66 protein-coding genes, 12 pseudogenes and 1 riboswitch are annotated in these 86,208 nt (G+C 61.0%); of the genes and pseudogenes, 32 read left to right on the top strand and 46 right to left on the bottom strand.

Features of this window, described 5'->3' with window-relative positions; translation table 11 throughout:
• Positions 1-29: 29 nt before the first annotated feature.
• Positions 30-983 (top strand): annotated as a pseudogene (locus DSHI_RS22120) (IS481 family transposase); the annotation flags it as partial.
• A gap of 127 nt (positions 984-1,110) precedes the next feature.
• A complete protein-coding gene (locus DSHI_RS22115; RefSeq protein ID WP_012187430.1) occupies positions 1,111-1,746 on the top strand; it encodes an acyl-homoserine-lactone synthase in 636 nt (211 codons plus the stop codon).
• Between the two features lie 139 nt (positions 1,747-1,885).
• Here the strand turns inward: DSHI_RS22115 and DSHI_RS22475 are convergent, their stop codons facing one another.
• From DSHI_RS22475 to DSHI_RS20825, 3 genes are all read right to left on the bottom strand, one after another.
• Positions 1,886-2,131, bottom strand: a complete 246-nt coding sequence (locus DSHI_RS22475; protein WP_157865461.1) for a hypothetical protein — start codon at positions 2,129-2,131, stop codon at positions 1,886-1,888.
• 620 nt (positions 2,132-2,751) lie between these two features.
• The gene (locus DSHI_RS20830; RefSeq protein WP_012187429.1) at positions 2,752-3,555 is read right to left on the bottom strand and encodes a sulfotransferase family 2 domain-containing protein; all 804 of its coding nucleotides are present in this window, start codon (positions 3,553-3,555) and stop codon (positions 2,752-2,754) included.
• Positions 3,552-4,283 (bottom strand): CatB-related O-acetyltransferase, encoded by a 732-nt coding sequence (locus tag DSHI_RS20825; RefSeq protein WP_012187428.1) that lies wholly within the window; start codon positions 4,281-4,283, stop codon positions 3,552-3,554. The genes DSHI_RS20830 and DSHI_RS20825 overlap by 4 nt, the downstream gene beginning before the upstream one ends.
• Before the next feature lie 337 nt (positions 4,284-4,620).
• On the opposite strand from DSHI_RS20825, the gene DSHI_RS20820 reads away from it, so the two are divergent.
• From DSHI_RS20820 to DSHI_RS20800, 5 genes are all read left to right on the top strand, one after another.
• Positions 4,621-5,394 carry an ABC transporter permease gene (locus DSHI_RS20820; RefSeq protein WP_249994561.1) on the top strand — a complete coding sequence of 258 codons (774 nt, stop codon included), beginning with the start codon at positions 4,621-4,623 and terminating at the stop codon, positions 5,392-5,394.
• Positions 5,387-6,379, top strand: coding sequence for a glycosyltransferase (locus DSHI_RS20815; protein ID WP_012187426.1), 993 nt, complete (start codon positions 5,387-5,389; stop codon positions 6,377-6,379). The genes DSHI_RS20820 and DSHI_RS20815 overlap by 8 nt, the downstream gene beginning before the upstream one ends.
• 188 nt (positions 6,380-6,567) lie before the next feature.
• Positions 6,568-7,992, top strand: a complete 1,425-nt coding sequence (locus tag DSHI_RS20810; RefSeq protein ID WP_012187425.1) for a mannose-1-phosphate guanylyltransferase/mannose-6-phosphate isomerase — start codon at positions 6,568-6,570, stop codon at positions 7,990-7,992.
• 21 nt (positions 7,993-8,013) lie between these two features.
• A complete protein-coding gene (locus DSHI_RS20805; protein WP_012187424.1) occupies positions 8,014-9,018 on the top strand; it encodes a glycosyltransferase family 2 protein in 1,005 nt (334 codons plus the stop codon).
• Between the two features lie 6 nt (positions 9,019-9,024).
• Positions 9,025-9,597: an acyltransferase gene (locus tag DSHI_RS20800; protein WP_012187423.1), complete on the top strand. Its 573-nt coding sequence runs from the start codon at positions 9,025-9,027 to the stop codon at positions 9,595-9,597.
• A gap of 117 nt (positions 9,598-9,714) precedes the next feature.
• On the opposite strand, the gene DSHI_RS20795 is transcribed toward DSHI_RS20800, so the two are convergent.
• Both DSHI_RS20795 and DSHI_RS20790 read right to left on the bottom strand, forming a co-directional pair.
• Entirely contained in the window at positions 9,715-10,590 is an 876-nt protein-coding gene (locus DSHI_RS20795) for a glycosyltransferase family 2 protein (RefSeq protein WP_012187422.1), read from the bottom strand.
• Positions 10,591-10,599: 9 nt separating this feature from the next.
• Positions 10,600-11,541: a GDP-L-fucose synthase family protein gene (locus DSHI_RS20790; protein ID WP_012187421.1), complete on the bottom strand. Its 942-nt coding sequence runs from the start codon at positions 11,539-11,541 to the stop codon at positions 10,600-10,602.
• Positions 11,542-11,749: 208 nt separating this feature from the next.
• Here DSHI_RS20790 and DSHI_RS20785 point away from each other — a divergent pair, with 208 nt between their 5' ends.
• The 5 genes from DSHI_RS20785 (at position 11,750) to DSHI_RS20765 (ending at position 17,083) form a co-directional block, all read left to right on the top strand.
• On the top strand, positions 11,750-12,454 hold the full coding sequence (locus tag DSHI_RS20785) for an FkbM family methyltransferase (RefSeq protein WP_012187420.1): 705 nt from the start codon (positions 11,750-11,752) through the stop codon (positions 12,452-12,454).
• A 125-nt stretch (positions 12,455-12,579) separates the two neighbouring features.
• A complete protein-coding gene (locus DSHI_RS20780) occupies positions 12,580-13,398 on the top strand; it encodes a sulfotransferase domain-containing protein (RefSeq protein ID WP_157865460.1) in 819 nt (272 codons plus the stop codon).
• A 43-nt stretch (positions 13,399-13,441) separates the two neighbouring features.
• Positions 13,442-14,509 (top strand): GDP-mannose 4,6-dehydratase, encoded by a 1,068-nt coding sequence (gene gmd / locus DSHI_RS20775; RefSeq protein ID WP_044029572.1) that lies wholly within the window; start codon positions 13,442-13,444, stop codon positions 14,507-14,509.
• Positions 14,502-15,494 carry a NodZ family protein gene (locus DSHI_RS20770; protein WP_012187417.1) on the top strand — a complete coding sequence of 331 codons (993 nt, stop codon included), beginning with the start codon at positions 14,502-14,504 and terminating at the stop codon, positions 15,492-15,494. The genes gmd and DSHI_RS20770 overlap by 8 nt, the downstream gene beginning before the upstream one ends.
• A 110-nt stretch (positions 15,495-15,604) precedes the next feature.
• Complete coding sequence (locus DSHI_RS20765; protein WP_012187416.1) at positions 15,605-17,083, top strand: O-antigen ligase family protein; 1,479 nt, start codon at positions 15,605-15,607, stop codon at positions 17,081-17,083.
• Here the strand turns inward: DSHI_RS20765 and DSHI_RS20760 are convergent.
• The 4 genes from DSHI_RS20760 to DSHI_RS20745 are packed head-to-tail and all read right to left on the bottom strand — an operon-like array spanning position 16,992 to position 20,400.
• On the bottom strand, positions 16,992-18,176 hold the full coding sequence (locus DSHI_RS20760; RefSeq protein ID WP_012187415.1) for a polysaccharide pyruvyl transferase family protein: 1,185 nt from the start codon (positions 18,174-18,176) through the stop codon (positions 16,992-16,994). The genes DSHI_RS20765 and DSHI_RS20760 overlap by 92 nt on opposite strands.
• The gene (locus tag DSHI_RS20755; RefSeq protein ID WP_157865459.1) at positions 18,169-19,470 is read right to left on the bottom strand and encodes a Coenzyme F420 hydrogenase/dehydrogenase, beta subunit C-terminal domain; all 1,302 of its coding nucleotides are present in this window, start codon (positions 19,468-19,470) and stop codon (positions 18,169-18,171) included. Before DSHI_RS20755 ends, DSHI_RS20760 begins: the two co-directional genes overlap by 8 nt.
• A 10-nt stretch (positions 19,471-19,480) precedes the next feature.
• Complete coding sequence (locus DSHI_RS20750) at positions 19,481-19,957, bottom strand: glycosyltransferase (RefSeq protein ID WP_012187413.1); 477 nt, start codon at positions 19,955-19,957, stop codon at positions 19,481-19,483.
• Positions 19,954-20,400 (bottom strand): glycosyltransferase family protein, encoded by a 447-nt coding sequence (locus DSHI_RS20745; RefSeq protein WP_012187412.1) that lies wholly within the window; start codon positions 20,398-20,400, stop codon positions 19,954-19,956. The genes DSHI_RS20750 and DSHI_RS20745 overlap by 4 nt, the downstream gene beginning before the upstream one ends.
• A gap of 220 nt (positions 20,401-20,620) precedes the next feature.
• On the opposite strand from DSHI_RS20745, the pseudogene DSHI_RS22105 reads away from it, so the two are divergent.
• Positions 20,621-21,460, top strand: a pseudogene (locus DSHI_RS22105) (IS5 family transposase).
• Positions 21,461-21,469: 9 nt separating this feature from the next.
• On the opposite strand, the gene DSHI_RS20730 reads toward DSHI_RS22105, so the two are convergent.
• Entirely contained in the window at positions 21,470-23,866 is a 2,397-nt protein-coding gene (locus tag DSHI_RS20730) for a right-handed parallel beta-helix repeat-containing protein (RefSeq protein ID WP_012187411.1), read from the bottom strand.
• Between the two features lie 395 nt (positions 23,867-24,261).
• Between DSHI_RS20730 and DSHI_RS20725 the strand changes: the two genes are divergently transcribed.
• On the top strand, positions 24,262-25,695 hold the full coding sequence (locus DSHI_RS20725) for an oligosaccharide flippase family protein (RefSeq protein ID WP_012187410.1): 1,434 nt from the start codon (positions 24,262-24,264) through the stop codon (positions 25,693-25,695).
• Between the two features lie 202 nt (positions 25,696-25,897).
• Here DSHI_RS20725 and DSHI_RS22100 read toward each other — a convergent pair.
• From DSHI_RS22100 to DSHI_RS20715, 3 genes and pseudogenes are all read right to left on the bottom strand, one after another.
• Positions 25,898-26,026, bottom strand: a pseudogene (locus DSHI_RS22100) (ATP-binding protein); the annotation flags it as partial.
• 162 nt (positions 26,027-26,188) lie between these two features.
• A pseudogene (gene tnpC, locus DSHI_RS22930) lies at positions 26,189-27,019 on the bottom strand (IS66 family transposase); the annotation flags it as partial.
• 138 nt (positions 27,020-27,157) lie between these two features.
• The gene (locus DSHI_RS20715) at positions 27,158-29,194 is read right to left on the bottom strand and encodes a hypothetical protein (protein ID WP_012187408.1); all 2,037 of its coding nucleotides are present in this window, start codon (positions 29,192-29,194) and stop codon (positions 27,158-27,160) included.
• Between the two features lie 320 nt (positions 29,195-29,514).
• Here DSHI_RS20715 and DSHI_RS22095 point away from each other — a divergent pair.
• Positions 29,515-30,354, top strand: a pseudogene (locus tag DSHI_RS22095) (IS5 family transposase).
• A gap of 147 nt (positions 30,355-30,501) precedes the next feature.
• Here DSHI_RS22095 and DSHI_RS20700 read toward each other — a convergent pair.
• From DSHI_RS20700 to DSHI_RS20630, 15 genes are all read right to left on the bottom strand, one after another.
• Positions 30,502-31,278 (bottom strand): sulfotransferase family 2 domain-containing protein, encoded by a 777-nt coding sequence (locus tag DSHI_RS20700; RefSeq protein ID WP_012187407.1) that lies wholly within the window; start codon positions 31,276-31,278, stop codon positions 30,502-30,504.
• Positions 31,275-33,830, bottom strand: a complete 2,556-nt coding sequence (locus DSHI_RS20695) for a glycosyltransferase (protein WP_050757932.1) — start codon at positions 33,828-33,830, stop codon at positions 31,275-31,277. Before DSHI_RS20695 ends, DSHI_RS20700 begins: the two co-directional genes overlap by 4 nt.
• Positions 33,831-33,974: 144 nt before the next feature.
• Entirely contained in the window at positions 33,975-34,583 is a 609-nt protein-coding gene (locus tag DSHI_RS20690) for a sugar transferase (protein ID WP_012187405.1), read from the bottom strand.
• On the bottom strand, positions 34,580-35,461 hold the full coding sequence (locus DSHI_RS20685) for an NAD-dependent epimerase/dehydratase family protein (protein ID WP_012187404.1): 882 nt from the start codon (positions 35,459-35,461) through the stop codon (positions 34,580-34,582). Before DSHI_RS20685 ends, DSHI_RS20690 begins: the two co-directional genes overlap by 4 nt.
• 131 nt (positions 35,462-35,592) lie before the next feature.
• Positions 35,593-36,465 (bottom strand): glucose-1-phosphate thymidylyltransferase RfbA, encoded by an 873-nt coding sequence (gene rfbA / locus DSHI_RS20680; RefSeq protein ID WP_012187403.1) that lies wholly within the window; start codon positions 36,463-36,465, stop codon positions 35,593-35,595.
• Between the two features lie 34 nt (positions 36,466-36,499).
• Positions 36,500-37,357, bottom strand: coding sequence for a dTDP-4-dehydrorhamnose reductase (rfbD, locus tag DSHI_RS20675; protein ID WP_012187402.1), 858 nt, complete (start codon positions 37,355-37,357; stop codon positions 36,500-36,502).
• Positions 37,354-38,187, bottom strand: a complete 834-nt coding sequence (locus tag DSHI_RS21565) for a sulfotransferase family 2 domain-containing protein (RefSeq protein ID WP_012187401.1) — start codon at positions 38,185-38,187, stop codon at positions 37,354-37,356. Before DSHI_RS21565 ends, rfbD begins: the two co-directional genes overlap by 4 nt.
• Positions 38,188-38,190: 3 nt before the next feature.
• Positions 38,191-39,231: a dTDP-glucose 4,6-dehydratase gene (gene rfbB / locus DSHI_RS20665; RefSeq protein WP_012187400.1), complete on the bottom strand. Its 1,041-nt coding sequence runs from the start codon at positions 39,229-39,231 to the stop codon at positions 38,191-38,193.
• 4 nt (positions 39,232-39,235) lie between these two features.
• The gene (rfbC, locus tag DSHI_RS20660; protein WP_012187399.1) at positions 39,236-39,790 is read right to left on the bottom strand and encodes a dTDP-4-dehydrorhamnose 3,5-epimerase; all 555 of its coding nucleotides are present in this window, start codon (positions 39,788-39,790) and stop codon (positions 39,236-39,238) included.
• Positions 39,791-39,976: 186 nt separating this feature from the next.
• A complete protein-coding gene (locus DSHI_RS20655) occupies positions 39,977-40,369 on the bottom strand; it encodes a type II toxin-antitoxin system death-on-curing family toxin (RefSeq protein ID WP_012187398.1) in 393 nt (130 codons plus the stop codon).
• On the bottom strand, positions 40,366-40,593 hold the full coding sequence (locus DSHI_RS20650) for a type II toxin-antitoxin system Phd/YefM family antitoxin (protein WP_012187397.1): 228 nt from the start codon (positions 40,591-40,593) through the stop codon (positions 40,366-40,368). The genes DSHI_RS20655 and DSHI_RS20650 overlap by 4 nt, the downstream gene beginning before the upstream one ends.
• Positions 40,594-41,229: 636 nt before the next feature.
• Positions 41,230-44,190, bottom strand: coding sequence for a site-specific integrase (locus DSHI_RS20645; protein WP_157865458.1), 2,961 nt, complete (start codon positions 44,188-44,190; stop codon positions 41,230-41,232).
• A gap of 26 nt (positions 44,191-44,216) precedes the next feature.
• Positions 44,217-46,394 carry a hypothetical protein gene (locus tag DSHI_RS20640; RefSeq protein WP_012187395.1) on the bottom strand — a complete coding sequence of 726 codons (2,178 nt, stop codon included), beginning with the start codon at positions 46,392-46,394 and terminating at the stop codon, positions 44,217-44,219.
• Entirely contained in the window at positions 46,391-46,891 is a 501-nt protein-coding gene (locus DSHI_RS22090) for a hypothetical protein (protein ID WP_012187394.1), read from the bottom strand. Before DSHI_RS22090 ends, DSHI_RS20640 begins: the two co-directional genes overlap by 4 nt.
• Before the next feature lie 1,357 nt (positions 46,892-48,248).
• Positions 48,249-48,509: a hypothetical protein gene (locus tag DSHI_RS20630; protein WP_012187393.1), complete on the bottom strand. Its 261-nt coding sequence runs from the start codon at positions 48,507-48,509 to the stop codon at positions 48,249-48,251.
• Positions 48,510-49,183: 674 nt separating this feature from the next.
• On the opposite strand from DSHI_RS20630, the pseudogene DSHI_RS23170 reads away from it, so the two are divergent.
• Positions 49,184-49,345 (top strand): annotated as a pseudogene (locus DSHI_RS23170) (hypothetical protein); the annotation flags it as partial.
• Between the two features lie 533 nt (positions 49,346-49,878).
• Here DSHI_RS23170 and DSHI_RS20625 read toward each other — a convergent pair.
• Positions 49,879-50,946: a hypothetical protein gene (locus tag DSHI_RS20625; protein ID WP_012187391.1), complete on the bottom strand. Its 1,068-nt coding sequence runs from the start codon at positions 50,944-50,946 to the stop codon at positions 49,879-49,881.
• A gap of 226 nt (positions 50,947-51,172) precedes the next feature.
• Between DSHI_RS20625 and DSHI_RS20620 the strand changes: the two genes are divergently transcribed.
• From DSHI_RS20620 to DSHI_RS20600, 5 genes and pseudogenes are all read left to right on the top strand, one after another.
• On the top strand, positions 51,173-52,054 hold the full coding sequence (locus DSHI_RS20620) for a recombinase family protein (RefSeq protein WP_012187390.1): 882 nt from the start codon (positions 51,173-51,175) through the stop codon (positions 52,052-52,054).
• Between the two features lie 134 nt (positions 52,055-52,188).
• Positions 52,189-53,382: a plasmid partitioning protein RepA gene (gene repA, locus DSHI_RS20615; RefSeq protein WP_012187389.1), complete on the top strand. Its 1,194-nt coding sequence runs from the start codon at positions 52,189-52,191 to the stop codon at positions 53,380-53,382.
• Entirely contained in the window at positions 53,366-54,295 is a 930-nt protein-coding gene (repB, locus tag DSHI_RS22075) for a plasmid partitioning protein RepB (protein ID WP_083768441.1), read from the top strand. Before repA ends, repB begins: the two co-directional genes overlap by 17 nt.
• A 214-nt stretch (positions 54,296-54,509) precedes the next feature.
• Positions 54,510-55,721 carry a plasmid replication protein RepC gene (repC, locus tag DSHI_RS20605; RefSeq protein WP_012187387.1) on the top strand — a complete coding sequence of 404 codons (1,212 nt, stop codon included), beginning with the start codon at positions 54,510-54,512 and terminating at the stop codon, positions 55,719-55,721.
• A gap of 180 nt (positions 55,722-55,901) precedes the next feature.
• Positions 55,902-58,069: pseudogene (locus DSHI_RS20600) on the top strand (ParB/RepB/Spo0J family partition protein).
• A gap of 603 nt (positions 58,070-58,672) precedes the next feature.
• Here DSHI_RS20600 and DSHI_RS22070 read toward each other — a convergent pair.
• Positions 58,673-59,433: pseudogene (locus DSHI_RS22070) on the bottom strand (IS5 family transposase).
• Positions 59,434-60,124: 691 nt separating this feature from the next.
• Between DSHI_RS22070 and DSHI_RS22065 the strand changes: the two are divergent.
• Positions 60,125-60,882 (top strand): IS5 family transposase gene (locus tag DSHI_RS22065; RefSeq protein WP_085930431.1). Its coding sequence is split into 2 segments (ribosomal slippage): positions 60,125-60,446 and positions 60,446-60,882, totalling 759 coding nucleotides; the frame shifts between segments, so codons are not numbered across the junction.
• Positions 60,883-60,989: 107 nt separating this feature from the next.
• A complete protein-coding gene (locus DSHI_RS20580) occupies positions 60,990-62,021 on the top strand; it encodes an IS110 family RNA-guided transposase (protein WP_012187383.1) in 1,032 nt (343 codons plus the stop codon).
• Positions 62,022-62,417: 396 nt separating this feature from the next.
• Here DSHI_RS20580 and DSHI_RS22060 read toward each other — a convergent pair.
• Together DSHI_RS22060 and DSHI_RS20575 are read right to left on the bottom strand one after the other, a co-directional pair.
• Positions 62,418-62,615, bottom strand: a pseudogene (locus tag DSHI_RS22060) (IS5/IS1182 family transposase); the annotation flags it as partial.
• A gap of 64 nt (positions 62,616-62,679) precedes the next feature.
• Entirely contained in the window at positions 62,680-62,871 is a 192-nt protein-coding gene (locus DSHI_RS20575) for a hypothetical protein (RefSeq protein WP_044029529.1), read from the bottom strand.
• A 335-nt stretch (positions 62,872-63,206) separates the two neighbouring features.
• Here DSHI_RS20575 and DSHI_RS22055 point away from each other — a divergent pair, with 335 nt between their 5' ends.
• Positions 63,207-63,638: a hypothetical protein gene (locus tag DSHI_RS22055; RefSeq protein WP_157865457.1), complete on the top strand. Its 432-nt coding sequence runs from the start codon at positions 63,207-63,209 to the stop codon at positions 63,636-63,638.
• A 59-nt stretch (positions 63,639-63,697) separates the two neighbouring features.
• A protein-coding gene (locus DSHI_RS20565) for an IS3 family transposase (RefSeq protein WP_245533035.1) occupies positions 63,698-64,797 on the top strand; the annotation gives its coding sequence in 2 pieces (ribosomal slippage) (positions 63,698-63,956 and positions 63,956-64,797; 1,101 coding nt in all).
• Between the two features lie 161 nt (positions 64,798-64,958).
• Here DSHI_RS20565 and DSHI_RS20560 read toward each other — a convergent pair.
• The 7 genes from DSHI_RS20560 to DSHI_RS20530 all read right to left on the bottom strand — a co-directional run bounded on the left by DSHI_RS20560 (position 64,959) and on the right by DSHI_RS20530 (position 69,189).
• Positions 64,959-65,351: a hypothetical protein gene (locus tag DSHI_RS20560; RefSeq protein WP_012187381.1), complete on the bottom strand. Its 393-nt coding sequence runs from the start codon at positions 65,349-65,351 to the stop codon at positions 64,959-64,961.
• Between the two features lie 5 nt (positions 65,352-65,356).
• The gene (locus DSHI_RS20555; RefSeq protein ID WP_012187380.1) at positions 65,357-65,650 is read right to left on the bottom strand and encodes a type II toxin-antitoxin system RelE/ParE family toxin; all 294 of its coding nucleotides are present in this window, start codon (positions 65,648-65,650) and stop codon (positions 65,357-65,359) included.
• Positions 65,637-65,888 carry a ribbon-helix-helix domain-containing protein gene (locus DSHI_RS20550; RefSeq protein WP_044029527.1) on the bottom strand — a complete coding sequence of 84 codons (252 nt, stop codon included), beginning with the start codon at positions 65,886-65,888 and terminating at the stop codon, positions 65,637-65,639. The genes DSHI_RS20555 and DSHI_RS20550 overlap by 14 nt, the downstream gene beginning before the upstream one ends.
• Before the next feature lie 98 nt (positions 65,889-65,986).
• A complete protein-coding gene (locus DSHI_RS20545) occupies positions 65,987-66,241 on the bottom strand; it encodes a WGR domain-containing protein (RefSeq protein ID WP_012187378.1) in 255 nt (84 codons plus the stop codon).
• A complete protein-coding gene (locus DSHI_RS20540) occupies positions 66,228-66,794 on the bottom strand; it encodes a recombinase family protein (protein WP_012187377.1) in 567 nt (188 codons plus the stop codon). Before DSHI_RS20540 ends, DSHI_RS20545 begins: the two co-directional genes overlap by 14 nt.
• A 122-nt stretch (positions 66,795-66,916) precedes the next feature.
• Positions 66,917-67,741: an AAA family ATPase gene (locus tag DSHI_RS20535; protein ID WP_012187125.1), complete on the bottom strand. Its 825-nt coding sequence runs from the start codon at positions 67,739-67,741 to the stop codon at positions 66,917-66,919.
• A complete protein-coding gene (locus tag DSHI_RS20530) occupies positions 67,738-69,189 on the bottom strand; it encodes a Mu transposase C-terminal domain-containing protein (RefSeq protein WP_229941942.1) in 1,452 nt (483 codons plus the stop codon). The genes DSHI_RS20535 and DSHI_RS20530 overlap by 4 nt, the downstream gene beginning before the upstream one ends.
• 180 nt (positions 69,190-69,369) lie before the next feature.
• On the opposite strand from DSHI_RS20530, the gene DSHI_RS20525 reads away from it, so the two are divergent.
• The 3 genes from DSHI_RS20525 to DSHI_RS22470 all read left to right on the top strand — a co-directional run bounded on the left by DSHI_RS20525 (position 69,370) and on the right by DSHI_RS22470 (position 72,570).
• Complete coding sequence (locus DSHI_RS20525) at positions 69,370-69,969, top strand: recombinase family protein (RefSeq protein ID WP_012187123.1); 600 nt, start codon at positions 69,370-69,372, stop codon at positions 69,967-69,969.
• Positions 69,970-70,265: 296 nt separating this feature from the next.
• Positions 70,266-70,388: riboswitch (TPP riboswitch) on the top strand.
• A 101-nt stretch (positions 70,389-70,489) separates the two neighbouring features.
• Positions 70,490-72,298 carry a phosphomethylpyrimidine synthase ThiC gene (gene thiC / locus DSHI_RS20520; RefSeq protein ID WP_012187122.1) on the top strand — a complete coding sequence of 603 codons (1,809 nt, stop codon included), beginning with the start codon at positions 70,490-70,492 and terminating at the stop codon, positions 72,296-72,298.
• 50 nt (positions 72,299-72,348) lie between these two features.
• Complete coding sequence (locus tag DSHI_RS22470) at positions 72,349-72,570, top strand: hypothetical protein (RefSeq protein ID WP_157865441.1); 222 nt, start codon at positions 72,349-72,351, stop codon at positions 72,568-72,570.
• 131 nt (positions 72,571-72,701) lie between these two features.
• On the opposite strand, the gene DSHI_RS20515 is transcribed toward DSHI_RS22470, so the two are convergent.
• From DSHI_RS20515 to DSHI_RS20495, 5 genes are all read right to left on the bottom strand, one after another.
• On the bottom strand, positions 72,702-74,084 hold the full coding sequence (locus DSHI_RS20515) for an IS1182 family transposase (RefSeq protein ID WP_012187121.1): 1,383 nt from the start codon (positions 74,082-74,084) through the stop codon (positions 72,702-72,704).
• Between the two features lie 193 nt (positions 74,085-74,277).
• The gene (locus tag DSHI_RS20510) at positions 74,278-74,652 is read right to left on the bottom strand and encodes a hypothetical protein (protein ID WP_012187376.1); all 375 of its coding nucleotides are present in this window, start codon (positions 74,650-74,652) and stop codon (positions 74,278-74,280) included.
• Positions 74,653-74,687: 35 nt separating this feature from the next.
• Positions 74,688-75,347, bottom strand: coding sequence for an ABC transporter ATP-binding protein (locus DSHI_RS20505; RefSeq protein ID WP_012187375.1), 660 nt, complete (start codon positions 75,345-75,347; stop codon positions 74,688-74,690).
• Between the two features lie 16 nt (positions 75,348-75,363).
• Positions 75,364-76,839 (bottom strand): capsule polysaccharide export protein, encoded by a 1,476-nt coding sequence (locus tag DSHI_RS20500; protein ID WP_012187374.1) that lies wholly within the window; start codon positions 76,837-76,839, stop codon positions 75,364-75,366.
• Between the two features lie 124 nt (positions 76,840-76,963).
• Positions 76,964-77,329: a hypothetical protein gene (locus DSHI_RS20495; RefSeq protein WP_012187373.1), complete on the bottom strand. Its 366-nt coding sequence runs from the start codon at positions 77,327-77,329 to the stop codon at positions 76,964-76,966.
• A 632-nt stretch (positions 77,330-77,961) separates the two neighbouring features.
• Here DSHI_RS20495 and DSHI_RS22465 point away from each other — a divergent pair.
• Together DSHI_RS22465 and DSHI_RS20485 are read left to right on the top strand one after the other, a co-directional pair.
• Positions 77,962-78,249: a hypothetical protein gene (locus DSHI_RS22465; protein WP_157865456.1), complete on the top strand. Its 288-nt coding sequence runs from the start codon at positions 77,962-77,964 to the stop codon at positions 78,247-78,249.
• 195 nt (positions 78,250-78,444) lie between these two features.
• Positions 78,445-79,592 (top strand): annotated as a pseudogene (locus tag DSHI_RS20485) (IS3 family transposase).
• 119 nt (positions 79,593-79,711) lie between these two features.
• On the opposite strand, the gene DSHI_RS20480 reads toward DSHI_RS20485, so the two are convergent.
• A complete protein-coding gene (locus DSHI_RS20480; RefSeq protein ID WP_012187371.1) occupies positions 79,712-83,041 on the bottom strand; it encodes an Ig-like domain-containing protein in 3,330 nt (1,109 codons plus the stop codon).
• A 254-nt stretch (positions 83,042-83,295) separates the two neighbouring features.
• Here DSHI_RS20480 and DSHI_RS22050 point away from each other — a divergent pair.
• Positions 83,296-84,135, top strand: a pseudogene (locus DSHI_RS22050) (IS5 family transposase).
• Positions 84,136-84,144: 9 nt separating this feature from the next.
• On the opposite strand, the pseudogene DSHI_RS20455 reads toward DSHI_RS22050, so the two are convergent.
• A pseudogene (locus DSHI_RS20455) lies at positions 84,145-85,105 on the bottom strand (IS481 family transposase).
• 135 nt (positions 85,106-85,240) lie between these two features.
• Here DSHI_RS20455 and DSHI_RS22045 point away from each other — a divergent pair.
• Positions 85,241-86,167: an autoinducer binding domain-containing protein gene (locus DSHI_RS22045; protein ID WP_157865455.1), complete on the top strand. Its 927-nt coding sequence runs from the start codon at positions 85,241-85,243 to the stop codon at positions 86,165-86,167.
• The last annotated feature ends 41 nt before the right edge of the window (positions 86,168-86,208 follow it).

Here is an 86,208-nt window from a genome sequence, read left to right as displayed (position 1 = left end):
ATCCTTTCGTTGGAATGGAAGGAAGCATTATGGGACAAGTTCGTCATGGCAGCGCCACGACCACGCACGCCGTCAGAGTAGCAATACGGAGATCGCAAGCTTCGATCGCGGAGTTGAGCAGGGAACCGGGGATCAACCCCGAGACTGTCGCGAAATGGCGCAAGCGACAGACCGTCGAGGACCAGAAGACCGGCCCGAAAGAGCCGCACTCAACCGTTCTCAGCGAAGAAGAGGAGGTGATGGTTGTAGCATTCCGGTGGCACACCCTGCTGCCACTGGACGATTGCCTCTATGCTTTGCGGCCCTCAATCCCACATCTGACGCGTTCTTCACTGCATCGCTGCCTTCAGCGACATGGGATATCCCGTTTGCCAGACGTCGAAGGCGACAAACCCAAGCGACAGAAGTTCAAGCGATACCCTATCGGTTACTTCCATATCGACATTGCCGAAGTCAGGACTGAGGAAGGTAAGCTCTATCTGTTTGTTGCCATTGACAGAACCAGTAAGTTTGCGGTCGCGCAGCTGGTCGAGAAAGCCAATCGCAAGACGGCCTAGCAGTTCCTGGAGCACCTACTGGAGGAGGTGCCCTACAAGATTCACACGATCCTGACAGACAACGGCATCCAGTTCGCCGAGCAGCCACGCAATCGGAACAGCGTGACACTCCGCAAGATTCGATTTGATCTGATCTGCAAGACCAATGACATCGAGCATCGGCTGACCAAGCCAAATCATCCCTAGACCAGCGGCCAAGTTGAAAGGATGAAACGTACGATCAAGGACGCGACGGTCAAGCGATACCACTACGCAAGCCATGATCAGCTTCGAAGAAGCCTCGCAGACTTCCTCGATGCCTACAACTTCGCACTCCGGCTCAAGACGGTGATCGGTCTCACCCCCTACGAATACATCTGCAGAATCTGGACACCAGAGCCAGATCGATTCCTCCTAAATCCGATCCACCACACGCCGAGACTGAACACCCAGAGCCGGGATCTTCATCAAGCCTGCGTGTTGCGTGTCGGCTCGATCACCGAACGCTGCACCGACGAGTTATTAAACTTTTTCGCGAATCCTTTTTCTTAGAAATGCGAAGAAGGACTGCAGCATGATTACAATAGCACGTGGCCACGACCTCTGGAGGTTTCCAAGTAGCGCGGACAAAATGTTTGAAGATAGGCGAATACAGTTTAAAGAAAGAAATAAGTGGAATGTTCATATCGACTCTGATGGATATGAAGTAGATCAGTACGACCGACTTAACCCAGTCTATATCATCATACATTCCTCGGAGAACCCACATTGTGGATCAATGCGGATACTTCCGCTTGGGAAGGGAACAATGTTGATGGATTACTTTTCTGAAACAGTAAAAGGGTACAGCTTTAAAGATAAAAAAATATGGGAGTGCACACGCTTCTGTGTTTCTAAGGGGCAAGGGAGATCAGTAGCTTTAAAGCTCTTTGCATCTGGATCTGCCTTTCTTTCCTATACTGGGTTCTCAAACTTCATTGCAATTTTTGATAAAAAAATGCTTAGATTCTATAGGGCTATTGGTATATCACCAAAAATTATCGGTGTATATAGTTACCTTGGAGAAGAAGTCTACTCTGGCCTGTTCAACTGTAACCAAGAAAGATATAAAAAGTTTCTCATTTCTGGAAATATTGAGTCTAGTACAATCACGGGTGCAATTTCTCGCTTCCATGAAAGGGAAACGTATATCTATCCAAAGGCAGCCTAGGTGTTCAGTTCCGGCGTGTGGTGGATCGGATTTAAGATGGATCATGTCGGCACCATTGCCAGAAGCGCTTCGGACGCGGTTTTAGCGATTGATTGAAGAAGGGTTAAGTGGGCGTGCGGCGGCGTTGCGCTTGAAGCTCTCACCGGCTACAGGTGCGCGGTGGAAAGTTCCGGTCCGCCGGACCGGAACTGCTCGCGCCGCACCGCAGGGCCGCCCCAAGGGCAAAGGAAAACTCGATCCACACCGGATGTTCCTTGCGGAAGTCATTGTGCAGGATGGTGACATCACGATGCCGGAACTGGCATCTGCCCTGCATGACGCGACCGGCCTGCGCGCGCACCCGAATGCGATCGGCAAGTTCCTTCGCAAGCTCGGCTATACGCATAAAAAAGTCGCTGGTGGCCGCCGAGCGCCGCCAAACCAAGGTAAGGCGGCAACGGGAAGACTGGTTCAGGCACCGTGTGCCGGCGGTGTCAGGGCAGCCCGAGCGCGTTGTCTTTATACACGCTCGTGACATTGCATTCGCAATGCACTGCCGGCAGTGCATGAAACGTCCGTAAAGACAAACCTGACCGGGTTCAGAGGATGGGCACCGCGCGGAGATCGTCTGGTCATGGATGCGCCGTTCGGGTCGGTGCGCGTACCTTCAACCGCATGTTCGAGGCCATCGCACAAGTTTGCGACCTCTACTCGCCACAAGAATGCTGGAACTACTTCAGAACTGCTGGATATGTCTCAGGTTAAAGGCGGGAAGCTTTAGAGTCGGCGTGTGACTGCACTGTTTCCCAAACTTGGACCGCCGGGAGTTAGGTTTTTCCGACTGCCTCATGATGACGGGCTGGTGCCGCCATCGGGATAAGGCATGTCGATCGGGACGTTATATCCGATCGTGATGCGGTGCGATTGTCCTTGACGGGGAAAATCTGCAGTTCAAAATTATGTACTTACCTTGGTTGCCTCCGTGCTGAGTAGGAAGTGGCCATCCAAGACCCGGTCCCGTCTTGTTCAGGCACCCAGCCCGAGCCGAGCCAGCAGCGCCTCGTCGGTCTGCACGAAGGCCGTCAGTTTCGCCCGGGCGGCGTCGGTGTCCAGCAGGGCCATGAGCCGTGGCCAGCGGGCTTCGCCGCGGGGCTGGTCGCCGGTATTGACGAAGCGGTCGGTCACCGAGATCGCCAGGCCGTAGCGCGCGGCGATGTCCTGCTCCAGCGCGCCGAGGTCCTCGGTGCTGTAGACCCGGTCGAGATCGGCGGCGATATGCGTCCTGGCGGTCTCCAGCAGGGCCTGCGGCGCGGTCTCGCGGGTCCGGGCCCAGGCCCGCATCCGGCGCGCGGCGAAATAGCGAGCGTAGAAATTGTCGTAATGGTCGTGCACGAAGACCTGCCAGGGCCGATCGCCGCCGCAGAAATACTCTTCCGCCGAAACCGTGGAGATCCGCTTCATCCCGGCCCTGTGGGGTTTTTCCAGCTCCTCGGGGGTTTGCGCGCGCGCCTCTTTCAGCAGGTAGAAATAGAACGACGCGATGCGCTCGCGGGGGCTGCGCAGCACCGAGAAGGTGAAGCGGTGCGCCGGCAAGCTGTCGAGGGCCGTCCAGTCCAGATGCCCGGAATAGACACTGTATCCGGGGGGCAGCTGTGCAGCCTCGGTCTCGACCTGGGTATGGACGCGGACGGGCGAGACCGCCTCCGCCCCCGCAATCCGGGTCAGTTCGGCATGGATGGTCTGTCCGGCGGTCTTGGGAATGTGCAGGAACACGATGGGCGCGTCTGGGCCCAGGGTCCGCGCGCCGGAGGGACGCAAGGCCGTGGTCACGGCGTGGTTTCCTTGAGGTCGACCACCGTGGGTTCGAAAACTGGCGCGTCCTTCATGCCGAAGACGCCACTGACGAAGGCCTGCGCGTTGGACGGGTCGAGATGGTCGAGCTGCCAGGGCGCATAGCGCCACCATTTGCAGCGCAGCATCGGGGTGATGAGTTCGGCCGGAAGGCGCATGCGCTTGATCACCGCCGGGTTGCCGGCCACCACCGCATAGGGAGGCACGTCCTTGGCCACCACCGCATGGGCGGCCACGATGGCGCCGTCGCCGATGGTCACGCCGGCGGCGATATAGGCCCCGTGACCGATCCAGACATCGTTGCCGATCCTGGTGATCTGCGCCCGGGTGGGCGGGCCGTCGAAGTCGAACTTGTAGCCGTGATAGCCCTGTGCCCCTTCGAACCCGTCTTCGAGAGCGAACAGACGGTCCCCGAGATAGAAGGCCGGGCTGGTGGAGGCCCAGGTCAGCGGGTGGTTCTGGCGCCCGATCTGCACCTCTTCCCCGAAGGAGCAATAGCGCCCGATCCGGGCGGCGAAGCAATAGCCCGACACCTGGTAGGAAAACGCGCCCAGGTGGAGGGAATGCTCGTACTGGGTCCATTTCAGGCTGGCCGGGGCTTCGATCCGTGTGTTGAGGGGCAGCGTGATGGTCTGTGCGTTCCCCCGGGGCAGCACCTCCACGCCGGAGTTCTTCAATTGCCTGGTCCCAACTGTAACCGTACTCATGCGTGACCTTGTCTGCGCGCCTGTCGGGGTCTGGGCGCGGCGCTCGGGATGGGGCCGGGTCCGCAGGACGCCGGGACGAAACGGGATTCAACAGAAGCCCGAGACTGCTATAGCCCTGCGTTCGACGACTTGCCAGTCTCCGGGTCGGCCTCTGCGGGGCTTTGCCGGGGAGCTGCGGACCTGCAGCATCCGGGCGCGGGTGCCAAATTGTGTTTCCCGGGGGGCTGGGCCATAACGGGCACGATCCCGTCCGCGAGTGTCGTGCATGTCCGCCCCCCCTCCGCCCTCTCCGCCGCTTGCCCCGTCCGGCCCATCCGGGGAGGGGACGTTGCGGCCCGTGACCCGGCGCTCCTTTGCCACCTTCCGTACGATCGGGGCGCTGGTGCTGCGCGAGATGTCCACGACCTATGGCCGCTCGGCGGGCGGGTATCTCTGGGCCATCCTGGAACCAGCGGCCGGTATCGCCCTTATGACCCTGATCTTCTCGCTCGGCTTCCGGTCGCCGCCCCTGGGAACGAACTTCCCCATCTTCTATGCCACGGGACTCGTGCCGTTCCTGATGTACCTGGATGTCAGCGGGAAGGTGTCTGTTTCGGTACTGTTCTCCAAGCAACTGCTGGCCTATCCGGCCGTGACATACGTGGATGCGATCCTGGCGCGGTTCATCCTGAACACCCTGACCCAGCTGATGGTGGGCTACGTGATCTTCACCGGGATCCTGCTGGCCTTCGACACGCGCACCACCCTGGAGCTGGACAAGATCGCCCTGGGCTTCGCCATGACCGCGGCGCTGGCGCTGGGGGTTGGGACGCTGAACTGCTTCTTGACGTCCATGTTCCCGATCTGGCAGCGGATCTGGTCGATCGCGAACCGGCCGCTCTTCATCCTGTCGTGCATCTTCTTCACATTCGAAAGCGTGCCCCAGCCGTTCCGGGATTACCTGTGGTATGTCCCAACCGTGCATCTGACCGGCACGTTCCGCGCGGCCTTCTACCCGGGATACGAAGCGGCCTATGTGTCTGCGATCTATGTCTTCGGGCTGAGCGGGGTGATGATGGCCGTGGGGCTGGTGTTCCTGCGGCGCTATCACCGGGACATTCTCGATGCGTGACGCGCGCGCCTCGGCCCCGGGGGCGGTCCCTGTCCTGCCCCTTTCCACCGGCGCTGCACTGCCCCATGTGCGCATCCTCATGGGCACCTGGGAGGGGGGCGCCCATCTGCGCGCGCAGCTCGACAGTTTCGCGGATCAGACCCATGGCGATTGGTCTCTCTGGGTCTCCGATGACGGCTCGCGCGATGACACCCGCGCGGTGCTCGCGGGTTTCGCAGCGGACCATTCGACCCGCGAGATCCGGCTCTTCGACGGGCCCCGGGCGGGGGCGGCGGCGAATTACCTGAGCCTGTTGTCGCGGCCCGAGCTGCCCCGGGACGGGGCGGTGATCGCGCTGTCGGACCAGGACGATGTGTGGATGCCCGACCGGCTGGCCCAGGCGCTGGCCCACCTGGCGCGCCATCCGGACGACCGGCCCGTGCTCTATGCCGCCAACACGGTGCTGACCGACCGGGCCCTGCGCCCGATCCGGCAGATCGCGCCGCGCGGGGAGGCGCCGGGCTTCGAGAATGCGCTGGTCCAGAACATCGTGGCGGGCAATACCGTGGCGCTGAACCCGGCGGCCGCGGCCGTGGCGCGGGGGGCGATCCCACCCGGGCCGGTGCCCTATCACGACTGGTGGCTTTACCTGCTGATCACCGGGGCGGGCGGGATCGTAGCCTATGACCGGGGCCAGCGGCTCTGGTACCGCCAGCACGAGGGCAATGTGCTGGGTGCCCATCGCGGGGCGCGGGCGGGGCTGCGCCGGGTCCGGCTGATGCTGGACGGCACCTATGGCGGTTGGCTGCGCGACAACCTGGCCGCCCTGGAGGCGGTGGCGGCCCACCTGACCCCGGAGCATGCCGCCCAGGTCGCCCGGCTGCGGGCTGATGCGGGGCGCGGCGGCTGGACGCGCTGGCGCAGCCTCAAGGCCGCGGGCATCCATCGCAAGAGCTGGTTGGGCACCCTGGCCCTGGCTGGCCTCGCCATCGCGGGACGGATTTGACGGGCCGGGGCCGAAATGGACCGGGCCTGTCCCCTCTCGGCCCCAATCTGCCTGAAAAACGCCCTGCTTGGGTGATAAACGCTGGCGGAATTTGAGGGAACCGGGGCAAAAGTTCCGGATAACGGATCCCCTGGTCGCCGCCGGAGCAGGTCGGTGCTACGACATGGACAGACAGGATTGAAGGCAACATGATTACCCCGGTTATACTTTGTGGCGGGTCGGGCACCCGGCTCTGGCCGCTCTCGCGCAAGAGCTATCCCAAGCAGTTCGTCCCCCTTGCAGGCGTCCAGGAGACCCTGTTCCAGGCCTCGGCCACCCGGCTCAAGGGGCCGGGCATCGGGTTGCCGCTGGTGGTCACGGGCCCCGACTTCCGCTTCATCGCCACCGACCAGCTCGCGGAGATGGGGGTCGAGCAGGCGACGGTTCTGATCGAGCCGGCCGCGCGTAACACCGCGCCTGCGATTCTTGCCGCGGCCCTCTGGGTTGAGGCGCGGGATCCCGACGCGCTGATGCTGGTAATGCCGTCCGACCATGTGATCCCGGATGCCGCGGCCTTCGCCGCCACCGTCGCCCGGGCCGAGCCCGAGGCCCGGGCGGGCCGCCTAGTCACCTTCGGGATCGTGCCGGAACGGGCCGAGACCGGCTATGGCTGGCTGGAGCTTTCCGAGACACCGACCGAGGCGCCGCAACCGCTCAAGCGGTTCGTGGAAAAGCCCGACGCGGCCACCGCCGAGGCGATGCTGGAAGCGGGCACCTACCTGTGGAACGCGGGGATCTTCCTGTTTTCCGTGGCCGCCCTGCGCGCGGCGTTCGAGGCCCATCAACCGGACATGCTGGCGGCGGTCAGCGCCTCGGTCGCCGGGGCGCGTCAGGATCTGAGCTTCCATCGCCTGGACCCGGCCCCCTGGGCCGAGGCGGCGGATATCTCGATCGACTACGCGATCATGGAGCGGGCCGACAACCTGTCTGTGGTGCCCTATCACGGCCATTGGTCGGACCTTGGCGGCTGGGACGCGGTCTGGCGCGAAGCGGGCCCCGATGAGGACGGGGTGGTGACCACCGGACCGGCCTCGGCGCTTGATTGCGAGAACACGCTGCTCCATGCCACCGCCGAGGGCCAGGAGGTGGTCGGGCTGGGGCTCAGGGATACGCTGGTCGTGGCCATGCCCGACGCGGTGCTGGTGGCCGATGCGTCCCGGGCGCAGGAAGTGCGGGCCGCGGTCGAGACCCTGAAGATCAAGGGCGCCGCCCAGGCCGAGACCTTCCCCCGCGATCACCGGCCCTGGGGCTGGTTCGAAACCCTGGCCCTGGGCGACCGGTTCCAGGTCAAGCGGATCGTGGTCAAACCGGGCGCGGCGCTCAGCCTGCAATCCCATGTCCACCGCTCCGAACACTGGATCGTGGTGGCCGGGACGGCGAAAGTGACCGTGGACGACACGACCCGGCTGATCAGCGAGAACCAGTCCGTCTACATCCCCCTAGGCGCGGTGCACCGGATGGATAACCCGGGCAAGGTGCCCATGGTTCTGATCGAGGTGCAGACCGGGGCCTATCTGGGCGAGGACGACATCATCCGCTACGAGGATGTCTATGCCCGCGACAGTGATGATTAGGTCCCGACCAAGGCACAGCCCATGACCCTGCCACCCTCCGAGGTCGTCCCCAAGGCGTCCCATGCCCCGGACAGAGCCCCGAAAACGGACGGCTCCGACGGCCCGGAACTGACCGTGATCGTGGTCAGTTACAACACCCGGGATCTGACGCTGGCGGCGCTGCGCACGCTCTACGCAGAAACTTGCCAGACCGCGTTCCGCACGGTGGTGTTCGACAATGCCTCCGAGGACGGCTCGGTTGCGGCGATCGCCGCGGAATTTCCCCAAGTGGAGCTGATCGCCTCGCAGGACAATGTGGGCTTTGCCAAGGCCAACAACCTGGTCGCGGCTGAGGCCCGCACCGAGTGGATCCTGCTGCTCAATCCCGACACCGAGGTCCAGAACGGCGCCGTGGACAGGCTCATGGCCTTCGCCAAGGCGCATCCGGAAAACGGCATCTATGGCGGGCGCACGGTGTTTCCCGACGGATCACTCAACATCGCTTCCTGCTGGCAGCGGATCACACCCTGGAGCCTGGTCTGTTCCACCTTCGGGCTGACGGCCCTGTTCCCGAAGACCGAACTCTTCCACCCCGAGGCCATGGGCGGCTGGCAACGCGACAGCGTGCGAGAGGTCGATATCGTGGTGGGCTGCTTCATGCTGATGAAACGGTCCCTGTGGGAAGATCTCGGCGGGTTCGACCTGCGGTATTTCATGTATGGCGAAGAGGCCGACCTGTGCCTGCGTGCCGCTGCTAAAGGCTGGCAGCCCATCGTTACGCCCGACGCGCAGATCATGCATATCGTTGGTGCGGCCTCGAAAAGCCAAGGGGGCAAGAAGGTGCTTCTGGCCCGGGCACGCGCGACGTTGATCCGCGACCACTGGCCCGCGGCGCTGGTACCCTTGGGGCTCGGGCTGATGTGGCTCTGGGCGGGACTGCGTGCCGGAGTGCTGTCGGTGCTGGGCCCGCTCACCGGCAGGCGCGTCGCACAAGAGGCTTGGCAAATGGTCTGGCGGGCGCGCAAAATCTGGATGAAGGGATACTGATTGCCGATGTCCGAGACTGATCCGCACCCCCGCAAGAAGAGCCTCTCCTACCCCGCCCGCGTACTGCGCGGGATCGGTGCGATGCTGGACCCCCGGGCCTGGGCCCATGCGGTGCGGCTGGTGAATTATTATAACTACAGTCACGTTATCCCCCGCCGGTCCCTGCGGCTCGGCCGCGATGTCCGGCTCAGCCCGAACGCGGCCTTCTCCAACCCCGAGCGGATCGAGATCGGCGACCGGGTGTCGATCGGGGCCCATTGCACGCTCTGGGCGGGCCCCGGCACGGGGCGAATCGAGATCGGAGCGGACGCGCTCTTTGGTCCGGAGGTCTTCGTGACGGCGGCGGGCTACAGGTTCAACGAGGGGAGCCCGGTCACCGCGCAGGCGATGGACGAGGCGGATGTGGTGATCGGGCGCGATGTCTGGCTCGGTGCGCGCGCCATGGTGATGCCCGGCGCCCGGATTGGCGACGGCGCGATCATCGGCGCTGGCGCCCTGGTGCGTGGCGAAATCCCCGCAGGCGCTATCGCCGTAGGCGTGCCCGCTAGGGTAGTGGGCCAGCGCGCGGCGGACCCCTGAAATCATGGCGCAATTCCGCAGTTTTTTGAGGATCGGTTGCGATTTTAGAAACGATTTACGGTGTTCTCTACGCGAAATGGCACTTTGCCCCATGCAAAAGCGACCGTCATGGCAATGTCACATCTTACTGGCCCCGCGCAACGCTTGGCGCAGCATCCATACCGCCCGGCTGCCGCGGAGCCGTAGAAGCGTGACCGCACCGCGGCGTTTTTCCACCGCACTTAGTGCATCATGGTGCAGAACCTTCGGCAGATGCGCCGGCCCCGAGACCAATACCGCACCAGCACGCAGCGCCCAGCTAGCGCGCGCGGGCAAATTGGTGCCGTGGGTCGCAAAGCCTTCTTCGGTCAGGCGCAGCCATTTCTTGCGCAGAGCCGGCCAGTCCTGCCGGGTCGGATGGGCCACCGCCAGCGCATCCTCGTAGACCAGCGGCGCGCCCGTGGCCACGGCCCGGCGACACCAGTCGAGGTCTTCAGACAGGGCGTTGATGAAGGGTCCCGTGCGGTCGAACACCGTGCGGCTCGTGAGCAGGTTGGCGGTAACCGAGAAGCCTTTTCCCTCGACGTAGGTCTTCTGGTGGAAGGCAAAGACCGTCTCGAAGGCCTCAGGGCCCGAGCGCGGGGGCGGGGTTTCGTCGAACACATCGACCCGGCCGCCGACCACCCGGTCCCGCCCGGCCAGACTCAGAGCGGTGGTGAGCCAGTCCGGCCCTGGCACACAATCGGCATCTAGAAACAGCAGATCCGGCGCCGTGGTCTCGGCCACGCCCCTATTGCGCGCGAAGGCCGCGCCCTTCCCCGGCTCATGGATCAGCCGCGCCCCGGGAAAGCGGCCCTGCAACAGGGCCTCGATCGGGCCCAGATCTTCGGTCGAGCCGTTATCGACCACTATTAACTCCACCGCCTCGGTCATCTGTGGCGCAAGCGCGCCGAGACATGTCGCCAGCCGAGCTGTGTCGTTGTAATGGGGGATGATGAGCGCGATTCGCGCCATGATCCGCTCTCAGGCCCGTTCCGTCGCATGGGTGTCGACGAACCAGCGGTACATCTCCGTCAACCCGTCGCGCAGCTCGATCTTCGGCTTCCAGCCCAAGGCCGCGAGCCGGGAATTGTCCATCAGCTTGCGCGGGGTGCCGTCGGGCTTGGTTTCATCCCATACCAGCGCCCCTTCAAATCCGACCACGTCGCGGATGGTTTCGGCCAGCGCCCGGATCGTGACCTCCTGGCCGGAGCCGGCATTGATCATGCCGCCCTCGGTATAGGTGTTCATCAAGAAGACGCAGGCATCGCCCAGATCGTCGGCATAGATGAACTCGCGCAGCGGGCTGCCCGTGCCCCAACAGGTCACCTCCGAGGCGCCGACCGTCTTCGCCTCGTGAAAGCGCCGCATCAGGCCCGCGGCCACATGGCTGCCCAGGGGGTCGAAATTGTCCCCCACCCCGTAGACATTGCAGGGCATGATCGTGAAAGCATCGAAGCCGAACTGCCGGCGATAGGCGTCGCACATCTCCTTTCCGGCGATCTTGGCCACCGCATAGGCGGAGTTGGTCGGCTCCAGCGCCCCGGTCAGCAGGCTGTCCTCGGAGATAGGTTGGGGTGCGAATTTCGGATAGATGCAACTGGATCCGAGGAAGGCGAATTTCTGCACCCCCGCCCGGTAGGCGGCGTCGATCACATGGGTCTGGATCAGCAGGTTCTCGCGGATGAAATCCCCGCCTTCGGTGTCATTGGCCAGGATCCCGCCCACCTTGGCGGCGGCCAGGAACACATGATCGGGGCGCTCGGCTTCGAAGAAGGCCCGCACCGTGGCCCCGTCCAGCAGGTCGAGCTCGGCCCGGGTACGGGTGAGCTGGTTGGTGTAGCCCTGCGCGGTGAGCGCTCGGCAGATGGCACTGCCCACCATGCCGCGATGGCCAGCCACGTAGATCCGATCTGAAATATCCATGATGAAAGGCCTTCTGCTGCACTGCGGGGTCCGGTATCTGTGTACTCTGTGCCCGACACGCCGCAACCCCTCCAGTGCGCGGTCGTCCGAGGCCCATAGCCGTTGCCCTGTGTTGGAGATTTCTTCATCTTTTCAGGCAATCTGTTTCTTTGTTGCGATCGGCGAAACACTGTGCCGAGCCGTGATTGTATTTTGGAGAGTGTTTTCCATGACCGAGCTTGCCAGCGGACCTGGCCTTTTCCTGCGCCGCGCCTGGCGCAACCTGAACCGCCGTGTCAGCCGTGTCTGGCTGGACATGCGCGGTCCCCGTATCGAACATGACATGATCCGCCTGGGCTCGGAGGGGAACGGCTGGTATGCGCCGTCGGATCTGCCCGAGGGGGCGCTGTGCTACTGCATCGGGGTGGGACTGGATGCCAGTTTCGATTTCGAACTGGCCGCCCGCGGGGCGGAGGTCCATGCCTTCGATCCGACACCGCTGGCCATCGACTACATGGCCCGGAAAAACGAGGATCGGGTGACCTTCCACCCCTGGGGAGTGCTGGACAGCGATTCCAGCATGCGGCTCTATTTTCCCATGAACACGGCCCACGGCTCCCATTTCGCCGAGGATCTGCATGGCACGGGGCAGTATCACGAGGTGCCATGCTACCGGATGTCCACGATCCTGGATCGGCTCGGCCACCGGGATCGCCAGATCCACCTGGTGAAGATGGATATCGAGGGCAGCTGGTTTGCCGCCCTGCAGGACATGATGGCCTCGGGGATCTACCCGACCTTCCTGGAAGTGGAGTATGACAGCCCCGCGCCGGTATGGCGGGTTTCGAAGGTCGCCCGCCTGCTGGAGTCCCACGGCTATGCCCTGATCCTGCGGGACGCGGACAATGCTATCTACAAGCGAGTCCCGAGCTAAGAAATATCCCTAGTTTCGCCCCTTAATTACTGCAAGCCGGATGTAAGCGAAACCTGAGGACCCTTGCGACAGAAATTTGGAGACCCGCAAGTGAGACAGCCAGTTGCTTTTGTATGGACACCGACATGAAACTCGGAAGGCATCATCTCAATCAGCGGACCTTGCGCAAGATGCGCCGGGATCTGAGACACCGGATAGTGGGTCTCCCATGGATGAACGTCTCGAAGGAGCACTGCATTTTGGCATCATGGCCAAGATCCGGCAACACATGGCTGCGGCACATCCTGTTCTTCTATTTTTACCAGAGCGATCAGGTCGATATGACCAAGCTCGATCAGTATATGCCTCTTATAGACAGTGTTGATCTCAAAACACATTTGGCGGCTCCGAACCCGGCCCCCTACCGCTTCATCAAGTCTCACGAACTTGGTGTGCCCTATTTTCTGAACGGTCGGATCATTCTGATTGTCCGGGATGGGCGAGACGCCACGTACTCATGGCACCACTACATGCAGTCGGTGCACGGGTTGAAGTCGGATTTTCCAACTTTTCTCGGGGCATGTCTGCGCGACCGCTACCGATACAAGTCCTGGCATACCAACCTGGCAAGCTGGCTGGATCTGGAGGCCGGGGATGCAATGCTGATCTTGCGTTACGAGGATACGCTTACCGAGCCCGACAAGGCTTTGCGCCGTATTCTCGCCTTTCTGAAGCTTCCCGTGGACGAAGAGCGTTTGCAATATGCCTTGGAGAAAAGCTCTCGCGATGCGGTGTCCAAGAGCTTTCAGACCATGAAAAATACCAATAACGTAGTTGGCTTCTCAGGCACAGCGGGAGGCCCTACGAAGGAACGCTGGCGCAGCACGTTCACCAAGGCACAGAATGATACTTTCGTGGCTCAAGCGGGTGCGCTTCTGAGTCAGTTTGGCTATCCGCTGGAATGAGGACAGATCCGCGCAAGGATGTGGTGGTTGCATAGAGGAGACGATTTTGAAACGGGCATTGATCACAGGCGTGACCGGGCAGGACGGGGCCTATCTGTCAGAACTTCTTCTGGCCAAGGGCTATGACGTGCACGGGATCAAGCGACGCTCGTCGTCGTTCAATTCCGCGCGGATCGACCATCTTTATCAGGATCCCCACGAGGCGGACCGCCGCTTCACCATGCATTACGGCGACATGACTGACAGCACGAACCTGATCAGGGTCGTGCAGGAGGTGCAACCGGACGAGATCTACAACCTCGCGGCCCAGTCCCATGTGCAGGTCAGCTTCGACACCCCCGAATACACCGCCAACGCGGACGCGGTGGGCACTCTGCGCCTGCTGGAAGCCCTCCGCATCCTGGGGATGGAGAAGACCACCCGGTTCTACCAAGCCTCCACCTCGGAATTGTACGGCCTGGTCCAGGAAGTCCCCCAGAGCGAAACCACCCCCTTCTATCCGCGATCTCCCTATGCGGCGGCCAAGCTCTATGCCTACTGGATCACGGTGAACTACCGCGAAGCCTACGGCATCCACGCCTCCAACGGGATCCTGTTCAACCATGAAAGCCCCCTGCGCGGGGAGACCTTCGTGACCCGCAAGATCACCCGGGCGGTGGCGGCGATCCACCTGGGTCGGCAGGATCGGTTCTATCTGGGCAATCTCGACGCCAAGCGCGACTGGGGCCATGCCCGTGACTACGTGGAAGGAATGTGGCGCATCGTGCAGCAGGACAAGGCGGAGGATTACGTGCTGGCCACGGGCGAGACCCATACGGTGCGCTCCTTCGTGGACGCCGCTTTCGCAGAGATCGGCGTGACCCTGGAGTGGCGCGGCGCGGGCGTGGACGAGAAAGGCTACGACACCGCCGACGGCACCCTGCGGGTCGAGGTCGATCCGCGCTATTTCCGCCCCACAGAGGTGGATCTGCTGATCGGGGATCCCTCCAAGGCCCATCGGGAACTGGGCTGGCGGCATACGACCACCCTGGCGGAGATGGTCTCGGAAATGGTGGCCAGCGACATCAAGGTGATCGCCGAGGAAGGTGAGCGCCGTGAGCGCCATGACTAACCCCGACGCACCCACCGCCGGGGCGGACAGCTCCGGCAAGGTGCTGCTGATCAAGGCCAAAGGCGGCCTGGGCAACCGGATGCTCTCGGCAGTCACCGGGCTGATCTATGCGGATCTCGCCGGGCGGCGCCCGGTGATCGACTGGCGCGACGGGGTCTATGCGCCCCGGGGGGAGAATGCTTATCCACTGCTGTTCCAGAGCCCGGACATGCCCGACCCGGCGCTTTTCGACGACCGCACGGATGGAGTGACACCGGCGATCTGGGCGGGGCGGCTTGACGAGTTTCCCGTCACCATGGTGGATGGGGACCATAGCGGCCCCCTGGTTTACCGAAAATCCTGCGTGGACCTGTCGCGGCTCGACCACGATGCGGCGCTCGCGGTGTTCTGGTCCTACGTGTCCAAGCTGCCCCGCCTGAGAGGTCACATGGCGCGCGACCCGCGGTTCCGCGGGCGCAGCGCCCGGGACATCATGGCCGACTACCTGACCCGCTATTTCAGCCCAAACCCCCGGGTCGAAGCGGCCGTGGCCGCCGCTCTCGGCCCCCTGGCCCGCCCGGTGATCGGCGCGCATCTGCGCTACACCGACATGGCCGGGCCCCTGGAGGCCGTGAAGCAGAGCCTCGCGGCCCTGCGCACTCAGATGCCGGAGGCCCCGATCTTCCTGGCCACCGACAGCGCCCGGGCCCAGGATGATATCCGCGCAACCTTCGGGGATGTGCATATCACCGAGAAGTACCTGCCCAAGGACGGCCGACACCTGCACGGCGCGCAGGCAGACGGCATCGACCCGGTCCTGGAAGCGGAGAACGCGATGATCGACATGTGGGCGCTGGCCCGCTGCGATCACCTTGTCTATTCAAAGAACTCGACCTTTTCCGGGACCTCCGCGATCATCGGTGGGCTGTCCGGGGACCGTCTGGTCAATGTAGATCGTTTCAACCCCAAGATCGTGATAAAACGATTCCTGCAGGATTATCTCTGAACCGCGCCAAATGGATGCCGATCCGACGGGGTGCGCGGACCCCACCCCATGGGACAGGATCACCATCGCGGACCGATCCGCAACAACCGTCAGAACGGGGAGCGTGATGTATGAGTACGGTTGAGCTGCCCTCCAGACCCACTGCCTTCCAGGCGGCCCGGGATGCCCGTGCGCCCGTGCTCGTCACGCTGGCCCTGGTCGCGATCTGCATTCCGGTCCAGTTCGCGGCAGGGCCTTTGGTGCTCAGTCCGATACGGTTTTTACTGCTGATCTGTACCGTACCACTCTTCATCCGTCTGGTGACGGGCAGTTATGGCAGGATCTTGTTTGTGGATGTCTTGATAGTGGCCCATGTGGTCTGGCAGCTAGTCGCAATGCTACACAATAACCCGGAGAGCGCTGTGCAGTTCGTCGGCTCAAACGGGTTGGAGTTTTTGGGAGCCTACCTGGTGGCACGCTGTGGCATCAGGAATCGGGATGACTTCGTCGCTTTTATCAAGTTGTTCATGTTACTGATCCTGTTGCTGATGCCGTTTGCAATGATCGAAACCCAGACCGCGCGCCCTGTAATCCCGGACTTATTCAGAAGCCTTGGATTGCAAGGGCTCACAGATGTTCGGGCGGACAAGCGCCTGGGACTCGAACGCGCACAGGTGGTGTTCCCTCACCCGATTCATTACGGCCTGTTCTGCTCCACAGCTCTCGCGCTAGTCTATCTGGGGCTTCAGGATCGCATGCCACGACCCAAAAGAATTATGCTGGCATTCGCGATCATAATCAGCACCGTCATGTCGGTCTCGAGCGGCGCACTTCTTCCGCTCATGATCCAGATCAGCCTGATCGCCTGGGCTGGGATCACCCACAGAACCAAGTATCGCTGGTGGCTCTTGATCGCGATTTTGGCGCCCTGCTACCTTTTGTTGGAAATAATTTCTGACCGGCCCGCACATATCGCCCTTCTCTCACATCTCACCTTCAATGCGCATAATGTCTACTGGCGTACGATCATCTTCGATTATGGCATGCTGAATGTCTGGGCTAACCCGATCTTCGGGCTGGGCCTGAAGGACTGGGTGCGCCCGTCCTTCATGCATTCGGGCTCAATGGACAATTTCTGGCTCCTGAACGCGGTCCGCTTCGGGGTTCCAGGCTTTCTGACGGTCGCGGGTGCGTTCGCCATTGCTCTTTTCCGTATCATGCACCTTCGCTTTCCGACGGACCACCCTTTGCGGCAGATACGCCTGGCTTACGTAGTCGGCATGATCAGCCTGCTTCTAACCCTATGCACGGTGCATGTCTGGGGACCAGTCTATTCACTGGTTATGCTATTCATGGGTAGCGGGATCTGGCTGATTACTGCCGACACGGCGGCCGAAACCTTCGATGAGACATCTGCAACCGAACCTGCCCGGCCCCAAAGCCGTTATACTCGCTTCGCAACACAAACGGTTCCGAAAACCTCAAGGGCAAACGCCGGAACTCGTAAGGCGGCGGCTGTCAGGTCGCGCCACGGCACTGGCGCATCAGGTCCGCCAGAGCGTTCTCATAGACAGTCAATTTCTGCCGGCCGCGGACCAGGGCGGCGCTGACCTCGGTTTTTAGCTCCACGCGCGCGGCAAACCCCTCGAGGATTCGCCCCGCCAGGCTGGCCTCGTCCAGAACCGTGCAATCCACCGTGCGCATATAGCCGAGACTGCCGAACAGCCCCTCGAACTTGCGGCTGTAGGCCATAGGCACCACCGGTACGCCCGCGGAAAAGGCCGCAATGCAGGCATGCATACGCGCCCCGACGAAAAAATCCATCCCGGCTATATAACTCTTGGCCTCCGAGGGCGTGGTAAAGCGCGGGGCCACCTGCACCCCGTCGAACGCGGCCGCGAGGTCGAGGCTGACTTGGTAGTCGTCCTCCACCGCGCCCTGTTCATGAGTGATCACATGGGGCACTAGGTGCAGCTCGCAGCCCTCGGCCTGGAAGGCCGCGATCAGGCCCTTCATCAGCGCCGGGTAATCGAGCGAGAGCCCGAACATGTTCTTGCCCGTGTATCCCCCGTTCATCAGCAGGCCCGAAACGTTGAGCCCGACGCGCACCGGACCGCCGGGCACTCGGGGAACGGGCGGGGTATAGGGCAGGCGCAGTGCCACGTCCGAAACCTCAAGGATGTCACGGGTCACGCCGAGCGCGCGCGCGGCCTGAGTTGACATCCCGTCCCGGGTGGCCACGATCGCGCTGCGCGCCAGCGTGTCCCGGGCCAGGACCTGCGAGCGCTTGCGGGTGAAGGGGCCGAGCGTTTGCGGCGCCACCACCAGCGGGGTCCGAGCCAGGTGGGTGAGATATTTCCAGACGAAGAGCCGGGTCAGACGACCGCTGCCATAGATATCGGCGAAACTGTCCCCAGCCCCGATATCCACCACCATGTCCATCTTCCTCAGCAGGGCGAAAACCCTGCGCGGATCGGCGATCTCCCGACTCCGGACCTGGCGAATTGTGACATCCGGGCCGTCCACATAGGGCGGGCGCGGATCCTTCCAGTCGATGATAGTGATGGCGATCCGGCAGTCGGCCTGTTCGGCAGCGGCGCGCAGGATCGCGATCTCGGCCACGGTGAGCGCGCCGACCCCGAGATTGTCCGACACGGCGGAATGGAACAGTAGGGCAATCTGGACGGGGCGGTCGTCAGTCATGGGAAGATCCGGAAGGCAATGTAAAGAGGCGCGGGCGCCCGGGCTTACGGCGCAGGCTGCGCCTTATCATTCCGAAAAAGTTACGCAGGTTGCGGCCCAAGGGGTTCTGGGCGGCCGCCGCCTTCAAGGTGAGGCCGCGATAGTCGGGAACCGGGCGCCCGCAAACCCGCAGGCCCGCTAGTCGCGCCAAGAGCGCCCGTCGACGTTCCCGCTGACCCGGCTGAATGGCGGCGAGGATCGTGGGATCAAACGGTGCAGTCTCAAGACGTCCAGCAGCTTGGGCCGCAGCCAGGATCTGCTGCCCCTTCACCGTACGGGCCACAATCAAGCTGACGCCCTCCTGTTCATCGAATAGAGGATAACCTTTCTCGTCTGCTTCCCATGCATCGGCACAGACAAGGTCTGCCGCGGTACCTGTGCCGTCGGCACAGATCTTGCATCGGTGCTGGACATGACGGGACAGGATCCTGCCCCAACTGTCATGGTAACTCATCTGCCGGGTGGTGCCATCCGCGAGGGTCGCAGTGGCATATCCCGGCCAGCCATTGCCGCGATAGCGGAACGCAACCGTATCTTGGTAGGGCGCTTCAAGGGCCGCAAGCACCTCCAGGCCCCCCCGCAGGGATGGAACCCCGGCACAGAAAAACGACAACAGAACCGGCACCCGCGCTGCTAGACCCGGGTCTTGCTCCTGGAGGGCCCGCAGGGCAGCGACATCGCAGGGCTTGCCAACGAAGGCGAAACGCTGAGCTGGACTGGCGGTCAGGCGCGCATGCAGCCCCTCCAGGGGCGCCGACGGGGCATAGCGGGACCCGGCTGCTGCCAGAACGCCTTCGGACCGGGTGGAGAGCACCGTGCCGTTGCCAATGCTGAGTTGCGGAGCCGCTGCGGTCTGGATCACCCCATCCACCGCTCCTGTCTCCAGAAGATGACACAGCAGCATCGACAGCGCCCCCCCCGAAGAGCCTGCGAAACGCAAGTCCGGATCCGTGGCCCAGCCCGTCTGCATCTCCAGATAAGGGCCCCAGAGCACCGAGGGTGTCCGCCCTGCATCCTCGACCCTTTGGCCGAGACCCGGGCAGATCGCGGCGATCGTGTCCTCTTCGACCGGGCTCAGCGGGGCCGATTGAACCGGGCGCAGGAAGCCAGGCTCCACCAAGGCCATGCGCAGCTTGTCGGGAGCGATGCTGGCGCAGCCCCCGCAGCCGGCACAGAGATCGCCGGCCTGGACCCGACGCAAGGCAGGGCTGTCAGGGGGCACGCGCGAGGCGGGGCCGAGTGTGTCGGCGGGCATGGGACCGGGCTCAGCAGGCATCGATGAAACCCGACAGGCGAACGATCAGGGCCCGGTGGGCGGCGCTTTCGGCCTCATGCATGGGCGCCAGGCTGGCCCGCCGCTCGAGCAGCGGGCCGAGATCCGAGGTCTCCCAGGCCACGTGCAGGCCCGGCAGGTCAGTGACCTGCTGCGCGGTGGCGTGCTGGTGGTTGTTGCGATGCTCCCCGCGGGCTGCGTCGCGCGGGCAGATGATCAGGGGCTTGCCCATGCGCCGCGCCGACAGGATGGTGCCGATCCCCGCATGGGCGACCACAACCTCCGCCGCCGCGAAAAGCGCCTCGAACCGCGGCGGCGGCAGGTGCGCATGGACCGTCAGGCCGGGCCAGGTCCCGGGATCGGGTCCCACTTGGGCCGTGACCTCGAGCTGCAGCCGCGCCGCCTCTTCTGCCATGGCCGCAATCAGCCGGGGAAAGGGCAGTTGGGTGCCCACCGTCACGAAGATCACAGGACGGACCCCGCGAACTCGGCCCCGCTGTCCCGGGCGATATGATCCCACTGGGTCAGCCAGAGATCGGCGACCCGACGTGCGTATCGTCCGGACATGGACATCTCGTCCGCATTGGCCACCGAATCCACCCAGATCGTCCGCGCCCCCAGAACCCGGCCAAGGGCCAGGGCGATGACACCGGGCAGGGCCCCGGTCGAGATCACGACATCCGGGCGTTCCCGTCGCAGCAGTCGCAGAACCTGCCAGGCACAGACCAGGACCGCGCGCTTCTCGTGCCGGTTGCAATCGGAGATGATCGTGGCGGGCGCTGCACCGAACTGCTCGGGCAGGGTCTCCAGGGTCGTGGCAAAGACCACGTCATGTGCCGAGAAGGCAGGCCGCATCAGCATCAGCTGCTGCCAGTGCCCCCCCGCGGAGGCGAGCGCGAGAATCTTCTTCATGGAACCCGTGATGAGACCGGCAGATGAATATTCGTCTTATCTCTATGCCATCTCCGGAAAGGTGTCTCTCGAAAAGCCCCCCAACCGCCTCCGAAAGTGATGGTCAGGCGGTTCGTGACCGTTTTCACACGGTCAGCACGGCCGACGGAACGCCTAGGGTCAGGACGCATTGAATTTCGCTGCGCTGCGTGATTCACGGCTCGGAAAACGGAGCGGTGACATGAGTGACCTTTACTGGCTGACCGACGAGCAGATGGCCAAGCTTTCCCCTTTCTTCCCGAAATCGCACGGCAAGCCTCGCGTTCACTGCCCGGCAGGGTATTGCGCAGCAATGTCCCGAGAGGGGATGATCGGCGTGTGTTGAGCGGGATTATCTTGATCAATGGCAATGGCTTGCGTTGGCGCGACGCTCCTGCCGCCTATGGTCCACACAAGACGCTTTACAGCCGCTGGAAGCGTTGGAGCGAGAAAGGCATCTTTGCGCGGATGATGACCGATCTCGCTGCGGCGCACGGCGAACAGAAGACTGTGATGATCGACGCGACATACCTCAAGGCACATCGAACTGCGACCAGCATGGCCGCTAAAAAAGGGGGCGTGGTCGCCTGATCCACTGCCCGTCAGGCGATTGCGAGGCAATCTGCCGAGAGGGGGTCGCACCAAGGGCGGCATGAACACCAAGCTGCACGCAATCTGTGAAAGCCAGGGAAGACCAATCGATCTGTTTGTCACCGCCGGACAGGTCAGCGATTATATCGGCGCACGGGCACTGCTCAGCGGCCTGCCAAACGTCAAATGACTGCTCGGAGATCGTGGTTATGACACTGACTGGTTCCGAGAAGCGTTGAAAGACAAAGGGATACGCGCCTGTATCCCGGGTCGAAAGCAGCGAAAGACGACGGTCAAATACGACAAGCGCCGATACAAACGGCGCAACCGAATCGAGATTATGTTTGGCAGGCTCAAGGATTGGAGACGCGTCGCGACACACTATGACCGCTGTCCCGGGGTCTTCCTCTCAGCCATCGCACTCGCTGCTGTCGTGATCTACTGGTTATGAAGCCTGACCCTAGGCCGCGAGAAAGTCATTCTCGTCCTCGGCGGGATCTTCTTCGTCCGGTGGGATCCGCTGTTCGGCGAGATCCTCCCGGAAGAAGGTGGAGACATTCTCCAAGGTGATCGTGCCGGTGTCGTCTTGAAGGGCCGGCGCTGGGTCTTCGGTGGCCTGGCGTCCGCCGAAGAAAGCAAAGAAGCTTTCGAGAAAGCGCTGAATGAGCACACCCTCAGGCTCCTCTTCCTCAGCCACCGACGGGGCTACCGGCTCCTCCGGCTCTTCCTCGCTCACTGGCGGCTCGAGCTCTTCGGGCTCTTCTGGTTCCTCCGGAAACCGGTCTCCGATCTCAAGCACCGATCCTGCAGGCGGGGTGGTCATCGAGAAGTAATCGATCTCCCCTTCGGCGCTGCGCCCCCGGCCCTCTCCCAAGGTGAGGTCGTATTGCGACCCCGAGATGGTGCCTTCGACGTCGGTCCGGCCGAGTTCCTCGCCGTCCAGAGACAAGCGCATCTGCCCCGCATGGCTGTCGAAATCGACCGCGATGTCAGCCCATTCGCCCTTCTCAAGAAGGTTACCCTCGGTGCGGATCTCGTAAACGTCGGCATCGGTCTCGATTTTGAGCCATAGCCCCTTCTCGTCTGTCACCCGCAGATCGACCGCCTTGAGCCATTTCACCAGCCAGCCGTTTTTTTCGAACGCGTCCGGTTTGAATGAGACGTCCATGGACAGGGTATGAAGCGTCTCGAACTCTGGGTTTCCGCGGGTCACCTCGAAAACACTGTCGCCATCCAGAGTGAACACGCCCTTCTTGGAGAACGCTTCGCCATTGGGATCGACAATCTCGACACCGTCGCCAAAGGTTTCGGAACGGGCGAAATCCGCCTCGAACAGGCCGTTTCCGCGGATGTCGACGGATCTCGTGGCGCTGTCGGAACTGCCATCAGGCGCAAGGACATCGAGCGTGACCTCGTGCAGCCCCGGCGTGTCGAAAGTTACCGTGACCTCCAGGCCCTCCAGGACGGTGCCATCGGCCAAGGTCCAGAAGACTTGTGCAGTCTCGGGATCAACCAGTTGTCCATCCACAGTCGAATAGCGGGCCGACAACTCCACCGCTGCGCGGTCCTCGAGACTGGGCTGCTGGGAGATCACGGCGTTCACCGGGGCCTCGCTGGGCGTCCAAGTGCTGGCCTCAGCGCCAGAGACCCCGTTGAGTGGGCTATCGGGCCGGAATTGCAAGTCGTAGACGTCCGTCTGGCCATCGGCGGCAAGGCCGATCACATGGGCATAGGCATAATTCGGCGCACTCGGATTATCGTAGTCCAGAAAGTAATTGGTCTCGGCCTGGTCCTCGGTTTCGATCCGGACCAAGTGAGCGACATTGCCAGCGGTCTCGACTTCCAAGCTGTTGCGTACCAAGATCCAGGGAGGGTTGGAGGCCGGTACGGCATCAGCCGTCTGGGACAGCACGGCGCCCTCGTTCCAAAGCACCGAATTGTTGGCAACCTCGACCCCTTGGTATCCGATGATCCCGATGCCATTAGACATGCCCGAATGGATGACATTGTCCGTGATCGTCAGGTTTTGACCATAAACTCCCTCCAAAGGGTCTCCCGCGTCATCGAAGGCCTCGTTCTGTACGAGAATGCCCTGAGCAGCGGAGCCTTCGCCCGCATTGAGCAGGTTACCGGTAATCGTCAGGTCGGTGTTGGTCATCCCCTCTGGGAACCCGGTCCAGAACTGGATCATGTCTGGGTGGTTGTACTCGTTGGTCGCACCCAAGAAATCATGGATGTGATTGTCCGAGACCAGAACATTGTTCACGCCGCCGCCGCGAATACCGTCCCCCTGCAAGGCGGAGATGTCGTTGCCGGTTACGATCGTATCGCGTACCCCTGCCAAACTGATACCGTGGTAGTAATTCGAGATCGTGCTGTCGGCGAATAGAACGTCCGAGGCATTGCGCAGATAGACGGCATCCTCGGCCTTCACGGTGTCGTCATCGAAGCCGAGGGGGGCTTCGGCAGTGCTGGTCATGGTCAGATCGACGAATTGCAGATGCGCTCCGGACTTTACATAGATGTCATGGAGATGGCCTGACCGCTCGAATCCGTAATCCCCGCTATCGATCGTCACATCGGTCAGGCTGAGATAGACACTGTTGTCGATATAGACCTGCTTTAATTGCGCGGGGTTGTTCGAGTCTTGGGAGGTGATCAGAACCGCGCTCTCGGCACTATCGCCGAGGTTGCGCGCATCCAATCGGTAGGGACCAGCCTCACCCGAGAGCAGAACCGTACCCCCGGTCGTGCCAGCAAGCTCCGCCACAGCGGCATTGAGTTCTTCTGTGCTGGAAACAAGGATGGTGGCGTTTTGATGGGCAGTGTAATCCTTGAAGTAGGAGGAACCTGACATGGAGCGGTGAGACCTTTTCGGTACGTGGTAGTGCCTGATTTTGAGCGTATGCTTAAGAAGCCACTGGCTAACGCGTCTGACTTGGGCGTTCTAGAATAGTGCAATCGGGGACACTAGGGTCAGTGTGAACCTGTCGCGGAATTATGCCGCTCCTTTGAACACGTATCGTGTCGCAAAGGAGAATGGACATGGCATCACAACCGAGCCCGAAGACCGCTGCGCGCCTCTTTCGGCTTTGTTTCTAAAAACAAGCCTCTAAGCGGGGCAGCCAGCACCGGACTGCCAGAAAAGTTGCAAAACGCTAACGGTTGCGCCTTCCTGACACCTTTATTTCCGGACCATATCTGCGATGCCGACAGGGTCGCCGCGTGGCAAGATTCGAAAGGAAGTCCAACATGTTGAAGGCTGCGGGGGTGGTGTTTGCAAGCCAGGGGCTGGTCACGGTGATCCTGTTTGCTCGCAATATACTTATCGCACGGCTTATTTCGGTGGAGGACTTCGGTATCGCGAGCAGTTTCGCGATCGCCTTTGCCTTCATCGAAAGCGCTACGAATGTGGGGCTCAACCGGCTGGTCGTCCAGGATCGGGATGGGGATGATCAGCTTTTCGTCGATGTGCTTCACCTGTTTCAGGTGGTCCGAGGTCTGCTAGGCGCCGGGGTCACGCTGATCCTAGCCGCACCCTACGCTGGGCTGCTGAACATCCCCGAGGTGACCTGGGCCTTCATGGCGCTGGCGTGGGTACCTTTCATACGCGGGTTTCTCAATCTCGATATGTTCCGCATTCAGCGCAGGATGGATTTCCAAGCCTTCGCGCGAGCGAGCGTCCTGTCGGCTCTGTCGTCGATCCCGGTGGTGGTGCTGATCTACCTAATCATCGGGGATTATCAGACCATGCTTTGGGCGATCATCGGGCATCAGACAGTGTTGGTGGTCTTATCGCATCTGATGGCCAAAAGGCCCTTCGGCCTCGCTTTCGAGCCCACGATCCTGCGCCGGGCCTTGGGGTTCGGCACGCCGCTTCTGCTGAACGGACTGGTGATGTTCACAGTGATCAATGGCGACCGGCTGATCGTCGGGAACCAACTAGGTGTCGAGACGCTTGCCTGGTTCTCTGCGGTGTTCATGATCACCTACACACCTACAACCGTCATGGCGAACACGATGCAATCAGTCTTACTGCCGCGCCTATCGGGGCTTCAGAATACACGGGAGGAGTTTCTTGTCGCCGCCGAAGATGCAATGGCCTTGGGATTTCTGATCGGGATCGTGGTGGCGGTCGGGATCGCTCTCTTCGGACCGATCCTGCTTCTGTTGGCGTTCGGGAACAAGTTCGCACCCGGCCTAGAGATCCTCCTGCTGATGGGTGTCGTGCAGGCCGTGCGCATCAGCAAGCTAGGTCTATCGATGATTGCCTTGGCCCGCGGAACCACCACCAATATGCTCTATGCCAATCTGGCGCGCCTTCTCGTGCTTCCCGCAGGCTTGGGCGCGCTGATGCTCGGACATGGGATCGAAGGCTTGCTGCTCGCCTCCCTGGGTGGAGAACTGCTGGGTCTGCTGGTCTCCAAAGTCCTGTTGCACCGCCAAATCGAGCCTTCCCTGAAAGTGCCCTGGATACTCGTGGGGCTGTCGGGACTGACCTTCGGCTTGATCCTGGTGCTAGACGCGTTGCATCCGCCAACGGTTGAGATCTTGGGCAATGTTTATCCCGCACAACTCGCCCTACTAATCCTTGTCGGATTAGCCGCCTTGAGCACACGCCCTGTACGCAACCTAGTGCGGGGTAAGAAACATCCTGCTCAGGCACAAAAACCGGAAAAACCTTGAACTACTTGTCGGTCTGTATGGAAGTTGGAGTTCCCCCGGTTTGATGGACGGTTAAGTGCAATTCTTGCAGATTTGCCCCAGGAAGACCGCCAGGTGCTGTGCGACGCCTTATCAGGCGACATTCCTATCCCAGCTGTGGCTAAGCAATGAGAGGACGTTGGTTGTGACCTGGATCGGATCGGCGAACTAAAACGGGCACTTCAGTGGTCATCTTGGCGTCGCCAAGGACGGTCGGCCATTCGCCGAAGGCGAGATTGGTCGTGACGACAATCGAAGAGCGCTCGTAGAGCTTTCTGATGAAGTGGAACAGAAGCTGTCCGCTGGTCTGCGCAGCTCCTCTTAAATCCGGGCGAGCGTCAGGCGTTCTCGCTTCGACCGCCGCGTATTCTCGGCCAGCAACTCGTCCAACTCCGACCGCCAAGGGTCGATCTTCGGATGGGGTGATGTGCTACCCAACGCGCCCTCGGCCGTTATCAGAGTTTCCGCCCTTTGTTCAGCTTGGCTGCCAGTTCCACGGTGCCAATTCGTTGATGCGGTTGACCTTATGATCGGCGATGTGGCTCAGCACCCAGGTCAGCCAGGCTTCCGGATCGACGCGGTTCATGCGGGCGGTCTCGATGAGGGTGTAGGCGACCGCTGCGGCCTTGCCGCCGCCTTCCGAGCCCATGAAGCGATAGTTCTTCCGCCCAAGTGTCAGCGGTCTGATTGATCGCTCACAGATGTTGTTGTCCAGATCGAGCTGGCCGTCTTCGAGATAGGCCCGCGCCTTGGGCATGCAGCCGAGGGCGTATCGAATGGCCTCGGCCAGACTGGTTTTTCCCAAGATTTTCGGCAGCTGCTGCTTCAGCTAGGTCTCCAGATCGTCGAAGATCGGCTTGGCCCTGGTCTGTCGCAGGGCGACCCGTTCGTCGGGCGGCTTGTAGCGCGCCTCCTTTTCGCTGGCATAGAGCCTGGCGATGCGTTCGATGGTTTCCTGCGCAATTGTGGATCCGTTGCGCTCGAAGACATCCACGAACTTGCGGCGGACATGCACCATGCAGGCCTGTTCCGTGGCCAGCCCCGCGCCGAACAGCCCGTTGTAGCCAGTGAACCCATCGGCATGCACGATGCCCGTATAGCCCTTGAGGTAGGCGGCGGGATATTCACCCTTGCGATCCACGCTGAACTGATACCAGGCGCAGGGCGACGCCTGGCCGCACCATGGTCGTTCATCGCGGACATAGCTCCACATCCGCGCGGTCTGGGTCCTGCCGGTCTAGCCTCCGACCTGCATCTTGACCGGGGTGTCGTCGGCAAAGAGCGTGGCACCGGCGCGGGCCAGCTTTGCTCCCTGAATTCCGTCGGGTATGGGTTTCTCGTTCTCGGCATGAAAAACACTCTCCTTCATCAGTGAAAAAGTGACCATCAAACCGGGGGAACTCCAACTCCAGTTCTCGGAAGTACTACAGGCTGATATCGGCTCCTAGCGGTCGGGCACCCAACTCCAGTCGTACCAGTCCCGCTCCGCCGCTCCCGCCACCGCACCTATCCGGCGGTTGTCCAAGAACTCCCCCGGCAAAGGCCGTGCCATCTCGATGGCCTCGCGCGGAGTTGTCGGCAGGTAGACCCCCGGCTGCGGCCCATCGGAGGTCTGGATCAGCCCGGGCCCGCCAAAGCGGATCCGCATAGACCGGCCCAGATCTGTCGAGCGCAAGCCGTCGTCATTGTCATTCCAGCCCGGTTGGTTGCGCTGACGGCCAAGAGTCGCAGAGATGTTGTGATGCACACGAACGTCGGCGCCAGTAAGGAGAAGCCGTGCCCCCTGCCAGTCCGGATTGAACCCATCGGCGCTCGTATGGGGGCGGCCATCGCCGTTGGCATCACCAGGAAACGGCTGAAGCAGGCTATTGTGGTGCACATACAGGCCGCGATTATCCGGATCCGAGAACCGGATCCCGTTTGGCGAGGTGATCCAGAGCACATTGTGCCGGATCTTGAGGTTGCTGTAGCCCTCGGGGCCAACCACGTTATTGGAGAAGAACCCTTGAGGTCCTGGCTTGGCGCCGCGCAGGTCCCACTGGTCCACCCCTTTGCCGTTGCACGCGATGCGCAGCACTTCCCAGGGTCCGGTGATCTCCACCACTTCGGCAGGCCGACCATAGGCGGTCATGACCTGCCCCTCGGGGGGCAGCACACGCAGCACGCCCTCGGAGGGGAGCTTCTGGATTCCCAACTGCACCCGGCGCTCGGGGCAGCGCGCTGCCGGCAGACGGGTCGTGCCAGGGGCTTCGAAGCGGTGCAACAGGCTTGGCTCGAAGGGTAGATCATCGGGGACAGGCATAGGATCAGTCGCCCGGAACCCGGTGATAAAGCCGGGCTGCCGCGTGCCTTCGGCTCCCATATAAACGATATTGCCCTCGATCGTTACATCCGAGACGCCACAGGCAATCTTCGCGACCGGAAACATGTGGATCGCGTCGGGGTGATACTGATTGTTGGACCAGATATTCTCCATGATGTTATTGCGAAACACGATATTGCGGCTCTGACGGCAGCGCCCCTCGGGCAGGCGTACCGCCGAGATCCGCAGCATGTCGCCCCAGCCGTGCCGGGTGCGGGTATGCTCCACCAGGATATCCTCCCCCTGGAGTTGCATCGAGTTCATCAACCCGCTGAAGGTAACGTCCCGGATCGTTAGCTCCAGGGCATACCCATTAATCCCATTGAGGATTCGCTCGACCGGCAGCGCCCCTGCAAAGGCTTCGCCCAAAGGGCCACGAAAGGCGACGCGTTCGATCACCATGTTGCGCGTTGGAATGCCCTTCCAGCCAAGCTCGAGCGCATTGGTCACACCGCGAAAACCCAGATCACTCAGGCGTGTCACTTGGGGTGCGTCCAACTCGAAGACCAGGTCCCGCAAGATTAAGTCACCATTAGGCCGATCATCGGTCGAGCCCATGATCCAACGCGACAAGATCGCAGGATTAGCCGGATCGCGTGAGGTGACCACCATCGGGCGAGCTGGATCGAGCCCCACGAAGGCCCCGCGATGGGCGTGCCACTTGAAGTTTCCGAACCGCCCAGGACCCAGGCATAGGGTCAGACCCGACTTCTCCGCCGCCGGAAGACGCAGGGCCGCGTCCAACTCTGCATCCGTAGCTACGCAGAGATGATCGGCCCGGATCGCCACTGGCACGGACAGGGTCCCGTCGCTCAGAAGCCCTTCCCATGGCGTGGTGGGCGGCGCCGCCAGGCTCAGCCGCCCGTCGCGCACCGAGAAAACCGCTCCCTCGACGAAATACTGCCCATCGCCCAGCTCCGTGGGCACCGCCGCACTGTCCGGCGCGTTGCGCAGCCCGAACACCACCGGCGCGGGCCCGACCGGCGCCTCCGGGCCGGCCGCCCGCGTCGGCGCCGCGAGGATTTCCGCCGCCCCCGTCCCTGGGGCCAGTAGCCACAGACCACAGAGCACCACACGCAGGCCCTGAAGACGGGGAAACAAAAGATCACGATACATCATGGGGTCAGTCTAGGTCACACACTCATAAATGACGAGCGAGGTCTGAGGATTGCTTGTTCACTTTTGTAGAGGAGGAGAGCAGCATGGCCCAAAGTCGCTACGAACTGACGAACTTTGAGTGGTCGATTATCGAACCGCTTTCGCCAAACAAGTTAGTGTCTGAGCACGTGGTGTAATTTCTGCGCCTTTGACGGGGCTCTGTTGCACAAATCGGGTGAAGGCCAAGGTTCCCCTTTCCCCGGATGGATTCATCTTAGGGTCAGGACGCATTGAATTTCGCTGCGCTGCGTGATTCACGGCTCGGAAAACGGAGCGGTGACATGAGTGACCTTTACTGGCTGACCGACGAGCAGATGGCCAAGCTTTCCCCTTTCTTCCCGAAATCGCACGGCAAGCCTCGCGTTCACTGCCCGGCAGGGTATTGCGCAGCAATGTCCCGAGAGGGGATGATCGGCGTGTGTTGAGCGGGATTATCTTGATCAATGGCAATGGCTTGCGTTGGCGCGACGCTCCTGCCGCCTATGGTCCACACAAGACGCTTTACAGCCGCTGGAAGCGTTGGAGCGAGAAAGGCATCTTTGCGCGGATGATGACCGATCTCGCTGCGGCGCACGGCGAACAGAAGACTGTGATGATCGACGCGACATACCTCAAGGCACATCGAACTGCGACCAGCATGGCCGCTAAAAAAGGGGGCGTGGTCGCCTGATCCACTGCCCGTCAGGCGATTGCGAGGCAATCTGCCGAGAGGGGGTCGCACCAAGGGCGGCATGAACACCAAGCTGCACGCAATCTGTGAAAGCCAGGGAAGACCAATCGATCTGTTTGTCACCGCCGGACAGGTCAGCGATTATATCGGCGCACGGGCACTGCTCAGCGGCCTGCCAAACGTCAAATGACTGCTCGGAGATCGTGGTTATGACACTGACTGGTTCCGAGAAGCGTTGAAAGACAAAGGGATACGCGCCTGTATCCCGGGTCGAAAGCAGCGAAAGACGACGGTCAAATACGACAAGCGCCGATACAAACGGCGCAACCGAATCGAGATTATGTTTGGCAGGCTCAAGGATTGGAGACGCGTCGCGACACACTATGACCGCTGTCCCGGGGTCTTCCTCTCAGCCATCGCACTCGCTGCTGTCGTGATCTACTGGTTATGAAGCCTGACCCTAGAGCACGGCCCGAAAGGCTCGGACTAATCAAGCCGCACCTCTGCGGCAGAGACCCCGTGCCCAAATCACTTGACCCGGACGACCCCGTTACCGAAGGCCTGACCCTATTAGGACCCGGGCACAGTACCAGAGCGCTCACACCCTGAGCCCCAGCTCCGACAGCAGCAGCTCGTCGCGCACTGCGAAAGCCTCCAGCCGCCGGATGCCCGCATCGCTCTCGAACCGGGCCGCAAGCATCGGCCAGCGGCGCTCCTGGTGGGCGTCATCCGTGGCCCGGCGGAAGGTCTCGGTCACCGAGATCTCCAGCCCCCGGGCGGCCATGTCCGCCTCCAGCGCACCCAGCTCCCGGATCGAGTAGATCCGGCTCATCCGCGGCACGTTGGACAGGGCCGCCTGCAAGGCGGTCTCCTCGTCCAGCGCCTGGACCTCGCGCCAGCCCAGCATCCGCCGCGTGGCGAAATAGGAGGTATAGAAATTGTCGTAATGGGCCCGGATGAACCCCTGCCAGGCCGCATCGCCACCGAAGAAATACTCTTCCGCGGACATGGTCAGGATCCGCCGCAGCCCCCGCAGATGCGGCTCCTGGGGCTGTTCGAGCACCTCGTCGGCCCGGGCCCGGGCCATTTTCAGCACATAGAGATAATAGGAGGCCAGCCGCTCGAACGGGTCGCGCAGCACGGTGAAGACGAAGGCCCCGGACGGCAGGGTATCGGTCTCGCCCCAGTCGAGCGGCCCGGAATAGAGACTGTATCCTGGCGGCATCTGCGGCGCACCCGCCGCCACCTGGTTGTAGCGGCGCACCGGCGAGACGGTCTCCGGGCCCAAGGCGCGGGCCAGTTCTTCATGGATGGTCTGCCCGGCGGTCTTGGGGATGTGCAGAAAGACCAGCGGGGCGGTCGCAGAAACACTCATGCAGAAACCGGCGCCACATGTCCTGCGGCAATACCCAGATCCGCCCGCAACCGCTCCAGCACCGTCCGGGCCGGATCGGCATCGGGATCGAAGGGGATGACCCGACCGTTCCCGGCCGCCGCCACGGCCGCCCCCTGGGCGCCGAGATCGAAGGCATAGACCGGCAGGCCACTGGCCAGCGCCTCATGGGTGGTGAAGGAGAAGGTCTCGGGCCAGACCGAGGGGATCAGCCAGCAGGTGATGCCGTATTTCCCGACGATCTGCGCCAGATCCGCGATCCGGTAGGTGCCATGGACCGCCATTCCCTCGGGCAGCCCGAAGGCCGGGTCGATATTGCCGATCAGGACCAGGCCCGGATCGGTCGGCCGCGCGCCGCTGCCATGAAGGGTGCGGGCCATGTCCTGCACCAGCTGGGCCCCCTTCTGCACCCCGATATTGCCGAGCACTCCGACCACGGGGGCCGCGTCGGGCCCCGGCACGGGGATGCGCGGCACCTCGTTCAGCAAACGGTGGGGCCGGACGCGGATCGCCGCCCGGGCCGCCGGGTAGGCTTCTGCGACCAGGTCCCGGCTACTTTCGGAAAAGACCGTGATCTCGCGTGCCGCGGTCATCAGCGGCCCCCAGGCCGCGCGCCAGCCCGCCAGATCCAGAAGCCCCTGGTCCGGGCGGGCAATTCCATGGGCCGGATCGGCGGTGTCCAGCGGCGGCAGCCCGCGGAACACATGGTCGCTGTCCAGCAGACAGTAGGACGGGCTCAGGGGGAAATAGTCATGCACCAGCACCTCGACCGGGTCGCGCATGGCGAACTTGCGCAGTGACAGCAGCAGCGCCGGCAGCTCCGCCGGGTCCGCATCCCCCACCCCGCAGGAATAGATCAGCCGCCGCGCACCCACGGGCGCCAGCAGCGCCTGCACGAAGCCGAACTCGTCGGTCCCGCCGGCGACCTGGCCAGCAGGGGTAACCACCTCGACCTGCCAGCGTTGCGGCCCGCCAACCCGCAGGATCACTGCCCCGCCGATCCGATCCACATCCTCGGCCACCCGGCGCGCCAGGTCGTCTTCGGCCCCGCCGCCCAGGGAATGGGCCAGGTAGATGGGCAGGGCCGCCTCCGCCGCCCGGGCCCGCGCCGCCACCAGCCCGACCGCCAAGGCCACCCGGGGCGTGATCAGCGGATCGGCCGCGATAAAGCCCTGCACCTCCCGGTCATAGCTCGGGTAGCGCTTGGCGACGATCTGGTTGTTGGTGTGAATGAGCCGCTGCTTCTCCTCGGACCCGAAGCTCTCGCCGCCCCGATGCTCCACGTAAAGCCCAGGCAGGCCCAGGTGCCGCCCGCCACGGGCGCGCACCTTCTGACACCAGTCGACCTCCTCGCCATAACCGCGCCCGAACACCGGATCGAGCGTCGGGAACCGACGCAGCCAGTCGATATGCATGGCCATGCAGAACCCCACCCCGGTGGGCGCCACCGACAGGGTCGCCTCGGGATGAAAGCCGCGCGCCACCGCGTCCACCGCCTCGGCCTCGCCCGGCGCCAGCATGCTGCGCGCACAGATCACCGGGCTGGAGAAGATCTCCGCGTCGTTGGACATGGGCGTGACGCTGGCCACGTTGTCATGGACCACCATGGGCCGCAGGAGCCGCGACGCCCAGCCCGGCGGCACCAGCGCGTCGGAGTTCAGCAGCACCACGTGATGCCCGCGCTCCAGGGCGGCGGCAAAGCCGCGATTGACCGAGTCGATGAAGCCCAGGTTGGTCTCGTTTTCCAGCAAGCTCACACGCCCGGGCTGGGCCGCGTTCTGGGCCGTGGCCCAGCCGCGCAGCCAAGGCCGAACCTCCGGGTCGGTGGAACAATCCTCGATCACGATGGCGTGCCAGGGCAGATCCGTGTGCTCGGCCACCCGCGCCAACGCGGCCCGGGTCAGATCCAGCGCATTGTAGACTGGCATCACCACGGTGATCGGCAGGTCCGTGGGAAAGGCCAACTCCTCGCCCTCGGCGAAGGTGAAGAGCGCAGTCTCCATCGGCCCGGCCCGGGGCACCGCCTCCAGCGAAAGCGCCCGCTTGATCCGGTCCCGGGTGACCGGGTCACGGCGCAGGACATAGCGGCCCAGCAGGGGCGACATGACCATCAGCTTGCCCAGAAACCGCCACCGCAAACGGCCCCGGGCGCGCCGCAGGGCCTCCAGGCTCATCCCGGCAAGGGGCAGCTCGGCACGCCCGCCTCCGTGATCGAGGGTCAACAGATAAGGAAAGGCCTCCAGCGGCGCGTCTAATTCGAACCCGACATACCGCCCCAAGCCCAGGGCGTTGGCCACATCCTCGCGCGGGATATGCGGGCGGCAGCTGGCCTGCCCTCCGTTCCAGCTCAGGGTGATCCGATCCGCGGTGCTCCAGCCCACCACACGCAGCCGATTACCCCGCGCCGCCACGAGGTCCACATGCCCCAGGGGCTGACCTTCTTCGACGGGCTCCCCGAGGGAAAAACCCGGCAGATCCAGCGTCAGATGGCGATCCGCATAGCGATGGAATACCCCCTTGAGGCGTTGCAACACGACCCTGTTTCCTTCCAGCTGACCCGACCCATCACCGCCCCGCGGCTGTCGCGCTCGCGGTGTAGCCGCCTCACCCCGCCCTGTCCACGCATCGCAACACCGCAGCAGAGCGGTTTGTGGCCTGCGCGTAACGGACCCGGGGCCTCAGCGCCCCAGCACCCGTCCGGCCGTGCGCGCGATCAACACCAAGTCGAAACAGACCGACCGATGCGCCGCATAGATCAGGTCGAGCCGGGCCTTGCGCGGCACGCAGGCCCGCGCATAGACCGCGTCGGTCTCGGCCGGATCGGCGCAGGCCGCCAGCAGCCGCTCCTCATGGGCATGGTAGGTCAGGGTCGCCAGCCCCGTGACCCCGGGCCGGGACCGCAGCACCCGGCCATAGAGCTCGGGAAACCGCTCGACATATTCGCGCAGGGGCGGGCGCGGCCCGACGAAGCTCAGATCGCCGCGCAGGATGTTCCACAACTGCGGTAACTCGTCGAGCCGGGTGCGCCGCAGCCAGCGCCCCGCGGGGGTGATCCGTGCGGCCTTGTCACCGCCCGACACGCCGCTGTCGGCCGCGGCCACGGTCATGGTGCGGAACTTCCACAGGGTGAAGCCGCGCTCCGGCGTGGTCATCCGCTCGGCAGCATGAAAGACCGGCGCACCCTGGCTGAGCCGCAGCCACAGGGCCAGCCCCGCGATCACCGGGCCGAGCACGATCCCCAGCACCAGCGCCAGGATCAGATCGAGCGCACGCTTGCCCGGGGTCACGGGGAAATCTCCTTGCAAAGAGCCTGTTTCAGGGCCGTGTCCGCCCGCCATTCCGCCACGATACCCCGGGCGGTGCCCGCCTCGGGCGGCAACGCCACCAGCCCGGCCAGGCGCGCGGTGTCCAGCACCACCTCCGCCAGGGCCGCCTCCGGCGCGGGCACGGGCCGCCAGCGCAGGCCCGCGGCGGCCAGCAGGGCGGCCATCTCCACCCCCGGGCCGGGCCCGGTGAGGTTGAGCACGCCGGGCAAGGGGGGCCCCGCCGCCTGCCGCACCAGCCCCGCCAGCACCGCCGCCAGGGACGCAGGCCCGAGATAGCTGCGCCGCGGGGTCGTGCCATCTGCAAAGCGGTGCAGGCTCACCGGCACCCCCGGGGTCGCGGCAGACAACAGCGCATCGGCCCCCGCCACATTGCCGATCCTGAGCACGCAGGCCCCGGGCAGGCCCGCCAGCGCCGCCTCGCCCGCCGCCTTGGCCCGGCCGTACTCGCTCAGGGGGGACGGGGGATCATCCTCGGCACAGAGCGCCCGCGCCCCGTAGACCGCCGCCGACGAGGCCCAGAGCAAGGGCCGCCCCCCCGCCACGCGCGCCCCATGGGCCACGGCCCGGGCGAGCGGCGCGATGGCCGCGAAACTGTCGATCGCACGCCCGGGTGCCGGGACCGGCCCCGCCAGGTCGAGCACCACGTCCACCCGGCCGCAGGCCTGCGCCAGGGCCAGCGGGTCCGTGCGCGGATCGAACACCACCCAGTCCCCGGCCCCGCGCACCGCCCCCTGCCGGGCCTGCCAAAGCGGCTCCAGATCGGGCCATGCGCCCCAGTGCCGCCGGAGCATCCCGCCCAGCCGCCCCGTCGCCCCCAGAACCAGAACCCGCACGGTCATCCCGGACCCTCGCCCCCGTCGTCGTTTCCCGAACATGCCTGCGCCCGGCTTGACCACCGGGCGCACCCGACAACCCCCGTCGGAGCCTCCGGCGGGAGTATTTGAAGACCAATGACAGGCAAACGCACGCCCTATTTCAACAGCTGGCCCAGGTATTCGCCGTAATTGTTCTTGCGGAACTTCTCCGCCCGGGCCTGCAGCGCCTCGGCGCTGATCCAGCCCTTGTCGTAGGCGATCTCGTCCGGGCTGCCGGTCTGCAGCCCCTGCCGCCGCTCCAGGGTGCGGACGAAATTCCCCGCATCCAGCAGGCTGCCATGGGTCCCGGTGTCGAGCCAGGCATAGCCCCGCCCCATCCGTTTGACGCTCAGCAGCCCGTCGGCCAGGTACATCTCCAGCAGCGTGGTGATCTCCAACTCGCCCCGGGCGCTCGGCTGCACCTTGCGCGCCCGCTCCGGCGCCGAGCCGTCGAGGAAATAAAGCCCCGTCACCGCGTAATTCGACGGCGGCACCTCGGGCTTCTCGATGATCTGCTTGACCGACCCCGCGCTGTCGAAGGCCACCACCCCATAACGCTCGGGATCGGCCACGTGGTAGCCGAACACCGTGCCGCCCGCGGTCTGGGCGTCGGCCTCGGCCATGATGTCCGGCAGCCCGTGCCCGAAGAAGATGTTGTCGCCCAGCACCATGGCCGAGGGCGCGCCATTCAGGAAGTCCTCGGCCAGGATATAGGCCTGGGCCAGCCCGTCGGGGCTGGGCTGCACGATGAAGGTAAACGACACCCCCCACTGGCTGCCATCGCCGATGGCGCGCTGGAACTGGGCCTGGTCCTCGGGGGTGGTGATGATCGCGATCTCGCGGATCCCGGCCAGCATCAGCACGCTGATCGGGTAATAGATCATCGGCTTGTCATAGATCGGCAGAAGCTGCTTCGACACCCCGATGGTGATCGGGTAGAGCCGCGTGCCGGAGCCCCCCGCCAGAATGATGCCTTTGCGTTGGGTCATGGAAAAAACAGCCTCTTCATAAGGGAAATCGGGGTTACGGGCGGGGGGTGTGGCCGAGATCGCGCAGGATCCCGCTCAGGCTCTCGGCCCAGTCGGGCCGCGCGATGCCAAAGGCCGCCTGCAGGCTGGAACAGTCCAGGCGCGAGTTGTGCGGTCGCCGGGCGGGCGTGGGATAGGCCGCCGAGGGGATATCCGTGACCGCGCAGTCCAGCCCCGCCTGGCCGAAGATCTCGCGCGCGAAATCGGCCCAGCTCACATCCGGGGCACCCGCGAAATGATAGGTCCCCGACTTGCCCGGATCGGCGGCCAGCCGTGCCGCGATCTTCAGGCAGGCCGCCGCGATATCGCCCGCCGCCGTGGGCCCGCCCACCTGGTCGGCCACGATGCTCAGGCTGTCGCGCTCGGCCCCGAGCCGCAGCATGGTCTTGACGAAATTGCCGCCATGGGCCGAGACCACCCAGGAGGTGCGCAGGATCGCGTGCACCCCGCCCACGGCGCGCACGGCCTCTTCCCCGGCCAGCTTCGATCGCCCGTAAGCCCCCAGAGGCCCCACGGGCGCGTCCGGCGCGAAGGGCGCGGTGCCCGCCCCGTCGAACACGTAATCGGTCGAGATATGCACGAACGGCACGCCAAGCTCCGCCGCCGCGACCGCCATGGCCCCCGGGGCCGCCCCGTTGATGCGCGTGGCGAGATCCTCTTCCGCCTCGGCCCGGTCCACGGCCGTGTAGGCAGCCGCATTGATCACCGCCGACGGCGCCGCGGCGCGCAGGGCGGCGGCACAGGCGTCGGGGTCCGACAGATCCGCCGCATCGCGCCCCAGAAACAGCGCCTCCGGCACCCGCGCCGCCAGTTCGCGGGCCACCTGGCCCGTCTGTCCGAAAACGAGGATCATGGCTCTTCTCCGTACTCGGGAAACAGCAGGGGCGCGTCGCGGGCGAGATCCCGCAGAAGGGCGAGATCCCGCCCGTAGAGCCGGGCCACCTGCCCGGCGAGGGCGTCATCGAACAGATCCACCGCCCGCGGCAGCGCCCCCCGCGCCTTCGCCACCATCAGCTCGACCAGGGGCGTGTCGGCCTGGCAGCCGCCCTCCAGCGGCACAAAGCCCGCGCTCGTGTGCCCCGAGAACTTGCGCGAATCCACGTGGTCATGCCCCGTCCGCTGCGCGAAGAACGCCGCGAAAGCGTCCAGCCCGGTCATCCCGAACACATGGTCATAGCGCGCGTAGACCAGGAAATCCTCCTGCGGACGCCAGTGGATATTGGCCCGCAGCATCCCCGGCCGCCCGATCCAGTCGACGAAGCCGCGAAAGGTCAGCCGGTCGGGATCGATCTCGCGCGCGGACCGGTCGTAAAGCGCCCAGAAATCCGGCTGGCGCGAGACGATCTTGTCGAGAAACGTGCTGGCCAGGCGGCGGAACGGGCAGCGCAGGACAAGCGCTGTCTCGGGCGCCCGGGCCAGCTCGGGCAGCGTGGCCGCGAAGGTGGCGTTGTTCTTGTGCACCCAATTCCACTCCTCGACCGTGGCGATCGCGCCATTGGCCAGGGCCAGGCTGATCCGCAGGCTGGTGCAGGCGTTCTTGGGAATGAAGGTGAACACGGTGCCCGATCCGTAATGCACCAGCGCATGCTGGCTGGCGAAGCGATGGGCCGCGTTCTTGCCGAGCGGCTCGCGCGTGCCCGGCGTGTGACGCAGCAGCCGCGGATGATGGGGGGCGTCCGGCACGCCTCAGCCCGCCTTGCCCAACCGCCGCCCGACCCCGTCGCGATCCTGCAGCGCGCGCCACCAGGCCTCGTTGTCGAGATACCACTGCACGGTGCGGCGCAGCCCCTCCTCGACCGTGACCGACGGGCGCCAGCCCAGTTCCGTGGCGATCCGGGTGGGGTCGATCGCGTAGCGCGCGTCATGCCCGGGCCGGTCGGTGACGAAGCTGATCTGCTCGGCATAAGGCCGCGGCCCCGGGCGCAACTCATCGAGGATCCCGCACAGGGTCTGCACCAGCTGCAGGTTGGTACGCTCGTTCTCCCCGCCGATATTGTAGGACCGGCCGACCACGCCCTTCTGGACCACCAGGAGGAGCGCATCGGCGTGATCCTCCACATAGAGCCAGTCGCGCACGTTCGACCCGTCGCCATAGATCGGCAGGGGCTCTCCGGCGAGCGCCTTGAGGATGATCACCGGCACCAGCTTCTCGGGGAAATGGAAGGGGCCGTAATTGTTCGAGCAGTTGGTCATCACCACCGGCAGCCCGTAGGTCTCGTGCCAGGCGCGCACCAGATGATCGGACGCCGCCTTGGAGGCCGAATAGGGGCTGCGCGGGTCATAAGGTGTCTCTTCGGTGAACTGCCCCGTGGGGCCCAGGGATCCGAACACCTCGTCGGTGGAGATATGGTGGAACCGGAAATCCTCCGGCCGCCCCTGCCCCACCCAATGGCTGCGCGCCGCCTCCAGCATGTTGTAGGTGCCGGTGATGTTGGTCTCGATGAAATCGCCCGGCCCGTCGATGGACCGGTCCACATGGGATTCCGCGGCCAGATGCATCACCGCATCCGGCGCATGGGTCGCGAACACCCGGTCCAGCGCGGCGCGGTCGCGGATATCCACATGCTCGAATGCGTAAGCCGGGCTGTCCGCCACGCTGGCCACGTTGTCGAGGCACGCCGCATAGGTCAGCGCGTCGAGGTTCACCACCTGGTGCCCGTCGCGGATCGCCTGGCGCACCACCGCCGAGCCAATGAACCCGGCCCCGCCGGTCACCAGAAGTTTCATGCGCTTATCCCTCGTAGACGAACGGACTGTCGAAATCGGCGAGCCGCACGGCGGCGGCATCCTTGGCGGAGATCACCGGATCGCCCTCGAAGCCCCAGTCGATGCCGCAACTGTCCCAATGCACGGCCCCATCGCACTCGGGCGCATAGTAGTCGCTGCACTTGTAGACAATCTCCGTATCGGGCTCCCGGGTGACGAAGCCATGCAGGAACCCCGCCGGCACCAGCAGCTGCTTGCCGTTCTCGAAACTCAACTCGGCGCCGAACCACTGCCCGTAGGTCGGGCTGCCCCGGCGCACATCCACCGCCACGTCGAACAGCCGCCCCCGCCCGCAGCGCACGAGCTTGTCCTGGGCATGGGGGGGCGCCTGGAAATGCAACCCCCGGACCGTGCCCACCTGCGCCGAGAGCGAATGGTTGTCCTGCACGAAATCCAGCGTGATGCCATGCCCGGCCAGCACCCGGCGCGAGTAACTTTCGGAGAAGAACCCCCGCGCATCGCCGAACCGCGCCGGGGTCAGGAGCTTCACGCCGGGAAGGGGGGTGTCTTCGATCTGCACCGGAACCTCTTTTATTTATATTATAAAACATGAGCTTAGCCCATTTTTGCGGGCAATATAGCAACCGGCCCGCGGGGAGTCACGGCACCCGCGCGCGAAACCGCCCGGTTCGCCGGATATGCCACAGATGCACAACAGACAGGCTACCGCCGCGACAGGCAGGGCCCGGGCGCGATCAGGGCGCGCTCAGGGCACGGGGGCGGCGTGATCCCGAAAATGCGCCGCCGCCTGCCCCCGGTCGATCTGCCCCCGGGCCAGCGCCACCATCATGTCCGCATGGGTCTCATCGGTCACCGGCGACAGAAGCCAGCCATGCCGGGCCAGAAACACATCCGCCGTCATGAAACCCGTACGCTTGTTGCCGTCCACGAACGGATGATTGCCCGCGATCCCCTCGGCATAGGCTGCCGCCAACACGAACAGATCGGTCTCTCCATAGGCCCACAGGTTGACCGGACGCGCCAGGGCCGAGGCCAGAAGTCCCGCGTCGCGCAGCCCCGCAGCCCCGCCGCCGATCTCGAGACCCAGGTCGTGGATCCGCAGCACCCCGGCCTGCGAAACCCAAAAGGGCTCCGTCACCGCCGGGCCAGTTTTTCAACCGTCACCCGCTGGGCCGCCATCCGCGCCTCGATCAGCGCCGTCTCCTCGGCAGCCTCGAAGGCCTGCAGCCGCGCATAGGCCTCCGCACTCATCAGCACCAGCCGGTCGCGGTTGTGATGGGTGATGATCACCGGCTCCCGCTGGGCCGCGTCGCTATAGGCGCCCACGTTCTGCTGGAACTCCGTGGCGGTGATGCGGGGCATGGACACAGCTCCATAAAATAGATAATTTTCATACTATACAGAGAGCGCCAAGTCCGTCCAGCTTCACGGTTGCCCCGCACAAACACCGCCTTCTTGGCTCCGCTGATCTGTCTCAACCGGAGAGACTTTAAACGTGGAAGATCGCATCAAACTTTGGCGGAGGACTGTCCACTCTGTCTTACCACCTGAAACGGGTGGGGTCGGTCAGCCTTTACTGGTCGTTGCCTGATGATGTCTCATGATGTTGAGATGAAACGTCGGTTTTTCCAGCTAATCGGTGGAGCAACGCAACCCGGGTGCACTCGACTGGACATGCGCCCACCATGATATGCGTCTGAATGGCGTGCTTCCAGCGCTTTTCTGAAAGGTGTCCGCCACTACAAGCAACGGCCATGCAAAATGCTGCTCGTCGGATCGTTGAAAACGACCTGTGTTCCTAGAGTGCCCCATTTGAACTGGTCCGACGTTATGCTTATTAAACAGAGGACGGAAAATGGCGAACAAGCGGCACAAACCCGAGAAAATAGTTCGGAAAAAGTCCGCTTTCCCCACGAAGCCGCATTTGCATCAGCACAAACCACCACGACCATGTCGAGGCCGCCGCGTAGTTTGGACGGCGGCCCCATGTGCCTCTTCTCAAGCCTCATCAGTCACGCGACAGGTAACCGCGATACAAAACGCGGCACGGCGGAGGGTTGAGAAGGAACGGCTCTCCTTGGCCTTTTTCGAAACCTTCCGCAGCATGATCAGTCCGGGGGCTGTCGGGCAGACACTGGTACCATGACCACTGGACTCCGTCTGGTAGTTCCCCTTGGCACCTATGGCCGTGCACCAAGCCTTTTCCGCAGCCTCGGGCGTCACATCCGACGGGAATCGGATCAGGATGTCCAGAGAGGACTTGGGGAAGGCCTTTGGGAACAGCTCTAGCCAATTCTGTGCGGCGGGGGCCCCAAGGAAACGTAGACAAGGCCGATGTCGGTCCGCATGGGTCAGCACCACCATAGACCATTTCAGCATATTCTCAGGCGGCAATGTCTCTGCATCGGCCAACAGCCTTGCCAGGAATCGCACTTCGCCCGGCTGATCTGCAAAACGGGCGACTGGCCAGTTGGGGCGGTCCTGGTCGTGAGCTCCAACATGGCGGGCCCCCTTTTTCTGGGTGGTTGCCGCCATCAGGTCTTCGGCGGTCGCCAGCATGTGGGTCACCTGATCCCGCATGATGTTGAGCTGATCGGCAATGGTCAGCGTGTCCGTGTCATGTTCGGCCATTTTGAGGACCGCATGGACGACCGTCGGCGTGACCCTGACCGGCTTTGCTACGCGAGGCTCGGGTGAGGGTAACTGTCCCGTTCGCGTGGTGCGCCACGCGATATCCATCTTATTCACGAGTGGCCCGCGCAAGTCCTCCAGCCGGACCGTATCATTATCGTCGATGAAGGGTCGCAGGCTCCGACGGTTGAGGCCAAGCCACCGAGCGGCAACAGAGGCCGGCAACCGCTCCTCGGCGCTCTGGATCAGGCATCCAAGCGCCAGGTCGGTCAAGTGGCAATAGGTGGTGCCGCTGATCGCGCTGAGATCGCGGTGCCCGGCCAACGCCGAGATCTGCCTTGGGGCCCGGCGCGGGTCCGGACAGACGCCGAGCAGCGCGTGCCGGATGCGTTTTTGCCGCTTCGCGTTCCAGCCGCTCACGGCTTCGATCGTGTCAACTGCATCTGCACCAAGATGGAACAGAAGCTGCAGGGCACTGATCAGCGTGTGCCGGAAATCATGCGGCCTCACCGCGATCCCCAGCATCTGGCCAAGAGTGCGTTGCAGTAGCGTGCGGAACGTCCCTGTGTCGAAGCGGTCGCCGGGGAAGAGCGTGCCCAGATCGAGAAGCTTGTCGCGGGTCTTGTCCGGTACGGTCGCCCGGCGCGCCACGAAGCTTTTGACCTGTGCGACGACCTCTGGCGGCGCGAAGAGGGCGAGGGGGATCAGCCGGCGCGCGGCCTCCGATTTCAGACCGTGACTGCTTGTGGCGTGCACAAATACCGTCAAGTCAGTCCCGATGTCATCGACCACGCGCCCATGGGCCTCGTCGATCCGCAAGCCGCCCCAGGCAACCAGTGCGAACGCAACGGCGTAACACTCGGCCATGTCCGGGCTCAGGTCGGTGGTCTGCAGGATCGCGTCAAACACCTCGGGATAGATGGCCATGGGCAGGGCAGCGGTACGGACGAATGTGGCGCTGGCTTTGCCCTGATCTCCAAAGCCGGAAAAATCAGCGTCGGGCCAATCCAAGACCCGCTCTGCGTGGCGGGCAAAATGCGCGAGGCGGCCGAGCGGATGGGCCGGATTGGCGTAGGATGAGCGCGCCAGAACCTGCTCGAACATGTCTCGCAGAGCCTCTGGTGTGAGGTTCCTCGGGTCGTCCTCGGTCATGACCGCCAGTACGTGCCGACCCACGATGGAATGATAGTCCTTCACGGTGCGTGGCTTGTCGCCGTTGCGAAGCAGGGTCCGATACCAGCTGACCAGAGCTTCGAGGGAGTGCCAGATCCCGACGGCCTCCTGTTGAAGGGTCTGCAGGGCATCAGACATTGCTTTGCGCCCCTTGACCGAGGACGTTGCCGCATGGGTGTCGAGGCACTCTTTCAGTGCCTCCAGTAGCTGCGCCTTGGCATGATCCGCAGGAGCAGGGCGCGGAGCAGCTGATTTTGGGGTGCGGGAGGGTTGCGGTTGCGCTGTCCTGGCCGCGCCTCGAGTGTCCGGAGGCTCCTTCAAAGGCTGACCACGCGTGCACAGGGCGTCCCACGTCTCAGGCAGCACCGAGAGGCCAACGCTATGCCCGGACGCCACGGCCTCGACGCTGACCGGGAGGGCGACGCCCGAGACATGTTCGAGCGCAGCCAGCGCTACGAGCGGGAACCGGGTGGCCGGTACTTGTTTCTTCAGCTCCGGCGCCCCCAACAGGTCCAGCATGTCGGTGTAGAGCGCTGCAGGAGAGGACGGGACGTGATAGGTCAGGGGCCCCAGCCGGCGCCATCGATCGATCAGGGCCAGCGTTGTGACATCGGGGAACCAGCGCAGGTATTCGCTGCCGGGATTTGTGTTGGTGTGCTGCTGCGTCCCCTTTGCGATTTGCAGATCCAAGTCGATCCAGACGAGGTTGGGAAACGCGTCGGCGCCAGTGAGTGTCAATTCCCCCGAGCCAACTGCACGCGCCAACGCATGCAAACCTTCCAAACGACAAAGCCCCCCACGCAAGGCAGCACAGGCCAGAATGAGGCGCGGCAAGTCGGCCCCGAGCGTGGAGCGCCCGGCCGCTGTCAGCATCTCATCCAGGCGGTGCCTCAGGTGGATGATCTCCATCGCCTGCGGAGGCCATTCGGCATCCCGGAGCGGAGGAATGGCGGCCGGTGGGCGATGAAGATGTGATTTCTTGAGGGACAGACCCCGCCGGTCGTTTACCCGCTCGATCACGCGGGCGACGATGCGGTTACGGTCTTTGGGGCCGAGGTCAGGACGGCGGTCCGCCACTGCGGTCTCGATCGCAACAGTCCAGTCTTCTGGGACGGCATCGCCGCGTAGCAGCTCATCTACGATCTCGACAGCCATCACTGTATCGCGGTCAAAGCATACGTTCATTGCGGCAGCCTCCGTACCTCGGGGGCGTGAAGACCAAGATCCGCCGCATGCTCGTCAATCGTGTCGGCTAGGCTCTTCAGATCACGTGCTTGGTAGGCGCCGAGGGGCAAATACTGCGCAGCCTGCCAGCCGCCGTGTCCCATCCAGTAGTCAATCATCCAACCGGGGGTGTGCGAGGCGACAAGCCGGGTGCGCCAGTAGTGGCGAAACATGTTCCGCTCTTGCCGCCGTTGCTTGTGGACCTTCCAGAAGTCAGAGGATTTCAGGGCCTCCGGCTTGTCTGTGCATTCAGGGATGTACCACAAAGGCGCGCACTGCCCCTTGAGCGAAGCATCGATATGGGCCGCAAGGTCCGGCGATGTGATGCTCGCCCATGGGTGCAGGTTTTCCAGATGGTCCCGCAGGGCGCAGAAAGTTTCAGCCAACAGTCTTGGTATAGGTAGCCAACGTGCGTCATCTACTTGTCGGTTGCCCTTATCCTCGAGCCGCATGGTGGGGCAGGGACCTTCGAGGATCATCTGGCGAAAGGATGAGCAGGCTTCGCCGTGGGGTCGCATTGCAGTTGTGAAGGCGACGATGCCCGCGACCTTGTTCACTAATGCTGAGTGCAACTGGTGGACGGCATAGGGTCGCCGGGTGGTAAGGCACTCTTCCGCATCAGCGAGCTGGTGGTCCAGCTCGGAGAAAAACGTCGCCACGGCTTCACGCGATGGTACCCGACGTGAACCAATCCGGTTGTTGGAACGGGTCAAGGCGCAAACAGCCGTTTCACGCTCAGTATCACCCAGCCAATTGGTCTGGAACTCGGCATAGACCCGGTCCAGTTGGGGCGCCGTCACCAGCGTGTAGTATATCTGTGGGCATGTCCGGATGTCTTGGCGCGTTAGCAGTCCTGCAAGGGCCGCATCAATGCCGACCGATTTCAGGGCCGCAGGCAGACATTGGGCAACTCGGCTGAGACGCTGCGCCCGACCGGGCCGCCGCTTCAACCATTGCTTGGCTTGCCCTTCGAAAGCATCGAGGTCGAGGTCTCCCTCCAGGATCTTGTGAGCTGCGGTGGCAAGCCACGTGGGCAGCATGATAACAAACCCACCGCTGGCGGGCTTTGGCGCGCCTGTGACAGCAGGTGCGAATGCAAGTCCCATCTTTTCGCCCGACACATGCCACCATGGGGTGCCGGCGACCTTTGGCACACTCTTCGACAGGCGCACAAGCATCTCGAAGCTGCTGCCGAGGCATAGACTCATGGCGAGCATGACAACACCGGGCTCTGCGCCGTGGGCGATGGCCTTGCGGAGATCTCGGGCGAGCGCGCGGGCCTCTTCATGTGTCAGATGCCGCGACGCCGTCATGGCCGACACAGGGGCTTCGGTCTCAAGCAGGTCCTCGATCACATCGTCAAGGTTCTCGTGGGTGGACTTCAACCAAGTCACCTCCGCCACATCTGCCGCTTCTTCCAAAGTGACCAGCGGCGCGTCGTCATGGTCGTGCTGGACCAGGTCGAGAACAGGCTGAACCGGGACGTCTGCAGACAGCGCGCAAGGTGCTGTCAGCTCTGCCGCCAAGCGTTGGCTACGCTTGGCGGCCTTGCGGGTGACGTCGCCCACATGTCGCCGTGGGCTCCCCGCCAGATGATCTAGATGGCGCCTGATGTCTTCGATTTGACCAGCATGCGCATTGCCGACCGTACGTTCGCGCCCTTCCCATGCGTTTAGTGTCTGTCGTACCTGCCAAAGGCTGAGGTCTAGGACAGAGGGGAGCCGAGCACGCTCACCGCCCCATGCCTGATCCATCGCCAGTTTACGAACCGCCCTGACCGCAAACGCCCACGCCGTATGGCACTGGTCTTCGTCATCGATCGCGTGGAGCGCGCCGGCGAATACCCAGGCGCGCAGCATATCGATAGACGGCGCTTTGGATTGAGCCTCGCTTGGCCTGTGTCCGAGAAGATCACCAAGCGGGTAGGTTTTCAGCTTACGGTGGATCGCTTGCCGAGCGTTCTCGAGGGAAACGTTCTCCACCTCGTGCCCAGCAAATAATCGCGTGAAGCATGCCTCCACTTTGCTCTTGGCGGCATAGTCCGGCAGCAGATTTAGCAACCTGCGCCCTTCGGCAGCAAATTGTTTCCGCGCGACGGGGCAGGGCGGCAGAAGTTTTTCCAAGGGATCGCTCATCGCTGCGCCCCCCGGAAACGGCTCACATCCACTGCGAGATGACGTGCAAGTGCAGCATCGCCGATCTGGCCAATTGCCGTCTTTGTAACGTCTTCCGGAGACAACAGCAGGGCGCGCTTGAGGTCCTGGAACCCACCTCTTGGATGCAACTGGTTGAAGGCAAGCTTGGTGATTTCGGCCCAAGCAAAGCGCGTGATGTCCGCGCCCTCGAGCCCGTCGAAAACAATCACGGGCATCGTTTCATGGTCGGCAAAAACCATGCGCGCGGCGAAGTTGCCAAAAAATAGTGCTCGCCCTTGGTCACTGCGCACCACGAGGAGAGGATCGGCCAAAGACGGGCTGATCCGCGCGGATACACGGATGTTGCGATATGTCTCAAACGCGGGCGTTGCGAGGGGGTGGAGAGCAAGCTTGGTGTTTGGGATCCACCGTGCGTTCTTCGGGAGCGGACGCAGGCATAGCGGTGCCATGCCGCCGGAGCGGGTACTTTGGGTCATGGACAGACTCCAGTCTTCAATGGTCCGTGGACCAGACAAAAAGGATGGCTAAGGCACGCTTCTGGCAGCGGCCGAGGCCGAGTTCATGTGAAGAGTGGAGCATCAACCCGATTTGAGTTCGGGGACGCCGTATGGAGGATCGCATCCAATCCAAGGAGCACTGGTCGCCACGCATGCGCGGAGAACCAACTAAAGCATCGTCGCCAAGACCGAAGCCTTAAAGTCACGACGAACACCGTGCTATGGGCGGGTCCATACTGTCGTGTGTCCACGACACCGCCGGTGGCTAGGCAGGCAAAGCCCTTCACCTGGAAGAACACCCGAGAAGAGCGTTCTGTTTTGGACGCCTGGGGCGCGTCCGATATGTGTGACGACAACCATCTAACAAGACTAAGCACCTGCCGCGTGCGCTTGCGTTCCGACGGCGAGCGCCGGTGTGGATGTCGCTCCGGTTCCAAACCGGATCTCTGAGGCACCGAGTGCCTTGGAATCGCTGCACGTTGTGCAGGCCAGTGACCTGGATTTTTGGGCCACTTTTTTGCGGAACGCGGGAAACAACCCGCATTCGCATCGTCTTCACGCCATCACGGTACCTACACCCGCGGCGGATCGCAAGAGCGCACGCGTCAAGCGATAGGATTGATACCGCATTTACTGATGGCGAAGGATATGAAATGTTTTGGAAATTCCCCGTCTCGCGCTCTGGCACTCCTTGCGTGTGGCAAACCCACGCAAACCGCTCTATGGCTTTTCTGTCGCAGTTCCTCCTGTGTTTCGAGTTGTCCCCATTTCGATCGGCGATGTTGGAAGAACCATGGTAGCTCAGGCATACCTCTGGGCATATGCTTGCGTCGGAGATGGAAATCACCACGACTGGAGGCCGTAGCTGGATCGTGCCGTGCTGGACGTGCGTTGCGCCGAAGAACGGGAACGTGGATGTGAGTCCGCATTTAAGATACGCAACCATATGAAATAAAGGGAAAATATAGGGGCCCGGCATTCGTGCGCGTTTTTCCCGGAAAACTTGCATTTAAGGGGCTTGGGTTTTCCAACACCACGTCCAGCGCTGAACCCGCATTTGTGTCTGGGTAAGGTGTACTATCGGTTCGAACCTATACCACATTGAGCTTTTGCTTCGTGTGCGACAATGACCGGCAATTCGACACCACCGGTCCTATGAGCATGGGAGGCTCGCGCGTCTCAGAAGCAGGCCATTCCGTCCAACAAGATCCCGTCTTTGATACGCATGAGGTGTTTGGGCGGCTGCAGCTTACGGACCAGCGCTGGTCCCTGCTTCTGACGAGAAGGGCTACATCGTTGTAACCAGCGCTTCGCCACAAGCGCCGTTGACCACTGCCTACAGCAGATCGCTGTAGACGAAGTGAATGTCTAGATTGGTCAGGACAGGTGTCGCGATTCGGTCGGCGGGGACGCGGATGAACTGGCGGAGGAAAATCTCGCCGTCGCGGGTAATGGTACTGCCGGGCGTGGTGCGGATGCGGGTGAGAACAAACCATTGCCCTGGCGCAAGACTGTCGAATATGAACGCACCGTCGGCGTTGCACACCGTGCGGCGGAAAGCGTTTGACAGCGCGGGATCCTCATAGCAGGCGCGCAAGGCGAGGATCGTGTCTCGCGGGAAGGCCGTCTGGACGCGCCGGTCGATTTCGCGCGTGAAAGCCGTGTCGGGCGCGAGCAGGACGGTGTCCGCGGCGCAGGTGACAATGCTGCTGTCGCGTCGACGGTAAAAGGCGGAGCCTTCGACCCGACCGGAGCCCTCGGCGGTGAATGCGGCGACCTCAACGGGATCAAAGGGAATGTCCGGGATACCTGGCGCGCAAGATGATCAGAAAACGCGTCTTTAACCCGCATTTGAATAACCTTAATACCTTAATATTATGAGGTTTCCTGGACTCAGCGCATGGTTCTGAGGGTTCTACGGCCAAACTTGTCGTTTCTCCGGGCCGGTTTTCCAAAGTCTGGCACCCCCACGAAGCCGCATTTGCATCTGCATGGACCACCACGACCATGTCGAGGCCGCCGCTTAGCTTCGCCGGCGGCACTATGTGGATCTTCTCAGGCCTCAGCTGTCATGCGACAGGCCACCGCGATGCAAAACGCGGCACGGCGGAGGCTTGTGAAGAAACGGTGACCTGCCACTGAACCGCGCCGGGTTTGCCGGAGGCTTCAACTCCTGAGCAGGACGAAGCATCATGAGCAAGACGACGAACAAGTGTTCCCCCGACGTACGCGAGCGTGCCGTTCGCCTGGTTCTGGACAATCCCGGGCAGCATGAGAGCCGCTGGTCCACTGCACGGCAGGGCATTGCATGGCAATGTCCCGAGAGGAGCGATCTTGTCGATTTCCTCGAAGATCGGGTGCGCTCCCCAGACGCTGAACAAATGGGTCAAGAAGGCCGAGGTTGATCGCGGAGATCGCGCCAGTATTTCGACCGAGATGGCTGAGAAGCTGAAGGCCTTAGAGCGGGAGAACCGCGAGCTGCGCCAGGCGAACGAGATCCTTCGCAAGGCGTCAGCATATTTTTCGATGGCGGAAGCGCGGATGTTTTTTGCATCTTCGAGCGCGCCATCGCGAAGCGCGCGTTTCTCTGCCATTTCGAGTGCGGCCAATTCACTGTCACGTAGTCCTTGGGCCTGCAGCCATCGAGGATCACTGCGGGGCAAATGCCAGCGGCGGCGGCGCTGATCATCTTCGGTAACGCTAACCTGAGGAAACACTGCTTCAAAAGCACGCATCATGCGCTGTGCGGTTCGGTGATCACAGGCGAACTCGTCCGTCACGTCCTGCAATCGGATTCCATCATACCGCGAGGTCACCATGTCAGCGACGCGCAACAGATTGGCAGCTTTTGAGAAAGTCATGCTGACGGCCTCATTTCAAATTTGCGTTTGTTGTAGTATCCCAGCATGACAATTTCTGTCATGCTGACAGATTGGAGCCACCCCGCAAACCCTGAGAAACGACTTTCAGATGTCGAGAGACCACATTCGATATCGCCCTTGCCCGGTCACTTCGCGGATCAAACCCCTTGCCTCCATCCACGCCAGATTGCGCTGAACGGCGGCGCGACTGGCTCCGGTCACGGTTTCTGCCATTGGAGCGGAGACCAAGGGCCATTGAGAGAAAGTTCTTCGCAAGGCAAGCGGCGTGCGGCCAGACAATTGCGCCATGACGTTTTCTGCCCGACCCGTCCACGCTTCAATATCGTCAAGTGTTCGCATCACCGTCAGAATTGCGCTGTTCATCCCATCCAGCCAGCGGGCCAAACGTTCGGGTGGCAAGCCCGAAACACGCAGCCCCCCTGCCCCGCCCATGGCGAGCGGTGCGAAGACGGCGCCGCTTCCGTCTCTGGCCGCGATCCTGGACGCCGTGACGGCGGCTTCGATCTGGTCGCCCTGCCCACCGAGACCCGCCAGACTCCAGAGATGAAAGCCCATGCAAGCCCGCGTGATCGGGTGGAGCTCGCCCGCAGCCGCCATGACGTCCAGCCATCCGCCCGCGCGATCTTTGAAGCGTTCGGCGTTGTCTTCAATGTTCTTGGGATCGCGGCGATTCAGGAAGGCGGCCAAGTCAGACTCCGGTCCCGGACCGCCTGTCAGGCGCCGAACAGCCCATCCAACGCGTGCCAGCGCATTCGGGTCATCCTGTGCACCCGACAGCCGCATCGATATCCAGAGCGCCAGACGATCAGAACTCACCCGGTCCCCTGCAAACCAGCTGAGTTCCGCTGCCTCGATCAGTGCGAGGCGGTGCCGCCAGCCTTCAGGACCGCGCAGTAGCCGGTCATCCAGAGCACCCAGGCGTCCAGCGACCCGTGCCAGTCGCGCAGCGTGAATGCCTTCTGCCTTTGCCCAGTTTTCGATAACAGCAGTGTCTGGCGGTTCCGCCCGTGGCCCGGGAGGCAAATCATCCGGTTCTTCCTCGAGTGGCCCAGGCAGAAACCAGAGATCGTCTTCGTGAGCCTCTTCATCCTCCTCGATGGTGTTGAGGGGGTCATCGAAATCATCAGTCAAAGTAGAGGCTTGCATATTCATATATGCAAAATACTGAGGTTTTGCACATTACCCAAATGATTTTGTGGCGGTTGCCGACACTTATTACACAGTATGCGAGCGTGACTGCCAGTGAAACCGCTCAGACCGCGCTTAGCGCAAGGAAACCAAGGGTTTTTGGAGGAGCACGACCAGAGAGCGCTTGCTTGCATTTGTTTACAAACGGTCGTTTATTAGCGATACCTTAAATTGCAAACGGCCCGATTTCATGTCCCTGATAGGCTATGCCCGTGTTTCCACAGAGGATCAGACCCCCCTGCCCCAGTCGGAGGCCCTTCAATCTGCGGGATGTTCCGAGATTTTCGAAGAGCACGCCTCAGGCGGCAATCGCGCCCGGCCGGTGCTTGCGCGGGTCTTGGAGCGCATTAGCAAGGGCGACACTCTGGTTGTCGTTCGGATCGACCGGCTTGCACGGTCCTTGTCGCACTTGCTGGAGGTGATCGAGCGGTTGGAAGCCAAGGGAGCTTTTTTCCGCTCCCTGCAGGATCCAATCGACACCGCATCGCCGCAGGGCAAGTTCACGCTGCAGGTTCTGGGCGCCGCGGCCGAGTTTGAACGCGCTCTGATCCGCGAGCGTACCAAGGCGGGTCTTGCCTCTGCGCGCGCCAAAGGTCGCGTTGGTGGCAATCCTGGGCTTCGCACCAAGGACCCCGCCGCGCTGCGCAAGGTACGGCTTGCCCGGCAGGATGGCTACATGGAACGCCTGAACGAGACCGCGCAGGATTGGGTGCCGCATGTGCGGCGCCTGCGGCCGGATATGGCTTGGGAAGATGTGCTGCGGATCATTAATGGCCCCCTGCCCCACGGCCGCCACTGGACCCAAAGCCGTTTACTCCGCGCTGTGAAGGCATATGTGCGGGACGGGTTCCTGCCCGCTGAAGTGCTTGGACGCGCTGGACGTCGCGAAACCGACGATCGCCTGCCTGCGATTGTCGCTGCAATCAAAGGTGCTGACCCCGAGATCACCTTGCAGGCAATCTGTGACCGACTGGAATCCATGCGTGAGCGCACCCCTCGCGGTCGCACCAGCTGGCAGCCTTCCTCAGTCAGAATGCTGCTGGAGCGTGCTGAAAACCTGGGGCTCCTCTGAGGATCACACTTGTGTTGGCCTAACCGATTGCCACTAAATCTAGAAAGTGCTTGCACGAATCTGGTTGGTCGGGCAATAGTCTCGAAAAATACCGCGCGGTCACATAAAAAACGCGCCCACGGATCGGGGCAGACATGAGCGAATTAGAGCAGGATCTAGACATCGCCATCGGGCACTACGCGGAACTTCTCGCGTCGAACCTGCATGCTCAGCGCGCCGCACACTTCCCTCCGGATGCAAAGAAGGTGATGCGCACTTTGACCAGCGGCGAAGCTGCTGAACTCCTTGGCGTCGACCATACCTATCTTCGGAAGCTTCATCGAGAAGGAAAGATCGTTGACGTTGAGACGACGGCTGGAAGTCATCGTCGCTATACGCTCGACGATATCTGGGAAATCCGGCAGACGCTTGAAGGAACCGCAAAAAAGTCTGGAACTTACGTGCCTGGGCGTCGCGACGGTGACGAGCTTCAAGTTATTTCAGTGGTGAACTTCAAGGGCGGGTCCGGCAAAACGACGACGTCTGCTCACCTCGCTCAGCGCTTGGCGCTCAAGGGGTACAGGGTTCTTGCGATCGATCTCGACCCCCAAGCATCTCTATCGGCTCTTCACGGAATCCAGCCAGAACTCGACCTTATGGAGGGCGGAACCCTCTATGATGCCGTTCGCTATGACGATCCGGTTCCGATCGCCGAAGTGATCCGCAAGACCTACATCCGCGGCCTTGATCTTATCCCGGGCAACCTTGAACTCATGGAGTTCGAGCACGAGACGCCTGCTGCTATCCAGCGAGGCGGAGCGAAAGCGTTCTTCGCGAGAGTTCATGACGCACTCGATAGTGTTGAAGCGAACTACGACGTTGTCGTGATCGACTGCCCGCCGCAGCTTGGTTTCTTGACGATGTCAGCACTTTCCGCGTCCTCGGGTGTCCTCGTGACGGTTCATCCGCAGATGCTTGACCTCATGTCGATGTCCCAATTCCTGCGAATGACCGCGGATCTCCTGGGAGTGATCAGGGATGCAGGCGCAAATCTGCGCTTCGATTGGCTGCGCTTTTTGCCAACGCGATACAAAGTCGGCGACGCGCCACAAACCGAAGTCATCGCTTTCATTCGCGGACTGTTCGGGAGGTCGATTCTGACCAATCACATGGTTGAATCGACCGCAATTTCTGATGCCGGCTTGACCAAGCAAACGCTCTACGAAGCTGACAAGAAGGACTTCACGCGTCAGACGTTTGATCGTGCGATCGAATCCATGAACGCAGTGAACGATGAGATCGCTGAAATCATCCAGAACACATGGGGGCGGAATGGCAAGAAAGCCTAAACTTGGCCTGCCGCTGCAGACCCTTCGCAACGCTCCTGACGCTCTTGAAGGGCGCCGACTGCGTGGCGGTGTATTTGAGATCGATCCGGTGCAGATTGTTACCGAAGGACGGTTGGATGACAGGCTTCAGATTGAAGTTGAGGGCCTGAAGAACTCTATCTCCAAGAACGGTCAGCGTGTGCCTGTATTGGTCCGCCCACTGGAAGGCGATCGCTACAACCTGATCTATGGCCGCAGACGCCTAGAAGCATGTCGCGAACTCGGTATAAAAGTTCGAGCCATCGTCACGGAAGTTGAGGGTGATCAAGCGCTTCGAGATCAGCTTCTCGAGAACCAAGAGCGTCGTGATCTGAGCTTTATTGAACGTGCGCTTGTTGCAACGGCGCTTCTGGACGGTGACCATTTGGAAGGGGCTGAGCGCACCAATCGAGGTGTCGCCGAAGTCCTTAACCTCCATGAAGCTGGGGTTTCACAACTCTTGAGTGTCGTTCGGACAGTCGGCGAGGAACTCATCCAGGCAATTGGTGCGGCTCCCGGTATTGGTCGCCCAAGATGGGAAGAACTCAAAAAGGCCTTGGGTGCCTACGACGGTGATCGAGACCAACTGCAAGCCGCAGCTCATGCAGCTAAGTCCGAAAGTTCCGGCTCGGTGGATGAGGTTTCTGATCGTGCGTTTCTCGCAGTTCTGGAAGCTGCGAAGAGCGCGGAGAGGAAAGCAGGTTCGCCTCGCAAGGGTGCGCCTGCTTTGGAGATCCCCGGTGTCGGAGCTGCGACAGTCAAGACCGGTCGCCAAGGCAAGCAGCTAAAACTCGATCTGACTACCGATGAACCTGAATTTGTCAGCTGGTTGGAGGGCAATGCCTCAAAGCTGATTACCGAGCTTCATGAGCGCTGGAAGCGTTCAGGAGACTGAGGAAGAGCAACCAACAAAAAGGAGGCACGATACAGGCAAAAAAGAAAAAGGCCCCGAGAAGCTAGCTTCACGAGACCTTTTTAAGGTTTCGCACCGGGATCAGCCCGCTACAAAATCTCAGTTTTCGCACTTCTGAATGTAGCGTTCTGGCCCCTACCCCGCAAGCGCAAAGCGATTCGCGGGCCCTAGAAATTTTGCCTTCGTGAACGTTTTCATGGAGTACACACCGATTTCGCCGTTTATGCGGCCGATCTCGCAGGCCCATCTGCGCGTGATTGAGCGACCCGAGGCTTCTGTTCCGGGTAGACCCGTCAACAAGTGGGAACTCCTGCGCGAGCTATCCAAGGCGCAAGCGGCCTTTGGCGTGTCAGAACGTGATTTGACTGTTTTGCAGGGGCTCCTCAGCTTCTTTCCAGATGATGCACTTGGCGGAAACGCCGAGATGGTAGTCTTCCCCTCGAACAAGGCGATCTGTGAGCGCCTGAATGGTATGCCCTGCTCCACGATGCGTCGTCACCTCGCGCGTCTTGTCGATGCTGGTTTGCTCCAGCGGCGTGATAGCCCCAATGGAAAGCGCTACGTCCGCAAGCACGGCGGAGAGCGCGTCGCTTTTGGTTTCGATCTTTCCCCGCTCTACTGTCAGTCCGAAGAGATAGCACGGGCCGCAGAGACCGTACGTGAAGCTGAGGAGCGCGTCAGGCGCCTGAGAGAGGTCGTAAGCCTCATGCGACGCGATCTCGCGGCCCTCGCGGAGTTCGGAGACGAGATGCAGCCGGGCCTAGGCTTCTGGGATCAGCTTCGCGACAAGGCCGCCCTCACAGCCCGCGCGCTTCGCCGCAAGCTTTCAATTGAGGACCTCGCGGCCTACCGAGCCGACCTTGAAGGTCTCCTTGACCAGGCACGCAACATCATTGATGGCCCTGAAACAGAAGAAATGAACACCAATGATGCCCAATTTGAGCGTCACCATCATAATTCAAATAAAGAATCTATAGATCTTGAACCTGCTTTAGAAAAAAGCCGGGCGGTGGCCGGCATGCCAGATGTGGACACGGATGAGCCTGTGGCTGGCGTCGATGAACAGGACACAAAAAACCTGCCAAAGATCCCGTTGCATCTAGTGATCGCGGCATGTCCCTCGCTCAAGACCTTCTACCAAGGCGAAATCCGGCATTGGCATCAGCTTTTCGACGCGGCATGCCATGTGCGGCCAGCTATGGGGATCAGTTCGTCTGCATGGGAAGAAGCCCAGCGGTTCATGGGTCCGGAGCAAGCGTCGATCGTCGTTGCTGCCATGCTGGAACGCTTTGAGGACATCAGATCGCCTGGTGGATACTTGCGAGCTCTGACCGCCAAAGCTGCGGCCGGTGAGTTTTCCTGTGGGCCGATGGTCATGGCATTGATTGGGCGACGATCTGCAGCTTAACAGCTGTTAAGGTTGAGAGACTACGTACTGTTCCGCCACCTCGGGACTGACGACTTAACAGCTGTTAAGGTCATGTCTCGGGGGCGTCAGAATAAGAGAGGGAAAGGTTTGTTGGTTTGAGGGGTGCCGGGATGTGAGATAGAAAGAGTGGCTTCCGGCGCCCGTCGTGGAGAAGATCTGATGGCGAAATCTGCCCAGAAAGTCACCCTGTCCCCGTCCCGGGACATTCCCTTCGGCAAGCTCGTGCTGAGCCAGTCCAACGTCCGGCGCATCAAGGCCGGCATCTCGGTCGAGGAGCTGGCCGAAGACATCGCCCGCCGCGCGTTACTGCAGAGCCTGAGCGTTCGGGCCGTTCTGGCGGATGACGTGTCCTAGACCGGCAAGTTCGAAATCCCCGCTGGTGGTCGGCGCTTCCAGGCCCTGTCACTCCTGGTGAAGCAGAAGCGTCTGGCCAAGACGACGCCCATTCCCTGCATCGTACGGGATGCCACTTCCGCGATCCTCGCCGAAGACGACTCGCTCGCTGAGAACATGCAGCGCGCAGCCCTGCATCCGCTCGATCAGTTCCGCGCCTTCGTGGCGCTTCGGGAGAAGGGTGAGGGCGATGAAGAGATCGCAGCCGCCTTCTTCGTCACGCCGCAGGTGGTCAAACAGCGCCTGAGACTCGCCGCCATGGCCCCTGCCCTGCTCGAGCTCTATGCCGAGGACGAGATGACGTTGGAGCAGCTGATGGCCTTCACGGTCAATCCGGATCATGAGCGCCAGATTCAGGTCTGGGAGGCGATCAAGTCGTCTTGGAATAAGGAGCAGTATCAGATCCGGCGGATGCTGACGGAAACTTCGGTGCGGGCCTCCGATCGTCGTGCCGTCTTTGTTGGCATCGCGGCCTATGAGGTTGCTGGCGGCACCATGTTGCACGACCTCTTCCAGGGCGACGATGGCGGCTGGCTGGAAGACCCTGCCTTGCTGGATCGTCTGGTCAGCGAAAAGCTACAGGCTGAAGCCGAAGCGATTGCGACCGAAGGTTGGAAATGGATCGAGGTCTCGCTCGACCTGCCCTATGGCTACAGCCACGGCTTGCGACGGCTGAGCGGAGACCCGGTGCCGATGACGGATGACGAAGGCGCGGCCCATGCCAAGCTGCTTGCCGAATACCGGGCGCTCGAGGAGGAATACGAGGGCCAGGATGAATTCCCCGAAGGGATCGACGCACGTCTTGGCGAGTTGGAAGTCGCGATGGAGAAACTCGAGGCCCGGCCGTTGATCTCCGACGATGAGGAGATCGCGCGGGCAGGGGCTTTCATGACGCTTGATCGCTATGGCGAGCTTGCCGTCTATCGGGGCTTTGTGCGGCCCGAGGATGAGCCTCGGGAAGACGCCGACGTCCACAGCGGTGAACAGGAGGCAAACGGGCAGGGCGCTGAGCTTTCAGCGGGGAGTAATGTGGATGGTATCGGCCACGGCACGGTAATTACTTCTGCTGGTCAGGCGCTTGGTGCGAACCTGCCCGACGACGAGGACGATGGTGCGTTGAAGCCATTGCCTGAGCGGCTGGTCATTGAGTTGACGGCGTACCGGACACTGGCCTGCGCGAAGCTGTCGGTCGCTCCCCTGACGTCGCGTTGACACTGCTGCTCCTGAAGCTCGTCAATGACACCTTCCGGACGTCCAGTTTGGCCGGCTGCTGCCTCGAGGCTTCGGTTCGTCACGTCTACATGTCGGCGCAGGCGAGCGATCTGAAGGACAGCGTGGTGGCCAAGCTGGTGGACGATTTCCACGCGGAGTGGGAAGCCGACCTACCGCTCGGCGACGATGCCGCTCTTAGGGACTAGCTGGCGTCCCTTGATCAGGCGAGTCGGCTGTCGCTGCTCGCGCATTGCCTCAGCTTCGGAATCAACGCGCTCCACGAGAAGGTGAATCTCTATGGTGCCGGTATCTCCGCCAGCGGTTTGACCAAGCGGATGGCCCAGTCCGACTTGGTCGCACAGGCGGTCGATCTCGACATGGTCGAGGCGGGTTGGGAGCCGACGGCCGATACCTACCTGAACCGGGTACCCAAGGTCCGGATCCTCGAGGCCGTGCGTGAGTCGAAAGGGGAGGGGACGGCGCAGCTCCTCGATCATCTGAAGAAGGGCGAGATGGCGACCGAAGCCGAGCGTCTGCTGAAAGGCAGCGGCTGGTTGTCAGAGGTTCTTCGCCGTCACGACCTTGCAGCACTCGACGACGCGGAAGGGCAGGGGGCGCCTGAGCCCGGTTCCGACGCCGGCCAGACCGATGAGGTCGATCTGCCTGCCTTCTTCACCGCTGACCTCCCGGATAGTGAGGCGCCGATGATGGCTGCGGAGTGATCTGCGCCATCCGAGAGCGGGGAAACCCGCCCTTAATCACATAAAATACAACAATATCAATAAGATGAATGCAAAATGACGTATTCAGGATGAGGAATCATGTCTGCAACGACCATTCTCGACACGGCGCCCCTGAGGGCCCCGACGGCTACGATGCTTTCTACAACGGCGCGCGGCCCCAGCCGAAACGCCCCCTGACCTCCAAAACCGTGTCCGAAGTCCGCGCTTGGCAACGGTTGGCGGCCAACCGTCGTAACTGTCCTCCGGGCGCTCTCGTCTCCTCTGCCGCGGGCCGGTACCAGATCGTATCTGGTACAATGGACCACCTGATCGAGTCCCTCGGCCTCACAGGCAATGAACCGTTCAACGCAGCGATGCAGGATCGCATGGCTCTGTTCCTGCTCCACGAAGCCGGATGGCCGGAGTTTCTGTCCAGTCAGATCAACCTGCGTTCTATGGGAACCCGCATCGCCCATGTGTGGGCTGCCTTCCCCGCGCTCAACGGCCCCAAGGCAGGCCGCAGTGTCTACCACGGGTTCAACGGCAACCGGGCGACACAGAAGCAGAGCGAGTTTCTGGCGCATAACCCACTAGGGTCCAGACTCATTTGGCCCACCAGGCGATTGCAGCGGCGAGGAAGACGCCTGAGAGGAAGATATCGGCTCGCTTGTCGTAACGTGTTGCGATGCGGCGGAAATCCTTTAGTCGGCAGAACATCCCTTCGACCACGTTGCGTCCGCGATACGCAGCTTTGTCATAGGTGTGCGGATGCTTGCGGGTAGGGTTTGGCGGGATAACTGTTTAGCAACCGCGCTCGGCCAGCCAGTCGCGCAATCTGCGCGCATCGTAGGCGCGGTCCGCCAGCAGGCGGCGTGGGGTCGGGATGCGCTCCAAAAGCATCGCCACACCTGTCAGGTCATGCGCCTGGCCCGGCGTCAGGCACAACGCGACGGGCCGCCCGATGTCATCGGTCAGGGCATGAACCTTGGTCGTCCGTCCGCCGCGTGATCGTCCGATCGCCTGCGCAAACTCCCCCCTTTTCCGCCCGACGCCGAGCGGTGCGCCTTGATCGACGTGCTGTCGGCGCTGGTGGTGCCCACCACACCGGAAGAGCCTGAAAGAACATAGAAAACATCCTCCCACACCCCCTGCTTGGACCATCGGTTGAAGCGGTTGTAGATCGTCGTATAGGGACCATACTCCGACGGGCAGTCTCGCCATCGCGCTCCCGTTCGCAGCATATGCAGAATGCCGGAGATCACCCTCCGATCATCAACCCGCCGCGCGCCACGCCGACCTGTCGGAAGGTGCGGCTGGATCGCAGCCCATTCGTCGTCACTCAGCCAATAAAGGGTCTTTGCCATCGTTCGCTCCCGCCGATCATGGCAAAAGTGAATCAGAACCAAACCTCAATGGGAATCCGCTAATTGAGTACGGACCCTAGACCGGGAGAGGGAACCTGGAAGAACCCGCTGTCACCCGGAAGCACCCAACAGAACCCGCTGTCACCCGGAAGCACCCAGCAGAACCCGCTGTGAGCTGGAAGCACACGCGGGAACTCAGACCTCCCCCCCCCCCCCGAGACAACCGCAATTTGCGCCCTGGGGGCCTCTGTCTCAGCAAGACCCCATCTCCGCATCCGGAGAATCGGCCTGAGAGCCCTGGAGCAGTCCGTACAGCCCCCTAGCTTGCTTTTCCCGCCCATCGCGATCGCCATGATGCCCTCGCTGTTGTCCAGACCGCTACCCTCCACCGCATATTCAGGACCGCTGTGAAACGGCCTTCGCCCATGGAAACCGCCTCTGTTACCAGAGTTTTTTCGCAACCTGCGCCCCGTCCAGTCCCCATGCAACACACATGCGGAAAAAAACCGAATTACCGCCCACTTCGCACACATAGCATGTATGTAGAATAGCCCTGCAATTTTTTAGAAGGGGGCAGACTTTGAGAAGGGGGGGTCACAGAACGCATGCCCCCCATCCTGGGGCCTAGGGTCAGGACCCATTGATTTCTGCTTGGCTACATGATTCACGGTTCGAAAACCGAGCGGTGAACATGTCCGATCTTTTCTGGCTGACGGATGCGCAGATGGCGCGCCTTGAGCCCTTCTTCCCGAAATCTCACGGCAAACCCCGCGTCGATGATCGGCGTGTGCTGAGTGGGATTATCTTCATCAATCGCAATGGTTTACGGTGGTGCGATGCTCCCGCTGCCTATGGTCCACACAAGACGCTCTACAACCGCTGGAAGCGGTGGAGCGACAGAGGTGTCTTCGCCAGGATGATGGCGGGCCTGGCTGCCGAGCATGGCGAACGGAAGACCGTGATGATCGATGCAACCTATCTCAAGGCCCACCGAACGGCGACCAGCATGGGCGTGAAAAAGGGGGGCGTGGCCGCCTGATCGGACGCACCAAGGGCGGAATGAACACCAAGCTGCACGCGATCTGTGACAGCCAGGGACGTCCTCTCAATCTGTTCGTCACGGCGGGACAAGTCAGCGATTACATCGGGGCCCGCGCTTTGGTCAGCAGTTTGCCAAAGGTTGAATGGCTGCTCGGAGACCGCGGATATGATGCGGACTGGTTCAGAGAAGCGTTGAAAGACAAAGGGATACGCGCATGTATCCCTGGAAGAAAGCAACGCAAGAAACCGATGAAGTACGACAAGCGCCGATACAAACGGCGCAACAGGATCGAGATCATGTTCGGCAGGCTCAAGGATTGGCGGCGTGTGGCAACCCGATACGACCGCTGTCCCAAGGTCTTTCTCTCAGCCATCGCCCTAGCGGCAACCGTCATCTATTGGCTATGAGATGCCGTAACGGGGCCTGCGCCACACACACGCCGCCCGTTGCCGCTTGCCAACTGTCGCGCGAGCTGTCGCCGTTCCCGTATCGGATCCAAAAGGAGGACTGCGGGATGAGGTTGTTTGTCGGCTTGGATGTATCGCTGGAGAAGACTGCGATCTGCGTGATCAGCGAGCATGGAAAGATCGTTAGGGAGGCGCAGGTCATCAGCGAGCCCGAGGCGCTCGCGCGGTGGATCGAAGAGCAGTCCGGCAGCATCGCTGCCGTCGGTCTCGAGGCCGGACCACTGTCGCAGTGGCTGCATCGGGGCCTCTCGGCCGCGGGCCTGGACGTGGTGCTTATGGAAACGCGCCGGGTAAAGAGCGCCCTGAAGGCGATGCCGATCAAGACGGACCGGAGGGATGCCGAGGGCATCGCGCGTTTGCTTCACCTCGGGTGGTTCCGGCCGGTCCATTGCAAGTCCGTCTCGGCGCAGGAAGTCCGCGCCCTGCTGGCGGCACGCAAAGCGGTCCAGCAGGGCATGATCGCGCTGGAGATGTCTCTGCGCGGCCTGCTGCGGAACTTCGGCCTGAAGGTGGGCGCCATCTCCCGAGGCCGTTTCGAACACCGCATTCGGGAACTGGCGACAGGAAATGCGATGCTGGAAGCGGCGACCGAGCCGATGCTGCGTGCCCGCGCCGCCCTGCGACAGGAATTGGCTGGACTCGAGCGGCACGTTCGCGGATTGGCCCAAGAAGATGAAGTGTGTCAGCGCCTGATGTCCATGCCCGGTATCGGCGCGGTCGTGGCGTTGACGTTCCGCTCCGCCGTGGACGACCCGTCCCGGTTCAGTTCCTCAAAGAAAGTGGGCCCCTGGGCCGGCCTGACACCGTCGCGCAATCAATCCGGCGAACGCGATGTCTCAGGCGGCATAACGAAGGCGGGCGATGCCAATCTGCGCCGCGCCTTGTGTCAGGCCGCGACCGTCATGATGAACCGCGGCCCTTCTACATGGCTGAGAACCTGGGCCGAGCGCGTCGCCCGCCGCAGGGGCCGAAAGTGTGCCATGGTCGCGCTTGCGCGCCGCATCGCCGTTGTTCTTCACCGGATGTGGCGTGACGAAACCGCATTCCAAGCGGGGGCGCCAATCAGCCATGCGGCATGACACTGTGAGTTACCAGCCGTTACCTGCCTGACCGCAGGTCTTCGAGGTCCCTCAGGGACGCGGTTCCGATGATGTCGTGGTCTGGACTGATGCCGGCCCCGCCAAGCACGCCTATGAGATGGACACATCGGAATTGTATCGAACCAGCATCTTGTTGGCAGCCCTTGCGCTGACCACGGACCGAAGCATGCACCCGGGTGCGACCTCTCAGGAAGACTGCGAAGTTAGAAGAGCGGCTTGAATGCAAAGACCAATGCCCCGCATTCCAGCGGTCAACACCGTGCGGCCAAAACGGCTTGACCGGGACAGCCCCGTTACCGAAGTCCTGAGCCTAGATGACGTTGGCGTTGTTGCACAATTAGGCCTGAGGGAGAGTTCCCCCTATCCCCGGCGGGTTCACGCTTCACAAACGACGTCAGCCTTTCCGAGGGCTGAGAAACGGTTCATGAGGGCGATGCGGATGTGGATTTCTGCGGTTTGTCGGTCGGGGTCTCTTGCCATAATGCGTTCACCGAATGATTTGAGGCATCGCATCTTGGCCTCGACACGGCTTCGGGCGTGGTAGCCGCTCCATCGCTTCCAGAGAGACACGCCGTTTGCTGGCGAGTGCCTTCTGACGATGCCTTACGGATCGTATGAATGGGGCGTCTGCCTTGGCTCACTCGATTTGCTGGAAGCGCAAACCAATTTCGAGATTATTCAGGCTGCAGCCCAAACGGCCGGTGGGCGAGGGACGGATGAAGTGCGCGGCCTTGTGCAACAGGTAGGCCACGATCAGTTCGATTTGGTCATAATGAACCCACCTTTCACCCGTCATGGTGCACGAGAAGGCGACCGCACAGAAGTTCATAATCCCGCTTTTGCGGCATTCGGAGCAACTGAGGCCGAGCAAAATATGCTCTGCCGGTCTCGTCCATAGGAGATGTCAGCACGAGAATTGGACCCCACCACCTCGACATATCAGGCGCGCAGATTAAGGGCGATGGCTTGCCTCAAGGTCCGTTCGAAGTCATTGCTGGCTTGCCGGACGGCGCAGCCTATCCTTGCCTCTGGAACCACCAGACTGCTGATGAGCGCCGACTAACGGTTCAGCCAGACTCACATTGCCGCGTCAGGGATGTTGATGGGCAAACGCCCGATGACCTTCGCGACCGCGCTCAGGCGAGGTGGGAGACAGCGCGACGGTTGCACTACAACCTTGATCTTCAGTTCAACTCTCAGTCTCTTGTCGCCTGCATGACCGAACATCCGTCAATCGGCGGACGCGCTTGGCCAACCGTGATTTTGGCCGATGATCTACACGAATTCGCATTTGCCCTCTGGAGCAATTCTACACCAGGCTTTCTGTGTCGATGGTGGATGTCGAACAAGACTCAGGCGGGGCGGGGCGCATCCACAGTGACAAGCGTTCCGGGATTTTCGACGTTGTACGTACGGCGGCTGTCAACCAACCAGCATCAAGCGGCGCGAGAAGCGTTTGATGCATTGGCGCAAGAACGGTTCCTGCCCTTTGACCAGATCAACGAGGACACTGCCCGGGCTGAGTTGGACAGACGGCTGCTTGTCGATGTGCTCGGTCTATCTCCGGACCTGTGTGTGGCAGGAGGCCCGATGTGACCTGAGAGCCGCTTCTTCCTCCAGTTTGAGGTAGAGTCCGCCCAACCAGGAGACGGACAATGAAGCGATCAAGGTTCACGGAAGAGCAGATCATCGGGATGCTGAAGGAGCAGGAGGCCGGAATGACGACGGCCGATGTCTGCCGCAAGCACGGGGTCAGCACGGCAACGTTTTACAAATACAAGGCGCGGTTCGGCGGCCTCGAGGTATCGGACGCGCGCCGACTGAGGGCGCTCGAGGACGAGAACGCCAAGCTGAAGAAGCTGCTGGCCGAAGCGATGCTCGACAATGCGATACTGAAGGATGTCACTTCGCGAAAGTGGTAGCGCCCGGCGTCAGGCGGGAAGCGGTGGCACACGTTGTGGAAGTCCACGGAGTGAGCCAGCGACGGGCGGGCAAGGCACTGGCCGTGGATCGGTCGAGCGTGCGCTATCGCAGCGTGCGGCCTGACGATGCCGAAGCGAGGGCCGCCATGAAGGCTGTCGCGGCCGAGAGGCGGCGGTTTGGCTATCGCCGCATCCACGTGATGCTGGAACGGCAGGGGATCATGATGAACCTGAAGAAGCTCAGGCGGCTCTATCGCGAGGAGAAGCTCCAAGTGCGCCGCCGGGGCGGCCGAAAGCGGGCTCTGGGGACACGCTGGCCGATGCTGGTGCCAGATGCCCCCAACCAGCACTGGAGCCTGGACTTCGTCAGCGATGCGCTGACGGATGGCAGACAGTTCCGCGTTCTGGCCGTGGTCGACGACTACAGCCGGGAGTGCCTGGCCTTGGTGGCGGACACGTCGCTCTCTGGCCTGCGCGTCGTGCGCGAGCTCGATGCGTTGATGTTGCGCCGCGGCCAGCCTGCAATGGTGGTTTCGGACAATGGAACGGAACTGACCTCGGTGGCTGTCCTGAGCTGGTGCCAGCGCACGGGCATCGAATGGCACTACATCGCGCCAGGAAAGCCCATGCAGAATGGCTTCGTCGAAAGCTTCAACGGACGCTTCCGGGACGAGCTTCTCAACGAGTCGCTATTCTCGTCTCTGGCCGATGCCCGCGAGCAGATCCGGGCATGGCAGCACGACTACAACCACCATCGCCCTCACTCAGGACTGGGGAACATTCCGCCCGTCGAGTTCGTGGCAAAGAAGGGGCTGGAAATGCGCGCCGCGTAGCCTCAGAGATCAACCTGCGGACTCTCCGAAAATCCGGAGGAGAGTCGGGTCTCAGGTCAGATGGAACGGCTTCGCGCCAAGCTGGCTGCCGAGCCGCAGATTCACTCAGATAAACGCACGCGCGTTGTGTTCACAGATGATGGCGAGACTACGGAACCGCGCTAACCCACCTTCAGCATGTGGCACTCCAGCCGTCCTTTTGTCGGGACGACCAGGATATTTGGGATTCTTTGCTCCAGCCGTAGGGCGCTTAGTATCACAGCGCCTTCGTCGTCGTTGCTTATGTAGCCGCGAAAGAGGGTTTCTTCGTACTGTTCAGCAAAATCGAACGATGCATCGTCGCCAAAACCCAGGCTGATCCCGGTCACATACGCGTCGATCAGGCCGTCCCAAACGGTCACGAAATCCCCATCCTGAGATAGGTAGCAATTCAGACGCATCTGGTCGTGTGCGCTTTGGTCTATCCCCTCAAGCTCACGTTCATAAACGGCGACATTGCTGGGGAAAGTGAAGTCGAGCTTCAGAAACCCATGATTTGTCGGGTCAAATGACATGCTTCCTATCGTCCAAAACGCAGAGTTGGATCCTGCGATCTCAATATGGCCATGATCTCTACGTCATCACCATCTAGCGTGTAGTAGATCGAATGCTTCCCGCAGACGCTGCGCCGGTATCCTTCGCGAATTTCCGGCACTTCCTGGTAGAGCAGGGGGGTCTCACCCAACACTTCCAACCTTTCGATGATCTGCCAAAAATAGGCATCGGCTTGTGCTTCGCCGTGTTTTCTAACGCCATACTGATGAATGCCGATCAGGTCATCTTTTGCCTCTTCCGAAAGCCTATAAGTCCCCATTTTTGCGCAGTTCTTTCTTTGATTGCTCTAGAATCTGGTCGGGGGTCATATCGGTGAAACCGCGTTGCTCTGCACGGATTAGTCTCGCTCTGATCTCTTCCACACCGTTCTCGATCTCGCGGGCACGCCGCAAGGCATCGTTGACAGCTTCGGTCTGGGTCTTGAACTCACCGCTATCGACACGGGCTTGCAACCAAGCATGGTTGGGTTCGCTAATCGTAATCGTTTGTCTTGGCATGACACATCTCCTACAGACTGGTGCAATACTACACCAAAAACGACCTTTTCCAAATAGTTTGACTTCTCATTCTGACAATGGTCGGGGCAGGGGTGAACTTACCCGACGAGCTGATATCCGCGCTTCTGCTTGGCGCGATAGAGCGAAACCATAGCGTCGGCCGCGCGGCCTGCATCTTCGAACAGCTCGATCCGATGCCGCCCTTGGGTGCCGATGCGGCCCCATTCGCGCAGCAGTGATACGCCGCCGAACAGGTCGGGCATCAAGCGCAGCCGATAAAAGCGATACATATTGGCCTCGGGGTCTACGCGCTCGATGCGGATATCCTCGGGAAACAACTCAAGCTGCTGCATCGGATGCCTCCCGCATGACGCGGCTGATCGTGGAGCGATGAACGCCAAAAAGCCGTGCGGCCTGGGCCTCCGTGCGCTTGCCCGACCGCACCATATCCCGGATTTCCTGGCGCTGATCGTCAGACAGCTTCGGTTTGCGCCCTGGGTGGCGTCCTTTCTTGCGGGCGCGCTCCAGACCGGCGCGGGTACGTTCGCGGATCATTTCGCGTTCGAACTCTGCAAAAACGCCCACCATCTGCATCATCATGCGCCCGGCGGGCGTAGTCGTGTCGATGGCTTCGGTCAGGGACCGGAATCCAGCGCCCGCCGCGTCGATCTTCTCCATGATTGACAGAAGGTCTTTCAGGGACCGGGACAGCCGGTCCAGCTTCCAGACGATCACTACGTCGCCGTCGCGTAGCTGATCGAGCATCCTATGAAGCTCCGGCCGATCCCATCGACCGCCGGACGCGCGTTCCTCGAACACGCGCTCACAGCCAACCGCGCGCAACGCGTCGAGCTGCGCGGCGGTGGCCTGGTCGTCGGTCGATACGCGGGCATAGCCTAGGTTCATAGAAACATTGTTGCGCTTTCTTGTTGCTCAATCAAGTTATTTCGCAACATATATTTGCAACAATGCGAGGTAGGGCAGGGGGGCTGTGAACTTGATCGCTACTTGGCGGTCTTTTTTGAGCGTTAATTGGCGTTTCCGATGACGAGGGTCTGAGCGGCGGCCTCTACCACATCTTCGGTGATTGCGGCCATTTCGTTGATGCGGGCGATGCGTTCGATCTGCATGAACAGGCGTTGCAAAAGACGGAAGTTGCCAGCTGTCAGTCGGATGATGGCAGCAGCAACACGGTCGTCGGTGAAATCTGCATCATCCTGGCCAAAGCCCCATTTCCTCCATTGCCGCTGCAAAACGAATTGCATCTCATCCTTCGAAAGCGGTGGGTATTCATGCACAAAACCTATTCGGCTGTAGAGTTGCGGGTATTGCGACATCCGTTTTTCAATGCCGGGCATACCGATCAGGATCAGCCCAGCGTCACTGCGATCGAACTGGTCGCGCAGGAACTCCAGGCCGGTCATGGTAAGGCGTTCGGCTTCGTCAATGATTACCAACTCTATCAGGCCAAGCGGTGTTAGAGGTCGCTCCGCCCACTTGGGGTTCCCGTAGCTGTCAATGCAAACGCATAGTCGCATGATAAATGGTTGAATGTCCTTGCGCAGCGCCGAGATACTGCCGCCCACCGGCGGTGTATAGAACAAGGTACGGGCGCGGGACGAGGCTGCATACACTTTCTTGTCCGAGTCTTCACGCCTACCCCATGTCGTTATCAGCGGTTCGATCAGGTCCCAATTGGCATAGCGGCGGGCTGACAAGGTTTTGCCAACGCCCGCCCGACCATGACACAAGCCGATGGTTGCGTTGCGGCGCACAGCGTTCGCGAATTCGACAAACCGCTTATGTTCGCGGGTGACGAGGAAAGTACCGGTCCGGCGAGTCTGGCGGCTCATGGCGTCTTGTCCGTTTTATACAGGACCAGCTTTTGGCGCGGGGCGTCAGGCGATACGGGATTTTGCTTTTCACGACTTGGAGGTGGCGCAGGTTTGGGAAGAAACTCGGTGATCTGTCTGGATTTTACCGTGATCTCGTTGCGCAAAGCCTTCCGCCTGGCGGTGCGGGCCTGTTGGATATCCTTGAGTGATATTGTGTGATGCGCATGATGGGCGCTGACAGCGCGGCACAAAAACCGGTCGCGGTGGAACACGCGCAGTTCGGTAATGTCGCGCGGGTCATAGCGGATGTTGACCGTTTTGCCGACATAGGCTGCAAGTGTGGGATCGGTGTAGAGCAAGCCCTGAAACCGAATGCCGTCACGGCGGACCTGCCGGGTTTTTAAGGCCATTACCAGTAGCAGATCGAGCTGTTCCAGACTGTTCGGCATACGAGGTAGCCAGCCGTCACCCCGCCAAGCCTCATTAGGTGGCACATCGATTTCGCTATGCTTGCGCGCGTTGTACACTGCGGTGACGAAAGTCTTTACGGCAACCTCCAACTCGCCGAGCGACAGGCGTGGCGGGGAGGCTGGTTTTCCGTTCGACAAAGCCCCCGGTAACTCAGGCAACAGCTCAGTGTTGATGGTACCGAAAAACCGCTCGATCTTGCCACGCCCCTGTGGCCGGCCAACCGTGGAAAACACAAGCTCAATGCGCAGGTCAGCTGCGACCTGCTCAAGGTGCTTGCTGGTGAAGTCGCTGCCGTGATCGGTGTATAAAACATCCGGCAGGCCACAAATCGGCCAGGAAGGCGTATCCTTTCGCCAGATAGCTTGCCGCAGGGCAAGAGCGGTCTGGATAGCAGAAGGTGCGCCGACAAAGACGGCGTACCCAGCCACTGCACGGGAATGATCATCAAGCACGATGGTAAGCCACGGCCGCACCGGCGCACCATTGGTATCCAAGATGATTAGATCGAGTTGTGTGTGGTCTGTCTGCCAGACAGCATTCGGCCTTTCGGCCCGATGACGATGAATCATTTCGAACCGGTCACGATAGGCGGCTGCGCCATCATGAGCGAGCGTGACAAGCGCGGGATCAAGACTATTCACGATTGAATGTATCGTGGCATAAGAAGGGACAGGCCAGTCACGCGATTTTACAATCGGGATGATGCGCCGGTGGATTGCGGCGGTAGAGAGACGGGGTTTGTGTAAGGCCAGCCCTTCAATCAGCTCGACCAGTTCAGATGATAGCCGCCGTTGCCCGGCATCAGATCGCGGTGCTCTTGCAAGTCCGGCAAGCCCAAAGCGCTGATATCGGGACGTCCACCTTTGCAGCGTGCGCAGTGGGATACCACTGACACGGGCAACTTCCGTCAGGGGGACTTCGTCGATCAGGTGCTGGCGCAGTATGTTGAACCGGCGCAACGCCTCGGCGCGTCGGTCTTCGGGCAGCGCAGTCAGACTGTCCGTAAGGGGATCGGTGACCGGACGCCGGATTATCAACGAACTGCTCCCAGTGTTTGCAACGGAAAACGATTCTCATTTGACTGGTCCGGTTATAGTATCATTGGAGGGGCCTTTTGCGTTACATACGATCACGATCAAGACGAAGCTCGGCCAATTCTGGCCCAAGGATGTATCATGACCAAAACCCGCGTCGGTTATGCCCGCTGCTCGACCGACAAACAGGATCTCGCAGCGCAACGGACAGCGCTCCTCGCTCTCGATGTCGCGGAAGACCGGATCTACACCGATCACGGCCTGACCGGCACGAACCGGGAGCGGCCAGGTCTGGCCCAGGCACTCGCAGCAGTCCGCGAAGGGGACACGCTTGTCGTGCCGAAACTGGACCGGCTGGCGCGGTCGGTTCCCGACGCCCGGGCTATCGCTGATGAACTGGAAAAGCGCGGGGTGAAACTGGCATTGGGCGCATCGGTCCATGACCCGACCGATCCGATGGGTAAGATGTTCTTCAACATCCTCGCCACATTTGCCGAATTCGAGGCTGATCTGATCAGGATGCGCACCAAGGAAGGTATGGCCATCGCCCGCGCCAAGGGACGACTGAAGGGCAAAAAGCCAAAACTATCGGATCGTCGTCAGGCAGAATTGCGCCGCATGTATGACACGGGTGACTACTCGATCAGCGATCTGGCAGAGCTGTTCGACGTATCGAGGCCCACCGTCTATCGGGTCTTGCAGCGGACACCGAGCGCCGATGCGTCTTCGGCTGCGGTATAGCTGCCGATCGCTGCGCTGCACATGAACTCACACAACGCGGGACTTTTTTGCCGTTCGCTGCAGGCGCACCAATGTCTGGTTCAGCAAACCGTTCAACAAATGGTGGTTTTTGAACGAGCTGTGCTGCTTCACTTCCGGTAAAAGTGAGCGGCTACCATATTGATATTGAATCACACCCTTACGGATGACATTAATTTCTGGCTACATTTAAACCCCCTGAGGCCTGATAAAACTGGTCCGTCAGACCGCCACGGGAACAGCAGTTGACAAAGCCCCCCTTGGCGCACAACGTAGTCCTTTCTCACCCGGGGGGTCCCGACAAGGGGCTGAGAAACTGATGGTGCGGCAACGCATAGCGCAGTGACCCGACGAACCTGATCCAGTTCATACTGGCGTAGGGATGGTGTTCGGCTGTGCGGCATTGCCCTGCCTGTTTTTTACAGGCGTTTATCGCGTGGCTATTCTCCATTCAGTACGGCGGAGCTGGATCTCATTGCTATGAGCACGGAGATACTGACTCATGAAAGATCTGACACCAACCGTTACTACTGGACCCTTACCGGCATCCCGGCGCGTTTATCAGCCCGGAACGCTGCATCCCCAAATTCGCGTCCCTATGCGCGAGATTGATCTTCACCCTTCGGCTGGCGAACCGCCGGTTACGGTCTATGACAGCTCTGGCCCCTATACTGATCCCAGCGCTAAAATCGCTATCAACGGTGGCCTGCCGCGCCTGCGGGCAGACTGGATCGCCGCACGCAACGATATCGAGCTTTATGAGGGTCGCCATGTGCGTCCCGAGGATAATGGCTTTGCTGAGGGTGCCCGGCTGGTGCCCGAATTCCCGGTCCGCCACAAGCCGTTGCAAGCCAAGGCAGGACGCGCGGTCACGCAGATGGCCTATGCCCGCGCCGGGATTATAACACCCGAGATGGAATTTGTCGCCATCCGCGAGAACCTTGGCCGTAAGGCCGCGAAAGAGGCTCTGGTACGTGACGGCCAGGATTGGGGCGCGGCCATCCCCGATTTTGTGACTCCCGATTTCGTGCGCGAAGAAGTCGCCAGGGGCCGTGCGATCATCCCCGCCAATATCAACCACCCCGAGGCCGAGCCGATGGGGATCGGGCGTAATTTTCTGGTCAAGATTAACGCGAATATCGGTAACTCCGCCGTCACCTCCTCGATGGAGGAAGAGGTGGAAAAGATGGTCTGGGCCACACGTTGGGGCGCGGATACGGTGATGGACTTGTCTACGGGCCGCAATATTCACAACATCCGCGACTGGATCATCCGCAATTCTGCCGTACCCATCGGCACCGTTCCGCTTTATCAGGCGCTGGAAAAGGTCGAGGGTATCGCCGAAGACCTAAGCTGGGAGGTGTACCGCGATACGCTGATCGAACAGGCTGAACAGGGGGTGGATTACTTCACCATTCATGCTGGCGTGCGGCTGCATATGATCCCGATGACGATAAAGCGGGTGACCGGGATTGTATCGCGCGGCGGCTCGATCATGGCGAAATGGTGCCTGCATCATCACCGCGAAAGTTTCCTTTACGAGCACTTCGCTGAGATCTGCGAAATTGCCCGGGCATATGACGTCAGCTTCTCTTTGGGGGATGGGTTGCGTCCCGGCTCTATCGCGGACGCCAATGATGAGGCGCAATTCGCCGAACTGGAGACGTTGGGCGAACTGACGCAGATCGCATGGAAGCATGACTGTCAGGTGATGATCGAAGGACCGGGCCATGTAGCCATGCACAAAATCAAGGAGAATATGGACAAGCAGCTGGAGGTCTGCGGCGAGGCGCCGTTTTATACGCTCGGGCCGCTTACCACGGATATCGCACCGGGATATGACCACATTACCAGCGGTATTGGTGCGGCGATGATAGGCTGGTTCGGCACGGCGATGCTTTGCTATGTCACTCCCAAAGAGCATCTAGGTCTGCCTAACCGTGACGATGTGAAGATCGGTGTCATCACCTACAAGATTGCGGCTCATGCTGCCGATCTGGCCAAGGGGCATCCGGGAGCGCAGATCCGAGATGACGCGTTGTCACGCGCGCGGTTCGAGTTCCGCTGGGAGGATCAGTTCAACCTCTCGCTTGATCCCGAAACCGCGCGCTCGATGCATGACGAAACCTTGCCGAAAGAGGCGCATAAGGTCGCGCATTTCTGCTCCATGTGCGGACCGAAGTTCTGCTCGATGCGGATCAGCCACGATATCCGCGCCGAGGCGCAGAAGGACGGCATGGCGAAAATGGCCGAGAAGTTCCGCAAAGGCGGTGATCTTTATGTTCCTCTTGATAAGGTAAAGGAAATATAAGGGGTGACAGGTTCGCCGGAAGCGTAATATCGGAAAGACCTGTCACCAATATGCGGCTGGCGCAGCGCATCCCCAGCCAGATTGTCATGCACGTCGCCGCCAGCGTCCTGTTGGCGGCGAATTATATAGAGGTGATGCACCGTATCCAGTGGGAGTTTAGCCGCTCAACAAACGCTCGTTTTTTGCACCTGCGCAAACCGCCTCGTCCAACGCCGCCAAAAACCCCGTTCAAAACCCAAACAGTTGTTGAAGGTTTTTTGGCTTGCTGTTGATAGCAGACATTCGTAGTCGATGCAGCACCGGTTACACTGGGCTGATTCCGTTGAAAAACTCGTTTCGATTTGGCACTTTGGGGTTGGTTGTGGCCTAATTTTTGTTCGGCAATCTGAGACGGTGCCGCTTGTCATTCTGTGGCCGGCACCATGGGTTTGAGTTTTGCTAGTTTCCGAAGGTTTTGGGCGGTGGCTGCGAGGGTAAACTCGTCTTGGACGCCGCATGGGCCACGTAATCGGAGCCGGCCCAGGCCGAGGATGCGTTTAAGGTGGGCAAAGAGCATCTCTACTTTCTTTCGCCGCCTCTGGGCAGTTGGATTGTACTCTGAGGCGGTGCATTGGCGGGCGAAGTCTCGGACGATCTCATATTTCTCGCGATGGATCGCACGGACCTCCGAGTTGGGGCAGCATTTGGCCTTCAGCGCACATCCCGTGCAATCAGACTTCCGCGTCCGATATCTGCGGGCTTTCCAAGCTGGTGCATTTCGCGCGGGATCGGAATAGGTCCGCCATGTGTGGCGCATCTCCTTTCCACTCGGGCAGATGTAGCGATCGTTCTCGTCATCCCACGTGAAGTCGGACCGCGAGAAGGTTCCGTCGGTCCGTTCACCTTTATCAAAGACAGGGATGAAGGGGAGGATCTGGCGCTTGAGTGCCAGCCAGACCAGGTTGTCTGACGATCCGTAGGCGGTGTCAGCAGCGATCCAATCGGGCTTCACGCCAAACCGGTCTTCGGTCCGGTCGAGCATCTTCCGCATGGCACCGACCTCGGCGGTCTTGTTCGACCGGCTGGCGTCCACGTCAACGATAATCCCGTGATCGGTGTCGATCAGGTAGTTGTCAGAATAGGCAAAGAATGCAGGCCCTTTGCGCGCAGCCGTCCATTGACTGGCCGGATCGGCATGGGCGGTGAACTTGGGTTTTGCTGTTGTCGCTGCACCGAAGGCTTCATCGTCCAAAGTGTCGAGATACTCCCGCACCGCGCGGGGCGCATCCGTGGGATCAATCTCGCGGGCCGCCCAGCCTTCGGGATTGCTCGAGTTCTGCTTCTGGACATCCGCGCTGATCAGGCTGGCATCGACCGCAAAGCCCTGGCCGCCGACCAAACCCTCTTCAATGCAGCGCGCAACAGTCGCCTCGAACACATGACGCAAGAGGTCACTGTCACGGAAGCGGCCGTGCCGGTTCTTGGAAAATGTCGAATGGTCCGGGATGCGGTCTGTCAGTTCAAGGCGGCAGAACCATCTGTATGCCAGGTTCAGATGCACCTCTTCGCAGAGCCGCCGCTCTGACCGGATGCCAAAACAGTATCCGACCAACAGCATCCGGATCATCAGCTCAGGATCGACAGATGGACGCCCCGTGTGGCTATAGAAATCTGCCAAATGCCCCCGGATGCTGCTCAGATCGAGATGCCGATCAATCGATCTCAAAAGGTGGTCCTGCGGGACATGCTCCTCCAGCGAAAACTCGTAAAACAGTGCCGCCTGTGCTTCCTGCCTTGGCCCCATCATTGTAAGTTCTCCCGCTCAATAACTGAATTGAATCAGTCAATTGGGCGTCGATCAAGGAAGAGTTTTTCAACAATATCGGCTCAGACCAGACTTTCGCGGCATCACGCCCGAACGTCTGCTCTACTTCTCTTCCAGATATCTCCCCCAGCACGCCACTTACCGCTGAAGAAATTGCGCCAGATTGTGGTAAAGGTCACAGGTAGCCCTGCAGCAGGTAGGCGAGATAGCCGTTATAGCTCGGCGCCTCATCGGTGCACATGTGCAGCTGCATCGCGAGGTCCGCGATCCGGCGCAGCTTGATGCGATGCCTGGCCCCTTGTTCGGGGGTCAGCTCCCCGGCGAGCCGCTGCAGCGTGGCGATGCGCTCGACCTGGATCGTCTGGGTGCCGGGCAGGCGCATGATGTCGAAGTAATGCAGCTCCTTGATCGGACTGAAATGACAGTCCGGGCTGGTCTGCAGCAGGTCCGACAGCCAGGTCGTCCCCGCCTTCTGCGCACCGATGCCATAAAGCAGGGTCGCGCCCCGGGGAAAGGGGATCGGGGTTCTGGGAATATCGAGTTCGTACATGGTTGCCCTGCCCTCAAGGATCCTGCCTGCGCCGGTCAGCGCAACTTCATGTTGCTTTCGTGATGGGCGATGGCCTCGTGAATGTCTTCATGGTAGGTCAGCTGCCCGTTCTCGATCACGATGCCCACATCGCACATCTCGCGCACATGGCCCATGGAGTGGCTCACGAAGACCGCGCCGGCATCGGCCATACGGTCCTGAAACATCGCGCTCGCCTTCTTCTTGAAGGCCGCATCGCCCACCGCCGTTACCTCGTCGACCAGGTAGGTGTCGAACTTGATCCCCATGGAGATACCGAAGGCGAGCCGCGATTTCATGCCCGAGGAATAGCTGCGGAAGGGCTGGCGGAAGTGGTCGCCCAGCTCGGCGAAATCCTCCACGAAATCGGTCAGGGCTTGGGTGTCGATGCCATAGACCCGGGCCAGGAACTTGGTGTTCTGAGCGCCGGTCATGTCCGGATGGAACGAGCCGGCGAAGCCGACGGGCCAGGAGATCGTGCCACTGGACAGGATCTCCCCCGAGGTCGGGTCGACCGTGCCTGCGATCATCTTCAGAAGGGTCGATTTGCCCGCCCCGTTGCGCCCCAGAAGCGCCACGGAGGTCTTCGAGGGGATGGTGAGGGAAACATTCTCCATCACCGTCTTGACGTAGCCCTTGACCACGAAACGCTTGGTGAGGTTCTCGAACCGGATCATGGCGCGTGCGACGCGTTCAGCGCCGGTCTCGAAGGGAATAGGCGATGAGGGCCGTGATCGTCCAGGCCAGGAAGGAAAACAGCCCGATCAGGCCCAGCAGGTAGATCCGTTGGGGGTACTCGGCCCGCTCGGCCAGGGTCGGGCGGACATGGGCGGCCAGGTACCGGCTCTGGCGGCGGGCCTCGTTGCGGGCCGCGTCGAAGGTGGCGAGCGCTGCCACGTAGCTCTGCTGGGCGAATTCCAGGTCCACCGAGAGCCGCTCGAACTCGCCCACCAGGTCGGCAAAGACCGACCGGTCCCCCGAGACCCCGCCGCCCAGGCCCACCTTGCGGCGTTCCTCCTCGATGCGGCGTTCGATCACCGCGATGCGCAGTTCGCCTTGCGTGATCCGCGGGTCGCCGGTGCGCGTCGTCTCGCGCAGCAGGTCCACCTCGATCAGGGCATCGGCCAGCTGCGCCTGCAGCGTGTTGACCAGCCCCATCTGGCCCTGGGTGTCGATGGTCGGATCGACGATCTGTGTGCGGTTGCGGAACTCGTTGAGCGCAAGGCGCGCGTCGCGCAGACGGGTCTCGGCCTGGGTGAGCTCGTCGCGGGCATAGGCGATGGCGTCTTCCCGGGCCAGCGCCGAGAGCGCGTTGATGCGCGCGCTGCTCTCGGCGAAGATCATCTCGGCGATGGCGCGCGCGTCGGCGGGATCGAAGGCCAGCACCCGCAGGTCCAGGAGTCCCGAGCCGCTGTCGTAATAGATCGACACCTTGCGCAGCCAGTGATCCTGCAGATCCTCGATGGTGCCGGGGGGATCATAGGCGAAGATCGGGTCTACCTCCGGGTCGGCCTTCGACCAGATCCCGCGCAGGTCGAGCGCGGCATCCACCGTCGCCACCAGCTCCTGGCTTTGCAGGAACTTGTAGAGAATATCGGTGTCCGAGCTCGACGAGCCCGACAGCTCGGTGATCCCGCCCAGAAGCTCGATGGCCGAGCCGACCTCCTCGGTGCGCACGGAAAAGCCCACGTAAGACGCGTATTGGTCCTGAGCCCGGGCCCAGAGATACCAGGCCGAGACCAGGATCGGGACGACCACCATGATCGCGAAGCTGATCATCAGCAACTTGTGATGAGGACGGCGGCGGGCCGGGGGAACCGGTGGGGCGATGCGGATCTGCGCCGCTTCGGCCTGGCCCTTTGTAGGCGCGGGTTTCGGTGTGGGTTTCTGGGCCGGTTTCTGGGCGGGCTGCGGGGCGGCGGTCTTGTGCCCCGTGTCCTTTAAAGTGTCTTTTCCGGTCTTTTTAGCAGTCTCTTTCGAGGCCTGGACGACGGGTTGAGGCCGCGCCTTCGGGCTTGCCCCGTCCGGACCGCCGGGTCTGTTCTGACCGCCCGACCCCGGCGCCTTCGAGGCCGCGGCGCCCTGCTGCGCGGCCCTGTCGGGTGCACCGGGCTTGGGCTCGGGGGCGGAGGGGCCCCTGTCCTGGGGGGAGGGTTTGGGCTGTGTCACGCGGGAAAAATCCTTCAGGCGGTCCGGGCAGGCCAGAATGCCCTGCTCCGTGTGCTATCGAAAACCGGGCGCTTTTTCCAGCGGTATGCACCGCGGCATCCCGGCCCCGCCGCGGTCGCCCCTGTCAGACCGGCAGGCCCAGCCGAGCCAGCAGCGCCTCGTCGGTCTGCACGAAGGCCGTCAGTTTCGCCCGGGCGGCGTCGGTGTCCAGCAGGGCCATGAGCCGTGGCCAGCGGGCTTCGCCGTGGGGCTGGTCGCCGGTATTGACGAAGCGGTCGGTCACCGAGATCGCCAGGCCGTAGTGCGCGGCGATGTCCTGCTCCAGCGCGCCGAGGTCCTCGGTGCTGTAGACCCGGTCGAGATCGGCGGCGATATGCGTCCTGGCGGTCTCCAGCAGGGCCTGCGGCGCGGTCTCGCGGGTCCGGGCCCAGGCCCGCATCCGGCGCGCGGCGAAATAGCGAGCGTAGAAATTGTCGTAATGGTCGTGCACGAAGACCTGCCAGGGCCGGTCGCCGCCGCGGAAATAGTCCGTAGCCGCTCCTTGATCAGGTCGAACCCGGCCTCTGCGGCTAGTAGCGCAAAACTCGCAGTGTCGGAAATCTGGTTGATGGCGTTATCTCCCTAGGTGTTTGAGGTTGTGATCCTTTCGCAAGAATGGAAGGAAGCATTAGCTTTGAGTTCTGCGACAGCCTGGATGACACGCACAGGAAGATGGCGCTATGACACGATGCGGTCAGGCTGCCCTCGTCCCTGGGCAACCAGACAATGCAGAAAGCGCGCTGAGCGCTTGAGCAATTTGAGGGCTACGCGCCCTGTACGTTTGCCCAAGACAAGGAACCGGAACACCCAACTCCAACCCGCGGAATCTCATGTGAATGAGGGACTGGCGGGGGGAGGGGGGAGGTCAATTTCGAGAATTTTAACAAAAAATTCACGATCTTACGGCACAGTGGCAATACACACGAGGCTATATCATGACTGAAACCGAAAAACTAAATGCTCTCTGCGGCGCACTTATGGCGTCGAAGGAGAAACGCCTTCCCTGCACAGAGGCAGCCCTTCGCAAGCTTTTCGATGAAATTGTAAAAAACTATGAACAAGAACAGGTAGAAAAAGATAGACTTGGCGACGACCATGCCCGAAGGTCTTCCTTTCAGCCATCACCCTCGCCGCACTCGTCATTTGCTGGCTATGAGTCATGACCTTAGTAGTGCAATTCCGTTTCTAAAATTTATGACTGCAGCAGAGCAAATACTAGTATCAATACTTTCATTGATTGATTATGCAGAAACTAAGGGTGATGAGTGCTTAATTTTAAGTGCACAAAGTGCGTTGAAGGAGGCCCGGAAAGAACTAGGCTGCGAAGCGCATTATCTCAACAACTATCTGACGGAAAAGTTCGGATCTTGATGGCTGGTAGTCAACGCCAGACATTGGACTGAGGTGCCTCTGACCCGCTCCCCTGAAAAGTCCTCGATTTGAGATTAGCCTGCTCTCCAATTGAGGAGACAACCATCACCGACCGCACTCGAGCCTCGACGGACTCTGAGGTGCCCCTAGATTTGTAGACGCCTTGCCCCCTAACTTTGCGGCAAGGAGGCCGACATGGGGACAAACAATTACAGTGACGAGTTTAAGCGCGATGCGGTGCATCAGATTACGGTTCGAGGGTATCCAGTTCGGGAGGTTTCGCGTCGTTTGGGCGTGAGCAAGCATTCTCTGTACAAATGGATGAAGCTGTTCGGGGAACCATCGCCAAAGCCCGGCTTGGACCATGAAGCCGAGAACCGGCGTTTGAAGCGGGAACTGGCGCGGGTCACCGAAGAGCGAGACATCCTAAAAAAGGCAACGGCGTACTTCGCGCGCGAGTCCCAATGAAGTACGCCTTCATCCGGGCGCATCGTGAGGAGTTCGGCGTCAGAGCCATGTGCCGGGTGCTGCGGGTCCATTTCAGCGGCTTCTATGCATGGCTTAAGAATCCGTTAAGCCACCGCGCGCAAGAGGATGCGCGTCAGACCGAATTGATCCGGCAGGCTTGGGTCGAAAGTGGGAAGGTCTACGGCTATCGCAAGCTGACCGATGACTTGCGCGACCTGGGAGAACAGATTTCCGATAACCGGGTGGCGCGGCTGGCATCGCTGGCCGGGATCGCTGCGCAGGTTGGCTACAAGCGCCGTCCCGGCCGGTACGGCGGCAAGCCTGCCATTGTGGCTGAGAACAGGTTGGAGCAGCAATTCAGCGCCTCTCAGCCGGACCAGGTCTGGGTGACCGACATCACCTACATCAAAACCCATGAAGGCTAGCTGTACCTATGTGTTGTCATCGACCTGTTCTCGCGCCGCGTGGTCGGCTGGTTAGCACAGTCCCGTATGACAACGGATCTGGCCTTGCAGGCCCTGCTGATGGCGGTCTGGCGACGAAAACCGAACAGGAAGGTCACCGTGCATTCCGATCAGGGCTCCCAGTTCACCAGCCGGGAATGGCAGACGTTCCTTCGCCAGCACGACCTGGAACCCAGCATGAGCCGACGGGGCAACTGTCACGACAACGCTGTTGCGGAGAGCTTCTTCCAATTGCTGAAGCGCGAGCGGATCAGGCGTCGGACCTACCCGACCCGCGAAGACGCAAGACGGGACGTTTTCGAATACATCGAGCTGTTCTACAATCCGAAACGCAAGCATACGAACAACAGAATGCTGTCACCAGTTGACTTCGAAATCCGACCGCAGAAGATGAACCAGGCAGGTGTCTAGGAAACTAGGGGCACCTCAGTTCACGTGCCTCGAAGGAGCCGAAACCAAATGCAGACGGCTGCGCCGAAAGAAAACCGTTCCGTCCCGCAGACTTCTTCAGCACCCTGCTAAGCTACCAATTATAGAACGGCGGAGTTTTCAATTTCGATCATTAAACTCTCTGCTTCTGTTCCTAGCACATAGATCAAGTCGCCGTCGTCGTTGTGATGGATCAATACACTATTTCCGAGAGAAATTAATCGATAGTCATCAGAGCCCAGTATGATCGTATCATCGGTGTCGTAGTCGTAGATAATATCGAGTTCGCGTTGGTTGTTGTCGAGTTCAGGGCCGAAGACAAATTCATCTGCACCCCCACCGCCGGTCATCCGGTCTATTCTGCCGCCATGTGAGATGAGGCGCTCGTCTGCCACGGTTCCGGTCAGCACGTCGTTGTCCCCCGTCCCGAGGACCTCGATCGGCCTGACGCCCTCATCTACATCCTTTACTGCGACGTTGAAGAGTGCACTGCTCAACGCACCCCTAGTGTCAAAGGCCGATACCTCGACTTCGTAGATATTGTCGCCAGAGGTACCACCAACATCTAATGGCGCTTCAAAATCCGGAGCAACGAGGAAGCTGAGTTCGCCGTCTTCCGTAATGTCGAAGAGGTCGGCATCCGCGCCGCCCGAGATGGCAAAGTCTAAATCGTGGTCTTCGACGTCAGAAGCGATTATCTTACCGACAGTTGTCTGTTCTTCGTCGACCGCGAAGTTGGAGATTTCGATCACCGGCGCGTCGTTAACCGCATCGACAGTGACGGTAACCGATGACGACCTGACGCCGCCATGTCCGTCGTAGGCTGTGTAAATAAAGCTGTCGGTGCCGAAGAAATGGAGATTAGGAGTATAAGATACTGTTCCGTCGAGGTTTATTGATGTAGTTCCGTTCGAAGCCGCGCCGACCACCGACACGCTCAACGTGTCGCCATCGACATCTGTGTCATTTACCACCACGTCGATATTAACCGAGATGTCCTCCTTCGTCGTCACCGTGTCTGCGGTCAGGACAGGATTGTCGTTCACATAGTTGACTGTGATCGAGACCGTGGCCGTATCAGTGAACGACCCATCCGACACTGTGTAGGTAAAGCTATCGGAGCCGTTAAAGTCCGGTGCGGCGGTGTAATCAAAGGTACCGTCGTTGTTCAGCAGTAGTATGCCGTTGGACACATCGCTGAGTAGGCTCACCGTTAGGATAGCGCCTTGGCCATTGATATCGTTATCCAAGACATCGCCCGAGAGTTTTACATCCTCGTCCGTGATGAAGCTATCGTCCACACCCACCGGCGGGGGTGTTTCGTCTTCGGGCTCTTCTGGTTCCTCCGGAAACCGGTCTCCGATCTCAAGCACCGATCCTGCAGGCGGGGTGGTCATCGAGAAGTAATCGATCTCCCCTTCGGCGCTGCGCCCCCGGCCCTCTCCCAAGGTGAGGTCGTATTGCGACCCCGAGATGGTGCCTTCGACGTCGGTCCGGCCGAGTTCCTCGCCGTCCAGAGACAAGCGCATCTGCCCCGCATGGCTGTCGAAATCGACCGCGATGTCAGCCCATTCGCCCTTCTCAAGAAGGTTACCCTCGGTGCGGATCTCGTAAACGTCGGCATCGGTCTCGATTTTGAGCCATAGCCCCTTCTCGTCTGTCACCCGCAGATCGACCGCCTTGAGCCATTTCACCAGCCAGCCGTTTTTTTCGAACGCGTCCGGTTTGAATGAGACGTCCATGGACAGGGTATGAAGCGTCTCGAACTCTGGGTTTCCGCGGGTCACCTCGAAAACACTGTCGCCATCCAGAGTGAACACGCCCTTCTTGGAGAACGCTTCGCCATTGGGATCGACAATCTCGACACCGTCGCCAAAGGTTTCGGAACGGGCGAAATCCGCCTCGAACAGGCCGTTTCCGCGGATGTCGACGGATCTCGTGGCGCTGTCGGAACTGCCATCAGGCGCAAGGACATCGAGCGTGACCTCGTGCAGCCCCGGCGTGTCGAAAGTTACCGTGACCTCCAGGCCCTCCAGGACGGTGCCATCGGCCAAGGTCCAGAAGACTTGTGCAGTCTCGGGATCAACCAGTTGTCCATCCACAGTCGAATAGCGGGCCGACAACTCCACCGCTGCGCGGTCCTCGAGACTGGGCTGCTGGGAGATCACGGCGTTCACCGGGGCCTCGCTGGGCGTCCAAGTGCTGGCCTCAGCGCCAGAGACCCCGTTGAGTGGGCTATCGGGCCGGAATTGCAAGTCGTAGACGTCCGTCTGGCCATCGGCGGCAAGGCCGATCACATGGGCATAGGCATAATTCGGCGCACTCGGATTATCGTAGTCCAGAAAGTAATTGGTCTCGGCCTGGTCCTCGGTTTCGATCCGGACCAAGTGAGCGACATTGCCAGCGGTCTCGACTTCCAAGCTGTTGCGTACCAAGATCCAGGGAGGGTTGGAGGCCGGTACGGCATCAGCCGTCTGGGACAGCACGGCGCCCTCGTTCCAAAGCACCGAATTGTTGGCAACCTCGACCCCTTGGTATCCGATGATCCCGATGCCATTAGACATGCCCGAATGGATGACATTGTCCGTGATCGTCAGGTTTTGACCATAAACTCCCTCCAAAGGGTCTCCCGCGTCATCGAAGGCCTCGTTCTGTACGAGAATGCCCTGAGCAGCGGAGCCTTCGCCCGCATTGAGCAGGTTACCGGTAATCGTCAGGTCGGTGTTGGTCATCCCCTCTGGGAACCCGGTCCAGAACTGGATCATGTCTGGGTGGTTGTACTCGTTGGTCGCACCCAAGAAATCATGGATGTGATTGTCCGAGACCAGAACATTGTTCACGCCGCCGCCGCGAATACCGTCCCCCTGCAAGGCGGAGATGTCGTTGCCGGTTACGATCGTATCGCGTACCCCTGCCAAACTGATACCGTGGTAGTAATTCGAGATCGTGCTGTCGGCGAATAGAACGTCCGAGGCATTGCGCAGATAGACGGCATCCTCGGCCTTCACGGTGTCGTCATCGAAGCCGAGGGGGGCTTCGGCAGTGCTGGTCATGGTCAGATCGACGAATTGCAGATGCGCTCCGGACTTTACATAGATGTCATGGAGATGGCCTGACCGCTCGAATCCGTAATCCCCGCTATCGATCGTCACATCGGTCAGGCTGAGATAGACACTGTTGTCGATATAGACCTGCTTTAATTGCGCGGGGTTGTTCGAGTCTTGGGAGGTGATCAGAACCGCGCTCTCGGCACTATCGCCGAGGTTGCGCGCATCCAATCGGTAGGGACCAGCCTCACCCGAGAGCAGAACCGTACCCCCGGTCGTGCCAGCAAGCTCCGCCACAGCGGCATTGAGTTCTTCTGTGCTGGAAACAAGGATGGTGGCGTTTTGATGGGCAGTGTAATCCTTGAAGTAGGAGGAACCTGACATGAGCGGTGAGACCTTTTCGGTACAGTGTGGCCTTGCTAATGTCGTGGGTTGATACTTACAGGCGGTTAATGAAATTAAACAGCATATTTTTTCTTTGAGAGAAATAGACTGAAATTTTAAATAAAATATACTTGAGTTTATCTTTGGGTGAGAATACGGGGCTTGAGCGGATGTTCGATTATAAAGCCTAGGGTCAGGACGCATTGAATTTCGCTGCGCTGCGTGATTCACGGCTCGGAAAACGGAGCGGTGACATGAGTGACCTTTACTGGCTGACCGACGAGCAGATGGCCAAGCTTTCCCCTTTCTTCCCGAAATCGCACGGCAAGCCTCGCGTTCACTGCCCGGCAGGGTATTGCGCAGCAATGTCCCGAGAGGGGATGATCGGCGTGTGTTGAGCGGGATTATCTTGATCAATGGCAATGGCTTGCGTTGGCGCGACGCTCCTGCCGCCTATGGTCCACACAAGACGCTTTACAGCCGCTGGAAGCGTTGGAGCGAGAAAGGCATCTTTGCGCGGATGATGACCGATCTCGCTGCGGCGCACGGCGAACAGAAGACTGTGATGATCGACGCGACATACCTCAAGGCACATCGAACTGCGACCAGCATGGCCGCTAAAAAAGGGGGCGTGGTCGCCTGATCCACTGCCCGTCAGGCGATTGCGAGGCAATCTGCCGAGAGGGGGTCGCACCAAGGGCGGCATGAACACCAAGCTGCACGCAATCTGTGAAAGCCAGGGAAGACCAATCGATCTGTTTGTCACCGCCGGACAGGTCAGCGATTATATCGGCGCACGGGCACTGCTCAGCGGCCTGCCAAACGTCAAATGACTGCTCGGAGATCGTGGTTATGACACTGACTGGTTCCGAGAAGCGTTGAAAGACAAAGGGATACGCGCCTGTATCCCGGGTCGAAAGCAGCGAAAGACGACGGTCAAATACGACAAGCGCCGATACAAACGGCGCAACCGAATCGAGATTATGTTTGGCAGGCTCAAGGATTGGAGACGCGTCGCGACACACTATGACCGCTGTCCCGGGGTCTTCCTCTCAGCCATCGCACTCGCTGCTGTCGTGATCTACTGGTTATGAAGCCTGACCCTAGGTGTTCAGTCCCGGCATCTGGTGGATCGGATTGAGGATGAATCGATCTGGCTCTGATGTCCAGATTTTGCAGATGTATTCATATGGCGTGAGGCCGCTCAGCGTCTTCAATCTGCGTGCGAAGTTATACGCATCTAAGAAGTCGGCGAGGTGGCTGCGAAGCTGATCATGGCTGGCGTAGTGATACCTTTTGACCGTCGCATCCTTGATCGTGCGGTTCATCCGTTGCACCTGACCGTTAGTCCATGGATGGTTCGGTTTGGTTAGTCGGTGTTCAATCTCATTTGCTTCGCAGATCATGTCGAAGCGCATAGGCCGGGAATAGGCTGTATTCCGGTTCCTGGGCTGTTCCGCGAACTGGATGCTGTTGTCAGTGAGGATGGTGTGGATCTTGTACGGCACAGCTTCCAGCAGGTGTTCAAGGAACTCCCAGGCCGTTTTGCGATTTGCTTTGTCGACCAATTGCGCAACAGCGAACTTGCTCGTGCGGTCAATGGCTACAAAGAGATGCAGTTTGCCTTCCTCGGTTCTCACCTCAGCAAGGTCGATGTGGAAAATAGCCGATGGGGTAGCGCTTGAACTTCTGCCGTTTCGGCTTGTCACCCTCGACATCCGGAAGACGCGAAATGCCATGCCGCTGAAAACAACGATGCGGAGAAGAGCGGGTCAGATGCGGGATGGACGGCTGCAACGCATAAAGGCAATCGTCCAGTGGCAGCAGGGTGTGCCGCCGGAACGCCACAACCATCGCTTCCTCATCCTCGTTCAGAACAGTAGAGCGCGGCTTTTGGGGGCCGGTCTTCAGGTCCTCGACAGTCTGCCGCTTGCGCCATTTGGCAACTGTCTTGGGATTGATCCCAAGCTCCCGGATCAGCTCCGCGATCGAAGCCTGCGATCGCTGTATTGCTGCTCGGACCGCGTGCGTGGTCGTGGCGCTCACGTGACGAACTTGTCCCATAGTGCTTCCTTCCATTCCAACGAAAGGATCACACCATCAAACCGTGGGATCAAGCACCTACAATGTATGAGCTTCTAACACAAAATTAACTGAAGGCATCGTATAAAAATCTCCTAAACTTTTGGACGAACACAGATGCAGCACTGGGCACAAACCATCTTGGACGACTCTTTCTGGCTTACCGCACCGCCCCCTGAACACGTACGGAATGGCCTAGAGCGACTTGTGCGATTGGTCGAAGGGAGTACGCATCATGTTTTTCGCTCGAAAGAAATTGAGCAACTCGCAGACAATTTAGCAGAAGTTGAGGATATGGAAGAGTTTGCGCAACTTTTGTCACAACTCACTATTGAAACAGGCTTTCAAAATTATATGATTTTTATTATTCGAGAAGCACAAGGATTGACAAGCAAAGCCCGAATCTTAACGTCATTAAAGGAGCAATGGATAAAAAAATATCAGGCGGGTGGTTATCAATTCATAGATCCTGTTATGCTGAAGGCTCATTCAAGCGATGGATATTTCGACTTTTCAGAAACAGAAGCGTCAGGGCCTCTGGTAGAAAGCTTCTGGCAGGATGCAGAGAATCATAATGTTGGTCGTAATGGGATTTGTTTTGCTACCACCAGACAGAATGGACTAAGAATCGGCCTGTCATTGTATTCAGTAAGTAATAAAGAAAAAGTCCATGAGATAAAGCGATTGCATGGATATGATCTTTACCATATAAGTGAAATAGTTTTCGATAGCTTCTCATTTCTTTCTTCCGGCCCATCCATTCCAGAAGGAGTGCTCAATATCGACGAAATAAGGTTTTTGAGAAATCTTGCGATTTCTTCAAACCCTAGCGATCTTTTAAAAGCCAATGCTCGTTGGGGTTCCACTGAGACGATGCAAAAATCTATTAGATTAAAACTCGGAGTTCGATCGGCCTATCAAGCGGTTGCAATTGCCGCCTCGAAAGGTTGGTTCAATTCACTACCCTACGATAAAAACGATATCATAAGTACTCCCAGAGCTCTGAATGGCATTCAAGATTTCGAGCCAGTCGAAGCAGAATGAATGAGCTTTTTAGGTATTTGATCCCATGGTTTGATGGTGTG

The sequence above is a fragment of the Dinoroseobacter shibae DFL 12 = DSM 16493 genome, assembly GCF_000018145.1.
GTDB lineage: Bacteria > Pseudomonadota > Alphaproteobacteria > Rhodobacterales > Rhodobacteraceae > Dinoroseobacter > Dinoroseobacter shibae.
This window is presented reverse-complemented; position numbering and strand designations above follow the sequence as displayed.

Coding starts and splice junctions, on each gene's coding strand:
- DSHI_RS22115 (WP_012187430.1), top strand. CDS start 1,111: ATGATTACAATAGCACGTGGCCACGACCTCTGGAGGTTTCCAAGTAGC.
- DSHI_RS22475 (WP_157865461.1), bottom strand. CDS start 2,131: ATGCGTATAGCCGAGCTTGCGAAGGAACTTGCCGATCGCATTCGGGTG.
- DSHI_RS20825 (WP_012187428.1), bottom strand. CDS start 4,283: ATGAGTACGGTTACAGTTGGGACCAGGCAATTGAAGAACTCCGGCGTG.
- DSHI_RS20815 (WP_012187426.1), top strand. CDS start 5,387: ATGCGTGACGCGCGCGCCTCGGCCCCGGGGGCGGTCCCTGTCCTGCCC.
- DSHI_RS20810 (WP_012187425.1), top strand. CDS start 6,568: ATGATTACCCCGGTTATACTTTGTGGCGGGTCGGGCACCCGGCTCTGG.
- DSHI_RS20805 (WP_012187424.1), top strand. CDS start 8,014: ATGACCCTGCCACCCTCCGAGGTCGTCCCCAAGGCGTCCCATGCCCCG.
- DSHI_RS20800 (WP_012187423.1), top strand. CDS start 9,025: ATGTCCGAGACTGATCCGCACCCCCGCAAGAAGAGCCTCTCCTACCCC.
- DSHI_RS20795 (WP_012187422.1), bottom strand. CDS start 10,590: ATGGCGCGAATCGCGCTCATCATCCCCCATTACAACGACACAGCTCGG.
- DSHI_RS20790 (WP_012187421.1), bottom strand. CDS start 11,541: ATGGATATTTCAGATCGGATCTACGTGGCTGGCCATCGCGGCATGGTG.
- DSHI_RS20785 (WP_012187420.1), top strand. CDS start 11,750: ATGACCGAGCTTGCCAGCGGACCTGGCCTTTTCCTGCGCCGCGCCTGG.
- DSHI_RS20780 (WP_157865460.1), top strand. CDS start 12,580: ATGAAACTCGGAAGGCATCATCTCAATCAGCGGACCTTGCGCAAGATG.
- DSHI_RS20770 (WP_012187417.1), top strand. CDS start 14,502: ATGACTAACCCCGACGCACCCACCGCCGGGGCGGACAGCTCCGGCAAG.
- DSHI_RS20765 (WP_012187416.1), top strand. CDS start 15,605: ATGAGTACGGTTGAGCTGCCCTCCAGACCCACTGCCTTCCAGGCGGCC.
- DSHI_RS20760 (WP_012187415.1), bottom strand. CDS start 18,176: ATGACTGACGACCGCCCCGTCCAGATTGCCCTACTGTTCCATTCCGCC.
- DSHI_RS20755 (WP_157865459.1), bottom strand. CDS start 19,470: ATGCCCGCCGACACACTCGGCCCCGCCTCGCGCGTGCCCCCTGACAGC.
- DSHI_RS20745 (WP_012187412.1), bottom strand. CDS start 20,400: ATGAAGAAGATTCTCGCGCTCGCCTCCGCGGGGGGGCACTGGCAGCAG.
- DSHI_RS20730 (WP_012187411.1), bottom strand. CDS start 23,866: ATGTCAGGTTCCTCCTACTTCAAGGATTACACTGCCCATCAAAACGCC.
- DSHI_RS20725 (WP_012187410.1), top strand. CDS start 24,262: ATGTTGAAGGCTGCGGGGGTGGTGTTTGCAAGCCAGGGGCTGGTCACG.
- DSHI_RS20715 (WP_012187408.1), bottom strand. CDS start 29,194: ATGATGTATCGTGATCTTTTGTTTCCCCGTCTTCAGGGCCTGCGTGTG.
- DSHI_RS20700 (WP_012187407.1), bottom strand. CDS start 31,278: ATGAGTGTTTCTGCGACCGCCCCGCTGGTCTTTCTGCACATCCCCAAG.
- DSHI_RS20685 (WP_012187404.1), bottom strand. CDS start 35,461: ATGACCGTGCGGGTTCTGGTTCTGGGGGCGACGGGGCGGCTGGGCGGG.
- rfbA (WP_012187403.1), bottom strand. CDS start 36,465: ATGACCCAACGCAAAGGCATCATTCTGGCGGGGGGCTCCGGCACGCGG.
- rfbD (WP_012187402.1), bottom strand. CDS start 37,357: ATGATCCTCGTTTTCGGACAGACGGGCCAGGTGGCCCGCGAACTGGCG.
- rfbB (WP_012187400.1), bottom strand. CDS start 39,231: ATGAAACTTCTGGTGACCGGCGGGGCCGGGTTCATTGGCTCGGCGGTG.
- DSHI_RS20650 (WP_012187397.1), bottom strand. CDS start 40,593: ATGCCCCGCATCACCGCCACGGAGTTCCAGCAGAACGTGGGCGCCTAT.
- DSHI_RS20645 (WP_157865458.1), bottom strand. CDS start 44,190: ATGGCTGTCGAGATCGTAGATGAGCTGCTACGCGGCGATGCCGTCCCA.
- DSHI_RS20640 (WP_012187395.1), bottom strand. CDS start 46,394: ATGAGCGATCCCTTGGAAAAACTTCTGCCGCCCTGCCCCGTCGCGCGG.
- DSHI_RS22090 (WP_012187394.1), bottom strand. CDS start 46,891: ATGACCCAAAGTACCCGCTCCGGCGGCATGGCACCGCTATGCCTGCGT.
- DSHI_RS20625 (WP_012187391.1), bottom strand. CDS start 50,946: ATGAATATGCAAGCCTCTACTTTGACTGATGATTTCGATGACCCCCTC.
- DSHI_RS20620 (WP_012187390.1), top strand. CDS start 51,173: ATGTCCCTGATAGGCTATGCCCGTGTTTCCACAGAGGATCAGACCCCC.
- repA (WP_012187389.1), top strand. CDS start 52,189: ATGAGCGAATTAGAGCAGGATCTAGACATCGCCATCGGGCACTACGCG.
- repB (WP_083768441.1), top strand. CDS start 53,366: ATGGCAAGAAAGCCTAAACTTGGCCTGCCGCTGCAGACCCTTCGCAAC.
- repC (WP_012187387.1), top strand. CDS start 54,510: ATGGAGTACACACCGATTTCGCCGTTTATGCGGCCGATCTCGCAGGCC.
- DSHI_RS20580 (WP_012187383.1), top strand. CDS start 60,990: ATGAGGTTGTTTGTCGGCTTGGATGTATCGCTGGAGAAGACTGCGATC.
- DSHI_RS20575 (WP_044029529.1), bottom strand. CDS start 62,871: ATGAACTTCTGTGCGGTCGCCTTCTCGTGCACCATGACGGGTGAAAGG.
- DSHI_RS20560 (WP_012187381.1), bottom strand. CDS start 65,351: ATGTCATTTGACCCGACAAATCATGGGTTTCTGAAGCTCGACTTCACT.
- DSHI_RS20555 (WP_012187380.1), bottom strand. CDS start 65,650: ATGGGGACTTATAGGCTTTCGGAAGAGGCAAAAGATGACCTGATCGGC.
- DSHI_RS20550 (WP_044029527.1), bottom strand. CDS start 65,888: ATGCCAAGACAAACGATTACGATTAGCGAACCCAACCATGCTTGGTTG.
- DSHI_RS20545 (WP_012187378.1), bottom strand. CDS start 66,241: ATGCAGCAGCTTGAGTTGTTTCCCGAGGATATCCGCATCGAGCGCGTA.
- DSHI_RS20540 (WP_012187377.1), bottom strand. CDS start 66,794: ATGAACCTAGGCTATGCCCGCGTATCGACCGACGACCAGGCCACCGCC.
- DSHI_RS20535 (WP_012187125.1), bottom strand. CDS start 67,741: ATGAGCCGCCAGACTCGCCGGACCGGTACTTTCCTCGTCACCCGCGAA.
- DSHI_RS20525 (WP_012187123.1), top strand. CDS start 69,370: ATGACCAAAACCCGCGTCGGTTATGCCCGCTGCTCGACCGACAAACAG.
- thiC (WP_012187122.1), top strand. CDS start 70,490: ATGAAAGATCTGACACCAACCGTTACTACTGGACCCTTACCGGCATCC.
- DSHI_RS22470 (WP_157865441.1), top strand. CDS start 72,349: ATGCGGCTGGCGCAGCGCATCCCCAGCCAGATTGTCATGCACGTCGCC.
- DSHI_RS20515 (WP_012187121.1), bottom strand. CDS start 74,084: ATGATGGGGCCAAGGCAGGAAGCACAGGCGGCACTGTTTTACGAGTTT.
- DSHI_RS20510 (WP_012187376.1), bottom strand. CDS start 74,652: ATGTACGAACTCGATATTCCCAGAACCCCGATCCCCTTTCCCCGGGGC.
- DSHI_RS20505 (WP_012187375.1), bottom strand. CDS start 75,347: ATGATCCGGTTCGAGAACCTCACCAAGCGTTTCGTGGTCAAGGGCTAC.
- DSHI_RS20480 (WP_012187371.1), bottom strand. CDS start 83,041: ATGTCAGGTTCCTCCTACTTCAAGGATTACACTGCCCATCAAAACGCC.
- DSHI_RS22045 (WP_157865455.1), top strand. CDS start 85,241: ATGCAGCACTGGGCACAAACCATCTTGGACGACTCTTTCTGGCTTACC.